Origin of the sequence: Providencia sp. PROV255 (assembly GCF_028478065.1) — a bacterium.
GTDB lineage: Bacteria > Pseudomonadota > Gammaproteobacteria > Enterobacterales > Enterobacteriaceae > Providencia > Providencia rettgeri.
This window is the reverse complement of record NZ_JAMPMI010000001.1, coordinates 173,015-288,357: the sequence shown is the minus strand read 5'-3', so window position 1 is coordinate 288,357 and position 115,343 is coordinate 173,015. Positions and strand designations below refer to the sequence as shown.

The window sequence follows — 115,343 nt, the reverse complement described above, 5'->3', positions numbered from 1 at the left end:
GGCTCTAATTTACAAATAACTGCAATTGTAACCGGAGCCTTGGCAGTCGTACTGGGTGGGGATGTATTCTGGTCATTAATTGGCTTATTTATTGGCCAACTGTTAGGTGGTGCCGTGATGGCCTTGCATGCGGTGCAAGGGCCAAAATTGGGGTTACCACAAATGATTTCGAGTCGTGTACAGTTTGGCGTATACGGTGCGGTCATCCCTATTTTATTAGTTTGCATGATGTATGTCGGGTTTTCTGCCAGTGGTACCGTGCTGGCAGGGCAAGCGGTCGGTCAGTTATTACATGTGACGGATTGGGTTGGAATTATTATTTTTGGTGTGGTGATTATCGGCATCACAATTTGTGGTTATCGCATCATCCATATTTTAGGGAAAGTAGCGAGTGTTATCGGCATAATTACGTTCTTCTATCTATTTTTCCGTCTATTTTATATGAATGATGTTTCGGTTTTACTGGAAAACCGTCATTTTAGCTGGACTAACTTTTTATTAGCGATGTCATTGTCTGCTTCTTGGCAAATTGCATTTGGGCCTTATGTTGCGGACTATTCACGTTATTTACCGACTAAAACTCCGACAATCAAAGCCTTTTTGGCCGTAGGTTCAGGTACAGTCATTGGTACGCAAGCATCAATGATTTTAGGGGTTTTTGCCGCAGCGCTTGCCGGCAATAAGTTTGCGGGTAACGAAGTCTCGTATATTGTGGGCTTAGGTAGTACTGGTTTGATAGCGGCTCTGTTATATATCAGTATTTTCTACGGAAAAGTGACGATAACTGCACTGAATGCTTATGGCAGTTTTATGTCTATGGCGGCAATTTGGTGTGGCTTCCGTGGGAAAAGCCAAATTTCTCGTGGGCAAAGGTTGTTCTTTATTATTTTAATGGTCAGTTTCTCAACCTTACTTGGATTAGCAGGCCAGCACTCATTTTTAAAACTCTTTTCTGCTTTCTTATTGTTTTTGCTTGCATTCTTTACCCCTTGGAGCGCAATTAACTTGGTTGACTACTATTGGGTCACTAAAGGTCGCTACGACGTTCCTGAACTCGCAAACCCAAATGGCCGCTATGGGCGCTGGAATAAAGTTGGGATATTTACTTACATTGCGGGTGTGTTAATACAGTTACCCTTTATTTCAACAGGGTTTTATACCGGGCCTTTAGTCGAAAAACTCGGTGGTGTTGATATCTCATGGATTGTGGGCTTGGTGGCAACCAGTGTTATTTACTATGTTGCGATTAAAAAATGGCCTATGTCAGTGGCAGACCGATTGATATTACCCACAAGTAAATAACCATTTCATCAAAAACTAGCATTAAAAATAGTAAAAATTGAGATAGCCAGTAGCAGTGTGAATATCACTGTTACGGTTTCTCTCAACCTAAAAAACGATTTTAGAACATCATCATACCCAATAATCGTTGAAGAATTGGGATAGGAGTTGCTATGAAAATTTTAGTCGCAGTGAAGCGAGTAATAGACCATAACGTCAAAATAAGAGTAAAAGCCGATGGCTCAGGCGTTGAATTGGCGAATGTCAAAATGGCCATCAACCCCTTCGATGAAATCGCTGTCGAAGAGGCTGTACGTTTAAAAGAGGCGGGAAAAGCGACAGAAGTTATTGCTGTTTCCGTTGGTGATATTGGCTATCAAGAAACATTACGCAGTGCGATGGCGATTGGGGCTGACCGTGGCATTTTAGTCCAGAGGCCTGGAGAATTAATTTTAGAACCACTGGATATTGCGCGCTTACTTCAACGAATCGTGGAAAAGGAACAGCCGGATCTTATTTTATTAGGCAAACAAGCTATTGATGATGATTGTAATCAAATAGGCCAAATGCTTAGCGCATTATTGGATTATCCGCAGGCGACATTTGCCTCACAAATTAAGCTTGAGGGCCAACTACTGCAGGTTACAAGGGAAATTGATGGCGGGTTAGAAACGTTAGAGATGCCATTACCCGCGGTTATCACAACGGACTTAAGGCTCAATGAACCTCGTTATGCAACTTTGCCTAATATCATGAAAGCTAAGAAAAAAACGTTAGATATTATCGATATTGCTGATATGAATTTTGCTCTATTAGGGCAAATTAAAACGCTTAGTGTCTCAGAGCCTAAAAAACGGGCAGGGCAATGTACATTGTTAGGCAGTGCGACAGAGCTAGTCAGTGCATTGCAAGCGAAAGAAGTGATTTAATCGAGGAAAATATCCATGAGCCAAATATCTGTATTAGTGGTTGTCGAGCATGATAATCAAACAATAAAAAATTCTACTTATCATAGTATTAACGCTGCAAAACAGCTTCTTACCGCGGGTGATCATTTGCACTTATTAATTGCAGGAGATGAGACGGAATTGGTCGCTCAGCTAGCTGCGAGTATACAAGGTGTGAGTAAAGTTCTAGAAATACAATCAGATAACTTGAAAAACCAACTCGCAGAACCGATGGCTCACGCCGTGGTTAATATTGCAAAGGAATATACCCATTTACTGTTTCCTGCGACGACATTTGGGAAAAATATAGCCCCACGGGTTGCTGCAACGTTAGGGGTAGCACAAATTTCAGACATTACTCAAGTTATTGATTCTCAAACCTTCATTAGACCTATTTATGCAGGAAATGCGTTAGCAACAGTACAAAATAATGGCCAACAAGTCGTGATTACGGTGCGTAGTTCGGCATTTTCAGGGGGATATGAAACACAAAATAATGCTGAAATTGAAACCATTTCCCTTGCCGATATTCCCTTGCGCAGTCAGTTAAAAAGCCAATCTCTAACCCAAGTTAGCCGTGCGGAATTGAGCTCTGCAAAAGTGGTTATTTCAGGAGGGAGAGGTTTGAGCTCTGGTGAAAATTTTGCACTATTGGAAACAATAGCTGACAAATTGGGCGCTGCGGTTGGTGCCTCACGTGCTGCGGTCGATGCAGGTTTTGTTCCGAATGACTATCAAGTCGGACAAACAGGAAAAATTGTCGCGCCAGAATTATATATTGCAGTAGGAATTTCGGGTGCTATTCAGCATGTTGCAGGCATGAAAGAAAGTAAAGTAATCGTTGCGATTAATAGTGATCCTGAGGCGCCGATTTTCCAAGTTGCGGATTACGGCATTGTTGGCGATCTGTTTGAGATCTTACCGGAATTTGACAAAGCATTAGCGTAAGAGGTGGACGAATGGCTATCGACAAGATTGATAAGATAAACGAGGCTCCCGAGCGGGAATCGATGGAGTTCGATGTCCTGATTGTCGGTGGTGGACCCGCAGGGTTATCTGCAGCAATACGATTAAAACAGCTAGCCGCAGAGAAAGGAACAGATATCTCGGTTTGTTTAATTGATAAAGGCGCACAGATAGGTGCTCATGTTTTATCTGGTGCAGTGATTGATCCACGGGCTCTCGATGAATTGCTGCCAGGCTGGCAGCAAAAAGTTTCAGGCCCCTTAACACCTGTAAACCATGACCGTTTTTTATGGTTGAAAGAAAAAAAAGCAAGTCATTTACCCCTATCTTTATTACCAAACTGTTTGAAAAATGATGGTAATTTCATTGGCAGCTTAGGGCAGGTAAGTGCGGCTCTTGCTGTTGAAGCAGAAAGATTAGGGGTTGATGTTTTTGCTGGTTTTGCTGCAACTGAAGTGCTATTTGATGAGACAAACCAAGTAATTGGCATCACCACCGGAGATATGGGGCTTGATAAATCAGGTAACCCAACGGCGATGTATCAACCGGGTATGAATTTACTTGCGAAAATGACCTTTTTTGCGGAAGGGTGCCGAGGTCAACTCGGTAAACAATTAATCAACCATTTTAATTTAGCCGCAGAGAGTGGCAAACAAACCTATGGTTTGGGAATTAAGGAAATCTGGCAAATTCCAAAAGAGCAACACCAAGCAGGGTTAGTTGTCCATTCTGTTGGTTGGCCACTAGATAACCACACCTATGGCGGTGGTTTTGCTTATCACTATGGAGATAACTTAGTCGCAGTGGGTTTGGTCGTCGGGCTAAATTATGAAAACCCTTATTTATCGCCATTTGATGAGTTTCAACGCTTAAAAACTCATCCCGCTTTTAGTGATTTTTTATCGGGTGGAGAACGGATCAGTTATGGTGCTAGAACGATGGTGGCGGGGGGATTAGCCGCGTTACCTGAATTAAGCTTTCCTGGTGGGGTGCTAATTGGCGATGATGCAGGTTTTTTAAATGCGGCCCGTATTAAAGGTACCCATTGTGCCGTTAAAAGTGGCGCACTAGCGGCAGAAGCGTGCTTTAGTGCTACCCAGAATGGAATGGTTGATTATTTACAGTTTAAAAAGCAGTTCCGCCAACTATTTGAAGAGAGCTGGTTATATCAAGAGCTTTACCAAACACGGAATTTTAAGCCTTATATGAAAAAAGGGTTAGTAGTTGGTTCAATGCTATTTGGTGCAGAACAACTGTTATTAAAAGGGCGTAGCCCGTGGACGTTGAAATTAAAACAATCGGACCACGAAGGAATAAAAGAAGCGAAAGGTTTTACACCGATAAACTACCCAAAACCCGATGGTAAATTAATTTTTGATAAGCCTTCTTCCGTGTTTTTATCGAATACCAACCATGAAGAGGAACAACCCTGTCATTTAAAACTGGCTGATACTAATGTCCCTATCCAAATTAATTTAATGAAATATGCCGCACCTGAGACGCGTTATTGCCCCGCTGGAGTCTATGAAATTATAGGGAATAAAAGTGAAGAAAAACTGCAAATTAATGCACAGAACTGCCTGCATTGTAAGGCTTGTGACATAAAAGATCCGTTACAAAATATCACCTGGACCGCTCCCCAAGGAGGGGAAGGGCCTATTTATCAAGGAATGTAAAACGAATTTATTGTGATGTAGATGTGCTTGATATTTTTTGTTTTATCAGTCGCTTTGGGGCAATTTTGCCCCATTTTTTTATTTCTGCATTAATTCTCAATTCGCGAATGTAATTTTAATTTGTAGCGCGAACCAGCGGTGATCATTTTAACATAGCTAATTAGGGTACTACCCGTCCAAGTGCGTCGACTAAGTTGTAAGCAAGGTGAGCTTTCTTTAATTGATAATGATTGAGCGATGGACTTTGTGGCTAATGCGGCTTCAATGGTATGTTCCATTTCACTGACAGGAAAATGGCGTTGCAAATAACCGCTAGGTGTTTCTGTATCGCCATATTTTTGCTTCACAAAGTCAGGCACAATGGCGTGGTTAACATAACGTTCTTCTAACATTAAAGGAATATCGTTTTCAAAATGAAGAACTTTACAGTAGCCCACATCACTTCCTTCGCTAATTCCGAGCTGTAGCGCGATTTCTGCTGATGCGGAAATAGTTTTAAGTTGTAATTGGTGACCGCTATATTTGTTACCGCTCGTTGAGATCTCATCAAAAATATCAAATGCTTTTGTAACCGGAAGCTCATGTTTTTGGGTGGCAACAAATGTGCCTTTCCCTGCAATACGATTTAGGATCCCTTTTTGGCTTAACTCTGAAATGGCTTTATTCACCGTCATACGGCTTACATTAAATTGAGCGCATAGCTCTAATTCTGTCGGTATTTGAGTTTCAGGCTTAAAAATACCTAAATCAATACTGCGTAAAATGTAAGACTGAATTTGCTTATATGCAGGTTGTGATGTCATCGCTATTATTCAAAATTATTGTTAAAGGAAGGAGTGGTAAAATTGCTTTATTGCCACATTTCACTCACAAACTTTGTATTGAATGCAAGTTTATCAGTAATTGCCGGCTTTGCTAGTAGGAGACACCTATTTCTAATGATTAACCTGAGTTAAATAACAGTTTAGGGTGCTCGTCATTGTCTGAATTATTTTATTATAAGGTAAGTTTTACTAGGGCTATATACCTTTATTTATTATCATAATGTTAAATTTACTTAGCGAAATAGGCATTTACTCATGCGAGTTCAATATTTCCATGTCAGTCTTACTCAATGTGATTATCAAAATGTCAGTCCAATGGGGATGGTAAGATTGATTGCCTCTGAAAAAGTATTTTTCTTTAATCAGGATGATTTTTCAAATAGCCAAATTTTTTTAGAGCGCATACAGCAAGGTGACTCTTTGGTTATTTGTGCAGAAGAGATGAATGATGGAAGCTATTGGGTTGAATGGGTTTACCATGCAGAGCATGGCCGGCTTGAACCTGATAGAACCGTTAGCTTCAATCGTTCATTAGGAAAACAATACTTAATTTCGTTAGCCTTAATGGCCCTGATACCTGCGGTGTATTACTGTTTTACTGAGGCAGACGACAGTTTCTTGATGATCATATTAGTGGCCATTTTGGGTTGTGCTGCTTTCTCTGGGATCGTTCTTTTTGGCTTAGCACTCGCACAAACAAAGCATATTTTAAGTCCAAAACGAAAGTTAATTTTGAAAGCGCTAGATTCACTTATTGCTGGGAAATATAAACTGTTTGAAGAAACTTCATATATTGAAATCGACGGTATCAAAAATCCTAAATCTAAGCCTGTAAAGTTACATAAAGCCGCTGAAATTAATGTTGATAAAACATCACTATCAGTTACAAAAGGCAAGGTAAATATCACTGCAAATTACAACCTTACGATCGCTGCAGGAGATACTCTCCAAACACTCAATAAAGTTAATTTACAGATTAATAAAAAACACATGGGAGTTTTAGTCTCAGCAAATGAGCCTCTTTTTAATAATCATAAACTATTTATTGCGCAGGGGGATGAACTTGAGGTTTTACATAAAAACATTCAGGAAAATTCAAAGGAACAAGTGGTTTTTGGCATTCTCAATCATCAAGACGGACTAGCATATAGTCTGATTGGTAAAGGTGCTCCACAAGAAAGAGGGTTCTATATTGGTTTATGGGGTTTTATTTTTTGTATTCTAGCGCTTTTCATTCTAGTTGCTGGTTGGGCATCTATTAGTGAAACCTTTGAAAAAGGCGGCTATTGGGATTATTGGGACTGGATGAATATTATTGATACTGGTGTCATGTTTATCAGTTTCTCAGGAACTATTTTACTCGGAATAAGCTTCCTTATTGCTTTATGTGTGGCGATTTATTTTAAAGTGTCAAAACGCGGTAATGCCTATTATCAATCTCAATATTTTTTAAAACAACTTCGTCGGCAGCACGGTAAAACAGATTATGTGACGGAGGTGCGTTCATGAACCCATTTCTCAGTAAACGATTCCTTATTTTAACGTTTATTTTCTCATTCAGTTTATTGTTAACTCTTTTTATTTTTATTCGTGGTGGCACGGAAGATTGGCAATGGCAAAACCATAATGAAAATAGTGTAGCAATAGGTAGCTATGATTTCGCAACGACATTTCCATCTGAAAAGGGGATGCTAATAATAGCTCAAAAAAGCAGCCGTTCTAGCTATTATTATTCTTATAGTCCTTATGAAACGTTGAGTGAATATGATTACCAGATATTGTTTGCAGATAATCAAGGTGTCCATTTTATTACGTATGGTGACCAAAGCTTCTATAATGCTGTTTGTGAAAGAAATGAGTGCTTAATCATGCTAAGGGATGGCTACCGTACTATTAATTTAACCAACTTTTCGGTAAGTGAATTAATTCCTTGGGGAGATAAGCCCAGTACTCTATTTTCGACATTAATTATGGGTAAAATTTATCAATCTAAAGGTTCTCCTTTTTATGTGGTTGCGGATAATGAAAATATCTTTATTAGCACAGATAAAGGAATGACATGGGAACATTTTATGAATGTTCGTGATTTAGCTAAATCATTATTCCCTGAGGAAATTGCGGGTAATTCAAATTTCTCCTACGCGACTTATCGAGATAAAATCGTAATGTGGTACAGCTATGGTAATCAAATGGGATCGCTAGAAGTTATTATGGATATCCCCACTAAACAGGTTATTAGTAGTAAATGGCTACCTGTCAGAATTAATGAATCAGCACAAAATCGTCATGGCGATATTTTTGTGGTTGCTCAGGAGCCTTCACGCCGTTTATTTTCTTTGATGCAATTCCAGACTAATGGTGATTTTGACGTTATTGCAGAAAGCGGTTATAACCATTTGAACAGCTTAAAAGTTGGTAATCAGGGGGTAATTGTTTCGAATTCAGTTAGAGGTTCACAACAATACTTAATGATGGATATTGCAACGAAAGAGATCCGTTATCGCCCTGAATATCCTTTGTATAACAAAATATATAATATGACGGACCAATCCTTGATTGAAATAGAAAGTAGTTATTCTAATGAAAGTAACCTGACTAAGGGAACGCCTATTACTTACCAATCTTTGCATTGATATGCGATTGTGATTTAGCGTGTTCTCATTCAAGAAGGATAGGGGAAACTCTATCCTTTTTTATATTGGTTACTTAAAAGGTTGATTTAATGCGGAGATGGGGATAGCTTGCGGTAAAAATTTTCGAGTTAAGATGAGTAAGAGGGCCTTTCAATGGTAGATTGAAAAATAGATAAAAATTAATCAATTCTAATTAATTATATGGAAATATTACCTTTAATCAGAAAAAAACAAATAAAATAAAAGAAATATAGATAATAATATATATTATTATCTATAGAGGGTGATATTCGATATCATCACTAAAGATTACTAATTAAATTATTTTTTTAAATTTATCCATGTTTAATCAAACGGTTGATTTTATTTTAGTAAACCTTAGTGACTTTATGAATATTATCGTAATTGAAAATTAAGCTAAACATAAGGTAAAAAATAGGTAGTATTGACTAGATCCTATTCTTCATTTAATGCAAAATAACAGTGCAAAAATTAATTCTAATTCTAATTTTATTTTAATTGAGATAGCTAAATGAATATATCCAAAATCAGTATTGCATCTATTTTTATTGCAAGTGCATTATTAAGTGGTTGCGCTAAAGAATCTTCTCGCTCTTTAGCTGTAGAAAAAGTTGCGACATATAATACTCAATATTCAGGTCCAAAAAGCCCAATATCAATAGGGAAATTCGATAATCGTTCTAGTTATATGAATGGTATTTTCTCTGATGGTGTAGATCGTTTAGGTAATCAATCTAAAACCATTTTGATGACACATTTACAGCAAACAGGTCGTTTTAATGTATTAGACCGTGCAAATATGCAAGAGCTTAAAGAAGAAGCTGGCATTAATGGTCAGTCTCAACAGTTAAAAGGTGCAACTTATGTGATTACTGGTGATGTTACTGAATTTGGGCGAAAAGAAGTTGGGGATCGCCAGTTATTCGGTATTTTAGGTCGTGGTAAATCACAAGTAGCATATGCCAAAGTCAATTTAAACGTTGTTAATGTTCAAACATCTGAAGTGGTATTTTCTTCACAAGGTGCTGGTGAATATGAATTATCAAATAGGGAAGTGATTGGTTTTGGTGGTACCGCTAGTTATGACTCAACATTGAATGGAAAAGTATTAGATTTAGCCATTAGGGAAGCTGTAAATAACTTAGTTTCGGGTATTGAAAGCGGTGCATGGCAGCCAGCTAAATAAGGAAATACGATGAAAATTAAATTATTGGCTGTTATGGCCGGTGCGATTTTATTAAATGGCTGTGCCAATGAACCAAAACCATTATATAACTGGGATGGTTATCAAACAACGGTTTACCAATATTATCAACAAACAGAAACTAGCCCCCAAGAACAAATTCAAGCTTTGAAAAAGAATTTGGAAATGAGCAAAGCAAAAGGTTTGGCAACTCCGCCAGGGTTACATGCACATTTAGGGTTATTGTATTCAACAACCGGAGCGGTTGATCTTGCAATGCAAGAATTCACTGCAGAAAAAGCATTGTATCCAGAATCTGCGGCTTACATGGATTTTCTCATGAAAAATAAAGGAAAAGTAAAATGAAACATTTACTTATAGTCTGCGGATTGGTGATGACATGGTTATTAACGGGATGTGCTCAGCCAACTAAAGTTGATTACACGGCATTTAATCAAAGTAAACCAAAAAGTATTCTGGTGCTATTACCACAAAATAGTTCACCAGAGATACAGGCAAGTCATGGTTTATTATCACAAGCGACCTTTCCTTTAGCTGAGGCGGGTTATTATGTGTTCCCTGTTGCTGTTGTTGAGGAAACTTTTAAGCAAAACGGGATGACAAATGCGGGTGATATTCAGGCTGTTCCTCCAGCAAAATTACGTGAAATTTTTGGTAATGATGCGGTACTTTATTTGAATATCACTGAATACGGAACAAGTTATCAGGTTATTTCCAGTGATACTCGCGTTACAGCGGATGCAAAATTGGTTGATGCTAAAACAGGGGCGTTACTATGGAGTGGCTCCGCAACTGCATCGAGTGCTGAAAATAATTCCTCGTCAAATGGTATTATTGGGGCGTTAGTGTCTGCTGTTGTTAACCAAATCGTAGATACAATGACAGATAAAAGCTATGCAATTGCAGGTATAACAAGTGTTAGGTTATTATCTGCTGGTAAGCCTAATGGTATCTTATATGGGCCTAGATCACCTAAATACGGTAAAGATGCTCAGTAATTATTAATTATTTGAATAATGGGTAAAATAGGATAAAACTATTTTACCCATTTTATTTAAGTTATCTTTTATTTAAGTTAAATTAATGTATTTAATTATGTTGTTATATTAAGTATATGTATTTTTTACTAATGTAGTTAAACTAAACTTAATAAAATTAAACTCTTATTTAATAAATAAATTAAGACTGTGACTTGAGTCAAGTTGTTCCAGCCTCTCTTACTAATAATGTGATAGAGGTACAATATTATGACAATAGCGATTACTTTAGTAATACAACTGTTATATATATAATAGTTGTCGGTTGTACTAATTCCTCGTTGATAGGAGTCATAGTATGTTCTTGTTAAACGAATCTCTTATTTCAAGGTATTTCTTCTATATGAAGAAATGGTTCAATATTGATATCTCTTTAGCCTTCTTTTTCCCAAATAAATAACCTTTCTATTTTCCTTTCTTAAAGTTTTTTTAACTTATTTCACTATGGGTTAAATCTCTATTATTTAATGAAAAATTAAAGGTATTATCATGGCTAAAAGAATCGTAGAACCATTCCGTATTAAAATGGTAGAAAATATCCGTATTCCATCAAGAGAAGAACGCGAAGCGGCGTTAAAAGAAGCAGGATATAACCCATTTTTACTACCAAGCAGTGCGGTTTATATTGATTTATTAACTGACTCAGGTACTAATGCGATGAGTGACCACCAGTGGGCAGCAATGATTACTGGTGATGAAGCGTACGCAGGATCTCGTAACTATTATGATTTAAAAGATAAAGTGAAAGAGATGTTTGACTATGATTATGTCATTCCTGCTCACCAAGGTCGCGGTGCTGAAAATATGTTATTCCCTGTTTTATTGAAAGTAAAACAGGAACAAGGCGGTGCTAAAAAACCGGTATTTATTTCTAATTTCCACTTTGATACAACAGCAGCACACGTTGAATTAAACGGTTGTAAGGCAATTAATATTGTTACCGAAAAAGCCTATGACTCGGATACTTATGATGATTGGAAAGGCAATTTTGATATCCAAAAATTAAAAGATAATATTGCTGAGCATGGTGCAGAAAACGTTGTTGCAATTGTATCTACTGTAACTTGTAATAGTGCGGGCGGTCAGCCAGTATCAATGGCGAATTTGAAAGAAGTTTATGAGATTGCTAAACAACATAATATCTTTGTTGTCATGGACTCGGCTCGTTTTTGTGAAAATGCGTATTTTATTAAAGAGCGTGATCCTAAATATAAAAATTCGACAATTAAAGAAATTATTCTTGATATGTACAAGTATGCTGATGCATTAACGATGTCAGCGAAAAAAGACCCACTATTAAATATCGGCGGGTTGGTTTGTATTAAAAATGACGAAAAAATCTTCACACTGGCAAGACAACGCTGTGTTCCAATGGAGGGGTTCGTGACCTATGGTGGCTTAGCGGGTCGTGATATGGCCGCAATGGTACAGGGTCTTGAAGAAGGGGCTGGTGAAGAATATCTGCATTATCGTATAGGGCAAGTTAAATACTTAGGCGACCGCTTACGCGAAGGTGGTATTTCAATTCAATATCCTACAGGCGGGCACGCAGTATTCGTCGACTGTAAAAAACTGGTTCCACATATTCCAGGTGACCAATTCCCTGCGCAAGCTGTTATAAACGCACTTTATTTGGAGTCTGGTGTTCGTGCGGTTGAAATTGGTTCATTCTTATTAGGCCGTGATCCTGAAACGGGCAAACAAAAACATGCAGACATGGAATTTATGCGATTAACTATTGCGAGACGCGTATATACCAATGACCATATGGATTACATTGCAGATGCTCTCATTGGGTTAAAAGATAAATTCGCAACTCTGAAAGGTCTTGATTTCGAATATGAACCACCAGTATTAAGGCACTTTACTGCAAGATTAAAACCAATTAAATAATAGGTCGTTCTTATGGTTCCCGTGCAATGCGGGAGCCTCATCCTTATTCTTAAGGTAAACACCATGAATAATTCGGCAGCCAAAAAAGAACCCTCCATAATGGTAGGGGGTTTTGTGCTAGGCGGTGCCATGATAGGGGCGGGTATGTTTAGTTTGCCCACTATTATGGCTGGAGCTTGGTTTATTAACTCTGTAGTTATCTTGTTAGTTGTTTGCTTTTTTATGTTTCATTCAGGGATTTATATTTTAGAATGTATATCGAAATATGGATCAGGAACGAATTACTTTTTCATATCTAAAGAATTATTACCAAAATGGGCATGCTATATAGCTAATATGGCATTAATATTTGTACTCTACATATTAATATATGCCTATATATCAGCCGCAGGTTCAGTGATTAAAGAAGCCGCCGCCATTTATGGATACAACATCAACTTAAGGTTAATATTTATTATCTTTACATTAATATTAGGTGCGAGTATTTGGTGGAGTGGTGTTGGAGCAAGCCGTTTAACATCATTATTTTTATTTATTAAAATAGTTTTATTTATTTTGGCTTTCTCTGGGTTATTTTTTATTGTAAAAACAGATTTGTTATTAACTTCACCGGTTGAGGGCGGACAAACAGCATTGCTACCTTTTGTCTTTATTATTATCCCCTATGCAATTACTTCTTTTGGTTATCATGGGAATGTTTGTAGTCTATATAAGCTTTATCATGAGAATGAAAGAAAGGTTGTTAAGAGTTGTGTTATCGGTTGTGTATTAGCACTGGTTCTCTATTTTCTTTGGATCATGGGGACAATGGGAAATCTACCACGGGCAGAGTTTTTAACAATTATTAATAAAGGCGGTAATTTAGACGCATTTATTGAATCATTATATGCAGTGCTGAATAGCAAAAATATTGCGACATTCTTACTGTGGTTTTCTATTAGTGCTGTATTCTGTTCATTCTTAGGTGTCGCAATTGGGTTATTTGATTACATTCTTGCTTCGCTAAATTTTAAAGATAACCCATCAGGTAGAATGAAATCTGCATTATTATGTTTCTTGCCTCCTCTTATTCTTTGCATGTTATTCCCAAATGGTTTTTTGATCGCAATAGCTTATGCAGGTATGGCGGCATGTATATGGGCGATTATTTGCCCTGCAGTTATGGCATTAAAGGTAAGAGAGCGTTTTCCTGAATCTAAATTTAAAGTGTGGGGCGGAAAGGGGTTAATCTATGCCGTAATCGCTTTTGGTGTCTTTGGTATTATTTGCCAATTGTTAGCGCAGTTTAATTTGTTACCGATATACCGTTAATTTTTCAAAATACAAGCTGTAAAATAACTGCAAAGGTACAGTGAGGGTTCGCTGTACCTTTTTTCTGTCCAACAATATGGCTGACTGTAAGCTAGTATTGAAATATGACCGTTTTTTTAAAGTACATTTTAATATTTTGTCCTTGATAAATAATGGGTTTAAAGGTCATTTTTTTAATCGCTTTCACCGCTTCTTCTTTAAAACCTAAATCAGGGATCTTGTTGTTTAATATTTCAACGGATTCAACTTGGCCATCTAATCCAACTAATAACCGAATTTGTATTTTAACCACTTTTGTATAGCCTAAGGAGCGAGCCTCTTTTGGATACTTAGGGGTCGCATCCTGTAAAATTGTATAGGAAATACCACTCGAACCGAGTGCGGTATAACTCCCATCACCATTAGCAGCGAATTGGTTATTACCCGATAATATATTATTCCCTTTACCACCTTGACTACTTTCTGAAGTTGATGAGGTGGTGGAAGAATGATTTTTAGCCGCTGAATTGGATGGTGTTTCTTTAGCTGTTTCTAGTGAGTCTTGCTGTGTTTCATGGCTTATTTTATTGGCAATAAGCTGATTTTCTGTGTTATTTCGAGTGTCATTGTTCAGTAATTTACTTTGTTTTTCTTGTTTTTTTCCTTGTACGGGCTGACTGATCTCCGGTTTTATATTTACTTTGGTTTTCTGTGTGAGCAAAGGTGATTCAATTGTATTATCAACGGGGACATTAACAGGAGTTAATGAATTTTTAAGTTGGGTTTTTGAGGGTATTTTACTTTCATTAGGTTGAGACTTGCTAAGCTGCTTCAATTGCGAAGCAGCTTCAGCCTTCGAGGAGGATTCTGATATAACTTCTTGTAATTGCGCTTGTCTCTTACTACTCTGCTCTCCTGAGCCCCCAGCGGAGCCCATTGGTCCCCCTAGAGATAGCGTTATCGTTTCCTCACCTTCGACCATAGGTACCGCCCTACCTGCTTGTAGGGCGATAAACATAATGGCAATGATATGGATAACGAGTGACAGTGCTAAAGCAAGTTTATAACGAAAAAACGGGTTTATAGTCACTGAAACATTTCCTGTTTAAATCAATAGGTGGCTTTGATACCTGCAAAGAATGAGCGCTCATTTCCAGGAATCAATGAGCCGTAGCCTGCAGTAACATAGTCGTAGTAAGTTTTATTCATTAAGTTAGTGACCCCACCATATAATTCAATGTGTTCAATCGGTGTGTAACGAACACTCAGGTCAATGAGCTCACGTGATTTAACAACGCCATCTTCTTCTTTATTGGCATCAGAAAGGAAGTTATTGTACGAACCATAATAGGTGTACTGAATATCTCCTGATAAATCCTCAGTAAAGTCGTATTTTACTTTTAGTTTAACGGAGTGCTCTGGCACTTTAGTTAAACCACTTTTCGTGTAATCAATGGTGTTTTTGCCGTTTTCTTCCAAGAATTGGCGGCCATGGTTGTTATAATCAGAACGTCCTCTGAGCCATGAATATGATTCTTGGAAGGTGAAATCACCGAGCGTTTGCTGGAAGTCAACATCGGCTCCCCAGCGGCGAGTTTTTAACAAATTCATTGTCTTCGCATCATTGACGCTAGTGAGATAAATGCGATTTAACTGATTATTTGTATTGGATGTCCAGAACGTGACATTGACAGTACTAAACGCTAATTTGTCTCTTAAGCCGACCTCAAATAAGTCATATTTCTCATCTTCTGCCTTAGTCGGCGTGTAAATTTTTTCACCATTAACGACCGATTGGTCACTGATTTGCAAGCCATCGGGAAGGGTGTAGCCTCGTTCATATCGCCCATAAACTCGACCTGTATCGCGATAAAGGTAAGCAAGAGAAAGTTCTGCAGCGGTATTCCAACGGTCTGAAGTACCAGATCCATTTACCGTACCGCTTTTATCAAATGACCATTCAGCCAATTCACGTCTTAGCCCTTGAGTAAAAACAAATTGATCTGATTTCAGGCTGTTAAGGACATAAATTGCCTTTGTGGTTTTATCATAATCGAAATTATGAGGAACCCCATAATATCGGCCTTTACTGTCCTTTTTATAGCTTCCAATATAATGAATAGAAGCCTTTTGTTTGGAATAATCTATGCCCAAAAGTAGGTTACTATCATCAAGATAGCCGATATCTAATTTGATTTTTGTTCCGTGGCTTTTTTGATTAACTTTTTGTTCCCAGTTGGCATTATTAGTATAAAAACCATCAGTGTAGAAAACATCAGTAGCAAAATTGAGTTTATCCGTAAATGCATTTTGGTAACTTAAATTATAGCTATCGACCTCGCGGTCACCAGTCAAATAACCGCTGATTGTTTTTTTAATTAACTTACCATTTTCATCAATACCGACAGTGACGGTTTTGTCTGGTGGAACGTAGTCTTTACCATACTTTTTGATATTACGTGATGTGAGCGTTTTTACGTATTGGGAACTTTCAGTGAGATGGCTTCCTCGCAACATCAGGCTTTGATCTGAAGTGAGATCCCATCTTCCACCTAATGAATAATATTCTGAATTACGGTAGGTATCTTTATAGTAAAGGTCACGATTTAGTTTACTGGCTGTGCCTAAAATTGAAAATTTATCATTAACCCGCGCTCCCAAATTAGCATTTAAACGGTATCCTTCTGAGTTCCATTCAGATAAAACACTTGTTTTGGGATTAGCCATACTTCTCAGGTTAGACGTGATATTAATGACTCCACCTGCAGTCCCTGAGCCGTAAATAACGCTTCCACCACCGGGAATGATTTCAATACGCTCAAGTTGTTCAACGGGAATAATATCGTAGTTAGTGGTGTAAGGGTGATTTGCTAATGTGGTAATTGGAGCCCCATCAAGTAATACTTGTAGGTTACGTTGTGAGGTTTCAGCCCCTTGTCCTCGCAAGTCTATATTACCTTGCCCAGAGGTATCGACACTAATACCAGGAACGGATTTAAGCACATCAGAGATTGTGCGATTTCCTTTACCTTGAATATCTTCTTTTGAAATAACAATAATTTGCTTGGTATCTCGTAAACGTTCTATTTCAACGTAGTCAGGCCTTGCATAACTATCTTGTAGCTCAATTGCATCGGTAGCATCTTGAAGCTGCGATGATTTAAGCTCTTTATTGGCTGCATGAGTTGTAAAAGAAAGTGTTGATAAAATAATGAAACAAATAAAATCTGGCTTAAATTTAACCATATTGTTTCCAACGGAGGAAATGTTTTTCATTGGAGTCGGTTTGCCTTTTTGTAATGATAATGCAAATGATAATCAATCTTATTATATTATTATTAATTTCAAGATCAATTAATTTAAACCAATTTATTCTATGTCTAATTATTTGATTTAAGTGGAAATAAATTGTTGACTTAGGGGGTATATGTTACTGAGGGGATGGTAGCTTTTACGTCAGGATAGACATGAAAATAGTATTCGAGATGGTTCATTTACTCAGGTTGGATTCTTGTATTTAGCGATCTACTTCAAATTACTCACATTAATCTCAAATTTTTAATTTTCTCTGATTCCCAAAATCAAATAGTAACCCCCTTGAAATATAAGTATTTTTACCTATTTAGGATAAAGAACAACCAAATCTAGCGGTTAAAATATTTTCCTATAACGCCGATAAAGTTAAATATTGTCAGATTATCCCACCAAAAGAGAAATTCTATGCAGAAACTTCGAAATTACTCAATTCGCACTGTGGTCTTCGTATTGTTAAGTATTTTGTGTCTGATCTTGGGGGGAACGAATGTATATAGTGGTTGGTCACTATCACGCATTGCTGATGGAAACGATATTGATAGGCAATTAGTACAACAAATGACGGTAATCAGTCAGGGAAATGACCAATATTTCCGTTTTGTTACACGGTTAACCCGGGTAATGGAAAGTAAAAGTGAAGGAAAAACAGTGGACTATGGCCCCGTCAGAGAGGCAATGTCCAATATGGAAAAATATTTAGAGCAGATGAAATTGATTTCCCCAGGGCCAATGACTCCTGAAATTGCAGAGCAGGTAATTAGCAGTTGGCAAGCACTACTTGATGATGGGGTAAAGCCTCAATTAGCCCTTAGTATGGAAAGTGATACCAATAAATATTTGTCCCACGCCCATAATATCACTCCCGCATTGAGCCGAGCGTTTGGTTCTTCAATTCAAAAATTCAACCAGACAGCAGAAGAGTTGATTAGCCAAGCTCGAAATCATGTTGATAACGTGATGGATATTACGCGAATGGTTATGATCATCACTGCAATATTAGGGATCTTTATGCTCATTTTTACGGATCGCTATATGGCAGAAATGATGCAAAAACCACTAGGTTTACTGAGACAGCATTTTATTGATATCGCAAAAGGTGATTTAAGCCATCCTGTACAGTCATTCGGAAATAGCTGTGTAGGAAAATTATTTCCAATACTTGAAGGGATGAGAAAAGATTTAAGTGAATCGGTCAATACAATCCGACAAGGAAGTGACAATATTTATTTGGGGGCAAGTGAAATTTCAAACGGTAATAGCGACCTTTCATCTCGAACCGAAGAGCAGGCCGCTGCGTTAGAAGAGACGGCAGCGAGTATGGAGGAAATTACAGCAGCAGTTCAACTGAATATGGAAAACACACTTCAAGCTAATCAGCTAGTCGGTGAAGCGTTCGTGGTCGCGAATAAAGGGAATAGCATTGTTGATTCAGTTGTCGTTACTATGAGTGAAATATCCCAAAGTTCACAAAAAATCGCAGATATCATCAACATGATTAACGATATCAGTTTCCAAACTAATATCTTAGCGCTCAATGCTTCTATCGAAGCGGCTCGTGCAGGTGTGCATGGGCGCGGTTTCATGGTGGTCGCTGCAGAGGTGCGTAAGTTAGCGAGCCACAGTGCAGAAGCAGCGATGGAAATTGAACGGTTAATTGCAGACTCAGGAACTTGTGTACAAAAAGGAACTGGTTTAGTGAACGAGATGGGCAAAACGATGGAGCATATTTTACAAGGAATTAATGAGGTGACAGCAATTATGGAGCAAATCACCGTAGCTTCAGAAGAGCAGAGCAAAGGGATCGCCCAAGTTGGGGTCGCTATTACACAGATGGACGGTGTTACACAGCAAAATGCCTCTTTAGTTGAGCAAGTGGCTACAGCAGCCAACTCATTAGCACAGCAAACTCAAGACCTACAACAAGCGGTTCAGAAGTTTAATCTATCTGCGGCTTGATAATAAAAAGCCCTCACTGGATTACAGTGAGGGCTCACAAAAATACTGCATTAACCGACTAGGATTAGTTCATGCCGTATTTTTTCAGTTTCTTACGCAGAGTGCCGCGGTTGATACCCATCATCAGGGCTGCACGGGTCTGGTTTCCACGGGTATATTGCATAACCATGTCCAACAAAGGCTGTTCTACTTCAGCCAATACCAGCTCATATAAATCATTAACATCTTGATTATTTAATTGAGCAAAATAGTTCTTCAGTGCTTGCTTGACTGAGTCACGTAACGGTTTTTGAGTTACTTGATCTTGTGAATTTACAGTAGCAACGGTTAGTACGTCAGAATTTACGCGTTGTTCGAACATAGTTCTGTCAGCTCTTATCTTTATTTACGCAAAAATTTTCAAAAAATGCCTCCAACACCTCCAGCTGTTCGCTGGCATCCTCAATGGTGTTGAATGAGCGCCGAAACTGGTCATCAGGTGCATGTTCTTTCAAGTACCAAGAAACATGTTTGCGCGCAATACGGGCTCCTTTGCCTTGACCATAGAAGTCGTGCAATTCCTGTACATGCGCTAGCATAATACGTTGTACCTCTGCCATAGGCATCGGTGGCAATATTTCACCTGTGTCCAGATAATGCTGGATTTCCCGGAAGATCCAGGGTCTTCCCTGAGCCGCTCTGCCTACCATCAAGGCATCCGCCCCTGTGTAGTCTAAAACAGCTCTGGCTTTTAGCGGGTCAGTAATGTCGCCATTGGCAATAACCGGAATGGTAACAGTCTGCTTAACTGCCCGAATATTGTCATATTCAGCTTCCCCATTAAACAGACAGGCTCTAGTTCTGCCATGAATAGTGAGAGCTTGAATGCCGCAATCTTCGGCCAATTTGGCAATCTCTATGCAGTTTCGCTCTTCAGGTGACCAGCCTGTGCGGATCTTAAGGGTAACTGGCACATCCACTGCTTTGACGACACCTTCAAGAATCGATTTCACGATTTCTGGGTAGCGTAGCAGTGCCGAGCCTGCAAGCTTACGATTCACTTTTTTAGCTGGACAGCCCATGTTGATATCGATGATTTGAGCGCCACTCTCAACGTTGATTTGAGCCGCGGCAGCCATTTCATCGGGATCATTGCCAGCTATTTGCACTGAACGAACCCCAAGTTCATCGCGATGAACCATTCTGAGTCTAGATTTGTCGGTCTTCCAAACTTGAGGATTAGAAGAAAGCATCTCTGATACTGTCATCCCAGCACCCATGTCATAACAGAGTGACCTAAACGGTTTATCTGTAATGCCTGCCATGGGGGCAGCAATAAGACAGTTTCTCAACTGATATTGTCCGATTCGCATAACTAAATGGGGGCCATACTGTGACTGCAAGGGCGCGTATATTACGCATTTTTTACGAGATATGAAAGGACAAACTTTGAGCAAACGGTTATTTATCACTAATTTTTTTATCTTGCAGGTTTGCAATTATAAAATTAGTTATATTTAACAAATAGTTAAGTTGGTTCCATAACGATTTATTAAAATAACTGTTGTGCTGTTCAAATCTCGTGCAGAACAGATTATCGCCAGCTATTGAGCAATATTTGAGCTATAAGATAATCTATTCTGGCGTTGTTTTCAAAGAAATTATTCTCTGATTTTAATAAAAAAAATCACTAAAAATGCTTGACACCCGTAATCCGGCACCATTCTTCTTTTTCAGCGACAGGGTCAATGTCAAAAGTTGAACGGTATGCATCCGCAACACTTTCAGCTTGACTGGCGAGTACACCAGAAAGACCTAATAACCCACCCGGACGTGGTAGTACACTAATCATAGGGGCAAGTTCGCGTAATGGGCCAGCAAGGATGTTAGCAACCACGACATCGGCTTGTAAGTCATTAGGTTGGTCTTTCGGTAAGTATAGAGATAAACGCTCTGAAACACCGTTACGTTGCGCATTATCGCGGCTTGCGGTGATAGCTTGGGGGTCGATGTCGATCCCAATCGCATGAGCGGCACCTAATTTTAATGCAGCGATCGCTAAAATTCCGGATCCACAACCAAAGTCGATCACGGTTTTACCTTCGAGATCAAGGCCGTCTAACCATTGAAGACATAATGAGGTGGTTGGATGTGTTCCAGTACCAAAGGCGAGACCAGGATCTAACATCACATTAACCGCTGTTGGATCGGGTACATCACGCCAGCTTGGGCAGATCCATAAACGTTCTCCAAAGCGCATTGGATGAAAATTATCCATCCACTCTCTTTCCCAATCTTTGTCTTCTAATTGTTCGATTTTATGGATAAAACCCGTGCCCAGTAGAGGACTATTTTCTAGTTGAGCGACGACAAGTTTCATGTCGGTTTCTGCATCGTAGAGCCCGATAACATCGGTATCACCCCAAAGACGTGTTTCCCCTGGAAGTGGCTCAAACACGGGTGTGTCATGGCTATCTTGAAAAGTGACGGATACCGCCCCTGTTTCGATTAACTCATCGCCAAGGTTTTCAGCATCTTTTGCAGTTGAGTTTAGTCTTATTTGTATCCAAGGCATTGTTTTTTCTCTTCTAAAATGCTCGTCATTCTTCACGCCATAGCGTTGTTGGCTGCGCTCACTAACCCTAGTCACATACTGGTGTATGCTCCTAGGGATTAGCTCGTTTGCCGCCTATCTATGACGCGAATTATCTAGAGCATTGCATTTGTTCATTTACATTAGGTAACGCCAAATTCACCTATCAGTAGATAGGAATCAGTGAGTGCTAGTTACCTGTTCGTTTGCTGGTGATTGTACTGGATTTTTGCCAAAAAGATTACCGACAAAAAAGGCAATAAGACTAAAAATCAGTGATGGGACGATAGCGTGAAAGCCCATGATTTCAATTTTAAAACTTGCCAATATGGTATAGCTGACGCCACCGACGACCATACCACTGATTGCACCTGTTCCATTGGCTTTTTCCCAATAGAGCCCGAGGACTAATGGCCACAAGAAAACGGCTTCTAAACCACCAAAAGCCAGTAAGTTCAGCCAGATAATCATTTGAGGCGGGTTCCATGCTGCAACTAAAAGCAACGCACCTAAGACCAAAGTGGAAAGGCTAGAGATCCGCGCAAGACGCTTTTCATTTTTGATTTGCTTTGGCACAGTGTTCAGATAGATATCTTTTACGATGGTCGCTGAGGATTGCAGCAGTTGTGCGTTGATCGTCGACATAATCGCAGCCATTGGTGCCGCTAGGAAGATCCCCGCAGCGAAAGGTGGCAGAACTTGTACCATCAAGGTCGGGATCACTTGGTCTGGGATCGTGAGGTCAGGTAAAATTGCGCGACCGAGAGCGCCTGCAAAGTGCATACCAAACATCAGCACTGCCATGACGATAGTTCCCAAAATAATGCCGCGGTGAACCGCTTTACTGTCTTTATATGAAATACAACGTACTGCGGTGTGAGGTAAGCCTATCACCCCAAAACAGACCAAAACCCAAAATGACGCTAAAAATGGCCCGCTTAAAATGTCATCTGCACCTTCAGGCGATACCAATTTCGGGTCTATGCTATGCATTTTTTCTATTGCAGAGGGTAGACCACCGGCATGGTAAATAATCGCCACTAGTAGGATCACCGTGCCTAATAGCATCACTAGCCCTTGCAGTGCGTCATTTAATACGCTAGCTCTAAACCCACCAATTGCGGTGTAGAGTGCGATGGAAACCCCAAAAATTATTAACCCGTAAGTATATGGAATACCTGCTGCTGTTTCTAATAAGCGCGCACCACCAATAAATTGCACTGTCATGGCACCAAAAAAGGCAATGAGCAGGCTAACACTGGCAAACCACACTAAAAATCGGCTTTGGTAGCGTGCATACAGCATATCGTTGAGCGTAACGGCATTATAGCGACGCGCCAAAATAGCAAATTTTTTACCAAGTACGCCGAGGGAAAGCCAAATAGCAGGCAGTTGGATCATCGCCAATAGCACCCAACCTAGGCCATATTTATAGGCAGCTCCCGGCCCACCAATAAAAGAACTCGCACTAATATAGGTAGCGGTAATGGTCATCGCAAGGACAAAGCCGCCCATTGAACGATTACCTAAAAAGTATTCATTTAAAAACTCGCCTTTTGTTCGTTTTTTATATGCATAAATGGATAGCAAAAAGACGAGAGCTAGGTAGCCGACGAGAGGCAGGAGAACTTCAATCTGCATCATTCTCCTCCAGAGAGATGTCTTTAAAAATCAGTTTAACCATCATAATGCAGAGCAAAATAAAAATGATGGGTAAGATGAGACAAGACCATTCAAACCACAGTGGTAGCCCTGTAACTCCAAGTGTATTGTCCGGCAGGTAGGCACTAATAACCCAGCCGACTAGATAGGCGATAGTCAAATAAAATGACCAGCGTGCTTCTTTATTTGATTGAAGAAAACGTTTATCCACCCGTTATTCCCCTTCATTCCCATAAAAAAATAATCAGCAATTGTACGATAATCCGTGGGCTGAGTGTGAAAAATAGCAGAAGAAAAGTGCAATAAAGCGTATTTAGCATAAAAAAATACCGTAACGCAGCGCGTTACGGTATCGATTAACGATGAGTTAAACAGGTTATCGCTGACTTATTCAGCAATACCCAGTTTTTTCTCTAAATAGTGGATGTTAGTTCCGCCTTTTTGGAAATTTTCATCGCTCATAATCATTTGGTGCAGTTCAATATTGGTTTTAATACCATCGACGATAAGTTCGTTTAACGCATTTTTCATACGAGAAATAGCGATTTCACGAGTTTCACCATAAGTAATTAATTTACCAATCATTGAGTCATAATACGGAGGTACAGTGTAGCCTGCGTAAATATGAGATTCCCAACGTACGCCAAAACCACCAGGAGAGTGGAAACGGGTGATTTTTCCCGGACTTGGGATGAAGGTATTCGGGTCTTCTGCGTTGATACGGCATTCCACAGCATGGCCGTGAACCACAATATCTTCCTGCTTAACTGATAATGGTAACCCAGATGCAACACGCAGCTGCTCTTTAATCAAGTCTACACCAGTGATCATTTCAGTGACTGGGTGCTCAACTTGAATACGGGTATTCATTTCGATGAAGTAGAACTCACCGTTTTCAAATAAGAATTCGAAAGTACCTGCACCGCGATAACCGATTTCAATACACGCATTGGCACAGCGCTCACCGATATTGCGGCGAATTTCAGGTGTAATACCTGGAGCTGGTGCTTCTTCAACCACTTTTTGGTGGCGACGCTGCATTGAACAGTCACGCTCAGCCAAGTAAACCGCATGGCCTTGGCCATCAGCCATGACTTGAATTTCAATATGACGTGGGTTTTCAAGGAATTTTTCCATGTAAACCATATCATTATTAAAAGCGGATTTCGCTTCAGCACGTGTTAGGTTGATAGAAGATTCTAAATCTTTCTCATTACGTACCACACGCATACCACGACCACCACCACCACCAGATGCTTTGATGATGACAGGGTAGCCGATACGTTTCGCGATGGCTTTATTTTTTTCAGTGTCGTTCCCTAATGGGCCATCAGAACCCGGAACGCAAGGTACACCGGCTTTTTTCATCGCGTTAATGGCAGAAACTTTATCACCCATTAGGTGGATGGTTTCAGCTTTTGGACCGATAAAAACAAAACCTGAGTTTTCAACTTGTTCTGCGAAATCTGCATTTTCAGCCAAGAAACCATATCCTGGGTGAATTGCTTGCGCACCTGAAATTTCCGCTGCTGAGATAATCGCAGGGATATTTAAGTAACTTTTCGCTGATGCTGCTGGGCCGATACAAATTGTTTCATCAGCCAGTAACACGTGTTTTAGATCGCTATCTGCCGTAGAGTGAACCGCTACTGTTTTGATGCCAAGTTCTTTACAGGCACGCAAAATACGTAATGCGATTTCTCCACGGTTAGCAATAACAATTTTTTCCAGCATGGAAACGCCTCGTTATTCGATGACAACTAATGGCTCGTCAAATTCTACTGCATCACCGTTTTGCAACAGAATGGCTTTAACAACGCCTGCTTTATCTGCTTCGATTTGGTTCATCATTTTCATCGCTTCAACGATGCAAAGTGGATCACCAACGCTGACCGTTTGACCAACTTCGACAAATGGCTTCGCTTCTGGGCTTGGTGCGCGGTAGAAAGTACCGACCATTGGTGAGCGAACTTGGTGACCTGCAACTGCGGCTGGTGCAGCTGGCGCTACCATTGCTTCAGATGGTGCAACTGCATTAGCCAGAGCAGGTTGTTGTGCAACCGGTGCTGAGTAATACTGTTGAGGTGCAGCCATAACCTGAGCAGCAGGTGAAACGCGGCTGATACGTACTGACTCTTCCCCTTCAGAAATTTCCAGTTCAGAAATGCCAGACTCTTCGACCAGCTCGATCAGCTTTTTAATTTTACGAATATCCATGGATATGATTCCGTACTCTTATATTTGGATTGAATTAATTAGGCGCAGACGGTTAACCGCTGCCTGTAAAGCAAAACTATAACCATCAGCACCTAGACCACAAATTACACCGATAGCTTTATCGGAGAAATAAGAATGTTGGCGAAATGATTCCCTAGCATGCACATTAGACAGGTGGATCTCGATAAACGGGATACTCACCGCGAGTAATGCATCACGTAGTGCAACACTGGTATGTGTGAATGCAGCCGGATTGATGAGGATAAAATCAACATCATGACGTGCAGCATGAATTTTATCGATGAGTTCAAATTCTGCGTTTGACTGAAAATGACTCAGTTTTACTCCTAGCGGGTTTGCCTCTGCCTCGAGCTTGGATACGATATCAGCAAGAGTTTGGTTGCCGTATTTATCAGGTTCCCGTGTACCTAGCAGGTTCAGGTTTGGCCCATTCAAGAGTAAAATGTGAATATCTTCTGCCATTATGCTGCTAACTCCGACGATATTATCAATAGCCCGACAACATAACGCGATGCTAAGCGTTTGTCATCTTTTATCATAAAAATAAATGGATTTTCTACTGACAAAGTCCGTCATTATAATTATTTCGTGACATATAGCAGCAAAATACTGGTCTTATCAGAGAAATTACCCGAATTTATTTTTGAAAATGTGCGGTAATCCCTATTTAGGCGGGAGTACCGCAATAAATGCGTTACTCCGCTAGTAGGTTAACTAGCGTACGCCCAGTGACTTCATTTTTTAAGAGTTTTTTTGCATATTCGACAGAATCTTCTAATTTAATCTCATTGCTGACTTGCTCATAGAAAGCCGCGGGGAGAGTATCTGCAAGGCGCTGCCATACTTTAGTGCGATTTGCAGCAGGGTAGTAAACAGAATCCACACCTTGTAGGCGGACATTACGTAAAATGAATGGCATGACGCTAGTTGGTAAGTCGAAGCCACCGGCTAAACCGCAGGCAGCAACAGTACCATTATAGTGCGTTTGTGCAAGAAGATTGGCGAGTAATTCACCGCCTACAGTATCAATCGCCCCTGCCCATAGCTGTTTGTCTAATGGCTTAGCAGGGTGAGTGAAATCACTGCGAGGTAATACTCTCTTGGCACCTAAACTTTGCAGGTAACTGCTGTTTTCTTCTCGACCTGAAATCGCGACAACCTCATAACCCAGTAGAGACAGTAATTGCACGGCAGTACTACCAACACCACCGCTAGCGCCACTCACGATGACTTCGCCTTTATCTGGCGTCACACCCGCTTCTTCTAAAGCGTTTACGCAAAGCATAGCGGTAAAGCCAGCAGTGCCAATAACCATCGCTTGCTTTAAAGATAAATTCTCTGGAAGAGGCGTTAAATATTTAGCCGGAACCCTTGCTTGAGACGCTAAACCCCCCCAATGCGTTTCACCAACCCCCCATCCAGTCAGTAGCACATGTTGGCCAACTTGGAAGCGTGGGTCTTCACTGTGGTGGATCACGCCTGAAAAATCGATACCAGGTACCATCGGATATTGGCGAACAACTCCCGCCTTTCCACAAATGGCTAACCCATCTTTATAATTGAGTGTGGACCAATGAATATCGACTATAATATCACCGGCCGGGAGCATTTCTGTCGTTAGAGGTTGAATGCCAGAGATAATTTTATCTTCCGATTGTTGCAGGATGAGAGCTTTCATCTTTCACTCCTAATAAAATGATTAAATATGTACTTTAAAAGTGCCTAAAATTTGCGGGTAATTCATTGACGTAGTGACAGTGTTTAAGCTATTAATATTGTAATTAATTTGTAAAAAATAATTTTTTTCTGGCATAAATAGGCTTTTATCATGCAAAATATCGCATCTCGACGGATTCATTTTGCGTATTGACATAAATTTGCCGCTTTTTTGGTAGATAATAGAGCGAACACCCAGCGAATTCACCCAATTTGTATTGGAAATAGCCAGTGTGTAGCAATAATAAAAAGAACTAAATAATATTTGAACTTGTTGCCCCAATAACTTGTCACACTGGGAAGAAAAAGATGGAGTATATAACAACCAAAGAGTAGATGTTTTTCTGTATAATTTTATCCTGTAGGTAAAGAATACAATTAATATCTATTTTTGGGGTTTTTATCTGCTTCGTTTACATAAGAAGCATGTACAGTACGGTACGTGAAAAATAGATGAATTAACCATATTTATAGAAGCAGCTCATTAACGCCTTGAGGCAGCTTCAAGTGGTTGGTAGAGTAGACGGGTTTAAATTCGTCCCCAGCTTGCAGGATAACTCTTTCGTTATGTTTAAAAAATTTCGTGGCATGTTTTCTAATGACCTGTCTATTGACTTGGGTACGGCCAATACCCTTATTTATGTCAAAGGACAAGGCGTAAAATTAAATGAACCCTCTGTAGTTGCTATTCGTCAAGACCGCTCTGGATCGCCAAAAAGCGTTGCTGCAGTCGGTGGTGAAGCGAAGCAGATGCTGGGACGTACACCAGGCAATATTTCGGCAATCAGGCCAATGAAAGACGGTGTTATCGCTGACTTTTTCTTGACTGAAAAAATGTTACAGCACTTCATCAAACAAGTTCATAGTAACAGTTTTTTACGCCCTAGTCCGCGAGTCCTTGTTTGTGTGCCTGTTGGTGCAACACAAGTTGAGCGTAAAGCCATTCGTGAGTCCGCGCTAAGTGCGGGTGCGCGTGAAGTCTTCTTAATTGAAGAGCCGATGGCTGCAGCTATTGGTGCTGGGTTACCTGTATCAGAAGCTACAGGCTCAATGGTTGTTGATATTGGTGGTGGTACGACAGAAGTCGCTGTTATTTCTTTAAATGGCGTTGTTTACTCTTCTTCGGTACGTATTGGTGGTGACCGTTTCGATGAGTCTATCATTAACTATGTACGTCGTAATTACGGCTCGCTGATAGGTGAAGCGACAGCAGAACGCATCAAACATGGAATTGGTTCTGCTTTCCCAACCGATGAAGTTTACGAGATTGAAGTTCGCGGTCGTAACCTTGCTGAAGGTGTGCCTCGCGGATTTAAAATGAATTCCAATGAAATTTTAGAAGCATTGCAAGAACCCCTGACAGGAATTGTCAGTGCGGTAATGCTAGCACTTGAACAGTGTCCTCCTGAACTGGCCTCAGATATCTCAGAACGCGGTATGGTCTTAACGGGTGGTGGCGCGCTTCTTCGTAATTTAGATCGCTTATTGATGGAAGAAACGGGTATCCCGGTTATTGTTGCAGAAGATCCACTAACTTGTGTCGCGCGTGGCGGCGGTAAAGCGTTAGAAATGATTGATATGCACGGTGGCGACCTGTTTAGCGAAGACTAAATGGCCTTTTAGAAACGGTTGGGGAGGTTCTCCAACTGTTTTGACTATTTTTTGTTCCTCTGACATTAGCGAAACTTAGCCACACATGAAGCCAATTTTTAGGCGAGGTCCATCCCTACAGTTACGCATATTTTTTGCGGTAATCATTGCACTTGTACTGGTGGTGATTGACCATCGTTTTGAGCCTTTCAATAAAGTCCGTAACTACTTAGACACGGCGGTTAGCCCATTCTATTTTTTAGCGAATGGCCCACGCCAATTTCTAGATAATATTTCGGAAAGTTTCTCTTCAAGAGAACAACTGCAATTCGAAAACAAAGCCTTACGACAAGAGCTATTACTGAAAAAAGCGGACAACTTGCTTTTAGAGCAACTTAAGCAGGAAAATGCACGCTTAAGGGAGTTACTTGGCTCACCACTTCGCCAAGATGAACACATGATGGTAACGCAAGTTATTTCAGGCGCGAATACGCCATATCGTGACCAAGTGGTTATAGATAAAGGCAGTAATGAAGGCGTTTATGAAGGGCAGCCTGTTATTAGTGATAAAGGTGTTGTTGGCCAAGTGGTTGGGGTAAGTAATTTTAATAGCCGTGTCCTGCTAATTTGTGACACTACCCATGCATTGCCTGTGCAAGTATTACGTAATGATGTTCGTGTGATTGCAGCCGGTTCTGGATGTGCTGATGATATCCAATTAGAACCGTTACCTGAAAATACCGATATTCGTGTTGGTGACGTCCTTGTCACGTCAGGGCTAGGGGGGCGTTTCCCTGAAGGTTATCCAGTAGGGGTGGTCTCTGCCGTAAAACACGACACACAACGAGCGTATACCATCATTAGCGCGAAGCCGAGCGCCGAATTGCAGCGTTTACGTTACCTTCTGTTATTATGGGGAAATGATAACGACCCTAAAACGCCACTACAGCCTTCGGAAGTCTATCGGGCAGCAAATGAACGCTTAATGAAAGTATTGCCGCAAGTATTACCTAACCCGAATGAAATTCAGGGGCCTCCATTGCCACCCTCAATGGCTCCGACGTCACAACCATAAGTAGAGGAAACACAGTATGGTTATGGGCAAGAGAGTAAATTAGCATGGATGAGTATCGTGGAAATGGCCGCGCCATCATTTGGTTATCGTTTTTTATTGCCTTGATTTTGCAAGTCATGCCTTGGCCGGAGCAACTCAGCTTTTACCGGCCATCATGGCTTCTGTTGATTCTCACTTATTGGGTGATGGCGCTACCACACCGTGTGAGTGTTGGCACGAGCTTTATCTTAGGGATTATCGTTGATTCCATTCAGGGTTCAGCACTGGGGGTACATGCCCTCTCTTTTAGCATTATTTGCTATCTCGTCTCTTATAAGCACCAGTTGTTGCGTAATATGGCGCTGTGGCAGCAAGCGTTGGTGATTATGTTGCTGACTATCATTCAGGATCTTGCTGTTTTTTGGGCTGAATTTTTATCATCACAAGTATTATTCCATCCGCAAGTATTTTGGAATAGCTTAGTGAATGGTATTCTATGGCCATGGCTATTTTTGCTTTTACGTAAAACTCGTCGGCAATTTTCAGTATGTTAGCATGTTAGTTGTCACTCTGACTGGGAATACAGTTTATGTGTTTAATTTATCTTGCGTCTGGCTCACCCCGTAGACGTGAACTTGTTCAGCAACTTAATTATACTTTTGAAATCTTACGTCCAGAGGTAGAAGAGCTGTGGCAGGAAGGGGAGACGCCTCAAGACTATGTTCAACGTCTTGCACGAGATAAATCTTTAGCTGGTGTTGCGATAGCACCCGATAATCAACCTGTTTTGGGCGCTGATACTATTGTTGTTCTTGCAGGCAAAATTTTGGAAAAACCGCGCGATTGCCAGCATGCAGAAGAGATGCTAAGTGCGTTATCGGGAAAAACTCATCAAGTGATGACGGCGATTGCCTTATCCAACCGTCAACAGACGATACAGTCACTAATTGTGACAGATGTGACATTCCGCGAGTTATCTTTACTCGAAATACGGGATTATATACAGTCAGGAGAGCCAATGGATAAGGCTGGCGCTTATGGAATTCAAGGCATTGGTGGGCGTTTTATACGTAAAATCAATGGCAGCTACCATGGGGTTGTTGGTTTACCACTGGTTGAAACAGACGAGCTAATTCAGCGATTTTTAGCGTTAAGTGATGGTAAGGGGAAGTCATGACTGCGGAACTATTAGTGAACATTACACCATCTGAAACGCGCGTTGCTTATATTGATGGTGGGATATTACAAGAAATTCATGTTGAGCGAGAAGCAAAAAGAGGATTAGTAGGGAATATTTACAAAGGCCGCGTGAGCCGTGTCTTACCGGGGATGCAGGCGGCCTTTGTTGATATTGGTCTAGATAAAGCGGCCTTTTTGCATGCTTCGGATATTATGCCCCATACGGAATGCATTGCGGGTGACGAACAAAAAAACTTTCATGTCAGGGATATTGCTGAGCTCGTTAAGCAAGGACAAGATTTAATCGTTCAAGTCGTCAAGGACCCCCTTGGCACCAAAGGCGCTCGCCTTACTACAGATATAACTCTCCCTTCTCGCTATTTGGTCTTTATGCCAGGAGCTTCCCATGTAGGCGTTTCTCAACGCATTGAAAGTGAAGTTGAAAGAGAACGCCTAAAAGAGTGTGTTTCACAGTATTGTGATGAAAATGGTGGTTTTATCATCCGTACGGCAGCAGAAGGGGTCGGGGAAGAGGAAGTTAAACAGGATGCGGCCTTCTTAAAGCGCCTGTGGGCGAAAGTGATTGAACGAAAAAAACGTAATGTGACTCGCACAAAAATCTATGGTGAATTAGCGCTTGCTTACCGCATTATCCGTGATTTTGCAGGTGCTCATCTTGATCGTATTCGTGTTGACTCCCGTTTGACCTATACTCAATTGCAAGAGTTTATCGAAGAGTATGTACCAGAAATGACGGCTAAGCTCGAACTTTATCAAGGTAATCAGCCAATATTTGACTTGTTTGACGTTGAAAACGAAATTCAGCGAGCCATGGATCGAAAAGTGGAGCTAAAATCAGGTGGTTATTTGATTATCGACCAAACTGAAGCCATGACGACGATTGATATCAATACTGGGGCATTTGTTGGCCATCGTAATCTTGAAGAAACCATCTTCAATACTAATATCGAGGCGACTCAAGCGATAGCAAGGCAACTGCGTTTACGTAACTTAGGCGGTATTATTATTATTGACTTCATCGACATGGTTGACCCTGAACATCGTCGCCGTGTGCTAGCATCATTAGAACAGGCATTGAGCAAAGATAAAGTCAAAACCACCATTAATGGTTTTTCGCAACTGGGTTTAGTTGAAATGACGCGTAAGCGCACAAGAGAAAGCCTAGAACATGTGTTATGCGACGACTGCCCAACTTGCCAAGGGCGTGGAACCGTTAAGTCAGTAGAAACAGTTTGTTATGAAATTTTACGTGAAATAGTTCGCGTTCACCGGACTATCGATGCAGATAGGTTCTTAGTTTATGCATCCCAAGCGGTGGTTGATGTCCTTAAAGGGGATGAATCACATGCCCTTGCAGAAGTTGAAATCTTTGTTGGGAAGCAAGTTAAAGTTCAGACTGAACCTCTTTACAGTCAGGAACGTTTTGACGTCGTAATGATGTAATAAGGAGATTTGAGTGAGACGACTGCCACGTGTAGCACTGGTGACGACCGCGGTTATATTATTGCTGTGTGCATTAGTGCTGTCAGGGCTGCGTTTTCTTCTGCCAAATATTGACAACTATCGACAAGATCTGGTCGATTATGTTGAAAAAAAGACCGATGTATCTGTACAAATTGGTAAAATCGAAGGGGCTTGGCAATCTTTTGGCCCTGTACTGACGTTATCCGATGTCGCTTTACAGAGTAAAACTACGGATGTTACCGCGAATACCATTACTGTTGAATTAGATATCTGGAGCTCATTATTTTCTCTACGCTGGCGCTTTCGTGATTTAACCTTCTATCAGTTAAATGTTGATTATAAAGTTCCTTTAAGCCTTGGAGACTCCGCGAAAGGCGAGTCTTTAGATAGCATTGAAGAGCTATTTTTACGGCAATTCGACCACTTTATATTAAAAGAAAGCCAATTAACCTTCCTCACACCTTCTGAACAAAAAACAACGCTGATTTTACCCGAGCTTTCATGGCTGAATGACAATGAACGGCATCGTGCTCAAGGTTTTGTGAGTCTTGAAACCATTAATAAGCAGCATGGCTATCTACAAGTAAAGCTTGATGTGTCAGATAAAAACGGCGTGTTAAGTGACGGTATTTTTTATCTACAAGCGGATAATATTGATATGCAGCCATGGCTTAGCCGCTGGCTGCGTGACAATACTTCATTGCGGGATGCCAATTTTAGCCTGTCTTCTTGGGTAACCCTGAGAAATCATCGAATTGACAGCGGCCTTATTCAACTACGACAAGGCGAAGCTAACTGGGGAACGGGCGAATTAGCCCAAAACCTACAAGTTAATGATTTGCTTTTGCGAATGAAAAGGCAGGGGAATGGGTGGTTATTTAACATTCCTGAGCTTGATACCTTGAAAACCAATGAGTTTATCTGGCCGCAAGGGAGCGTCTCTGTATTGTATTTGCCTGCCAGCAAAAAATATCAAGATAATGACCATTGGCGCATCCGTGCTAAAGATATTGAACTCGAACGTTTAAGCGAAGTTTTGCCCACATTTTCTTTTTTGACTCCTGAAATGGTACAAGATTGGCAACATCGCCAACCAACTGGTGTAGTGAGTGAATTTGCGCTTGATATCACACAAAACATGCCTGAAAACGTACAAATCAACATGGATTGGCAAAATGTCAGCTGGAAAAAATGGAAAGAGTTGCCTTCAGTTAATCATTTTTCGGGTGTTTTAATTGGTGGCATGCAAAGTGGTAGTGCCACAGTTAGCTTGCAAGATAGTGAAGTGGACTATCGCGATGAATTTAAAGCTCCTTTTTTAATAGAGACGGCAACAGGTCAGTTCCATTGGGTAAATAATGACAGTGAATTTAAACTGTGGAGCCCATCATTAGAGGTACAAGCTCAGTCTCTTTGGGCAAATGGTGAGTTTCGTTACGCAAAAGCGAAAAAAGGAAATTATGCCGATCTCGCCATTCTTGCCGGAATTCGTTTAGATGATGCAGGGGATGCGTGGCGTTATTTCCCACAAAAATTAATGGGGCAAGATGTGGCGGATTACCTGACGAAAGCCATTATCGCAGGTAGTGTAGATAATGCGACGTTGGTCTATAAAGGTGACCCAGCTCATTTCCCATACGATAACAATGATGGGCAATTCCAAGTTTATGTCCCTCTGCGTAATGCGACATTCGAATATGACAGTGAATGGCCTGCATTATTGAACTTAGATATGGATTTAGACTTTAGGCGTGCAGGGCTATTTATGCATGCACCAACGGTAAAACTGGCGGATGCCACAGCAACCAATCTTGATGCCAATATCCCTGATTACACTAAAGAAATGCTGTATATCAATGCAGATATCAATGGAACTGGAAAACAAATCCAGCAATATTTTGTGCATACCCCGATGAACCACTCAATTGGCGATACGCTTGAAGAGTTACAAATTGGGGGAACTGTTAATGGCCAGTTAGGGTTATCTATTCCACTGGTGGCGGGTAAGGATGTTGTCGCCAAAGGAAAGGTCAATCTCAATAAAAACGATTTATATATTCAGCCAATTGATAGCACTATTTCTGCTTTGACGGGCAGCTTTGAGTTTAACAATGGAGATTTACGCGGTGAAAACCTGCGTGGACACTGGTTTGAACAGCCAATTACTGTCGATTTCACTACCACTGACCAAGCAAAAAATTATTTAGTGGATGTGAATATTAGCGGAAACTGGGCGGTGAATAAGTTGGCAATGTTACCTGCTGAGATTAAACAAAAATTATCAGGAACCACTGACTGGAAAAGCCAAGTCGCTATCACCATTCCGAATACGGCAAAAGAACCCGTTGGCTTACAAATAGACGTCACCGCAGGGCTAAAACAACTGAAAAGCCAACTACCTGCTATTGATAACGCTTTGTTAGCAGAGCTTGGGCAAATTAATGTTCAAGCAAAAGGAACCACAGAACAGTTGGTGGTTGGTGGTGATATCGGTAAGCGCATTGGTTTTAATACTCAATGGGGATTGAGTGACAAACCTCTGAGTTTATTAAAAGCCCATATTGCCCAATGGCGTGACGGTATTCCTGAACTCCCTAAAAACTCAGCTTTTATTGTCGATTTGCCAGCGATTACTGATATGAACTGGGAGAAATTAGCTGGGTTACTAGTGTCATCCCATAGCCGCGAAGGTGGTATGAATATTGGCTTGCCGGATATGCTCCAGGTCAATATTCCGTCAATCTACCTCGCTGGGCAGCAATGGAACGCAGTAAACTTTTCTTATGATTTACAACGGACTGAGCAGTTGGTCAGTATCAACAGTGAAAACCTAAAAGGCTCGTTACAAATCTTTGCTTCACAGCCTTGGCAGGTCGCTATTGATTATTTGTATTACAACCCTAGCACTTCCTCTAGTGCTCAAATCAATGACCTTGCCACAACACAATTTGATTTTAGCCAATGGCCACAATTGCAGTTTCATTGTAAAGAATGTTGGGTTGCTGGGCAGAAATTGGGTGAAATTAGTGCGAATATCCAACCTAAAGGGACGTTATTGCAACTGACCGATGGCACGCTAGATAACAGTGTTACGAAATTAACGCTAGATGCTATTTGGAATAGCGAAAACGGCAATAAAACGCAAATTGCAGGTTCATTGACCGGCGAAGCTTTTGACGAAACAGCAGCGTATTTTGGTATATTGGTTCCCATTATCCAATCACCTTATACTATTGAATTTGATTTAGATTGGGCTAATTTGCCTTGGTCACCAGATATTGCCTCTTTAAATGGTAAAATGTCTGCAAAATTGGGTAAAGGAGCGATTGCACAAATGGGGGGCGGTCGTGCAGGGCAAATATTGCGTCTAGTCAGCTTTGATGCGCTGTTGCGTAAACTACGATTTGATTTTAGCGATACATTTAGTGATGACTTTGATTTTGATTCCATTAAAGGTGATGCGACCATTAAAAATGGTGTACTGGTTTCGAAAAATACCTATGTTGATGGTTTAGTTGCCGATATTGCTTTTAATGGTCAAATTGACCTCGTTAAACGCCAAATTAATGTTGAAGCCGTCATTACACCGGAAATATCTGCTACAGTAGGAGTAGCAACCGCGTTTGTGGTAAACCCATTTGCAGGCGCTGCCGTATTTGCGGCAACGAAAGTGCTCGGTCCACTATGGAGTAAAGTTTCCGTTATTCGTTACCGAGTAACAGGTAGCTTGGACGAGCCGAAAATTGATGAAGTATTACGTCAACTGAAGGAGACTCAAGAGTAATGAAAAATGGCAACGTTGCACTTTTGCAGTTATGTAGTGGAAATAATACTAAACACAATTTGGCGCAAATCGAACAACAGATCAAACAGTTACCAGAAACTGTTGAGTTAGTACTGACACCTGAAAACGCATTGTTATTTGCAGATGCAGCGACCTATCGTAAACAAGCGGAAGAGCAAGGAAAAGGCCCTTTGCAAAAAGCGATCAGCGCAATGGCCAAACGTTATCATGTTTGGATTTTAATTGGCTCAATGCCAATGATTAGCCGTGAAGATCCCGAACGTATTACAAGTAGTAGCTTATTATTTGATGCTGAAGGAAACATTAAAGCGCGCTACGATAAAATTCATATGTTTGATGTCAATATCGAAGATGAACAAGGCACTTATAACGAATCCGTGATTTATCAGCGTGGTGAACATATTACCGTTGTTGATACGCCGGTGGGTCGCCTTGGTATGACGATTTGTTATGATTTACGCTTTCCTGGTTTATTCCAAGCATTACGTGAGCAAGGTGCAGAAATTATCTCTGTACCAGCGGCATTTACCCGTTACACCGGTCAAGCACATTGGGAGCCGTTATTACGAGCTCGTGCGATAGAAAACCAATGCTATATTTTAGCACCTGCTCAAGTCGGTGTGCACGGCACACGTCGCACGTGGGGGCATAGCCTTGCGGTTGATGGGTGGGGTAAAGTGATGAAAAAGAACGTGGATGCAGTCGCTTCTACGGTACTGAATATTAAAACAGACAGCTTGAGTGTCATGCGCGAGCAAATAAAAGTGGTGAAACACAACCGTTTTAGACCGCAATTGACATCATTGATTAAAAAAGAAACCAAAGAGTAACGAATATGAGTTTAGTTTCTGTCAGCGAACATTTGCTGGCCGCCAACCGCCTTGGGCAAGAAAATCTGTATGACATTTTAGGTTTGTTATCTGAGCGCCATCTAGATTATGCGGATCTGTTCTTTCAATCGAGCTTCCATGAGTCATGGGTGCTTGAAGATAGGATCATCAAAGATGGCTCTTACAATATCGACCAAGGTGTTGGTGTGAGAGCTGTTAGTGGTGAAAAAACGGGTTTTGCTTATGCAGACCAAATTTCGCTACACGCGCTGACACAAAGTGCTACCGCTGCACGCAGCATTGTGAATGAGCAAGGCTCTGGTAAATCACAAATTTTAACTAACGTTGAATATAAAAAATTGTATTCAGTGGCAGATCCACTGCAAAGCTTATCGCGGGAACAAAAAATTGATTTGCTGCATCGTGTTGACCAAGTTGCACGCGCAGAAGACCCGCGTGTCATTGAGGTCAATGCTAGTTTAACCGGTGTTTATGAGCAAGTGTTAGTCGCCGCAACAGATGGTACTTTGGCGGCAGATATTCGCCCGTTAGTGCGTTTGTCAGTCAGCGTGCTGGTGGAACATGACGGCAAGCGCGAACGCGGTGCAAGTGGCGGTGGTGGTCGTTATGGTTATGAATATTTCTTGGAAATTCACCAAGGGCAAGTAGTTGCTGAACAATATGCACGCGAAGCGGTGCGTATGGCACTGGTGAACTTGTCTGCAGTTGCGGCTCCTGCGGGAATGATGCCTGTTGTGCTAGGTGCCGGTTGGCCTGGGGTTCTATTGCATGAAGCGGTGGGGCATGGTTTAGAGGGTGACTTTAACCGTCGCGGCACATCTGTATTTTCAGGCCAAATTGGTGAACAAGTCGCATCACCACTGTGTACCGTCGTGGATGATGGCACGATAGCGGGCCGTCGTGGCTCTCTCGCTATTGATGACGAAGGGGTGCCTGGGCAGTATAACGTCCTAATAGAAAATGGTATTTTACGTAATTATATTCAAGATAAACTGAATGCACGCCTGATGGGAGTTACTCCAACAGGTAATGCACGTCGTGAATCTTATGCGCACTTACCGATGCCGCGTATGACCAATACCTACATGTTAGCAGGGACATCAACGCCAGAAGAAATTATTGCTAGTGTGGATAAAGGCATTTATGCACCAAACTTTGGTGGTGGTCAGGTAGATATCACCTCAGGTAAATTTGTATTTTCAACATCAGAAGCTTACCTGATTGAAAAAGGTAAGATTACTTCTCCTGTGAAGGGGGCTACGTTAATAGGCTCAGGTGTTGAAGCTATGCAGCAGATTTCAATGGTTGGTAATGACTTAGCGCTAGATAAAGGTGTTGGTGTTTGTGGCAAAGAAGGCCAAAGTGTTCCTGTTGGTGTAGGCCAACCTACATTAAAACTGGACAAACTGACCGTTGGCGGTACCGCATAATCGTTTATGGCGATATAAACTAGGCTCTGCTCGCCCTGGTGACAACTTCTTGTCGGTGTTGTGACTAGGGCGATTGTGTGCCTGCAAAGCACAAAACAACTGAGGTGTTATGAATAAACGTTTTTTACCTGTCGTATTGATGGCTATTTTGATTGTGATTAGCCTTTATTTCAATGGTGGAGATAAAACACCATCTGAACCATCCATTAATCAAAGCAATCCACCTTCTCGTGAAGCGATAACACCAAAAGAAACACCACAACCGATTGATAAGCTAACTGCACAAGACAACGTGGTTAGTTTTATGGAAAAATATCAAAAACTTCCAGCTTTCTATATGACGAAGAAACAAGCCCGTGAAGCCGGATGGGATGCGAAAAAAGGTAACCTTTGCGATGTGTTACCTGGAAGAGCAATTGGCGGAGACCGTTTTTCTAACCGTGAAAAAAGTTTGCCAACTGCACAAGGGCGTCAGTGGTTTGAAGCAGATATCAATTATCGCTGTGGTCATCGCGGGGCAGACCGTTTGCTGTACTCATCGGATGGGATGATTTTTGTGACTCATGACCACTATAAGAGCTTTACTCAAGTCCACTAAAGGAAAATCATAATGAGCAAACAGGTGAGCTTTGATTTCAGGCAAATAAATTCATTGAATGATTTTTATGATCAATTTGCTCAACAATTTTCCCTTCCTGATTGGTTTGGCTATAATCTTGATGCCCTGTGGGACATGGTTTCCGCTGGCATTGAGTTGCCTGTAACCATCACGTTTTCACATATGACAGCCGAACAACGTATAAAATTCGCAGATGTTATTGATGTGATGAATGACGCACAAGATATGTGGGAAGAAGAGTTCGTTTTTGCTTTAGATATAACAAAAAGCTCTAACTAATATTCCTATCACTCATGGTAAAGTCTAAATAAGATAACTGAGCTGATAGGGGTCTTTAGGATGAATAACGTTACCTGCACTGCATTTCCGCTAAAAGAAAAAAAATTCCTTATTGTTCACGGCTATACGGCATCCCCTGATAAAAATTGGTTTCCATGGTTGAAATCAGAGCTTGAAGCCTTAGGCGCTTTTGTTAACGTCCCCACCATGCCTGATTCTTTAACTCCCGACCCTAAAAGGTGGCAGCAGCGCTTACAACACTTACCTTTTGATATTGATGAAAATACGGTTTTGATTGGTCATAGCTTAGGTTGCATTACCGCATTACGATTTTTGCAAAATACGAGGCAATCGGTAGCGGGTTATGTATTGGTATCAGGGTTTGATGAAACGCAAGAAACATTGCCAGAATTACAGCATCACACCCTTGAGCCATTGAATTATGATGAACTCATACAGATAGCAAATAATCGAATATCGATTATATCAACCAATGATGAAATTGTGTCACCAAGGTCTTCGAAAGCATTGGCAGAGGCTTTAAAAACACAGGTTATTATTGAAGAATCTGCCGGGCATTTCCTTGATAGAGAAGGCTATACTGAGTTCAAAACACTACTTGATACAATCAAAGCGCATTTTAGCTAGTTATGGCTGGTAAGAATACTAGGTACATTTACCAAGAAAAATCCCCTAGCCGTAGCATAGGGGATAATTTATTAAGCCATTTCAGACAGATCTTTCAAATATTGAAAGATTTGGCGATAGGCTTTTGGCGGTTTATTGCCTTCACGCTCTTTTTTCGCATTACGGACTAATGCACGCAATTGTTGCCTGTCTGTTTGTGGGAACAGGGCAACTACGTCTTCAATGACTTCATCACCGCCATCTAATAAACGGGTTCGTAAGTCTTCCAGTTTATGTAAAATGACTACTTGTTGGTTGTGACGGTTTTTAAGCTTATCCAGAGCCTCTGTAATCGGCTCAACCTCACGTGAACGTAATAACTTACCAATCAATTGTAATTGGCGACGACGGCCTTCACGTTTGATTTTTTGAGCAAGTTCAATAGCTTCAAGTAATTGAGTATCTAACGGAATACGTTCTAATTCACTTTTACTTAAATCAACGAGCTCAGCCCCTAATTTTTTGAGGATCTCAGCATCGCGCTTAATTTCGCTTTTACTGACCCAAATGATTTCCTCGTCTTCTTCGTCTTGCGGCGCTGGGATATCATCCAGCCAGTCATCAGGCTGTTTGGCCATATCGATTTTCCTTTTTACCGAACACAGTGGTTTAATTACGCGTAATTAATATGATTTACTGTGTTGTGAGTGTTAACATTCATCTATTATATATTGTAACTGGGAAAACCCCTCTATGACTACCTAGCATTTACGTGTTAGGGCAGAAAATCACGTTTCCCCCATATTATTGATTGGACTAAAGCATGAGTGTAACTGAACAAGTCACTGAACAACGTAAAAAACTCGAAGAAGCCGTCGCACACGCATTAGAATTTGCAAAAACACGTTGTGATGCTGCGGAAGTCGCAGTAAACAAAAGCACAGGAATTAGTGTGAGTACCCGCCAAGGGGAAGTCGAAAATGTTGAGTTTAACAGTGATGGGGCATTAGGGATCACCGTTTATCATCAACAACGTAAAGGTAGTGCCTCTTCTACAGATTTAAGCCCTGAAGCGATTGAACGTACCGTTCAGGCGGCAATTGATATCGCTAATTACACCTCAGAAGACCCGTGTGCAGGGCCGGCAGACAAATCTTTGTTGGCTTTTGAAGCTCCTGACCTCAATTTGTTTCAAGCGAGCGAACTTTCTCCCGAAGAAGCTATCCGCTTAGCATCAGTTGCAGAAATGTCAGCATTAAATGCAGACCCCCGCATTGTGAATACCGAAGGCGGCAGTTTTAATGGGCACTATGGTGTACGTGTGTTTGGCAACTCCCATGGTATGCTGCAAAGCTACTGCTCAAGCCGCTATTCGATGTCGAGTTGTGTGATTGCAGAGCAAAATGGTGAGATGGAACGTGATTACGCTTATACGATCGGTCGTAGCTTAGACGCATTACAGTCCCCTGAGTGGGTAGGGCAGGAGTGCGCTCGTCGCACCTTATCTCGTTTGTCACCTCGTAAATTACCTACGATGAAAGCGCCTGTTATTTTTGCGGCCGAAGTGGCAACAGGTCTATTTGGCCACTTAGTTGGTGCTATTAGTGGCAGCAGTATTTACCGTAAATCTTCTTTCTTATTAGATAGCCTAGGAAAACAAATTCTACCAAGCTGGCTAACTATCAATGAGCAACCGCATTTAATGGGTGGATTAGCATCATCACCTTTTGATAGCGAAGGTGTTCGCACTTGTGAACGCAATATCGTCGAAAATGGTGTTCTACAAACGTGGTTGATGACCAGCTATTCAGCAAGAAAGCTAGGTTTACAAAGCACTGGCCACGCGGGCGGCATCCATAATTGGCGTATTGCAGGCCAAGGGCTTTCATTTGATGCATTACTGAAACAAATGGGAACAGGGCTAATCGTTACTGAGTTAATGGGTCAAGGGGTGAGTGGGATTACAGGAGATTATTCTCGTGGCGCTTCAGGTTTTTGGGTCGAAAATGGTGAGATTCAGTACCCAGTGAGTGAAATTACTATTGCTGGAAACCTAAAAGATATGTGGGCGAATATGGTGACTATCGCTGATGATATTGAAACTCGCAGTAATATTCAGTGTGGTTCGGTATTGATCCCAGAAATGAGCATTGCAGGAGAGTAACTCCTTTTGTTCTTCCTCTGTTTTGTGTGAAACAAGGCGCCTAATACATTTGTTATTGGGCGTTTTTTATTCTATAAAATAGTATTTACCACTGTCACTGCGGTGTCGTCGCTCTGTCGTCATGCTGTCGTGGTCATGATTGCATTATGCTGACAGTATAGCCATCTCCTAAGATCATTCGATTTTTAAGGTAGGTTATGATGGAAAATAAAATTAAACAATTGAGATTAGCGCGAGCTTGGTCTCAAGAACAGCTCGCTCTACTATCATCACTGAGCACAAGAACTATCCAACGAATTGAAAACGGTGAAGTACCTAGCTTAGAAACACTCAGTGCATTAGCATCAGTATTTAATGTGAGTGTGTCTGAACTGACATCTACACCTTTACCCGAAAGTATTGAGCTAGATCATCGGATAGAAGAGGCTAAAAAGCGGGTAAGAAATGAAGCAAAGTTACTTAAAAATATAATAACAGCGATTATTGTATGCGTAATACTGTATACCGCTAATTATATTTATACACCAGAGAGCCATTGGCCTATTTGGGTTAGTGCTATTTGGGGCGGGTTGTTAGCGATAAAGGTAATCAAACTGTTTTTATTGGATAAGCTCTTTCACCAATGGGAAAATAATAGATTGATAAATATGACTAAAAAGCACTAGCTTATATCCTTACTACCTATTAAAACAAAAAAGGCACTCAATTGAGTGCCTGAATAGGTTAGAGGACTTGCCTGAGTTTTTTAAATAAAACTTTTTTCGCTAAGCCTTCTTTAATTCAGCCGTTGTCGTGATTAACGGTGGAACTCACCAGCTGCTTCTGGTTGATAAACGATTTCAAGTACACGAACACGTGTTTGAACACCGTTTGGCAATTCCCAGCTGATTTCATCGTTTACATGCAAGCCCAACAAGGCTGCACCAATCGGAGCCATCACAGACAGTTGCTCCGCACTATCTTTAAGTGACGCAGGGTAAACTAAGGTGCGTGTGCGTTCTTCGTTGCTGATTAAATCCAAAAAGCGAACGGTACTGTTCATCGTGACCACATCCGCAGGGATTTCTTGTGGGCTAAGAATATCTGCACGGTCAAGTTCATCATTGAGCGCTTCGGCAACCGGTGTGCCCGCATAAGCCGGCTGTTCCATCAGTGCATCTAAACGTTCAGCATCTAAATCATTGATAATAATTGTTGGCTTTGTCATACCACACTCCAATAGAGACATACAAAGCAAACACCCCCCACCCATAAGGTAGGGGGTGTCGCTAGAAATAAGTTTGTTTAAAATATTAGGCGCTATACGCTTTAAAGGGAAGAGATCATGATCACGATCTCTAAGCCTGCCTAGATAAAAATCTACTGATTGACATGCTATAGCTAGCTTGAAACTCTGCTATTTTTCATCATTTCATCAACTATTCTTCGTCAAACCTGTTTTCGAATAGGTTGATAATTGCAGACAAGGCCTGATTTTCATCCGGACCGCTAACCTCGATATCAATCTTACTGCCTTGTTCTGAGTCTAACATCAACATCGCAATAACGCTATCGGCCTCCGCCTCAATTTGATTATTATTACGCAAAATAACTCTAGAGTTAAATTGTTTAACTAAATCATAGAGTAACATGGCAGGCCGTGCATGCATCCCAAGCCGATTTTTGAGCGTTATTGTGGCTTTTACGGTCATTGCTGTTATTTACGCTTTTCCAATGTTCTGTGGCGTGACTGCACATTTTTACCACGGGAACGGAAATAATCGGCAAGTTGTTCTGCGACGTATACTGAACGGTGTTTCCCTCCTGTACAGCCAATCGCAACAGTTAAATAGCTACGGTTATTGGTTTCTAACATCGGTAGCCATAATTCTAAATAACTACGAGTTTGGTAGATGAAGTTATGGACTTCAGTATGCCTATCTAAGAATGCAGCAACGGGCCGGTCAAGACCTGTCATTGGGCGTAATTTCGGATCCCAGTGCGGGTTTGGTAAAAAACGCACATCGAATACATAATCGGCATCAATAGGAATACCATGTTTGAAACCAAAGGATTCAAACACCATTGTCAGTTCACGCTCACGTTTGCCCATCAAACGTGTTCTTAGCATTTCAGCTAATTCATGAACGGACATTTCTGAGGTATCAATAACTAAATCAGCACGAGAGCGTAAAGGTTCAAGTAGCTCATTTTCCTCATCTATTGCGCTTTCAAGCGAAAGATTTTTACTTGAAAGTGGGTGCAACCGACGAGTGTCACTATAACGACGTATAAGCGTGTTACGGTCGGCATCTAGAAACAATAATTGAGGAGAGAAGGTTGATGGTAATTTATCAATCGCTTCTTCGAAAATCTCTGGATTGTCGGGCATATTACGCACGTCGATGCTTACCGCTGCTGAAATATTACGATCAGCCAGTGAATTCGCTAACTCCGGCAGTAATACAACCGGTAGGTTATCTACGCAATAGAAACCCATATCTTCCAGCGCACGTAAGGCAACGGATTTCCCCGAACCGGAACGGCCGCTGACTATCATCAGCACCATGAGCTTGCTCCCTTTTGTTTCTTAATAATGTGTTTCTTGAAAAGCAGTACTTGCCAATTAATATTACTTAGAAACCATAACAATATCATTTGCATATGGCAAGATACATAATTTATCGCTTACTCTGTAATTATGCTGTATAGCTCTTCATCACTTTGTGCACTGCGCAGGCGTTTACAGAGCGTTTTATCGGCTAATTTTTTGGCGATAAGCGACAACGTATGCAGGTGCGTTTTACATTGGTCTGATGGCACGAGTAAAGCGAAAAGCAAGTCAACAGGCTGGTTATCAATTGCATCAAAAGCAATCGGCTCTTCTAAATGTAAAAAGACACCGACAGCACGGCTACTTTCACCTTCGTTCAGCTTTCCATGAGGAATGGCAATACCGCCGCCAATACCTGTTGTGCCAACTTTTTCTCTGGTTAATAACGCTTCAAATACCGTATTTTCAGGTAATTCCAATTCAACGGCAGCCAGCTCACTAATAATTTCTAAAGCTCTTTTTTTACTGGTGCACACAATATTATTACGTGTACAGGCTGATGATAAAACAACGTTTAACTGGATTTCTATATCACTATTCATTTTATTGTTCACTTAGGACTACAAAACCAGATGATGTATCCCACCATCTGGTTTGAAACATTATTCGGCTAATTAATAAGCCGCGTCAATGTATTAATGTTGTCTCAGTTTTTCTTTATGTTTGGTTAATTGGCGCGACAGTTTGTCTACGAGTATATCTATAGCAGCGTACATATCGTTTTCTTCCGCTGATGCGTGGAGATCCGCTCCATTAACTTGCACGGTTGCTTCAGCAATTTGCTGAACTTTTTCAACTTTCAAGACAACTTGGATACCATTAATACGATCAAACAATTGCTCCAATTTTTTGAGTTTTTTCTCAACAGTCTCGCGCAATGCAGGAGTAACTTCAATATTGTGTCCAGTAATCTGAAATTCCATACAATCTTCCTTATTTTATCAATTAAACCAGCTGCTTACGCTGGTTAGAGGGCGGAATGGATAACGATTCTCGATACTTAGCAACAGTTCTGCGAGCGACTTGAATGCCTTGTTCTGCCAGCATACTCGTCAATTTACTGTCACTCAATGGTTTTGCTGGGTTTTCAGCAGCAACCAGTTTTTTCACCAATGCTCGAATTGCGGTTGAGGAGGCTTCGCCACCTGTGTCCGTATTAACATGGCTGGAGAAAAAATACTTCAATTCAAAAATGCCTCGTGGACTATGGAGAAACTTTTGAGTTGTTACTCGTGAGATGGTTGATTCATGCATGTCCACTTGATAGGCGATATCGGCCAGTATCATCGGTTTCATATATTCCTCACCCAGCTCAAAGAATTCTTGTTGCTGTTCTACAATACAAGTCGCGACTTTTAAGAGTGTCTCGTGGCGGCTTTCAAGGCTTTTAATCAACCATTTTGCATCTTGCAGATGACTACGAATATATTGTGAGTCATCTTCATTTGCTGAATTATTTAGCATCGAAGCATAATGGTTATTAATACTTAGTTTAGGGATGCTATCTGTATTTAACTCAACTTGCCAGTGCCCAGCAATTTTTTTCACTAAAACATCAGGAATAACGTATTCTGATTCCCCAGTATTGATGGATTGGCCGGGTTTTGGATTCAGCGTTAAAATCAGGTCTATCGCGGTTTTTAGTGCATCTTCTTTTAAGCGAGTTAATTTACTCAGCTGGCGAAAATCACGGTTAGCCAGCAAATCAATATGGTTACTAATAATGCGCTTTGCATCTTGTAGCCCATCAGTTTGCTGAGGATACAGCGACAATTGGATTAATAAACACTCTTTTAAATCTTGTGCTGCAACACCCAGTGGGTCGAAATGCTGAATACGCTTTAGGACAGCGATGACTTCTTCTATGCTAATTTCAGGGTTATCAATCCCTTCATGTATATCAGAAATTGCTGTTGTCAGATAACCGGAATCGTCTATTGAATCAATAATGGCAGTAGCGATTGCCCTGTCTGTGTCAGTAAAAGGGGTCAGCTCAGCTTGCCATGTCAAGTAATCTTGCAGCGTTTGTGTCGTTTCACCTTGATAAACAGGCAGTTCATCAAAACTATAATCGTTACTGGTCCCTGACGGTGTTCCTGCAGTATATATTTCATCCCAATCAGCATCTAAAGGGAGCTCATCTGGCATATCATGATTTTCAAGAGCGTCTTTGGTATCGAGTTCACTGGTATCGGTATTTTCATTTAGGGAGTCAATAGATTCGGGCTCGGAATTCAACTCTTCTTGTTCAAGAAGTGGGTTGGTTTCCAAGGCAAGTTGAATTTCTTGCTGAAGCTCAAGTGTAGACAGCTGCAACAAGCGGATAGCTTGCTGCAATTGAGGGGTCATTGCAAGTTGTTGACTGACTCTAAGCTGCAAACTTTGCTTCATGAATCTGTTTTATTCTCCCTAAAAAATGACAACACGATAATTTATAACCGGAAACCTTCACCTAAGTATACACGTTTCACTTGTTCGTTCTCTAAGATCATGGTTGGTGACCCATGCGCAATTAAGTGCCCTTGGCTGACAATATAGGCTCTTTCACACACATCTAAGGTTTCCCGCACATTATGGTCGGTAATTAAAACGCCGAGGCCGTAATCTCTTAAGTGCTGAATGATTTTTTTGATATCTAAGACGGAAATAGGGTCTACACCCGCAAAAGGTTCGTCTAATAAAATAAATTTTGGGTTAGCAGCAAGTGCACGCGCAATTTCCACACGGCGGCGTTCCCCACCGGATAGCGACTGCCCCATACTGTCCCGAAGATGGGTGATACTAAATTCTTCCATCAATTCCTCAGCACGTTCTTTACGTTGCTGGGAGCTCAAATCTTCGCGAATTTCTAACACAGCCATTAAGTTATCATAAACGCTGAGGCGGCGAAAAATTGAGGCTTCTTGAGGAAGATAGCCAATTCCACGACGAGCACGTTCATGCAGTGGTAGAAGGCTGATATCTTCACCATCAATCATAATTTTGCCAGCGTCCCGCTGAACAATACCCACAACCATATAAAAGGTTGTGGTTTTACCGGCACCGTTTGGTCCCAACAAGCCAACGATTTCCCCTGATTTAACTTCCAGGCTGACATCTTCAACGACCTTACGTTTTTTATAGGCTTTAGCTAGATTTTCAGCGGTTAGTGTAGCCATAACAGTTATTTACTCTTACTTGCTGATGAATTTTTATTCGCTGCTGGGCCTTTTTCTTGCAATTGGGCTGGCAGTATTACAGTGGTGACGCGTTTACCTTTATCACTAAATGCTTCCATTTGCTGCGTAGGAACCAAATAGGTAATTTTGTCACCTTGGATATTGCTGTCTAACTGCTCAAGATAAGCATTGCCTGTTAAGGTGACGAGCTGTTTATCGACCTCATAACGGGCTTTGCTGGCATGGCCTTTAATTGGTTTGCCATCATCCTGTAATTGGTAAAAGGTAACCGGGGTACCAAAGGCCTCAATCACAATTTTATCCGAGTCACTACTTGGACGTGTTACAACCACTTTATTGGCTCTGATATCAATAGAACCTTGTTTAATAACAACATCATCAGTAAAGGTGGTGACGTTTTTTTCTAAATCAAGAGATTGTTTGACCGAATTAATCGTCATTGGCTGCTGCGTATCACTTTTTAATGCCATTGCAGGTAGGCTAAGAGCCAAGATTGCACTGGCAACAGCTCCTTGAATAAAACGTTTCTTAGTTACTTGATTCATTTTAATGCTCTTCTGGTTGTAACACATAATGAGTTTTAACATCTTCGATTAATTCAGCCGTTCTTGTACGAAGGTTTCCCTTCATTTTCATACCGGTAGAATTGAGACCTTGTCCAATAATGGTCACTTTATCATCAGATGAAACGTCTTGTGTTGTCAAATTGACAACTGCACTCTCAGTTGTAATTCGTTGGATCTGCGAGTCTTTGGTTAAGCTATCAACCTGAACATCGCTATATAAATAGAGAATTCTATCGTTCGTTAACCTAGCCTTGAAAGCCTTAACCGTCCAAGTTGGCTCGCCCGCTTCGTTATAAGTGGTTAGAACCGGTTTTGAAAACCACGTGATTTTTCCTTCAGTGTAGTTATCTATTTTATCTGAAACGAGTTTATACGCTAAATTACCCGTTGGATTATAGACAAAAGTCACTGAATCATCAGTTTGATAATTAGGTTGACCATCATTAATTACTTTATCCTCTTGGTTGTCAGAATCACTACCTGCTAAATTCCAGCCGATAAGCCCTAATACAACCAAGGATAAAATAATAATTAACCACTTCTTCGCATTGCTCATGAATTCAATCTATTCGTTATATTGATAAACCTTTTGCTTCTTCCAGTTTGCCTTGAGAAAGCAAAATAAGGTCACAAAGTTCGCGGACTGCGCCTTTTCCTCCGCCAATGCGAGTCACATAATCCGCTCGCGGTAATAACAAAGGATGGGCATCCGCGACGGCGACGGATAAGCCTACTTTAGCCATAACAGGCCAGTCAATCAGATCGTCCCCAATATAAGCTATTTCTTCAGCTGATAATTGTAGTGTATCTAACAGTTCGTGATACGCCAAAAGCTTATCGCTTTGACCTTGGTAAAGATATGTAATGCCTAATGTTTGGGCCCTATCTTCAAGAAGCTTCGCTTTTCTTCCTGTAATGATGGCGACCTCAATACCGGAAGTTAATAAGCAACGTATCCCATAGCCGTCACGGACATTAAAGGCTTTGAGTTCTTCGCCATTATTTCCCATATAGACCAAGCCATCAGACATGACACCATCAACATCACAGATCAATAATTTGATTTTTTCTGCTTTGGTTAAAACAGTATTGGCAACAGGGCCATAGCAGGTTTCCAACAAGGTAGACGTCATGGTATTTCCTTATGTTATACAACACCTGCTTGAAGCAGATCATGCATATGTAGCACACCAACTAATTTGTTATCATTTGCAACTAATAACGAAGTCACATGCCGAGATTGCATTAAATTAAGCGCTTCAACCGCTAACATGGTTGGTGATACTCGAATTCCACCGGGGGTCATTAAATCAGCAATTTTAGCGTTATTCAGGTCGATTCCCATATCAAAGATACGGCGTAAATCCCCATCAGTGAAAATACCTTCAATATTCATATCATCATCACAAATAACGGTCATACCCAGTTTTTTGCGGGTAATTTCCACTAAAGCCTCGCGTAAAGACGCACTTTTAGGAATATGGGGGATTTCATCACCCGTATTCATTAAATCACGAACGAGGAGTAAAAGTTTGCGCCCAAGTGCGCCACCCGGATGCGAAAGTGCGAAATCATTCGCAGTGAAGCCGCGGGCGGTTAATAAGGCTATCGCTAATGCATCTCCCATCACGAGTGTAGCTGTTGTACTCGTGGTAGGAGCAAGCCCCAATGGACAGGCTTCTTGAGGGACTTTGATGCATAAATGAACATCTGCATATTTTCCCATATTACTTTCAGGGTTGTTAGTCATACAGATTAAAGGCACTTTAATTCTTTTTAAAACAGGAAGTAAGGCTAAAACTTCTCCTGACTCACCAGAATTTGAAATGGCTAACACAACATCGTTATGAGTAATCATCCCAAGGTCACCGTGACTGGCCTCTCCCGGATGAACAAAAAATGATGGTGTTCCTGTACTCGCTAGTGTGGCGGCAATTTTACGGCCAATATGCCCCGATTTCCCCATTCCCATTACGACGACTTTACCTTCACAGTTAAAAATGAGCTGGCAAGCGCGGTCAAAGTCAGTATTGATATATTGTTCTAGGTTTTTTAAACCTTCGTGTTCGATATGGAGAACTTCTTTACCTACTTTCTGAAAATCGAAGTTTGACATTTCTAGTTCCATGCGTAGCTTTTAAGTTAATCGGATTAGCGAAATTAAATTGTATAACGAATACTTGGTATCAGTAAGTATTTTGTCAGTTAAGCTATTTTTAATGTTAGTTTTATACTTAATGAGTATTTTTCGGGACTTCGATGTAGAATTTAATACGTACAAGACGATTTCATTAGCATCTTGAACCAAAAATGGATAGGCAAATTCGAGTATCCTCAAGCTAGGTAAATCACAACATTCTAAGAGCTATCTGCTGTTAATAGTGAAAGCTTTTGCTGACTATAGGTAAATTATATTGTTTTTTCTCTGTTATCTGAAGGTAAAAACAGGGTTGTAACACTAAAAGTCATATTTTCAACGCTATAATACTATAAATTCTATTTTGTTGTGATATTTGACGATTTTCAGTTTATCTTTCGGTAACATCTGAACGGATAAAAAATATTTACGCGTGGTGTATAACGAGTTATTTAACAATGCAAGCACAGACAGACAACTTAATTGAAGTACGGAACATGTCCTTTACTCGTGGAAGCCGGAAAATATTTGAAAATATTAATCTGGCGGTTCCTCGTGGAAAAATTACGGCAATTATGGGGCCATCAGGGATTGGTAAAACCACATTACTGCGCTTGATTGGTGGGCAATTACGGCCAAATGAAGGTGAAATTTGGTTTGATGGCGACAATATTCCAGCGCTGTCACGCTCAAAGCTGTATCAATCTCGTAAAAAGATGAGCATGCTGTTTCAATCCGGGGCGTTATTCACGGATATGAACGTATTTAATAACGTGGCTTTCCCTCTACGTGAGCACACTAACTTGCCAGAATCGCTGATTCATACGACGGTGATGATGAAACTAGAGGCGGTTGGTTTACGTGGCGCTGCTCAATTAATGCCATCTGAGTTGTCAGGAGGTATGGCACGGCGTGCTGCGTTAGCACGTGCTATCGCGCTTGACCCAGATTTAATCATGTTTGATGAACCTTTTGTCGGCCAAGATCCGATTACTATGGGTGTTTTGGTTAAATTGATTGATGAGCTTAATCAAGCGCTGGGTGTCACCTGTGTCGTGGTTTCCCATGATGTTCCAGAGGTATTGAGTATCGCAGATAATGCTTATATTGTTGCGCAGCAGCATGTCATTGCTCAGGGAACGGGTGAAGAATTGCGAGAAAACCAAGACCCTCGTGTACGACAATTCCTTGATGGCATTGCTGATGGGCCTGTTCCATTCCGTTTTCCCGCCAATGATTATCTGGCTGATTTATTAGGGTAAAATAAAATGATATTAAAGGCGATAGCAGGCTTCGGACGCCGATGGATTGATATATTTTCCGCGTTTGGTCGAGCAGGTTACATGCTGTTTCGCGCCTTACTCGGTAAACCAGAGTTTCGTAAACAATGGCCATTACTGATGAAGCAATTGTACGCCATTGGTGTGCAATCATTGCTGATCATTGCTGTCTCTGGGTTATTTATTGGGATGGTTTTGGGGTTACAAGGCTATTTGGTTCTCACGACGTTTAGTGCTGAAGCTAGCTTAGGTATGATGGTGGCGCTTTCACTATTGCGTGAGTTAGGCCCTGTTGTAACCGCATTGTTGTTTGCTGGACGAGCGGGCTCTGCATTAACTGCTGAAATTGGCTTAATGAAAGCGACAGAACAAATTTCTAGCCTTGAAATGATGGCGGTTGACCCTCTAAGGCGCGTTATCGCGCCACGTTTTTGGGCTGGTTTTATTAGTATGCCGTTGTTATCTCTAATTTTTGTTGCTGTCGGTATTTTAGGTGGCGCACTAGTTGGGGTTGACTGGAAGGGGATTGATGAAGGCTTTTTCTGGGCTTCAATGCAATCTTCCGTTGATTGGCGGCTAGATTTAGTAAACTGTGTGATTAAAAGCTTAGTCTTTGCTATCACAGTTACTTGGATCGCATTATTTAATGGCTATGATGCCATCCCAACTTCGGAGGGGATAAGCCAAGCTACAACAAGAACAGTTGTGCATGCGTCATTGTCTGTTTTAGGACTGGATTTCGTACTTACCGCACTGATGTTTGGGAACTAAGTCATGCAAAGTAAAAAAAGTGAAATATGGGTTGGTTGTTTTATGTTGCTGGCGATTGCCGCAATTATCTTTTTGTGTTTAAAAGTCGCTGATTTAAAATCGATAGGAAGCCAATCCACCTATCAAATTTCAGCATCTTTTGAAAATATTGGTGGCTTAAAAGAAGGCTCGCCAATCAAAGTGGGTGGTGTGGTGATTGGTCGAGTTGCCAGTATCACGCTAGATAAAAAGAACTATGTTCCTGAAGTTAAAATTGATTTATTGAGTGAATACGACAATATTCCCGATTCGAGCTCACTATCAATTCGGACGTCAGGGTTGTTGGGAGAACAATATATTGCGATGAATATTGGTCCAGATGACGAAGAATTAGGTATCGCAATCTTAAAAAATGGCGGGCGTCTTGAAGATACTAAGCCAGCTATGGTATTAGAAGACTTAATTGGCCAGTTTTTATATAAAAGTGGTGATAGCCAAGGTGCAGAGCCAGAGTCAACTGCACAGTAATTTGGTGTTCCCTTTGAAGAATAAAGGAATGAATTATGTTTAAACGTTTAATGATGGTTGCTATGTTGGCAATCGCGCCATTTGCCATGGCAGTAGACCAAACCAACCCTTATAAATTAATGGATGAAGCGGCGGCGAAAACGTTTAACCGCTTGAAATCAGAGCAACCGAAAATTAAGCAAGACCCCGAGTATCTTAGAACAATTGTTCGTGAGGAATTATTACCTTATGTACAAGTTAAATATGCAGGGGCTTTGGTGTTAGGAACCTATTATAAAGGGGCAACTCCAGCACAGCGTGAGGCTTATTTCAACGCATTTGAAGATTACCTCGAACAAGTCTATGGTCAAGCATTGGCAATGTACCATGGCCAAACGTATCAAATAGCCCCAGAGCAACCGTTGGGAGATAAAAACATTGTCGCCATTCGCGTGACTATTGTTGATACCAACGGCCGTCCTCCCGTCCGTTTAGATTTCCAATGGCGTAAAAATAGTAAAACAGGTTACTGGCAAGCTTACGACATGATTGCAGAAGGCGTGAGTATGATCACGACTAAGCAAAATGAGTGGGGTGATATTTTACGTAAGCAAGGTGTCGATGGCTTAACAAAACAGTTAGAAATCAGTGCAAAAGCGCCAATTACTTTAGAAGAGAAAAAGTAATATGAGTCAGTTGTTAGCATGGGAACTCAATGAAACAACACTTTATCTCACCGGGACGTTAGACCGTGATTCGCTAATGTCGTTTTGGGATAAAAAAGACTCATCGCTGGAACGCATTGAAAATATAGATGTTTCTGGTCTCAAACATGTTGACTCAACAGGGTTGGCGATGCTAGTTCGCTTAAAAGGTGAATTCCAAGCTAAAAACCGTTCACTGAATATAACCGGTGTCAGTGATAACTTGAACACATTGATTGAGCTATACGGGGTTCAAGGGGTTATCCTCAATTAGGTTAAATATCCTAAATTGGGTCAAGTTATGTAAAAATAAGCGCCTCTATGTGCTTTTCGGCACGAGAGGCGTTTTCTTTGGTTTAAGTGTTAAGCCTAATCCTTTAGGATAGAGGATTGAGCTCTGACTGTTCTTATTGCGATGCCTCTGTATGCTATGCATGCAATTTGCACTATTTAGAGTAAAATTATAAATCACAAATAATTAATAAATTGAGTCATTATGGATACCAACGAAATTAAGCAAGTATTGATGGAAAAATTGTCTCTGAATGAGGCTATTGTTACTGGTGATGGTAGCCACTTTCAGGTTATCGCGGTCGGTGACATGTTTGACGGTATGAGCCGTGTTAAGCAACAGCAAGCAATTTATGCGCCTTTAATGGAGTATATTGCGGATAACCGCATTCATGCTTTGTCTATTAAAGCGTACACCCCTGCGCAATGGGAGCGCGATCGTAAACTTAGTGGCCTTTGATTACAAAGCCTAAGCGAACAGACTGTAAAATTCGACATACGAGAATACTTGAATGGATAAGTTTTTAGTTAAAGGACCAACCCGCTTACAGGGTGAGGTCACTATATCTGGCGCAAAAAATGCGGCATTACCAATTCTGTTCGCTGCTCTGTTGGCTGAAGAGCCAGTAGAAATACAGAATGTCCCTCATTTGAGGGATATCGACACAACGATTAAATTACTGAATCAACTTGGTACTAAAGTACAACGCAATGGCTCAGTGTACGTCGATGCAAGCACTGTAACGACATACTGTGCACCTTATGACCTTGTTAAAACCATGCGTGCATCCATTTGGGCTTTGGCGCCATTGGTCGCTCGTTTTGGTCATAGTGAAGTTTCTTTACCAGGCGGCTGTGCTATCGGTGCTCGTCCAGTTGATTTACATATTTCAGGTTTAGAGCAATTAGGCGCAAAGATTGCTTTAGAAGATGGTTATGTAAAAGCAACGGTCGATGGCCGCTTAAAAGGTGCTTGCATTGTGATGGATAAAGTCAGTGTGGGTGCGACAGTCTCTATTATGACGGCTGCGACTTTAGCTGAAGGAACCACAACAATTGAAAATGCGGCACGTGAACCTGAAATTGAAGATACTGCTAATTTCTTAAATACCCTTGGTGCAAAAATTACGGGTGCAGGGACTGACCGTATTGTTATTGAAGGTGTTGAACGTTTAGGTGGGGGTGTTTATAAAGTACTACCTGACCGTATTGAAACGGGAACATTTTTAATTGCAGCCGCGGTTTCGCGCGGCAAGGTTATCTGTCGTAATGCTCGTCCAGACACTTTAGATGCGGTGTTAGCTAAATTGCGTGAAGCAGGAGCTAAAATTGAAATTGGTGATGACTGGATTAGCCTAGATATGGAAGGCAAACGCCCGAAAGCAGTGACATTACGTACGGCGCCACACCCAGGGTTCCCAACGGATATGCAAGCACAGTTTAGCTTACTTAATCTTGTTGCTGATGGTGCTGGCATGATCACTGAAACGATTTTTGAGAATCGTTTTATGCATATCCCTGAGCTAATCCGTATGGGTGCTCATGCTGAAATTGAAAGTAATACTGTGTTATGTCATGGTGTTGAAAAATTAACCAGCGCACAGGTGATGGCAACAGATTTACGAGCTTCTGCGAGTTTAGTTATAGCGGGCTGTATTGCGGAAGGGACAACGACAGTTGACCGTATTTATCATATTGACCGTGGTTATGAGCATATCGAAGATAAACTACGTAGCTTAGGTGCTGATATTCAGCGCGTGCACTCAGATGATTAATACCTTGATAAGGTAAATAGGCTGGTGGCTTTATTTACCTATTCGATGAATCAAAAAAGGTTGTTCGATATCGAACAACCTTTTTTATGCAAATGTATTTCTAATGATTACCCAGCCTGTTCTTCAGGAATTTCTTCGATAATCACATCAATATTTTTAATTTCGCCATCTCGTAAAATTTGTACTGCCGTTTTACTTCCGGGACGGATTTCTGCAACTAAATCCATAGTTTCCGCGGCTGAAATAGCCGGTTTACCATCAACCGATAAAATAATATCCCCTTGCAGTATACCAGCCTTAGCCGCTGGCCCATTTGGGGCAACTTGGAAAACCCGTAAGCCTTGTATTTGATTGATATTATTGTTATTTGACCTAATTTGAGGCAATTCGCGTGCGGTAATACCAATATAACCGCGGATCACTCGGCCATCACGAATTAGCTTATCCATGATTTTGGTGGCTAGTGCGGTAGGAATAGCAAAGCTTAGCCCTTCAGAACTAATGCCTTGACCTGCAGTGAAAGAAAGCGTGTTGATGCCTACTAACTCACCTTCGGTATTAATTAATGCTCCGCCAGAGTTACCTGAGTTGATTGAGGCGTCGGTTTGAAGAAAGTTTTGTCGGCGAGTAGAGCTTAACCCAACACGACCTGTCGCACTGATAATCCCCTGAGTAACGGTTTGACCTATGTTATAAGGATTTCCAATTGCCAGTACGACATCACCAACATGAGTGACTCGTTGCGTATTAATTGGAATAACAGGTAAGTTATCGGCATCAATTTTCAATACGGCGAGGTCAGTCAATGGGTCTGAGCCAACTAGGAGGGCATCAAAAATAGCACCATCTTGTAAAGCTACTAAAATTTGGTCTGGGTTATCAACCACATGTTTATTCGTGATGATGTAGCCATTTTGGCTCATGATCACACCTGAACCGAGGGATTTTAATTCACGTCCTGATTGAGAAAAACTGCCTTTTGAACTGCTATAAACATAGACCACTGCAGGTGCAGCACGACGTACCGCTTTATTATAACTGACGGGCTCACTATTTGTTTTACCATATAATAAGTCGGCTAAACCTTGAGGGCGCAAAGAAGGAACCGCAACGATAATAATCAATGCAGTCAACAGGCCAAGCATGACAGATAAAGTTAGCTTCTTCACCATAGGATATAGAATATTTAGTTATTGCTTAAACATGTTCAGAGCATAACATAAAAAAACAGGTACAGCAGAGTGATACTGTACCTGTTTTATTGGTTTTCAGATGGTTTTTGATGAATTAATTTCTCATCAGTAAATATAAGGTTTCACCATCACGCAATACTTTCATGGCTAATACCGGAGGTTTAGCATCGATAATCTTACGGAATTGTTCAATCGTCTCAACACGAGCGTCATTGACACCAAAGATTAAATCGCCTTTTACTAGGCCAATGGCAGCCGCCGGTGATTTAGGCGCGACGCTATCAACTTGAACACCTTTGGTGTTGCTTACCGTTGCATTCGAAATCGTTGCACCTAATAAAGATTCACTCAATTTTTCGGCTTTAGTTGCAGAGCCTTCGTCGTTCTCGAGAACCACTTTGACTTCCATTGGTTTACCTGAGCGAATCAAGCCAATAGTAATTTCTTTACCAATTTGGCTAGTACCGATTTTAGCTCTTAACTCTGCAAAGCTATTAATACGTTTACCATCAACAGAGACTAAAACGTCACCGGATTTAATGCCTGCTTTAGCTGCGGATGATTTAGGTAAAACTTCGCTCACGAAAGCGCCACGCTGTGCATCAATATTGAATGCTTTAGCGATATCGGAGTTCATTTCAGTACCTTTGATACCTAAGATCCCGCGTTTTACTTCACCATGCTTAATTAACTGCTCGCTAAGGTTTTTAGCCATATTACTTGGGATCGCGAAGCCGATACCGATATTACCGCCGCCAGGTGCTAAGATTGCGGTATTGATACCGATTAATTCACCGTTTAGGTTAACGAGTGCGCCGCCAGAGTTACCACGGTTAATGGAAGCATCGGTCTGGATAAAGTTTTCTAGACCTTCAAGGTTCAAACCGCTACGGCCTAATGCGGAGATAATGCCTGATGTCGCTGTTTGCCCTAAACCAAATGGGTTACCGACGGCAACCGCAAAATCACCCACACGTAATTTGTCGGAGTCTGCAATACTAACAGCTGTTAAGTTTTTGATATCTTTTGCATTACTGATTTTCAATAACGCGATATCTGTTTGCGGGTCTTTACCAATTAAGTTAACGGCAATTTCACGGCCATCATTTAATTGAATTTGAATTTTGTCAGCGCCATCAATAACATGGTTATTGGTTAAAATATAACCTTGCTGAGCATCAATAATGACCCCCGAACCTAAGCCTTCAAATGGACGTACGCTTTGTTGCTGTTGTGGTACATTTGGGCCAAAAAAGAATTTAAGTTCTTCTGGAATTTGCTGGTTTTGTACGCGCGTACCCGACACGTGAATATTAACTACAGCAGGCAATACTTTTTCAAGCATTGGAGCTAAGCTAGGCATGTTCTGGCTTTGTGCTGTTGCAGGTAAAGTTGCAGGTAATGCTGCGCTACTTACGGCAGGGATAGCCGCTAAAGATAAACCTAAACTCATTGCTACCGCGGTAAGAAAAAAGTTTTTTCTTTTCATAATTTAGTCGATTCTCTCAAGAATAAATTATCAACTCATTGTAGATACAATTTTAGAATAAACACAATGCGTTGAGATAATATTGGTTGGTATCAGATTCAATTTTACTGATGACTATGACTACCGATTATGCGCAAAAGTTCCCCTTACGGGTAGCGAATATCCACTCTTTTACATCTATTTACATGCAACTTAAGTGAAACCATAACTTCTATACAGTAGGTAAATAAATTATTAATTTATATTTGGATGGAAATCTTGTTCAGAATTATTAAATAAAAATTTAATCATGAAAGATACACGGAAAGCGACTAAATTTAGTGTATTTGGTAGAAAATCACCAGTAAGTGGTGCTTACTGGTGATAAAAGATAAAAACTTACTTCTCTTTCTCTTCGATAGGCCTGAAAAGACCCGATGCACCATCTGAGTAATCTCTTGGTGGCATTTTAACTGGCGCTTGATCGTTATCTGCTTCAGATTCGGTTAAACGATAGTTAAATGGGTTGTCTTGCGCTGGCATATCAGGCATTAATTCAGACGAACTTTGTGCCATGTGTTGATAAAGCTGACGGTAATCACGCGCCATTTTATCCAATAATTCTGCGCTACGAGCAAAATGGCTCACAAGCTCTTTACGGTACTCTTCAAGTTCAGTACTTTTTTTGTCTAGCTCAGCCTGCGCTGTTTTTTGCTGGCGAAGCTTTGGGTTGCCATAGCGCACAACTAATGCACCGATGATAAAACCCACAATCAATCCGATTAATGCATACTCCCAGGTCATGCTGACTCCTTCATTACTTCAATGTTCACAGATTCAATGTTCGCAGAAACGTAGTGTTGTTACCGTTACTATACCTTAAATAATTCAAGTTGCATGTAAGCGTCAAGTAAAGCGTCTTAACATATTGTAATTTGACTAGTTAAGTGATGACAAAATCGACAAGCTTTGAATTAGACAGGCTAAATTAGTCAACAACTTATTAAGATATTAAGAGTGGAATCTTAAATCGAATTTCCTTACTCTATAGCGGCTCGTTAACCGAAAGTTAAATGATAACTGAATCTGGTTATAATAAAGGCAGTGTATATCAAATAACGGTAAAAAAACCGAAAAATTTTTAAGGATTATTCAGTTAATGTCGCCGATGACCCCTATAATGCGTTATCAACAAGCGCTAGCTGATGGAAACTATCAGCCAGATGACGTACAAAAGCTCGCTGTAGAACGCCTAGATAAAATATATCAGCAGCTTGTTGATGCAACCTCTTCCACTTTACAAGATAAGCCTTCAGGTTTAAAGCAGCGCTTTAACCGCCTTCTAGGTAAAACGTCAACAGTACCGGTTGTCCCCATACAAGGGCTATATATGTGGGGCGGGGTGGGGCGTGGAAAGACGTGGCTAATGGATATGTTTTATGAAAGTTTACCGGGTACGCGTAAACTTCGCTTACATTTTCATCGCTTTATGAAAAAAGTACAAGAAGATTTGATGGCACTGCAAGGGCAAGAGAACCCACTAGATATCATTGCGGATGAGTTTAAAAAACAAACAGATGTCTTGTGTTTTGATGAATTTTTTGTGTCAGATATTACAGACGCTATGATCCTAGGCACTTTACTAGAAGGGCTCTTTGCTCGGGGCATCACTCTTGTCGCCACTTCAAATATCATCCCTGATAATCTTTATCGAAATGGCTTGCAGCGGGCACGTTTTTTACCTGCGATTGAGCAAATTAAAAAATACTGTGATGTGATGAATGTCGATGCAGGTATTGATTACCGTTTAAGAACTTTAACGCAAGCACATTTATTTTTATCGCCAATTAACCATGAAAACCGACAACATCTTGATGAGGTGTTTGTGAAATTGGCAGGAAAAGAAGGTGAGGTGAACCCTGTTTTAGAGGTTAACCACCGAAAAATGCCCGTTATCCGTGCTGCAGAAGGTGTTCTTGCGATAGGCTTCAAAGTATTGTGTGAGGAGCCTCGTAGTCAAAATGACTATATTTACCTGTCCAACTGTTATCACACCGTCTTACTGTACGATGTACCTGTGATGGGAACCAACGATGAAAACCCGGCTCGGCGGTTTTTAGCGTTAATTGATGAGTTTTACGAACGAAAAGTTAAATTAGTGATTAACGCTGAAGTGCCAATGGAATCGCTGTATCAGGGGCAATTGTTAGCATTCGAATACCAACGTTGCTTATCTCGATTGCAAGAAATGCAAAGTGAAGAGTACCTGAAAATACCGCATTTAACTTAAGGTTAACGATAAAACCGAGTTGTTAGCGAACAAATCATCTAAATCGCATAATTTAAATACAAGATGCGATGTTTATTTGAGCAAACGTAAAAAAAATGCATTTGGGGTCGATTTTTGTTTCTGACTTCTCTATAATCTTGCGACCCCACGTTACAGCGTTGTTTTTTATTTCCCAAAAAATAACGCATTAATGCCAGTTAGGCTGCTCGAAGGGGTAGGTTTACTGGACAAAGAGTCGTGTGAACCTCAGAAAGCTTATGAACATGAGTGTTCACCAACGTGTAACTTCAATATTGGGTAAGTTTTAATGAAAACTTTTACAGCTAAACCAGAGACCGTAAAACGCGACTGGTACGTTGTTGATGCAGATGGCAAAACTTTAGGCCGTCTTGCAACTGAAATTGCTAGCCGTCTGCGCGGTAAGCATAAAGCGGAATATACTCCGCACGTGGATACTGGTGATTACATCATCGTTCTGAATGCAGAAAAAATTGCTGTTACCGGCAATAAACGCGAAGACAAAATCTACTATCGCCATACTGGCCATGTAGGTGGAATCAAGCAAGCAACTTTCGAAGAAATGATTGCTCGCAGTCCTGAGCGTGTGCTTGAAATCGCGGTTAAAGGCATGTTGCCAAAAGGACCTCTGGGTCGTGCAATGTACCGTAAACTGAAAGTTTACGCAGGTAATGAGCACAACCACGCGGCTCAACAACCGCAAGTTCTTGACATTTAATCGGGATTATAGCAATGGCTGAAAATCAATACTACGGCACTGGTCGCCGCAAAAGCTCATCTGCTCGTGTCTTTATTAAGCCGGGTAGCGGTAACATCACAATCAATCAACGTACACTGGAACAATACTTTGGTCGCGAAACTGCGCGCATGGTAGTTCGTCAGCCGTTAGAATTGGTTGAAATGTTGGAAAAACTGGATCTGTACATCACTGTTAAAGGTGGTGGTATTTCAGGTCAGGCAGGCGCAATCCGTCACGGTATTACACGTGCACTGATGGCTTATGATGAGACTCTTCGTTCTGATCTGCGTAAAGCTGGTTTCGTTACCCGTGATGCGCGTTCTGTTGAACGTAAAAAAGTGGGTCTGCGCAAAGCACGTCGTCGTCCACAGTTCTCCAAACGTTAATTTATTACCCTTTGGGTATAAAATTGATGAAAAAACCCGTCTTATGGCGGGTTTTTTATTGCCTATTGTTTTACTTACATTTTTATTATTTATGACAGGTAACAGTGTCTAATTATGACTCTTTATAAAAGAACGAATATAATCTAAAGTTAAACATCATAATTTAGTCTAAAATAATCACTAGTGAGCGATACTGAGATACTTTAATTAAACATAGTCCAAACTATAGAGTTAACTTTAAGGTTTTTATTCTGTATTTTTTGTTTTTATATTGTCATAACTCTAAATTTTTTACTATTTTATCCTTAAAATGAAATAAATCTATGATTTTTTCGATGTAGCCCCCCTAAGTTGTACAAAATCTGTTAGAATACGCCCCTGTTTTTTTATTTCGCATTTCTCGCCTTTACTGTGCGGGAGGGTTGTGTTGACTTCCAATATGGATAAATGAAAGTTAAACACAGGGGATTTTAAAATGGGTAATGGGTAATTAAAAATTAATTACATTTCGTCCATTTTGTATTTTGGAGGTTTTAATGGCTGTCGCTCCTAATAAACGCTCGGTAATGACATTGTTCTCTGGCCCTACTGACATTTTTAGCCATCAGGTACGGATTGTTCTGGCTGAAAAAGGGGTAAGTGTTGAAATTGAACATGTTGAACCCGGTCATCTGCCTCAAGATCTGATCGATCTCAACCCATACCAGAGTGTTCCAACATTAGTCGATCGTGACCTGACTCTCTATGACCCACACATTATCATGGAATATCTTGATGAGCGTTTTCCTCATCCACCATTAATGCCTGTTTACCCAGTTGCACGTGGGACGAGTCGTCAATTGATGCACCGTATTCAAAGCGATTGGTATTCATTAATGAGCAAAATAGAGAACGGTAGTGCGCAAGAGGCAGCAAATGCCCGCCGTCAACTATCTGAAGAGCTGATCGCGGTTTCACCTGTTTTTGCTGAAATGGAATTCTTCATGAGCGAAGAATTTAGTCTCGTAGATTGCTATTTAGCGCCGTTACTATGGCGTTTACCTGTACTTGGTATTGAATTGAACCCATCTAGTAGCAAATACTTGCAGTTGTATATGCAACGTGTATTTGCACGTGACGCATTTTTAGCATCGTTGACTGAATCTGAGCGCGAAATGCGTTTGTCTACAAGAGGCTAAAAGAATGATGGAAATGACAGCAATGTCACCACGTCGCCCTTATTTGTTACGCGCTCACTATGAGTGGTTGCTCGATAACGATATGACTCCGCATTTGGTGGTTGATGTCACCGTTCCTGCTGTTAACGTTCCTATGGAATTTGCTCGTGATGGGCAAATTGTATTGAATGTTGCGCCAAGAGCTGTTGGTAATTTTGAAATAACCAATGAAGAAGTGCGTTTTAATGCTCGCTTTGGTGGAATACCTCGCCAAGTTTATGTCCCAATGGCCGCAATTATGGCGGTATATGCACGTGAAAATGGGGCTGGAATGATGTTTGAGCCTGAAGCTGCGTATGATGCAGAGTTATCAGCAGGTTTTGAACAAGTTGAAGAGCTTGAAGACAACATTGCTTTAGTTCATGAAGCTGAATCTGTGGATGAAAATTCACATGAGCCATCAGATGATGAGCCACCGCGGCCACCAAAAGGTCGGCCTTCATTAAGGATTGTCAAATAATCCATTGGTCAGGTTAACAGTATATTAATCAACAGAGGGCAAAACCCTCTGTTTTTTTATATCAATGAGAAATTAAACTTCTAGAAATAATAAAATACCTTCGGCAGCATTACGCCCATCAGCAACAGCAGTCACAACAAGATCTGAGCCTCTGATTATATCCCCTCCGGCAAATACTTTTTCATGAGAAGTTTGAAACGGAAATCGGCTATTACGGTTTGCTAAAATATGACCATACTTATCACGCTTAATTAACGGTTTTTCTAACCAAGTTTGGTTATGAGGGGCAAATCCATAAGCGACAATTATGGTGTCGGTTTCGATAAAAAAGGTTGAATCTTCAAGTAGTTCTACTTGATAACGACCATTTTCTAATTCGCCATTTTGTGTACGAGTGGCATAAACGCCTATAAGTTGTTGCTGCTCATTAACGACAAATTCAGTGACTTGTATATTAAAATGGAACTGAGTGCCTTCTTCTAACGCATTGGCGACTTCTTTTTGTGAGGCTGGCATACTTTGTTCATCTCTACGATAGAGACAGCTAACCTGCTTTGCGCCTTGACGAATAGCGGTACGTACACAATCCATCGCGGTATCTCCACCTCCTAATACGATAACTCTTTTTGAGTGTAAATTAACATAGGGTTCGTTTTTAGAGATGGGAAGTTGCATTAAATGGCGTGTATTTGCGATTAGATAGGGAAGTGCTTCAAAAACGCCCTGAATCGATTTTTTAGGTAAGTTGCCTCGAATTGCTTGGTAAGTACCTGTACCAATAAAAATGGCGTCATAACTGCAAAGAAGCTCATCTAGAGAGACATCTATACCTACCTCGATATTTAATTGAAATTGAATGCCCATTTCTGTAAATATTTCCCGTCGTTGGATCATCAGTTCCTTTTCTAGCTTAAATGACGGAATACCAAAGGTTAGTAGCCCACCTATTTCAGGGTGCTTATCAAAAACGACGACATTTACACCATTACGAATAAGCACATCGGCGCAAGAAAGACCCGCCGGGCCTGCGCCAACAATGGCGACACGTTTGTTAACGGGGCTAATATGGGAAAGGTTTGGGCGCCACCCCATCGCAAAAGCAGTATCATTAATATACCGCTCAATATGACCGATAGTGATAGAACCAGTTGTATCATTAAGTACACATGCTAATTCGCACAGTTTTTCTTGTGGGCAAACACGCCCACAAATTTCAGGTAAACTATTGGTATGATGAGATAATTCAGCAGCTTCGATAATTTTTCCTTCAGCAGCAAGCCTGAGCCACTTTGATATTGGATTATGTAGTGGGCACCTCCATTCACAAAATGGGCTACCACAAGATAGACAGCGGCTCGCTTGCTGTTGTGCATCGACGGCATTATCGGGCGCATAGATTTCAGTAAACGCTATTTTGCGGATTACCAGCGCTTTTTTGGGCGGCTCGCAACGTTGGGAACCGAAAATATTTGAATTCATGGCATTCCTTACTGAATTTTGTCTGATTTTACTTGAGATAGCAGGGGCTTTTTCTTTGATTTTAGCGGTCTTGCCCAAGGAACAATAGCGTTATTGTTTTGATTTTTATGTAATTATGATTAAAAACTATCCAAGGTAAATTTTTACTTTATCTAACACAAAGAAAATACCTGATTGTTTTTTATCATTAATAGTAAAAAATGGCTATTGAATGAGCGGGATCGACATTTCGAGTGAATAATCATCCGAAACTGCCTTGTTTGATATATGATTCAAAGAGAATTTAACTAAGGGGTGGTTATGAAAGTACTTCGCGGCCTTGCGCAATACTATGTCGATTTAATGATGAAGCTCGGGTTAGTGCGTTTTTCCCTATTACTCGCATCGGCACTGGTTGTTCTCGCCATGATAATGCAAATGGCAGTGACAATTTTTTTAAGAGGGCATGTTGATAGCCTCGATATGGTCGGGTCAATTTTCTTTGGGTTAATCATCACTCCGTTAGCCGTTTATTTTTTGTCCGTGGTGGTTGAGCAACTTGAGGAATCTCGGCAGCGTTTATCGCGAATGGTTGATAAACTTGAAGTTATGAGAAAGCGTGATGCTGATTTAAACACTCAATTACAGGGAAATATTGAACAGCTTAACCTTGAAATTCAAGAGCGAGAAAAGGCTGAGCGTGCTCATTTAGAGCTCCTTGAACAATTAAAGCAAGAAATGAAATATCGTGAGCAAACACAAATTGAACTTGAGCAGCAATCTGTTTTACTTCGTTCATTTCTTGATGCCTCACCTGACTTGGTTTATTACCGCAACGAAAATAATGAGTTTTCAGGTTGTAACCGGGCAATGGAACTGTTGACTGGAAAAAGTGAAAAACACTTAGTTGGGCTAACTCCGTTAGATATTTATGATGTTGAAATTGCCTCTAAGGTTATGGAAACCGATGAAAAAGTTTTTCGTCATAATGTTTCTCTTACCTATGAGCAATGGTTGGTATATCCAGACGGCCGTAAAGCCTGTTTTGAACTCCGTAAAGTGCCTTTTTATGATCGAGTTGGCAAACGACATGGTCTGATGGGCTTTGGGCGCGATATAACGGAACGTAAACGCTACCAGGAGGCGTTAGAGAACGCGAGTAGGGAGAAAACCACCTTTATTTCTACAATCAGCCACGAGCTTCGTACACCCCTTAACGGCATTGTTGGCTTGAGCCGGATTTTATTAGACACAGATTTAACTTCGGAACAATCTAGCTATTTAAAAACGATCCATGTAAGTGCGGTTACATTGGGTAATATATTCAATGATATTATAGAGATGGACAAAATTGAGCGTCGCAAGGTTCAGTTAGATAACCAACCAATCACATTATCTGAATTTGTGAATGATTTAGAGAATTTAAGTGGGTTATTAGTGCAGCCGAAAGGGCTTAAATTTGTCATGGATGTCGCTCCTGCATTACCAAAAACGGTGTTAACTGATGGGACCCGTTTGCGGCAGATATTGTGGAATTTAATTGGTAACGCAGTTAAGTTTACGCAAAAAGGTGAAGTGAAGCTTAGTATTTGGCAAGAAGCTGAAAATAAACTGTTTTTCAGGGTTCAGGATAGTGGCATAGGTATCCCTAGGGATGAGCTAGATAAAATCTTTGCAATGTATTATCAAGTGACAGATTCTGCTGGCGGTAAACCGGCTACTGGAACGGGGATTGGGCTTTCTGTATCTCGTCGTTTAGCACAAAATATGGGCGGCGATATTCAAGTTGAAAGTGAAATAGGGCAAGGCTCTACTTTTACTTTATCCATTACAGCGCCTGTGGTTGAAAGTGATGTTGTTGAACAGCAAGAGAGTGAAGACGATTACCCATTGCCTGCATTACATATTTTACTCGTAGAAGATATCGAACTGAATGTCGTTGTTGCCTGTTCTGTATTAGAAAATTTAGGTAATACCGTTGATGTGGCAATGAATGGTAAAGATGCCCTCGAGATGTTTGCTCCTGGTGAATATGATTTAGTGTTATTGGATATCCAATTACCTGATATGACAGGCCTTGATATTTCTAGGAAACTCAAACAGCAGTACGATAAGCAAGATTTACCACCATTAATTGCATTAACTGCAAATGTTCTGAAAGACAAAAAAGAATACTTTGATGCAGGTATGGATGGTGTATTGAGTAAGCCATTATCAGTTCCAGCACTGACCCAGGTTATTGAACAATTTTGGGGGGATCAATCCTTGCGACCTGAAGAAGCACCGAGTAAGCATGAGGCTTCAAGTGTTGATGAATCCAAATTAGATTGCGATATGCTAGAGCAGTATATTGAATTAGTTGGCCCTAAGCTTATTTATGACGGGCTAGATGTCTTTGAAAAAATGCTTCCAGGCTACTTAGCTATTCTTGATTCGAACATGGTGGCTAAAGACCAAAAAGGCATTGTGGAGGAAGCCCATAAAATCAAAGGAGCGGCAGGTTCTGTTGGCTTAAAGAACTTACAGAAAATCGCACAACAGATTCAATCTCCTGATTTACCAGCATGGTGGGACAATGTGCAGGAATGGGTGGATGAATTAAAACAGGATTGGAAAGCAGATATAGAAACTTTGAGAAACTGGGTTGATCAGCGTACAAAAAAATAACCCCAACCGAAGTTGGGGTGCGCGAATACTGCGCCAACACCAGGGAAATCATTGATTTGCATATTTTTTTTGTATTTTGCAAATCATTAAATTAGGTATATCACTGTAAAGGGCAACATCAAGATACCAAAATTTTGCGAATCTGTTACAAGATTCATTAAAATCTGTGATGAAGATTGATGTTTGTGCACCTTAGCGCCTGAGAGATAATTTACTACAAATGGAGGAAGATATGAAATCAATTGCGGTTATTTTAAGTGGCTGTGGTGTTTTTGATGGAAGTGAGATCCATGAGTCAGTATTAACTATGCTAGCTTTGAGCCAAAATAATGCTGAAGTTCATTTTTTTGCGCCTGATGATTCTCAATCTACTGTTATTAATCATATTAATGGTGAGTTAAAATCAGAAAAACGTAACCAAATGGAAGAGTCTGCACGCATTACACGTGGAAAAATATCGCCTTTATCCTTAGCTGATGCTTCAAAGCTGGATGCCCTCATAATTCCTGGTGGTTTTGGTGTGGCAAAAAATTTATGTGATTTCGCCGTTAAAGGAAGTGAGTGTGAAATTAATAAAGAACTATTAAGTTTAGTACGCCAAATGCACCAACAAAAAAAGCCGCTAGGGCTGATGTGTATTGCTCCTGTGATGCTTCCTAAAATGTTAAATACATCAGTAGTACTAACTATTGGTGATGATAGTGAAACGATTGCTCAAATAGAACTTATGGGTGGGAAACATATTAAATGTGCTGTTGATGATATTGTAATTGATGAAGTTAACCGAGTTGTTACAACACCTGCTTATATGCTGGCTCAATCAATTTCTGAAGCAAATACGGGTATTAATAAGCTTGTTAAGAAAGTATTGGAAATGGCGTGATTATTTGAATGCGAACTATTGTTTCTAAATTATGGCACTGGTTAAAGAAGATCACATTTTCATTACTTGTGGTGTGGATTTGTTCAGTCGTTTTATTTAAATACATACCAGTGCCTTTTTCTGCAGTGATGATTGAACGACAAATCACTGCATGGATAAACTTAAATTTTTCTTATGTATCTCATTCTGAATGGGTAGATGAAAATCACATTTCTCCGTATATTTATTTAGCAGTAATTGCTGCGGAAGATCAAAATTTTCCTCATCACTGGGGTTTTGACCTTGATGCAATAGAGCGTGCTTACAAACACAACTTGAGTAATAAACAAACAATTAGAGGGGCTTCAACGATCTCGCAGCAAACAGTGAAAAACTTGTGGTTATGGGATGGAAGAAGCTGGTTAAGAAAGGGGCTGGAGACAGTAATGACTCCTATTATGGAGCTCTTATGGTCAAAGCAAAGAGTATTGACAGTTTACCTTAATATAGTTGAGTTTGGTGATGGTGTTTTTGGTGTAGAAGAGGCTGCAAATAAATTCTTTAATAAGCCGGCTAGCAAGCTTTCAATGAATGAAGCAGCACTATTAGCAGCAGTTTTACCTAATCCTCATAGGTATAGCGTGAAAAACCCATCTTCTTATGTTCTCAAAAGGCAGGCTTGGATCTTGAATCAAATGCACTTATTAGGAGGTAAGAATTATCTGAAAATAAACCAATTAGTGGATGAATAAGAAAAAAGCCATGGTTTTTAACCCACGGCTTTTGTTTTTATAACAATATATTATTGTTTATGATTAATTAAGATAAGTGAAAGCGGTCGTAACTCGACGAACACCGTCTGTTTCACTAGCAATTTTTGCCGCTGCATCACCTTCTTGCCTTGTTAAAACACCTAGCAAGAAAACCTCACCGTTTTCAGTAATGACTTTTACACTACCAGATTTAACGCTATCACTAGCAAGAATTTTCGATTTCACTTTGGTTGTTAACCAAGTGTCCTTTGAAGCCGTACCCAAATCAACGGGCTCACCGCTACGAACTTCATTATAGACTGCGATGGTGCCATCAACGTTAGAGGCGATTTGTTTTGCTCGTTCAGCCCAAGCCATATCAGGACTTTGGCCAGTTAACAGGACATTACCTTTATAAGCGGTCGCAATGATACGAGCCTTACCTGTGATTTCCTTATCTTTATTCAGCTGCCCACTAACTCGAGCTTCTAAAGTTCCATCGTCAACTTGCTGGCCAACGCTGCGAGGATCTGTGGCACTTTTCGTTGCAACAGCAGCAGAACCTACGACTGCAGCCCCAATACAGCCTTGTAATAAAACAGTACTGATGACTATGGCAAAAATCGGTATTAATCGCATTTTGTCTCCTTAATCGTCCTGATGTGGGAAAAGAGTATTGTCTATAAGGTCACACAGACAATTTACAGTAAGAAGATGAACTTCTTGAATTCGAACACTTCGTTGGGATGGTATGCGGATTTCAACATCTTGAGGACCCAGTAAGCCAGCGAGTTCCCCTCCGTCATAACCTGTTAAGGCGACAATTGTCATGTCTCTAGTCACCGCAGCTTCAACGGCCTTAATAATATCACTACTATTACCATGGGTTGAAATCGCCATCAAAACATCACCATGTTGCCCTAATGCTCTAACTTGTTTCGCATAAATTTCAGAAGGTTGCTTACTACCTGAAATCGCAGTTAGCACGGCATTATCGGTATTAAGCGCTAAGGCGGGTAAGCTAGGGCGCTCAGTTTCAAAGCGATGGATCATACTCGCAGCAAAACGTTGTGCGGTAGCGGCGGAAGCACCGTTACCACAACATAGAATTTTGTTGCCATTGAGTAAAGATTGAACCATCATCATTGCGGCTCTTGATATGGCATCAGGCAGCGCTTCAGCCGCTGCTATTTGAGTTTGGATGCTTTCAGTGAAACAAACTTTTATTCGGTCTAGCACGAGTTTTTCCTTTGTCGCCTCGATATAATTCAAATCATTTTTGTGTCGCTATTATATTTGAATTATAGCTTTGTTGACTGCATGATCAGTATATAAAGCTGATTATCACATTTGTTAATAAACATCATTTTCGTTAAATGCATTTTGTATCCAATCAAATTGGTTTCCAGTGATGGCGCAGATATCAAAACGGCATGCGCTGGTTTCAAAACTTTCTTGCCTTTGTGAGAGCCAAAATTTGGCGGCAGCTAATAGCTTTCGACGTTTGCGCCAGTTTACTGATAAAAGTGCATCTCCGTAATCACAATTTTTGCGAAAACGAACTTCAACAAATACCCAACCTGTATTATCTCGCATAATGAGGTCGATTTCTCCGCCTCGGTTTCTTGCGTTACGTTCGACAAATGTTAGTCCCTGCTGTTTCAGGAAAGCGAGCACTTGATTTTCATAGTACCGGCCTGTTAACCATTGTATGGCTTTTGGCATAATTTTCATGACGTCCTTGTCTGAAAAAAGATGAAGTATTGAACAATATTATTGCGCGGAAACCACTTTACCTTGTTTAAATTGTAACCAAGGTAATTCTCGGAACACCACACAGTTTGGTGTGGTGCTTAAGGTTCCAGATGCGCCATTAATACGAAATTGCCCCGATTGTTGAAGCTTGTCGTAATTGTTGGCTAAAGACCATGCGTCAATACCCATGGCATATAAGCGGAATAACGAGTAATCATTGTTCAGCTTTTGTTGGGCTTGTTTACGTAAGTTATTGTTTGCACCTGCGAGTAAAGGAATTTCGCTAAATTTAACGCCATCCATTTCAAAGCGGTAGTCTGCGCCAGATCCGGCTTGGTTACTGCGAGAGCTTGCATAAAGTGCAGGGCGGGAACGGGAACTAATCGCCATTTCAATCATTGGTTTGATTAAGGTGAGCTCATCACGAGTGGCAACAATATAAACACCGTCAATCGCACCGGTTGAATCGACATATTGTGAATCTATCGATTGTGCTCCGGTATTCACTGGCGTTCCTGTCATACGGATACCTGCACCACGATTAATTGACTCTTTTAGTGAAGGGATGGACCCAAAGGTTTGCATTAAAACAGTTCCCCCCCCTTTTTCTTGCCACCCTTGAGCAAAGGCTTTGGCTATCCTATCGCCGAAAGCATTAGCGGGAACTAATACCAATGGCATTTGCTTACCTTCAGCTTTCATATAAGCGGCCGCATTCTGTGCTTCATCTTCTGGTGATAATGAAAAATAGCAAAGATTTGGTCGAGGCTGTAATTGGTTCGCATCAAGCTCATTGAGCGCAAGCACGCTAACTGGAGCCCCCATTTGGGTAATAACTTGAACGTCACTTTTTAATAATGGCCCAACAATCAGGTTAAAGCCTTCATTTTTTGCTTGCTCAATAAGCGCAGGCATTTGTTTATTAGTGGTATCAAACACCTTGACGCTTTGGGTATTCACAGGGGCTGCATCGATACGTAAAGTGGATGCCACTACATCGCTATCGCTAGCAGTAGGGGTATTACCTGTTGTTGCAGCAACTTGTTCATAAATTTGGTCGAGGACATCATTTCCACTACTTGGGGGATCTATAGCGTCTTGAGAGGGAGACCCTTGAGGCAGACCTTTTTGCGCATCCATAAAGCCTTGCATAATCGCCTGGCCGAATACTTGTCCTTGCCCACTCATGGGTAAAAACAACGCAATCTTAGGATTTTTACCCACTTGAGGTATCATCGCTTGCAGTAAAAGGGTTGGTGTTGTCGTCACTCCAGGGTTATTTGAGTAACGCATTTTCCAATCGTTGTAGCCAGCAAGTAAGGCATCTGTGTCATCTCGGTTATTTTGATAAATATCTAAAAGATCGACCCAGCCTTGGAGAATATTTTCATCGGCACTAATTCCATGAATTTGTTCTGGCGTTAACTGTGTTAACATCTGCCATAACCCATCAATGTTAGCTTGGCGTTCAGTGGTTGTTTTTAATAAAGGTTCTTGGCTAATGTAGGCACGTATCGCCTCCATTGAAGGCTTACCTTGTGCTGCATCAATGATTGCTTGGTAACGGCTAGCATCATCAGATGCGCTTTGCTCAGGTGTTTTTTGGGTTGACGGAAAATATTCCGAGACAATTTGGCACCCAGACAGAGCAAATGTGGACAGCATTGCTGTGCAGATTAACCCTTTTTTCAAATGCAAAAAAATTGAAGGACGCATACTGTATCCAATGGTGTATTTTTCAATTGCTTAATTTTAAACCGGCTATTCGGATGAAACAATGAACCAACCTAATCAAGCTGTGGTTATGGCATCCACGCTGTATATCGTTCCTACCCCAATTGGTAATATGAGGGATATCACGCAACGTGCGTTGGATGTTCTTAAACATGTTGACCTTATTGCTGCAGAGGACACTCGGCATTCAGGCATTCTATTACAGAATTTTGCGATAAATGCACGGTTGTTTGCTCTGCATGATCATAATGAACAGCAAAAGGCAGATCAATTAATTAGTCGACTTCAACAAGGTGATAGTATCGCATTAGTCTCCGATGCGGGTACACCTTTAATTAATGATCCGGGTTATCATCTCGTCAATCGTTGTCGCGAAGCGGGTATTCGTGTTGTACCTTTACCGGGGCCTTGTGCTGCTATTACTGCGTTATCCGCCGCGGGTTTACCTTCAGACCGTTTTTGTTATGAAGGTTTTTTACCGGCTAAAACGAAAGGCCGTAAAGATGTATTGCAATCACTCGAACAAGAAACCCGCACGCTGATTTTCTATGAATCAACCCACCGTTTGTTAGACAGTTTAGCAGATATGGTGGAAGTCTGGGGGCCGGAGCGTCATGTTGTTTTAGCGCGTGAAATCACTAAAACATGGGAGTCTATTGAAGGTCGCCCTGTGGGAGAGTTACTCGCTTGGGTAAAAGAAGATGAAAATCGTCACCGTGGCGAAATGGTGTTGATTGTCGAAGGGTATAAAAAACCAGTCGATGACTCCGCAGTTTCCCCTGAAGTGGTGAGAACATTAAATTTATTACAAAAAGAATTACCCCCTAAAAAAGCGGCGGCGATCACGGCTGAAATTTATGGCCTCAAGAAAAATATGCTGTATAAATTGATGCTTGATAATCAAGATAGTGAATGATTCTTGAGCAAATAGACGAGTTCATTTATATAAGTGGTAAATGAAAGTCGTTAGAGTCTGTACAAGACTCAGCAAAGTGCCTATAATTCGCCGCGGAGTTGGCCAGACAACCGCTGCTTTATCGTAGTCCCTTCGGGAGACGGGTAGAGGGGAGGAAAGTCCGGGCTCCATAGGGCAGGGTGCCAGATAACGTCTGGGAGGCGCGAGCCTACGACTAGTGCAACAGAGAGCAAACCGCCGATGGCCTGTTTACAGGATCAGGTAAGGGTGAAAGGGTGCGGTAAGAGCGCACCGCGCGACTGGCAACAGTTCGTGGCACGGTAAACTCCACCCGGAGCAAGACCAAATAGGGGTTCATATGGTGCGGCCCGCATTGAACTCGGGTAGGTTGCTGGAGCCAGTGCGTAAGTGCTGGCCTAGATGAATGGTTGTCCAAGACAGAACCCGGCTTATCGGCCAACTCCCATTTTTTCGTCATACTTCAAGCTGTGCCTGTGTTGGCGTCACTCGTCAGCCCTAGTCACATACTTTTGTATGCTCCTAGGGATTTCCTCATTTTGCCGCCTTGGCACACCTCGAATTATTTAGAAAAAATTTCAGTTTATAATGCTTCGAGCTGTACCTGTGTTGGCTGCATTCAGCCACACGGGTCACATACTTTTGTATGCTCCCCGCGCTGTCTTCATTTTGCCGCCTCGGTATAACACGAACTATTTAGAAAAAATCATAATCTTTTGATTTAATATAAAAATACTTCTCTTCTTTCTTTTCTGGCTTGTCTTCACCATTTGATACATCAACTCATCAACTCATCAACTCATCAACTCATCAACATCACAACCCTCTGATGCAAATCAATGCGCCCTGTGAATATGTAAATACAATAGTGGTATTTATAATGCATGTTAAAGAGATGTGCGGACATGAAAGAAAAACCACGTGTAAGGTACCAACGTCGCCCTGGTACTACAGGGGGTAAGCTCCCTTGGAATGATTGGCGTAATGCATCAACATGGCGTAAATTTGTACAGTTAACGCTATTGGCGATCAATATTTATATTGGCATCACCTTCTATTTTTGGGTGCGTTACTACGAAACCGGAGGAGCGACAGTTCACCTTCCTCGCCCTGGTGGAATTGAAGGTTGGCTGCCGATTGCGGGGTTAATGAATTTAAAATATACGTTGGAAACGGGGAGTTTCCCGCCAATTCATGCGGCTTCAATGTTTCTGCTTGTTTCTTTTATTTTGATTAGCTTACTGCTCAAAAAAGCATTTTGTTCATGGATGTGCCCGATAGGCACTATATCGGAATATACGGGAAAAATAGGCCAAAAACTGTTTGGTTATCAAAAACAAATCAGTTTACCTAAATGGCTAGATATCCCCCTACGAGGTTTAAAATATTTACTATTAAGCTTCTTTCTCTATATTGCATTTTCCATGTCTGCGCAGATGATCCAATACTTTATGATGTCACCTTATGGGATCATCATTGACGTCAAAATGTTGGATTTCTTTCGCTATATTAGCTTGTTTGCGCTGGTCAGTGTTGCGGTTTTAGTGGTGGCAAGTTTGTTTATTCGTAATGCTTGGTGCCGTTATTTGTGTCCTTATGGTGCATTGCTAGGGCTGTTTTCGTTATTTTCACCATTTAAAATTCGGCGAAATGTGGAAAGTTGCATTGATTGTGGAAAATGTGCGAAAAACTGCCCATCCCGCATCCCTGTTGATAAATTAATTCAGGTAAGAACGCTCGAATGTACGGGGTGTATGACTTGCGTGGAATCTTGCCCTGTTGCATCAACACTGGATTTTTCATTGCAATTGCCAGCAAAAAAACATCAATTTCGGTTATCGGGTAGGATGATGGCTATTTTAACCTTGGCAATTTTATTTATCACTATTGGGGTTGCTATGTATTTTGGCGTTTGGGATAGCCCAGTACCCGATAATTATTGGTTTCATATTATTCCAAATGCAAGAATGATAGGCCATTGATGCACAATAAAAAACCCCGCTACATATGATAATAAGCGGGGCAACTTGTTGTTTTGTCGTGATGACAGATTTTGTACTGCTTATTTATACTTATTTCTCGCTTATATTTATTTTCTTACATACTACTTACTACCCCATCAGTTAACCGCTTGCTTAACCATCTGCAATAACTGACGTACATCTTCAGGGCGCGTATTGCCAGTATCTTTATCAATAATTGAGCTATAGATATGAGGAATGATTTTTTTCACGCCTGCATCAAGAGCAATTTGCAAAATTTCAGCAAAGTTATCTAAATCAATGCCGCCTGTAGGCTCTAAAGAAAAATCAAAGTCAGCGCAAGCTTTGGCAATGGCTTTATATTCTTCAATATATGTTAACCCTTTCATATTAAAGAATTTAACAGAGTCAGCACCCATGTCTTTAAGCATCATAATGGCAGTTTCAATCGGAATAATGCCATCTGGCGCTTGAGAACTTAATGGGCCTGTGGAAATTTTTACCATACCCACCGTGCCTGTCGGTGATATGAGCGCATTCACGAAGGTTTCGTTTTGGCCTAATAGTGCACGGCTAATTGGGGCACCAGTGAATACTTGGTTAACGTGCTGCGGTTGCACTTCTTTTGAAATCAACGATACCATGGTTGATTGATTTGGGTCGCCAGCACCCAGGCCAACTGATAATGCATTATCGGTTTTTTGGGCATAAATACGCATATCTGCAATCGCGCTTTCTAAGTCAGGGTAATTTTTAGATAAAACACCAACAACAACAAAGGTTTCTGCTGCAGCATAGATATCTTTTGCATTTTGATGGCTGCCTGCCAAGACGTTTAAACACACGCGGTCACGATAAAAATTCGGTGACAATTTCATTTTAAATTCCTTCTACTAACAAACGAATATTCTGAGAAATAACATCAAGTTGTTCAGTACTAACACTACGAATGTCAGCTTCCACTTTTCCTTCGTTGGCTTTGTACTCACGGAAGTAAATCGCGGTATCACCTTGTTTTAACTCAGCCATGATTTGGTAGGTAGTTTTGCTTATTGTTTTTTCATCAAAGCTAATTTCAGTACGAGCAATATCACGTCCAGCGCCATCCCAGACCACTTGAGCAGAGATACCTTTAATTGCATTCAAATCGCTGATGAATTTACTCATTCGATTGACCATTTCTGGGCCAGTTTCTTTTGTCGCTGTCAGGTACTGTTCGATAGCAAGAGTGAGGCCTAAAATACCTTCTTTACCCACTTTCATCGCACGGCCAATACCTTGGCTTTGGCGTTTTACCCACTCAACATATTGTTTTTTACCAATAACTAGGCCACTTGTTGGGCCTTCAATCGCTTTTGCGCCACTGTAAATCACAATATCGCCGCCTGCTTGGTAGTAAGCTGTGAGCTCTTCTTCAGCGGCAGCATCAACGATCAGTGGTAGCTGGTGGTCATGAGCCACTTTGGCGGCTTGTTCCACGGTTAACATGCTTTTTTGTACGGTATGATGGGATTTGATATACAGAATAGCGGCGGTATTGGGGGTGATTTTTGCAGCTAACTGGGCGGCGTTGCACTCGTTAGCAAAGCCCGCTTCGACCACTTTACCACCACCTAAGCTCACCATTGTATCGACAGGAGCACCGAAATTAACGTTATGGCCTTTAGGTAAAATAATTTCACGAGGCACAACTTTGTCGGATGAATGCAAATTAAGCAGTAAATCATCATCATCTTGTACAATCACCGCTGCAACAGCTTGTGCGATACCGGCAGATGCGCAGGAAACAACAACTGCGGCTTCAACATCTAATAGATTAGCAATGTATTCGCCAGTTTTATTAACTAAGTCTTTAATTTCAAAATAATTATTTAATCCGTAAGCAACACGTTCAACAACTTCCGGAGTTGGCGTTGAAACACCCAGAATTGTCATGCGGCCAGAGGCATTAATAACGTGTTTTAACTGATATTTATCATAAATCGATTGCATGTTCTGATTCACCTTGTGCATGAATAATGTGTTTTCCACCGACGATAGCAGCCAATGGTACGAAGCGGTGAGTGCCTATACGGTGTTCGCCTTCTGCATCCGTGAGCTCGGTTTGCTCTTCTTTAAGGTCAAAAAGGGTTATGTCGGCGTCAAAGCCCGGCCTTAAATAGCCTTTCGCGGGTAATGATAAGAAATTGGCGGCTTTTTCGGTAACGCAGCGAAGCACTTGTTCCGCACTAAAGCCCATACACAGGAATTTGGTCATCACAAAAGCGAGGCTATAAACAGGGCCATTAACGCGGTTGCGGTGGTAAATATCGGAACTGATAATGTCAGGGTAAGTGCCGATACGCATGGCTTGTTCGGCAACTTTAAAGCTAAAACTCTCACCGCCATGGCCAACATCTAATATGACTCCGCGTGCGAGTGCGCGAGCAATTGAGGGCTTTAGGTAGCCATCTTCGCCTAAAATTTTATTGGGTTTGCCATTAAAGCAGTGAGTGATGATATCGCCACGTGTCAGTAAATCAGCGACTTCATCGATATCCGGCGGGTTGTTGCCAATATGCACCATGAGTGGAAGATGGTGTTTTTTCTGCATTTCTTTAGCTTTAATCAGTGGGGTAATGCCATTTTCACCAACCACGCTTTTACTCATACGGGCTTTCATACCAACAACAAAGCCGGAGTGGCGCTCGATAGCGTCTTGAAAGCAGGCTTCATTGATGTTGTTCATATCCGACAATTCATTTTGCGCAATGATGCCAATACGTGAAATATTTAACAGAGAAAAGACATTCGTTTTTGATTTCTGGGTGAGCTGATAAAATTTATCAATATCATCAGCACCGACACTACCTGCATCAACCAGTGAGGTAACTCCGCCAGCGGCTCCTGCTAAATCAGGGTCATCGAAGTAAATAGGTGACTCAACAAAGCAATGAGCATGAGAGTCAATCCACCCAGCACTGACATAAGTTTTTCCTTGTAGGTCAATGACTTTTTCGGCTTGCTGATTATTCGCTAATTCAGGGCCTGCCGCTTCGATTTTTCCATCTTTAATAAGAATGTCGATAATCGAGCCATCGATACGCTTACCTTGTTTGATGATTAAAGTGTACATAGTTGTCCTCTCTATACTCGATACTCGTCATACTCGTCATACTTCAAACTGCAGCGTTGTTGGCAGCACTTCCGCTACCCTAGTCACATACTTTTGTATGCTCCTAGGGATATCGTCGTTTGCCGCCTAGCTGCAATTTGAATTATCTAGAGCATGCTTAAATACTTGAATACTTGTTCTAAATAATGCCAACCGCAGCGTTGTTGGTTACTCTTACGCTACTCTTTGAACTATTTCGAGCCTGTTTTTAATGATGTTATTCAGTAACCCGGAGCAGATGCTCCGGGAGGATACTAGTTAGGCGACGATTGGGAAGAAATAACCGAACAACATTGCACCTAAAATGGCGCCACCGGCAACGGGTTTTTGCCATACATAGAAAATCAATGCGCCAATTAAAGAGCCAATTCCGATTGGAATGGATGCGGCCATCGCAGCTAAAATAATTAATGGACCTAAGAAACGGCCAGAGGTATTACCCGCACCCATCATGACGTCAGCACCAAAGGTTGAGTTAGCCTGAGCAATCGTGAATTTACGCGCAAATACAATCAGTAAGCCAATTAATACGCCAAGGAATAAGCCAGTTAGTAACGACATCCAGAAGTTAGTGACTAAAAAATCCCAACCAGCGGCTAAAAATAAGGCGGGAACACCGAGGCCAATACCGGTTTGCAGTGCACCACCGATATCTAAAATACCGACCAATGAACCTTCGATGATCCTAGCAAATAAGAAACTTGCACCAAATGCTGCGACTGCGCCATAAACCCCGGTATCTAACCCTGCACGTAACATGGCGACGAACGCCACTTCGTTAAATGCCCCAAAACCGTAGACGACATACATGTGGGTACCTGCGAAGATCCCTGCGGAAAGCAACCCAACAAAAATCGGGAAGGACCATTCTGCGTACCAAAAATCTTGTTTGTTAATTTCTGTTGTCATGATTATTTCCCGCTCAGCAGACCGTGGACGTATTCAAGCCACAATGGTTTATCTAGGTTGAAAGAGGTGATCATCTTTAGGTCGAATTCACGGAAGAAGCCGCTGAGAACGAACAGGAGAACCACGGTTATCATCATTGTGCGAGTGATACGGTTCCAGCCGTTGTCATCAACGCCTTTACCAATCAAGATACCTAAAACTAAACCAGGGATAGCATTCCCCATGATTAACTGAGCACAGCCACCAAATAATGTTGCCCAGAAACCTGAACGACGCCCGGCATCCATAGCGGCTAACCAGAAGATAACTGGCATCACCGTGTTAACTAACAAGTTAGCGGCAGGCACTAGTACGTTAATGGCTGTTGTTTGCAGTGCAGCCGGAACTGCGGAAGCAGTTGTGTTTAAGAAGGCGACAACTAATGCCCCGATGATGGCACAAGCAATCGCCATTTTTTTCGGGTTATGCAGTGTGTCAGCGACACTACGGTTTTTGGTTAACAGCGCTGCCGCACCCCAGTTTGGGATGATGCGGTGGTCAACGTCTTGTGTAAATGCCCCTGCAGCAACTGATGATGCCCATGCATTAAAGAAAAATCCTAAGCCAAAAGAAAAGTGAGATGCTGGGTCGCCTTCACACGCGTTCAGCTCACCCAATGTACGGAATGCCCCCATACCTTGTACGGTTGGTGCGTGGAACATACGCGCAGCCCCTGCGCCTAAGCCAAAGCCGCAGAGCCCACCGATGATCAGGGACATGCCCAATATTTCTAGAAAAGATGCAGTTTCACTCATGGAATTAACTCCAGACCTGATTGCTATTATTGTTCTGTAAATGGTATTTCGTTGACAGAAAGTAAAGTGACATCCAGCGAAACGTCGAGTACAACACGAAAATGTTCACGTTTGCGTGGCAAAAAGAGAAAAAGAAATTTTTCTGTCCGCGAATGAGAGTGAGCACTAATCACTTCAACATCCTTTGGTTCAATTCGTAGGATGATGTCTGTGCTGTTTTTCAGTACGGTTTTTTGAATTGAATTTAAGGCGTCAGCTATCGCTTTTTGCTTAGTGTCGCCTTGCCCTGTAACCCGTACAACCGTTTCGATAGATTTTTTCATTAAGCGTTGCCGTATTTTTTATTGAATGCTTTTACTAAGCGCTCGCCTAACTCTTCCTTGTCCATAAAACCGAAACCTAATACATTGCAACCGTCTGCAATTGCGGTTTCTCCCTCTTCAATGGAGCGCATCCCATAGCGAGCTTTATAGCCATACTTAGTTTGAGCTGTGATTGCACCAGCGCCACCACTTCCACAAAATGAGATACCTAAATCGGCTTGTTCTGCGTTCATCACATCGCCAAGTTTCATGTCAGCGGCGACACCTGGAACAACAATCGCTTTACCGCCAGCAGCTTCAACACCCGCCGCTACTTTTTGGCCTTTACCTAAACGGTCACCGATAACAACAACTATCTGTTTCATAAAATATTCTCCAAATCCTACCAAATTAGTAATTAATCATTTGAACGTGCAACTTCAAAGTGAACAGAGAGTAAATAGGTCTCTTCAGGTGCTAAACCGGGAAGTGTGTCAACAACCCGTTGCGCGAGCGTAATCGAATGTTCAGAGATTTCATCAAATAGGCTGATATCAACTTCTGGTAAGGCTTCACCCGTTTTTGCTCTACCGACCATGGCACGTAAATGAGACTCCAACATCTGTTGTTGTACATCCGTGGTGTAGCAATCCTCCTGCTTGAGCCAGTCAGTAATCACTGCTAGCAGTTTTTGTGTCACCTCATCAATATCAAGGTTATGTTCTAACATTTTAAAAACGACAACTGATTCACTCATAACTATTTAAAATCCAAAGTAATATTGCAAGTTAGACTACTCTGTTCCTTCATGCCTTATACATTAGACGTTTATTGGTATTTTTTGCAGGCAGTGAATTTCCACTTCAAAGTGGAAATTATTTGGAAATAAATATTAGTTGGGTTGGTATGTTTTTTGTTCTATGTGGAAGTTAAGTGGAAAAAATTGACATCAATCAATTATCTAAAAAGGATAAAAATAACAATACTTCGAATAAAATATGTTGTTTATCAATTGATTATTTTTTTACATAAAAAATGGAATTGAAAAAAGGAACTGGAAAGAAAAGTGGAAACAATAAATGGAAATTATGTTGTGTTGATTGCAATAGCTTCCACTTAGTTACTCTGTGCGTAAAACAGGCCGTTTAGGATAGGAAAATATTTGCGAGAGTTGTGGTTAGGATCACGTAAAAGTCAGCAACTTCCACTTTTCCACTACGAAGTGGAAGTTGCTATCAGATTAGAGGATACGTGCTAAGCTGTCTTTAGCTATCACTTGGAATTCATTGAAATTTTTGACACTTACTAAGCGACGAGTCGTTTTTTCCTTTACAAAGGTAACGAATAAATCATAAATAGCCATCGCTTCTTCATAGTCTGTTTTACTAATAGCCAACAAGAAAATGACATAAGCGTTCTCTTTGGTTTCTTTATTCCATTCAATGCCTTTTGGGGCCACAACGGTTGCAACCACCGTTTTATTGGCAAGTAAGCCTAAAGAGTGGGGTAATGCGATGCCTTCCCCGAGCAATGTGGAAACAATTGATTCACGTTCTTGTAGTGATGGATAAAAATCGGGGGTTACATAGCCTTCTTGCTGTAATTTATGGCAAACCATTTGAAAGAGCTCTTCTTGGCTAATTTTTTCATTAATTACCATGAAGAACCGTTCATCAAAAAAACGCTCAATAATATAAGGGCGAGTTTGATCAACCATAGCTAGGCGGCCAACTTGCTCTAGCTGATAGGGCGTTGGGAAAGGCGCGATTTTAATAACAGGCTTGTTTTTCTCTGAAATTCGTACTGTGGTTATCACGAAATCTTCAGTGACTTCATCCAAGGATTCATACTCTTGTAATGTTAACCCTCGACTAAATTTGAGTTGTGGAAACTCACGCATGATTTTAGATTCAACCACGCGAAACGTGGAGTTTCCTGCATCGGTGACTACCAGTACTTCTGTTTGGCGAATTGACCCTGCGCCATAGTTACGTTCGAGGCTAACACCGATATGAACTGCAAGATAACCCAGTTCATCTTCACTGATTGGGTGGGGGAGTAATTGTTTACTTGCGCTGGTTAATGCGCTGAGTGTGACGTCATAGGCAAACGGATAGTATTGTTTAATATCAGATAATAGCGGATTTGGTGTAGAAATATGATACTGCAGGCGAGTGATTAAGGCCGCAAGATGCGTATTGAGATCTTTTTTGAGCTTTTCATCATTTCGTAAGTCATAATTATATAATTCATTAATATAATTTAAAATATATTCACATAGCTCATTATGAGTACCACTTTTTTGCGTGCTAGAGTCTTGGTTACTAATACGTTGGGCAACAATTTGGTCATGCAAATAGCTGAGTTCCGCCCCAGAAAGGTCATTGCCAAGAAAGTAGATCAAACCTTTGGAGATTTCATCGCACGCTTTACGGATCACTTCTTCACTGTCATCGTTTTTGACCGCAGTGGTGAGCTCATGGCCGCGAGTGATACGCAAAATAGTGACCGCACAATTAAAAACTAGGTATAAATGGCCTTCATTGCTAATCCGAATATCAAAACGATTCAAACTGTTATGTAATACTTTATCGATATATGACAGGTCTAAATTATCCAGACAATCGGGGCGGAAAGTGGTTAAATCAGGCGATATCTGTGCGCAATAACGACGCCATAAAGTTTCAGTCATACAAGCTCGAACTGCCCACTCGCTACCATTCAAACGAATACCTTGGTGAGGAATACTTTCTAATGCAATTTGGTATTTTTGCAGCTGTTCTCTCACCGCCCCCATATCTTGTTGTAAAGTGCCTCGGCTGATAAACCATTCCTCAGCGATATCATCAAGCTTTACGGGAAGTGATAGCATTAAGAGCTTTAATAGCAGTGCATCAATGCGCTCTTTGCTCGTTCGAGGGATATGATCGTCTTCATCATTTTGTTGAGTAAAGGTCGCAAATAGGGCTTCGTCTTCAATGTTCAACCGGTAACCACGACCTCGTTCATACACAATATGTGCACTATATGGCTGTATCAATTCATTGATTTCATTGATATCAGAACGAATAGTTCGAGTAGAAACGGAAAAGTTTTTTGCTAATTCGTCTTGAGGAACAACCTCATTCAGAATTTGAGCAAAAATTTGATTATGTCGCTGTTGAGTGAATAGAGCCACGGAAACACCTTTAAAATCAAAACGAAAAAGCATTTGAGCAATAAAATTACGTCTTTTTTGCTCGCTAATGGCAGGACTCTAACACAAGCGTGTCAATATGTAGGATATGTAAATGATGAAATTTGCGAATCCGTTCGCAAAATTCATGCTGTTATAGCAGGAAAGTGGCTAGTTTTGTTCCCCAAGGTCGATTAACAGGCCTCTAAACGGTTTATCTGCACTAATGATGATTTGATTATCATCTTGGATAAATGCCCCATCATTGCAATTCATCCCGAGTTGTTCGCCTTTTGGTGTTCGTAATGTTGCTCCACCATGTATAGACTGAAGGAATGAATTTTTTCCTTTTAGCGTGATCGCTGTTGATTCATCGGCTGCCAAGTGAATTTGAGTGATCCAAATTTGTTGACGTAATTGAATGCTTTGATCTTCCCCATCAGGAGAGGCGATAAGCTTACTCTCATTTTCACTAATGGCTATTTTTTGCAAGGGCAAAGATTCTTGCTGTGGGCAAGCATTTAACCAGAGCTGTAAACGCGTTAGTGGTGTTTTGGGGCACACATTTTGTTCACTGTAGCTAAGATCTGGGCGTGGTGAGAAACGCACACATTCACCTTCATCCGCTTGGATGGTATTACCTAAACTGTCTCGATATTCTGCGTGCCCTTTTAGGATGATATTTAAAATATCAACATGAGGGTAGGTTCTTGGCTGTAGCGCATTTTGTGGCGCAATAACCTCTTGATTCAGCACTCTGAGTGTTTTAAAACCCATAAAATCTGGGTCAAAATAATGGCCAAATGAAAAGGAATAACGCGCTTGCAGCCAACCATAATCAGCTTTTCCGCAATGGTTAGCGGGTCTCAGTGTCATCATAATGGTTAACCCCCATCGAAAATAAATAAGTTAATAATCTATTGTTATAATAAATAGCTGGACGTTGAATTGTTAGCCAGTTAATCTGTTTCCCTTGTTCAAATTTCCTGAAAGAGAAACTTCATGAGTAAAGAGAGAGCATTAACGCTTGAATCATTAAGGGTTATGGATGCAATCGACCGCCGTGGTAGTTTTGCTGCAGCTGCTGAAGAGTTGGGGCGAGTCCCGTCTGCACTAAGCTATACCATGCAAAAATTAGAAGAAGAGCTCGATGTCATTTTATTTGACCGTTCAGGGCATAGAACTAAATTTACGAATGTCGGTAGGATGTTACTTGATAGAGGAAGGATCCTACTTGAAGCCGCTGATAAGCTAACATCTGACGCGGAAGCCCTTGCAAAAGGATGGGAAACGCATTTAACCATCGTGTGTGAAGCTTTAGTTCCTGCTAATTCACTTTTTCCACTGGTGGAACGACTGGCGGAAAAATCAGAAACACAGTTATCTTTGATTACTGAAGTATTGGCGGGAGCATGGGAACGCCTTGAAAGCGGTAAAGCGGATATTGTCATTGCCCCTGATATGCATTTTCGATCATCTTCAGAAATTAACTCTAAATCGTTATACACCATTAATCATATTTATGTTGCGAGCCCGGATCACCCCATTCATCAAGAACCTGAACCATTATCTGATGCGACTCGAGTGAAGTACCGTGGAATTGCAGTAGCTGATACCGCACGTGAGCGACCTGTGATAACGGTGCAGTTGTTGGATAAACAACAACGATTAACCGTGTCGACAATTGAAGATAAACGCAATGCTTTATTGGCTGGTCTTGGTGTTGCAACAATGCCGTATCCAATGGTTGAACAAGATATTCGTGAAGGGCGTTTAAAAGTAGTTGGCGCAGAGTATAGCCATGAGACGAATATTATTATGGCGTGGCGGCGAGATAGTATGGGGGAGGCTAAGTCGTGGTGTCTCCGAGAAATCCCCAAACTTTTCCGATTATAACTTCGTCATACTTCGCACTGTAGCGGTGTTAGCTTCACTCACTAACCCTAGTCACATACTTATGTATGCTCCTAGGGATTAGTGAGCTTGCAGCCTTGCTACAGTACGAATTATTTAGAAGTTAACTTGAGGTTGAAAAATAAACCCATCAACATCAATTTGCCACCTACCTACAACTCAAACTATTTAGAGCTTACGAGTCGCGTGATAATTAGTGGTGATTCAACAAGAATAAATAAAGCTGCCCAGCTTAATTTTCATTTACTGATAACGATGATTTAGTTTCTATTAACTTCAAAACAATTATTTTGAATAAAAAAATACCTCCCGAAGGAGGTATAAGTTGGACAAAAAATGAAGCTAAATTAATAAGGGTGATAATGAAATCGGAATTACCATTTTTTATTTAATAAATGGTCAATACTAAATTTTCCTGGGCCGGTCACAGCTAACAGTAAGAAACCGCCGGCAATAGTAAAGTTTTTCATAAACATTAAGCTATTTGGCGCAACGCTAAAGTCGATATGGAACAGGAGTGCGGTTAATACCGTAAAGCCTGCGGTAAATAAAGCGACAGTCCGAGTTAAGAAACCGAATAAAACCGCTAAGCCACCGCCAAGTTCTAATAAAATGGTTAAAGGTAATAAAAAGCCTGGAACGCCCATTGCTTGCATGTATTGTTGTGTTCCTGCGTATGCATCTCCCAGTTTTCCATACCCAGCGACAATGAACAGAATTGGCATCATAATGCGAGCTAATAATACCGCACCACTTTCTAAATTTTTCATTGAGATTCTCCAGACTAATAAGTCATTAAATATAAATTAGTTGCGATATATGTCGCTTTGTAGTGTTGTTTTCAGCACAAATAGGTAAGAAAACATTCGATGGGCTTATAATAGTCATTTGCTTATTCAATAAAAAGCAAAGCTTATTCACAAAGATGGTCAAAAAATTTGAACTGTGGTGAGGGGGAAATGAGTTGAAGTGTAGTGGTTAGACTAACCTATTGATTTTAAGTTGAATTATTTTTTCCTGCATTAATTGTACTTTGAATTGTTCTTACTATGCCCCACATTGTGAAGGCTTTTTTCCCTAATTGAAGTATACGTTGTGGTTTTTTTAGTGAATAAATCGAAAGCAGGCCTGTTGCTGCAATAAACAAAGGACGGAAGGTAACGAAGGCTTTCCATGTACGGTCATAAGGGGCTGTCACATGTAGCCAATCCTCAGAACTGGCAGCAAGGTCATTCCGTTGCTGCTCAATTCTGTTGAGTAACCGTTGTTTTTTTTCGGCAAGTAATTGGCGTTTATTTCTGATCATTATCCTTACCTGCTAATGCATTTGCATCTTGGCTTAGTTGCTCCCGTGTGGAGCTCAATAAAGTGGACTGTTTTGCTTTTTTGAGCGCCCAACTAGCAAAGATAATGGCGAGTAGAACCAAACTCCCTGTAGTGATAGCCAGTGCTTGATAACGGTAAACAGGGTCTACAGACCAAAAAATGAGCCCAATTAGACACATCAGGCCAAAAGCAGTAAAAAGAAGCGCTAGCCCAACTAATAATAGCAACTGGATAAAATTAACTTTCTCTTCTTCGAGCTCAACGGCAATGAGCTGAAGGCGAGTTTCAACAATATTAACGGTAATACTGGCGATGCGTTGCAGTATTTCAAGGACCCCTTTACCGGGGCCCTGACGTTGTTGATTTTGTTCCATAAGCAATTAACGTTTCGCGAGAAGTACGCCAAGAACTACACCAACGGCAGCACCAATACCGATACCAGTCCATGGATTTTCTTTGACATAGTTGTCTGCGCGACCCGCAATTTCTTTAGTTTGTTCAGTGATCCTTTCGGTGGTTTGGCCGAGCTTAGCACGAGATGAGTAAAGTACATCTTTCGCTTTGGATTTTAAGCTTTCAATCTCTTCTTTCGACTTCTCGCCTGTATCATTCAATACGGCTTCAAGAGAATCTGCTAACGCTTTTAGTTCCGCACGTAGGTCTTCTGATGAATGATTTAATGACATATAGAACCTCCTATCAATAGAAAAGAAACTTCACTGTATTAACAATAACTGTTTTTGCATTAAGTGCAATGAGTTATTCGATAATAAATTATGGGATCAGAAAAAATGTAAAAAATAGTATTTAGGAAAATATTTTTAATATTAGTAGGTTAACTTAGTTGTAAGGGATAGAAATATTAAGACGTAAAATTAGGTAAAAATAAAAATGCGAGAACTCGAAGTTCTCGCATAGGCGGATTAATTTGCTTTTTTGCTAGACAGTTTTTTCTTTACGACAACAGCAATACTACCGATTAACCCAAGGATTAATAAGCCTACAGGAATTAGCATCAATACATTCATAATGTGATGCTCATATTGTAGGAAGATTGGGCTTTTACCAAAGCCATAACCGATAGCCGTTAAAATTAACACCCACAACAGACCACTTAACCAATTAAATACTTGGAAACGGCCATTCTGCAAACCTGCGAGGCCTGCAATTGTTGGAAGCAGTGTTCTAACAAAAGCTAAAAAACGGCCAATTAATAAGGCAGCGAGGCCATGACGATGGAATAAGCCATGAGCGCGTTGGTGGTAGTGTTCGGGTAAGTGTGCTAGCCAGCCTTTAACAATACGTGTGTTCCCTAGCCATCGCCCTTGTATATAACCTACCCAGCAACCTAAACTGGCGCCAGCGGTTAAAATTACGATGGTGAGTGGATAACTTAATGTGCCTTTAGCGATGAGTACACCAACTAAAATCAACAAGCTATCGCCAGGTAAAAACGCTGCAGGTAATACCCCGTTTTCAAGAAACAAGATAGCGAACAGCATGAAATAAATCGACCACACTAACGCAGGGTTAGATAGGGTGACATAATCTTGGTGCCAAAGGGCGAAAAAAAGTTCTTTAACTAATTCCATTAATGTTTCCTAAACGGCAATAACAGCAACAAACTTGTTGTTGGGCAGGGAGAAATGGATTAAGTGAATGCCAAAGTGAAAGTAGTGTTTCCTCAGGCTGTTAGTGTAAAGCACGCTCACTTTAACAAAACAGAAAATAACTAAACAGCAAATTTTAAGCTTATTTTTAGAATTCATTTAAGTTTCGGCCGATTTTTACAAATTACTGTGTGCCATGTAATGATGTAAAGTGCTTAAAAACGGCTTTTAGCCTGTTTTTTGCTTAGAGTATGCGAAATATACTGGTTAATTTATCTTTTAATGTAAAAAAATAACGATAAAACAATAATGGCTAATTATTGCATTTTAAGACTATTTACCGTATCTTATCGCCATAGCAAAGGGGAGTAACTTCTTCTTGTCGGTTTATCGTCATTACGGTGTACTCATTACACCCGGTAGCCGAGCACCACAGTTCCCTGTTTTCGGGTTATTTGTGTTGTAAGTGAGACCTTGCCAGAAGGCGAGGTTTGCTCATAATTTACAACCAAAAGACATAACTTGTGGTTAATGAATTTTAAGCGGCTGATGTCTTCTGGATATCAGCCGTTTTTTGTTTTTAAGGGAAAGGAAAATGCACTCAGTTGGTAACCCAATTTTATGGGGTAGTTTTGCCGTTATTATTTTACTTATGTTACTCATTGATTTGTTCTGGCAAGGGAAACACAAAGGCCAAGCAATGTCGATGAAACAAGCTGCGGCTTGGAGTATCGTGTGGGTAACGCTTTCGCTTCTCTTTGCGGCGGGCTTTTGGTGGTATCTTAATGAAAACGTGGGACGTGAGTTTGCCGATAGCCAAACAATGGCGTTCTTAACGGGTTATTTATTAGAAAAAGCATTAGCTGTTGATAACGTATTCGTTTGGTTAATGCTCTTTAGTTATTTTGCAATCCCTGCAAATTTACAGCGTCGTGTGCTGGTTTATGGAGTATTAGGCGCTATCGTACTTCGTACGATTATGATTTTTGCAGGTAGTTGGTTAGTCACACAATTTAGCTGGATTTTATATGTATTTGGCTTGTTTTTGCTATTTACTGGTTTGAAAATGGCTTTTGCTAAAGAAGATGACTCGCCAATCACGGATAAACCGTTAGTAAAATGGGTTCGTTCTCATTTACGTATGACGGATGAATTGCATGGTGAAAAATTCTTTATTAAACGTAATGGTGTCCTATTTGCGACCCCACTTATTTTAGTGCTGATTTTAGTTGAAATTAGTGACGTGATATTTGCGGTGGACAGCATACCTGCTATTTTTGCGGTAACGACTGACCCATTCATTGTTTTAACATCGAACTTATTTGCCATTTTAGGCCTACGTGCGATGTATTTCTTGTTGTCTGGAGTTGCTGAAAAGTTCTCAATGCTAAAATACGGCTTAGCAGTAATTTTAAGCTTTATCGGTATAAAAATGCTATTGATTGATATTTTCCATATTCCAACGCCGATTTCGTTGGGGGTAATTGCCTCAATCTTAGTCGTAACGTTAATCATTAATGCCATTGTTAATAAACGTAACGAAGCAAAAAGTTAATTTAACTTTTTTATTTTTAAATCCTCTACTGTAAAAGTAGGGGATTTTTTTTAACCCTATGAAAATACTCAACCATTTTACTCCTCTCATTCTACTATAAGAAACAAAACTCTATTGAGATCACAGTTATGTAAAATGTTTGTTAAACAAAGTCAATCATTGTGTATATTTTGAATAATTGCCTTTTCAGGCGACTATTATTCCTTATACTTGCTGTGCAAACACATTTAATTCCTAATAAAGATAAATAATATAGGTCTATTATGGATACAAATAAAACAGGGTTATGGCGAGTTATTAGCCAAGGTAGTCTAGTCAAACAGATACTGGTTGGCTTGGTCGCGGGTATTTTGCTTGCATGGTTATGGCCATCTGCTGCAAAAAGTGTCGGGTTGTTAGGGGATTTATTCGTTAGTGCGTTAAAGGCGGTTGCTCCGGTATTGGTATGGGTGTTAGTGATGTCATCCATTGCTAACCATCGTCAAGGGCAAAAAACCAATATCAAACCGATCCTGGTGTTGTATATTTTGGGAACATTTTTTGCCGCGGTTGTTGCCGTTATTGGTTCTTTCCTGTTCCCGTCAAGTTTAGTTTTAGCCGTGGGGGATACACAGTTAAATCCACCGGGTAATATTGCCGAAGTGTTAAAAGGTTTGCTAATCAATATATTTGCGAATCCTGTCGACGCACTGATTAAGGGTAATTATATTGGTATATTAGCGTGGGCGATCGGGCTGGGTATTGCGCTGCGCCATGCAAATGAAACCACAAAAAATTTAGTTCATGACTTTTCTAATGCAGTAACACAACTGGTACGTGTTGTGATCCGCTTAGCGCCTTTAGGGATTTTTGGCTTAGTTGCTTCAACTATCGCAACGACAGGCTTTGCAACCTTAAAAGGCTATATACATGTTCTCGCAGTATTAATTGGCTGTATGTTAATTGTTGCTTTCATTGTTAATCCACTAATTGTGTATTGGAAAATGAAACGCAACCCATATCCATTAGTTTTCGCTTGTTTACGTGAAAGTGGGGTAACGGCATTCTTTACACGTAGTTCTGCAGCGAATATTCCTGTGAATATGGGGATGTGTCGTCGTATGAATCTGCATGAAGATACCTACTCTGTTTCTATCCCATTAGGTGCAACAATCAATATGGCAGGTGCAGCGGTAACGATTACTGTTCTGACGTTAGCTGCGGTACATACGTTAGGGATCCCTGTTGATATCCCAACGGCATTATTATTAAGTGTTGTGGCAGCAGTTTGTGCATGTGGCGCCTCTGGGGTTGCGGGGGGCTCACTATTGCTGATCCCATTAGCTTGTAACATGTTTGGTATTTCAAATGAGATTGCGATGCAAGTGGTCGCAGTTGGTGTGATGATTGGCGTGTTACAGGATTCAGCAGAAACGGCGCTTAATTCTTCAACTGACGTGTTATTTACTGCGGCGGTGTGTTTAGCGGAAGATGAGAAACTGGCGAACGCGGAAGCGCGGTTATCTCACCGTGATTAATGAGCAAGTGAACTAAATAAAAAGGCAGGGATCGTGAAAACAATCTCTGCCTTTATTTTTGAAAATACGGTTAATTGTCAGTGACAAACCTCACCAACAGAACGAGCAATCAAAGCTGATACGCGATTTTCATTCCTTGTTCAATTGCGCGGCGAGCGTCAAGCTCGGCTGCTACATCAGCACCGCCAATAACATGGGCATTAATGCCACGTTCTGCTAATTGTATTTTTAATGGACGGTAAGGCTCTTGTCCTGCACATAAAATCACATTGTCAACGGGAAGGCACTGCGTTTTATCTTGATAGCGAATATGGAGCCCTTCGTCATCAACTCGCATGTATTCAACACCATTTAGCATATGAACACCACGTTTCATCAGTGATAAACGGTGAACCCAACCCGTCGTTTTACCAAGGCCTGCCCCAACTTTACTATTTTTACGCTGTAATAAGTACAATTGACGGGCTGATGCCATAGGGACTTTTTGTGGGGGGAATACGCCACCTTTAGAATGAATTGAGGTATCAATATTCCACTCTTTATTAAATAGTGAAGTATCTAAACTGCTACTTTTCCCTTCCTGGGTTAGCAATTCAGCAACATCAAAGCCAATCCCTCCAGCACCAATAATAGCGGCGCTTTTACCAACAGAACGCTGTTTGGTGATGACATCGATATAAGAAATGACTTTATGGTGTTCAATGCCTTCGAGCTGGATTTTCCGTGGGGTGACGCCCGTTGCAATAATGACCTCATCAAATCCCGATAAACAGTCAACATCGGCTTGGTGTTCAAGGCGTACATCAATATGTAATAGTTCTAGTTGTCGGCAGAAGTAACGGATAGTTTCATGAAACTCTTCTTTACCGGGTATTTGCTTTGCGAGGTTAAATTGCCCACCTATGTGGTTAGATTTTTCAAACAAAGTGACGCGATGCCCCCGTTTTGCCGCGTAAATTGCACAAGACAACCCAGCAGGCCCTGCGCCAACAACTGCAACAGATTTACTCTGTGGGGCTTTTTCGTTGGGGTAATCCATTTCTCTAACGGCTTGTGGGTTAACTAAACAACTGGCCAGTTTGCCACTAAAAATGAGGTCGAGACAGGCTTGGTTGCAGCCAATGCAGGTGTTGATTTCGTCTGCTCTATTTTCTGCCGCTTTACGAACAAACGCTTCATCAGCCAGAAACGGCCGAGCCATTGAAACCATATCGGCTTGATGATTGGCAATAATATGTTCTGCAACAAAAGGGTCATTGATGCGGTTAGTGGTTATCAGCGGAATATTCACTTTTCCCATTAATTTCTGGGTAACCCAACTAAATGCACTACGGGGAACTTGCGTTGCTATCGTCGGTATTCGAGCTTCGTGCCAACCAATACCCGTGTTAATCATACTGGCGCCTGCATTTTCAATTTGTTTGGCGAGTAATTCGATTTCTTCCCATATTGAACCTTCTTCAACTAAATCCAACATGGAAAGTCGATAAATAATAATAAAGTTAGCGCCAACAGCTTCCCGTATTCGCCGTACGATTTCAATAGGAAAACGAATTCGGTTTGTGTAACTTCCACCCCATTTATCGGTTCTATGGTTGGTACGTTTGGTGATGAATTGGTTAATTAAATAGCCTTCGGAGCCCATAATTTCGACACCATCATAGCCTGCTTGTTGAGCGAGTTTGGCTGTTGTCACAAAGTCATCAATCGTTTTTTCAACGTCATCAGTTGAGAGCTCTCTGGGGGCGAATGGAATAATTTCAGCTTGAATAGGGCTTGGGGCAACTAATTTGGGGTGTAGCCCATAGCGCCCTGCATGCAAAATTTGTAAGGCGATTTTACCGTCAGCTTGGTGGACGGCATCCGTGATTTGTTGATGAAATGACAGCTGTTTTTCATCATTTAGTACCGCGCCATGTGCGGTAAGCGCCCCTTCAGGATTGGGGGCGATGCCACCGGTAATGATGAGGCTGACACCATTTTCGGCGCGTAAGCGATAGAAATGTGCCAGTCGTTCACTGCCTTGCGGGTGCTCTTCAAGCCCAGTATGCATCGAGCCCATCAAAATGCGATTTTTTAGGATAGTGTGGCCTAAATCAAGCGGGGTAAAAAGGTGTGGAAAATTGCTCATTATTATACTCCCATTCGGGATTTCATTAACAGGTCAGATGAGTCAACTGTAGCGTAATGAAGCTGCAATTTGGTAAAGATGTTAAAATTTTGTGATTTTTATCATATGTTTTCGGTTAAATAGCTGAGTGTCATAAAAAATAGGTGTTTTTTTATTTTTATGTCATAAACAGAGATTAAAAAAAGAGACACACAGCATAAAGAACGATATAGGGGAAACAATGATGAAAGAGATTTGCCAAGCTATTACTTTAGAAGGTGAATACGTTCGCCTTGAACCTCTATCTCACCAATATGATGTCGAACTGGCAGATATCATTCGACGAGATGGGTTAAATAATTTGTGGTATGCCTTAGTTCCTGAGCCTGAGCATTTTTCTCAAGATGTGGAAAAGCGTCTGGAAAATTTCCAGAAAAAGGAATGTTTACCTTTTGTGGTGATTGATAAACGCACTGGTAAGCCTGTTGGTATTACTTCTTATAACCGTGTGGACCATGCGGTAAGACGGGTTGAAATCGGTGCCACTTGGTATGGGGTCGAAGTACAACGCACTGCATTAAATACAGAGGCTAAATATTTGCTGTTAAAGCATGCTTTTGAGGAATTAAATTGCGTTGCAGTGGAGTTTCGTACGCACTTTTTAAATAGCCAAAGTCGTCGAGCTATTGAACGTTTAGGGGCCAAGCTCGATGGTATTTTGCGCAACCATATGAAAACTAAAACAGGTGAGCTACGTGATAGCTGTGTATATAGCATTATCGAATCAGAATGGCCGTCGATAAAACATCACTTAGAATGGCAGATGGTGAAACCGCGCTAAGATTAGGTGCCAGTAATCGCCCACCGAAAGGTGGGCGATGATTCCAACATCAAGCTTTAACATTTCGCTGCTTTATGTAGCGCTTGTACTTTAACCTCTGTTGGCCTCGCTCCTGTGATTTCGCCTATATTTTTGCCAATAACCGCTTTATTGATTTCAAAAGTCGCCACAACGTCAGCACCATGTTCTTACAAGTAACGGATCAAAAATTTACCCATTTTTCCGCAACCATATTGAACTACACGTACTTTTTTCATCATTTCTGTCCTATATGCGAATTATCTATAAACTATATTGTGAGGTCTGAATGTAAAAATATTGTTTTATATCAATTATTTGAATTAAGAGCTTTTAATAAGTTTAGTTGCCATTATGATGTTGTTTTTATTATTAATTTGATATTGGTAAAAGTTAAATATAGATAAGGTGTGAGAAACTGATTTAAATAAAAAAGAGTAGAGCTCATTAAAATTGCAGGAAACGACTTTCAAATGATAGCAATTGCTTATGCTATCGCATTGAATTATAAGTGGAGGGATTGAGTTGAACACAATTTCAGCATACGGTTTCGAAACACTAGACCTAAGCTAAAACTACACGTATAATCCTCTCCACTTTGGCCCCTTAGCTCAGTTGGTTAGAGCAGTCGACTCATAATCGATTGGTCGCTGGTTCAAGTCCAGCAGGGGCCACCAAATTTTAGCTGTTAAATCAGCGCATTAAGCCACTTCATCGTAAGTGGCTTTTTTGTTTTTCTAAAGCATATCACGCTAATTACCCCTAAATACTTTTGTAATTCATTTCAGCTTTTCATTTCTTGTTAATTCGTATATTTACTGGTTTTTTGAAATTATGTGATTGATATTGCAATTCTTTTGGTGACCTAAAGATTGAATCTATTGAAATCCTTTTCATATATTTAAGCTTGATAGTTTCAGTAGCACCCTTGTACTAACAAAACATGGGCAAATATTTTGCATCTCCCAAATGTGCAAGGAAATTGTGCACACGCAGGTTATTTTGTATTAATTCATAACTAGACTTGATATAACCTATTTAGGTTATTTTAAAATTAAATTAATTTATGCATAAAAGGTGTGTATATGGAAAATAAGCTTAACAACAATGAGCAGCAAAATGCGCTAGATATTCAGTTTATGACGCAAGCTTTGGCTTTGGCAACGGATGCTGCGAAAAATGGCAATGAACCCTTTGGTGCAGTATTAGTTAAAAATAACCAAGTCGTTATGACAGGTGAAAATCATATTCATACTGAAAGTGACCCAACCTATCATGCGGAGTTGGGTCTCATACGCCAGTATTGTTCTGAACATAAAGTCATGGATTTATCCGATTATACGCTGTACACCAGTTGTGAGCCGTGTTGTATGTGTTCCGGTGCAATGGTATGGAGCCAATTAGGTCGGATGGTTTATAGTCTTTCTCATGATGAACTAGCCGAGATTGCCGGTTTTAATATTATGTTGGGGAGTGATGAAATCTTCGACAAAAGCCCCTTTAAACCTGAAGTGGTTAAAGGCATCTTAAAAGAGCAAGCGGTTTCTATTTATACGCAATATTTTAAGCCAAATTTATAATCTTAGTCGGGTGCTATAGTTCCCCACTATAATAATTTAAAAAGCAGATGGCTTTAATCGTTTGCATCATTATCTATCAATGAAATAGGGTAGCTTATTGCCACCCTAACCATGGTGAAAGTTAAAATAACTTTTTCTGTGGGGGGCCTGAAAAATTCATTGTACCAATATGATTCATTAACACTTCAACGACAACAGGTTGCTTCAAGTCGACAGCTTGGCGGAGCGTTGATTGAAAATCGGTGGCTTTATCTATCGTAAATGCTTGAATCCCCATCGATTGAGCTAATTGACTAAATGAAGGGGTGAGTAACTCATTATAGTATTGGCGGTCTGAGAAATATTTTTCCTGAATACCTCGCATTACGCCATAACCTTGGTCATTCATAATAATCAATACAATTGGGAGCTGCTCTTGTGCCATAGTGGCCAATTCGCCTACGCCTAACATTAACCCGCCATCACCAACTAAGCCAATAACAGGTACATTAGGGTTTGCTTTGGCACTGCCAATTGCCATGGCGAGTCCTAGCCCGATTGCGCCTGCTAAGGAGTGAATGTTGTGCATTGGCTGGGTCGCTTTGAGTAAACGGCTTCCCCATAAACTCCCTGATACCGTAATGTCGCGGACAAAAATACCATCGCTAGGTAAGACTTGCTCTACGGCATCACTGAGTTGGCTATAAGGGCCACATTGTTGCCTTAGTTGTTCTTCAGCCTGCTGTACGGCCTCTTGCACTTGTTTTTTCCACTGAGTAGAGATAGGGCGCTTGGCTTGTTCGATTTTATCGGCAAGTGCTTCAAGTAAACTTTTACAATCCCCAGTTACCGTCAAGTCAGCTAAATAGTTGCGATTGGCGGCGAGTGGGTTTATATCGATTTGAATGATGGGGTGTGGCAAAGGTAATGACCATGTTTTGGTTTCATTACTGCGTAAACGTGAGCCTGCGACGATAGTTAAATCGCATGAACGCATTAATGCATCAACGGAATCTGCATTATGAAAAGCGCGTAAGCTGAATGGATGGTCATCCGATAAAATACCTCGTCCATGGGTACTGCTGATGACGGCAATACCTGCATCAGCAAGGCGTTTGACAGCATCTTTTGCTTGTAGGGCTCCTGCGCCAACCCACAATAACGGCTGTGCAGCGTGTTGAAGTTTGTCCCAAATTGCATTGACTAACGATGTACAACTGTCAGGCAACCTATAAGGGGGAAGTGGTGCACTCAGTACAGATAATGGCACTTGCGCACTTTGAATATCAATTGGGATCTCGATAGAGACAGGGCCACAAGGTATAGTTTGAGCAACTTGAATGGCTTTATGCAGCGTGGCGACGGCTTGTTCGGGGGTATGAACACGAAAAGCGTGCTTTGAACTCGAACGTAAAAAGCCGAGTTGGTCATGTGTTTCATGAATAAACCCTGCGTCCATATCCAGATAAGCTTTTTCAACTTGGCCTGTAATGTGGATCATGGGGGAGCATGCATTCATAGCTTCAATCATTGATCCTACAGCATTTCCAGCACCTGCACCTGTACTGGTTAGCGCTACCCCTAAGCCACTAAAACGGCTATGGGCATCCGCCATGGTGACGGCCCCTGCCTCCCCACGACTTGGCGTAAAATCAATCACGTCCCGGCGCCCGATAGCATCTGCTATGGGTAAGTTATGAATTGAAATAACCCCATAAACCGTTGTGACTTGGTATTGTTCAAGTGTTCTGGCGATAGCTTCGCCAACTGTAATCATTTCAGACATTTTATTCTCCTCAATGCTGCCATAATCCGGTGACGGATTTGCTATTCACACCAACGGTTTGGTTGTGGGTTAAGTGCCAGAAATAGGCTTTTTTGTTGCATATAGGCATTGAGGCTTTCAAGGCCTTTTTCACGGCCAATGCCACTTTCTTTAAAGCCGCCAAATGGCGTTGAAATAGAAAAAACTTTGTAGGTATTGACCCAAACAGTGCCGACATCAAGCGCATCGGCGAGCTTAAATGCTCGAGTGTAATCTTTTGTCCAAATACCTGCGGCAAGCCCATAAACAGAATCATTAGCTTGCTGAATGAGGTCTTCTTCATCATCAAATGGCATTACGACGAGCACGGGGCCGAAAATTTCCTCTTGGCAAACCGTAGATTGGTTATTTAAGCCTTCGATAATCGTCGGTAAAAAGTAGTTGCCATCTTTGAGTGCCGGGTCAGCGGGTGCAGTTCCACCAATACGGATCTTCCCCCCTTGCTGAACGGCTTGTTCGACATAGTTTCTGACGCTATCTCGGTGCGAAGGGGAAATTAATGGCCCTAGATGAACACGCTCTTGCCTTGGGTCACCAATAATCAGGTTGCGGGTCAATTGTGTTAGCTTTTCCATAAAGGATGAGTAGATATCTTTAGCCACAAATAGGCGCGAACCGGCGATGCATGCTTGCCCCATCGAACTAAAGATACCGTAACAAACACCATGTGCAGCGATATCAAGGTCAGCGTCTGACAACACGATAGTTGGGGATTTTCCCCCAAGTTCAAGTGACGTGGTGATAAGTTTATCCGCTGCAATATGAGCCAGTTGTCGTCCGGTATTGGTGCCACCTGTAAAGGAGATTTTTTTCACCAGAGGGTGGCGAACCAGTGCATCACCGACAATCGAACCTTTACCCGGTAGCACACTCAACAGGCCGCTGGGTAAACCTGCTTGCTCAAATAACTCAGCCAATTTTAATGAAATTAGAGGTGTGGCTTCCGCGGGTTTTAAGATGACCGCGTTACCGGCCGCAATCGCTGGGGCAATTTTTTGCATATCACTGGCAATCGGGGAGTTCCATGGCGTGATTGCAGCGATCACGCCAATAGGTTGGTAGGTACTTATGGTCATCAGCTCTGGCTGGCGACGAGGAGGAAGTTCACCACCTGAAACTTCACAAACCGCCGCAAAGTAGCGAGCGGTTGCTGCTGCGCTCATCACTAAGCCACGTGCTTCTGCCCAAGGCTTGCCGTTATCCAAAGTTTGTAATTGAGTTAATGTTTCGCAGTTTTCATCAATTAAGCGACTCACGTTGTACAAGATAGTTGCCCGCTGGTGAGCGGGAAGATTACGCCAAGAAGGCGATCTCCATGCCTTATCTGCCGTAATTACGGCATCTTCGACATCTTCCAAACTTGCACTGTTAAGGATTGCAATCACCTGGTTATCCCCCGGAAAACGCGATTGCATTTCAGGCCCGCGACCTAGCTGCCATTTACCGCCAACAAAAATATCCATTTTGTTCATAATAGGGCTCCTATTAAATAGCTCGGTGTTCAGCGACTCGACGACAAATTTCAACAGCACTTAAAGCAGCTAACATCGATGTTTTCGGATTTGAAGGTAGTGGATTTCCATTGAGTTCAATGCAGAAATGGCCAAAATCGCCCGTAACATCAATACGGTGTGAGTTTTGTGTGGTAGTCGGGTCAACAACCAATTGTACTTGGGTGGCATCCATCCCTATGCCATACAGTGCAACAGTGGCAGCCACATTGGCATTCGCTGGAAAATTCAGTGCCGCTTCACGGGCACTGCCACTAAAGAACACCGTGGGCTGTGTCACTTGTGATAAATCGACATAACGCTCAGCCGCGCCATTGCGCCAACTTGCAGGGCTTTTACGTGACAGGTAGGTCACATGGGTGATATTCGCCTCTTTTGCGGCACGTAGGCCATCAAGACCAGCAACAGCGCCAGTCAGTGGAATTAACTGGCTGTGGTGGCGTTGGGTTAAGGCGACCAAGTGTTGTTCAAAGTCCGTGTCAGCAAGGGCTCCCGTTGAGATAATGGCCAGTGTCCAGCCTCTTTCTAGTACCGTTGGTGCATATTGTTTAACGGCTTGGTGACCCGCACATTCCAACACTAAATCCGGTGGAATGATATTATTGTCAAGGTTATCGATGGGGGTGACTGCCCCTTTAAAGCGTTCCAAAATGGCTTGATGGTGATGGGGCCGGGCAACAATGTAACGCAGGGCTATCTCATTAGGTAAGCGAGTAATCACTTCTTGAGCCATTGCACCATAACCAATCAACATGAGTGTTTTCATCGTTAAATCCTTTAAATATGGTGGCTAAAGCCACCAGAAACATCTAAAGCGGCACCCGAGGTAAACGACGCCATGGGGGAGGCTAAAAAGACTAAGGCACGTGCGGGCTCTTCGGGTTTTCCTAAACGTTGCATTGGAATACCTCGTTTTTTAGCGATATCACCAATCCATTGTTCCCAATCGAGATTTTTATCACTGCGATTGTCGAAGCGACGTCGCCATTGGTCGGACTCCACCATGCCAAGTAAAATAGAGTTCACACGGATCCCTTTGGGTAACAGTGTTTTCGACAAGTTTAGCGTCATGTTTAATAATGCTGCCCGAGCCGCCGAGGTGGCGACCATATGTGGTTCAGGCTGTAAGGCCAGCAGTGAATTGACACAGGTGATAGAAGCAATATTTGATTGCTCTAAGAGTGGCAAGAAAGCATTCACCGGGTTAATTACACCAAATAGTTTTAACTGGGCTTCGTGTAACCATGCTTCTTCGGGGGTATTGCTATAGCTTGCGACATAGCCTTGCCCTGCGTTGTTTATCAATATATCGACGTGCCCATATTGTTGATGAACCTGTTTTGCGAAAGCTTCGGTTTGTGTTTTATCAAGAACATCACAAGGTTGTGCGATAAAATGCCCTTGAGGGTAATGTTCTCGTAATGTTGTAAGCGCTTGCTGGAGTTTGTCTTGATCACGACCGCAGAATGCCACTTTACAGCCTTCATCCAGTAAGAGTTTGACGGTTGCAAAGCCGATGCCGGAGCTTCCTCCTGTCACGACAGCAACACGGTTATTTAACTGTAAATTCATGAGTCTTCCTTTATTCTGCTTGGCAATAGAGCGTCTCTAAAAATTGTTGTAAATGGTTGTTAAAGGCATCTGGCGCATCTAAATAACTGGCGTGCCCCGCTTGGTTTATCAGGAAATAGGGGCAGTTTTTTTGGCGTGCGAGTTGCTCTACTTGTGCTGGTGGCGTAATGGTATCTTCTGTGCCAACCAGTATTTCCAATGGGCCATCATAGCGATTTAAATATTGGCTGATATCGTCATGGGCTAGCATCCACGCCGCGGCTAAGAAGCCTTTAGGGTTGAGCTTCTTCATGTTCTGTTGAACCCAATTGACTTTCTCAGTGGTTGCGTTGGCGGATAACAAAGCAGCAGCACGATTTTGCGCATATGCCTCAATACCAGAACTCAAAACAATATCTTGCCGCTGTTGGTAAACTTGTTTTTGTTGGTCAGGGCTTTTTGTTGCATAACCTTGCGCGGGGTTCGCTAAGATTAAGCCTTTAACTTTATTGGGATATTGCGAGGCAAAAGCACTTGCCATTATGGCGCCAAGAGAGTGTCCCACTAACACGATGTTTGATAAGGCTAATTTGTCAATAAAAGCATTCAATGCATTTGCGTAATCAATAGCGGTAGGCGTTGTCGTCTCTAGCTCACGGCTTTCTAAATAGCCGGGCGCATCCCAGCTATAGAGATGATAGTGTTTTGTCAGTGATGGACTGGTCAGTTGGCTTACCCATGAAGCAGATCCAGAGCTGATACCATGCAACAATACCACTGGGTGCCCTTGGCCTGCTTCTCGCCAATTGAGACGATATTGGCCAAAGTCTGCTATCAGTGGTTCCGGGAGTTTTTTATTGAGCAAATTCATCACTGACGACTCCTGTTAGTTACGTTTAACTTTTGATAAAGGGTGATCTTCGGGATATGTTGGGATCGCAGGTTTTGGTGTCCCGATCATGACGCACATTAAGGCTTCTTCTTCCCCATGGTTAAATAAACCACGATAAATGCCCGCAGGGACTGAAATTAGGTCACGCTCTTTCAGTACGGTTTCATACTCTTCATCGCCATCTTTTACAAACAACGTGATGGTGCCTTTCAACATAAAGAACACTTCTTCAACATCGGGGTGGAGGTGTAATGGCCCTTCACACTTGGCAGGGAGAACCATGGTGGAGAAGGTAAAGTTCTCTGCGGGAACGGTGTTGACATCATTAGCAACGCCAGTCGCACCCGTGCCGATATAGCGCATTTGTGCGCGGCGATATTTAGGGTCGTAATCCGCTTGGAATTTCAGGGCATTCCAGTCATATTTACGCCCTTCAAGGCGAGCAATGCGTGACTCAATCCATTGTGCCATTGGAATATCTTGTGGTTTGATTTGCGGTTGTGACATGGTGTTATCTCCAATAAAAAATGAATTAATATTTTTTCAGTAAAGGCACTAGTAACAAGCTGCCGAATAAACCTATGACGACGATAAATAACAACCCGCTATCCATAGTGTGAGTGACGGTAATAAGAACTCCCATTGCCAGCGGTGCAGCGGCGCCAGCAAGGTTTCCTAACCCATTGAAAATACCGCCTGCTAATGCACTGACTTGCTTTTGTGTGGCTTTTGCGAGTAGAGCAAAGATATTTGGTGCGCCCGCCCCCCACATGAACATGCTAAATGCCATCATAAGAATGATGCTGTAGGTGCCAGTGAGAAATAACACACCAGCAAGGCCTAACACGGCACCAAGTAGTGAAATAAAACAAACGAGTGCGCGGCGATCGTAGCGATCTGATAACCACGCTCCGATGGCTTCACCAAATAACATGGCGATAAAGGGAAGGGATGACAGAATTCCCGCATGTTCTAAGTGAATGGATTTACCTTTAATTAAATAACTGGGTAACCAACCATTCATTCCCCAAAGGTAGATAAGAAAAGCGATATTAAACATGCAGATAATCCAAAAATGGCTATTTTGGAATAAGCGTTTTTTATGGGCTCGCATCGCGGCCAATTGCTCCGCTGGAAGTGTTTCACCTGCTGTGTTTTTAGTCTGAGCTTGACGATTGACTAAGTTGGGATGGCGAATACCAATCACCACAAGCCACCAAACAGGAACAGTAAAGGCGGCCATGACAAAAAATGTACTTTGCCAACCATAGTTATTTAGTAAATACAATGAGATAGGAAAGCCTAATGCTGCGCCTAACGGTGTACCTAATAACCACATCATGGTGGCACGAGCTTGCATTTTTGGCGGAAAGGTACGGCGTACAATGGCGTAAGCGATTGCCAGCAAAGGCCCTTCGGCAATTCCTAGCAATACACGCAGAAAAACCATCGTGCCATAGTGGTGTGTGAATCCCATAAAAATCATGAGAAAACACCAGCTACTGATCATAAATAGCAGCATTTTGGTGGGATGAAATTTATCGCCAATACCGCTTAGTAGCATGGAAGAAACACCATAAGCGAATAAAAATGCGCTCATCAGTAACCCCAAACGGGTTGGGTCAAAATCAATTCCCAGAGCTTGCTGAAATTTTTCGTCAGAAAATAGAGCTGCAATACTGATTTTATCGAAGAAAGCCAGTAGTACACAGGAAAACAGCCCGATAGGGATCAACCAATTGATCTTTTCAGGAACATCTTGCTCGACTTGATCATGCTCTGAATTTTGTAAGGTTATAGTCTGATTAGCCATGAGATTTCTCCTGCTGGGCACTATTTCAGTGACATTAATGAAAATGTGGGATCAGCAAGTTGTGAAGGGTCCAATTTGCGGTGGCCTTGTATCCAACGTTTACCTAGCTTGATGGCTCGTGCATCATTAAATGCAATCATTTGCACCAATTCATTGCTTTCATTTAAAGCAAAATGAACCTCTGAATTAGGGGTATACCGTTGAATATGTTTTAATTTTTGTGAGGTTGGGACACCTAAAATTTGGATGTTGTCTTGGTATTGATCTGACCATAACCAAGCGAGTTCATTGAACCCTTCAGACTGCGGGTTTAGCATGGCTTTTGCTGTGGTGATGGCTTGGTTTTGCGCATAAGCCCATGACTGTAAACATAAGGACAGTGTTGGATGGCAAGCGACGTCGCCCGCAGCGTAAATATTTGGGTGAGAAGTCTGCCCTTGGTGATTAATCACAATACCGTGGGTAACATCAAGACCCGCTTCTTTGGCAAGTTCGAGATTTAATTCAACACCAATCCCCATAACAGCGAGATCGAAATTTTGCGAAGGCTGTTTTTGGCAACTAATTTGTAATCCACTTGTTGTCGGCTCGCCAAGTTCGATATCTCCACAATCGGTTATGACATGAACACCTGCTTGTGTGTGGCGTAATGCAAGAGCCTCTGAAACATTCTGCGGTACACTTCGTTCGCATAAGCGGCTTTGCCGCTCAAAAATCGTGACATCAATCCCCATTTTTCGAGCGGAAGCGGCAACTTCTAAGCCAATCCAACCACCACCAATAATGGCAATTTTTTGTGCAGAGAGCAGCGCACTACGTAATTTCTGCGCGTCATCCCATGAACGTAAGGCAAATACTTGTGGATGTTGCTGCCAACGATTCGACAGGTAGCGAGGCCGACCGCCTGTCGCGAGCAGTAATTTGTCAAACGTAATGGCACGACCATCACTTAAATAAATACATTGGGTTTGGCTATCAATTTTGGTGGCACGTAGTGGGCGAAACCACTGTAAATTTAAGGCATTAGTTTCTTGTTCGCTGAATAAGCGCGATAATGAAAAACTCTCCTGTGTCAATGCGGCTTTAGACAGCGGTGGGCGCTCATAAAAATCATGGTTTTCATCGCTGATCACCGAAATAATACCTTGATAACCTTCATCGCGTAGGGTTTTTGCTGCCCAACCACCTGCCTGACCCCCACCGATAATGACAATACCGCCTTGGATTAATGAGCTCATGGCGTTACTCCTTAACTTGGCGGCGAGTTTCATAATCGAGACCACCTTCCACAGCCCATTCCGTAAATGAAACTAAGGAATGTTCTAGTTCGCGTGGCTGCCATTTATCGGTTAGGTAATCGTCATTGGTGTAATATTCGAAAGCCCCACCTGTTGGGCTGTTGACATACCAAAAGTAAGCGGATGAGATAGGGTGCCGGCCTGGACCAATAAAGGTGCTCCATTGATGGCGGTTCATTGCCAGACCGCCGCCAATCACTTCATGGATATCACGAACCGTAAAAGCGACATGATTGAGGCCGCTGCCACGATGAGGAAGCTTCAGCAAAAACAGGTTATGGTGGCAACCGTTTATTTGTGTCCGTAAAAAGACGGCACGGTCGATATAACGGTCTGAAACTTGAAAACCCAGTTTTTGGCAATAGAACGCTTCTGTAGAAGGTAAGTCATCAACAAAAAATACTACGTGACCGACGTTAATTGGCGTGGCTTTTTCGTAAACTGGGCTGGGTTTATCAATGCGGCGAATATCTCCCCATTGGTTGATAGCGGTGACCTCTAATTCAACCGTTTTTTGTTTACTAATAGTGAAAGCGACCGTCATGCCATTTGGGTCACGGCACTGTGCGCCATTTGACGTCAGTTGAAAACCATCACAAGGCCTAATTTTCTCAATGATCTCCTTGAGTTTATCTGGGCTTTCAACTCCCCACGTAATGCGACGCAGTGTTGAACCTGCTTCAAAAGGTACGGGTAAATTTGGATCTTGGTAGGAAAATAACTGTATTTCAGCACCCGATAACGTGGTGAATAACGAGGCGTTATCAGAGGCTGCTTGAAGGCCAAAATCATGTAAAAATTTCTGGCAGCTAGGGATATCTTCAACACCAAATTCTAATTTTTCTATTCCAATCACTGACATTGTAAAGTCCTCTATCGATTGGTGTTATTGCCAAAGGTTTTTTTGGGCAAAAAGAACCTGAGGCTTATGGCAATAAACCTAAAAATGTGTGGATGATATTCGGTTAACGCTAAACGGCTTTTGCTTGGCTCATGCCACCTATAAATTCAGTGAGTTTTTGGGCTGCATAGCTCACTTCATTTTGTAATCGCCGGCACTCTTGTGCAGGGATGCTATTCATTGGCACCATGATGCTAATCACCGCTTCTACGCCATTCGCTTGGTTATAAACAGGGTAAACAATGGATGAAATTCCTCGACGATAAAATGATTCACCAATCACATAGCCTCGCAGTTTGTCAGCTTGGATCATTTGCCAAAATTCCTGCTTGCTGCCTGCGTTGTCGGGTAGCTCATCGTCTGGGTAAAGTGCATCGAATTCAGCGCGAGTTAACCCACTGAGTAGCATACGACCGAGTGAGGTTCGATGGGCTAATAAACGCGTGCCTACGCTAACATGGTTAATTTTTGATTCTGCGCCACTGACTCTGGCGATGTAAATAATGTCTCGGCCATCTCGAATGACTAAATGGCTGTTACATTGGCTTCGGTCTCTGAGTTGCTCGATAATGGGCTGGCCTAACTGGGTTAAATCGAGCGATGCAATATAGCCAAGACCAAGGCTGAGTACTTTGCGGCCTAATGAAAATGCCCCAGTACGCGGGTGTTGGACGAGGAAATCCAAGTGCACTAAGGTTTGGATCGCACGGTAAGCCGTTGCTTTGGGCATATCGACTAAGCGAAGGATCTCGGCAAATGTGAGCTCACGGTGCTGTTCTGCAAGTAGCAAAAGAAGCTGTAGCCCTTTTTCCAAACCGGGTACCAGATATTTACATGTTGAATTCATGGTCCTCACCTCTTTACCGACAAAATGGCGAAATTAGTTAAAAATAAAGCCACCATTAACTGGGATTAGCTGTCCTGTAACAAAATCAGCCATAGGCGAAAGCAAGTACAAAGCGGTTCCTGTAACGTCTTCGGGCATCTGCTCCCCTTGTAATGCTCTGCCATTTTCATATAGCTGGTGGCGCTCGGCTGGGACGTATTGGGTCGCTTCGACTTTTGTGAGTCCCGGAGCAATCGCGTTGACGCAAATACGGTGAACTCCGAGTTCACGTGCCATTGAGCGTGTCATACTGATGATAGCCCCTTTACTGGCGACATAGGCCATCAGCTTGGGAGCTCCCCAAAGTGCGGTGTCAGAAGCAATATTGATAATTTTCCCGCGGGAGCTCTGCTTTAAAAAAGGAAGAGCAGCTTTGGTGACTAGCCACGTTCCTCTGACATTGACGGTCATAACCTTATCCCATAGCGCCAAGTCATATTCATCGAGCAGTTTTCCACCCACTCCTGTTGCCAGAGCCGCATTATTAATCAGCCCATCAATTGCACCTTGTTGGCCAATACTGTCGAATGCATGAGTGATTGAGTCAGGATCCGCTAAGTCGAGAGAAACACCTTGGGCTTCAAAACCTTGTTGTTGTAAGGACTCGACACTTTCTTGTAATCGCTGTTCGAGGATGTCACACAAGATAACTTGAGCGCCTTGCTCTGCAGCGGCTTGTGCAAAGCTAAAGCCAAGCCCTCTTGCAGCGCCTGTGATTACGATGCGTTTTCCTGACAAGACATCATGCATTTTCAGTTTCCTTATTGTTTATTAAGTCAAACTGTTTCTTCGCTTCACGTTGCATAATGCGGCGTAGGCGAGATAACCCCACATCGTGTTGATAAAGAAACTCTTTATCCCGTGCATTTGGTGTGAGGTTTTCCAAAATAATGCGATCTTGTTCTAGGACATCCCAATGTAGCCCTTCTAGGCGGTTGCGGTACATAAAGCGCCATAAATCACGTTGCCAGTCTTTCACTTTGCGAATACGCCAAAAGAAAACTCGAGTGAGGTGACGGTCTTCAGGTACGACCATGCCGATAATCCAAAAGTGCCCGCCAGGGCCGAAGCGTTTTTGATATGGGATAGATAAACGTAGCCAATTTGCTCCTGTACTCGCAAATTCCACCCAGTCGAAGTTGACACCAATTTGGTCATTTTTACGGAAAATAAACCCATTTTTTGTTGCTTCTAGGATCATTTCTGATTGTTTATCACCTTCTGCCATTGAGTGTGATGATGAATGGAGATAGGTGCCATGCATTGGGTCCATCACGTTTTCTAATGCATATTGGTAATTGCATTTCCACGATGCAGTGCAGAGGAAATTGCTATGGTTTTCGTCATCAGCTAACTCTTCAGGAAACTCAAGGGCTGGAGGTGTTTCACCGTCAACTACCGCAAAATAGAGGAAGATAGCGCCATGAATTTCTTGAACGGGATAGGTTTTTAAACATTTTTGACCTTCAAGAGGGCATTGACTGACCGCTGGAACATCTTTAACGACGCCATCACCACCGACTTCGACGCCGTGGTACCAACAGGCAATACGTTCACCTAGGTTCCAACCCATTGATAAACGGGCTCCGCGGTGTGGGCATCTGTCTTCTAGTGCGTGAATTTGGCCTTTATCATCACGCCAAAGGACAATTTGTTCTTCTAAACGGGTAATACCGATGGGGTCGCTGCTCACTTCCCAACTGGATAATACGGGGTACCATTGCCCTCGTAATCCGACATCGAGGTAATCTTGATAGTTTTGAAGTTGTGTATTCGTTGTCATCATTTGCTTCCGTTTATCAAAAGTGTTTTTGTTTTATTTTCTTTTTATGACAATGTATTAGTAACCATTGACAAGAAGAAATTCGCGGAAACTGCTGGTAGACCAAGGGTGCCCTTGTCGGTCATATAATTGTTGTTGATTTAATGCGCTAACTAATTCTTCAAGTGATTCAGTGCCTGCGGCGAATAGCGTTTCCAGTGCAAAAATAAGTTTATTTTCATATTCATCTGGGAGACGTGAACGTGTTTGCCAAACGATATTCGGTGCACTTCCTGGTGCCTGAATACTGCCTTTACCGCCTTCTCGCGCTGGGATGATTTGGTTATTCGCCGGCAAATACGGGTTGAAATTTTGAATGGGTTCCATTTCTACTCCTCAATCAAACTGATTTCGATTTGGTTGTCGTGAACGCGTGTTTGGTAGGTTTTGAGATCTCGCCCACCGGGTTCGCGTAAACATTTACCTGTTTTAATATCAAAAACGGCTTCATGTAATGGGCATTCCACTTTGCCATCTTCAACAAAACCTTGGCTTAACAGAGCGTAGGCATGTGGGCAAACATCTTCTAAGGCATAATATTGGTCTTCAACTAAGAAGATCCCAATTTCGGCATTATCAACTTTGGCGGAAAAAGGAAATTCTTCTTGAACTTGTGAGATATCGCAGACTGCAACCCAGCTCATGGTTTTCTCCTTTTGAATGTGCTGTAACATTTTGTTTCATAGGTGAAACATTGTTTTTTATTTAAAACCAGATTAATTGTATGGATGATTATTAGTCAATCAAATGTTGGCTGTATGTAAAATATTCGTTTCAAAATGTGGGGCGTGTCGAGGTTATGATGGAGTTTGGTTTCATATGAGAAACTTGTGAAAGATTTATTCAAATAGGACTACTCATTTACGGTGTTTGGGGGGATGAGTTATGGAGAAAAGTGAAAAATAAGCTATAGGATAATAGGCTCAGTATATAAGTTAATATCAATAGGATATTAAGAGATTACATGCAATATCCTATTGATGATATATTCAAATAAACTATTTCACCTCAAAACGTTGTAAGTCCTTACTGACCGTTACTGGACCTGAGTATTGTTTTCTCACTTCATTAATCCACACATCGTCGGTAATGGATGGGTCATCTGCAGGAACTAAGTGGGTAAGTACAAGGTGTTTTACATTGGCTTGTTGGGCTATTTTGCCGACATCTTCTGCGGTCGTATGGTGGGAAATAATCGCTTTTGCCAGCGTTGAACCGTTGCCGATACGATTTGCTAAATTTTCCACCCCAGAAACTAAGACGACTTCACTGATTAAATAGTCAGCATCTTTAGCAAATTCAATGAGTTGGCTATTATCAATCATATCACCGGTAATAACGATAGTTTTTCCGCCAGATTGTATTTTATAAGCGAGGGCTTCGTCTGAGTTAAAAGGTGGGTGTGGAACAAATAAGGCACTAATTTCGACATCATCATTCTTGAGTACAGACCCTTCTTGAATATCTTTTGCTGTAACCATTTGGCGCAAATCAGGTTTACCTTCATCTTTAACGCGTAAATCAATATCGCGACTAAATGTATCCCAAACACCTTTTGTCATACTTTCCGTTCCAACAGGACCATAAACAGCGATATTATGGTTTAAACCACTGTTCCAGGCATTTAACAGTAGGGCTGGGTAATCGGCAACATGGTCACTGTGAAGGTGGGTAATAAAGATAGAATCAAGGTTTTTTAATGGGGCTTTTGATTGAACTAATCGCAAACTTGCTCCGTATCCTGCATCAAATAGGTATATTTTATCGTTCTTGATAAATGCTGTAGATTGCGGCAAACGTTTTTCATTTAATAAGGAAGGACCGCCTTTTGTTCCAAGCGTAATAATTTCATCTGCACTAGCTAGATGGCTAGCACCAAATAGCGCAGCACCGATAGAAAGAGAAACGAAAAGTTGTTTTAATTTCAAAGTATCACCTCTTTATATTATTAATAGATTGAGTTTTTTTATATGAATAATATTCATTTATCCCAAGATGTTGCTATATTGTTAATATGTGAATGAGTCTACGTTTATGTATGACGGGATACTATCGTTCTTATGGACTAGGTGAATGATTTAGAAAGGTTATTTATGTTGATTTATAGAGAATAATTCTGAAAATAATTAATCAAATTAGCTATAATTCTAATATTATTTAATAGCGAAAGTTATATTGTTTACGCATTCAAGTTAAATTGGATTTTAAGTTTATATTTAAGACTGTTTAGAATTCTTAATGAATAAATGATAGGCTCTATTTTTTAATGCAATCATTATTGTATTGCTAATTAATGAATCGGTTTTTGAAAAATGAATCGGTCAATTGTACTTCCACGACTTTTCTTGATCTCAAGTGAAGCTTTTTTTATGTTTTAGCGCGAAAATATCCTTACAGTGGTAAGAGGATATCTCAGTGAAAAGTGGTATACAGTTACGCATTAAAGGGAAAGTTCAGGGGGTCGGGTTTCGCCCTTATGTTTGGCAATTAGCCCACCAATGCAAACTATTAGGTGATGTCTGTAATGATGGCGAAGGGGTGCTAGTGCGCTTATGTATTGATTCGGATATCACTGAATTTACCCAGTTATTGTACCAAAACTGCCCACCGTTAGCCCATATAGAAAGTATTGAACCGCAATCTTTTCAATGGGATAAATTACCCAACGCATTTACTATTCGCCGTAGTGGTGAAGGCAAAATGGATACCCAAGTGATCCCTGATGCCGCCACTTGCGATGCATGCCAACAAGAGCTTTTCACTCCATCAAATAGGCGCTTTCATTACCCATTCATAAATTGCACGCATTGCGGCCCGCGTTTCACGATAATTCGCCATATGCCTTATGACAGGCCCAATACCGCAATGGCTGATTTTCCCTTGTGCCCTAATTGTTTAGAGGAATATCAATCCCCAGCAGATAGACGATTTCATGCACAACCCAATGCGTGCGCGGTGTGTGGCCCTGAAATTAAATTATGCGACTCATCAGGAAAAACGATTGCAAATAAAGAGAACGCATTACTCTTGGCTGCTCAACAGCTATTGGCAGGGAAAATTGTTGCTATTAAAGGGATCGGGGGCTTTCACCTTGCTTGTGATGCGAGTCATGATGAGACGGTAGAGGCTTTGCGCGTTCGTAAATGCCGCCCAACTAAGCCACTGGCGGTAATGATCCCATCACTGAATTGGTTAGAGTTGCACAATATGCCGCCTAGTGATGGGCTATGTGCATTATTAAAAAGCCCAGCAGCCCCGATTGTATTGATCAAAAATTGGAAAAATCATGTATTAAGCCAATATATTGCGCCAAACCTAGCGGAAGTCGGTGTCATGTTGCCGTCTAATCCGTTGCAACACCTATTAATGGCACAAGTTAATCGCCCATTAGTGATGACGTCAGGAAATGTATCTGGAAAGCCCCCTGTGTTGAGTGAGCAAGCTGCGCTGGCAGATTTAGCCAATATCGCTGACTTTTACCTCACTCATAATCGCGATATCGTCCAACGTGCAGATGACTCATTGGTGCGTTATCATGATGGGAAAGCGGAAATGCTCCGCCGTGCGCGGGGCTATGTTCCTGATGCCGTTGACTTACCTGAAGGGTTTGAAAATTCGCCATCAATACTGGCCTTAGGGGCGGATCTTAAAAATACCTTTTGTTTATTGCGAGACAAAAGTGCGGTAATGAGCCAACATTTTGGCGATCTTGATGACATGGATATTTTCGAACAATATCAGTCTGCGATTGCATTATTTGAATCTATTTATCGTTTCACGCCAGCAGCGATAGTCAGTGATAGGCATCCTAGTTATGTGAGTACGCGCTATGGGGAGGCGTTATCACAGCAATTACAAATTCCATTACTAAAAGTGCAGCATCATCATGCGCATATTGCTGCGGTAATGGCCGAGCATGGCTTACCGTTAAATAGTAATAAAGTTATTGGGTTAGCTCTCGATGGGTTGGGATATGGCGATGACGACCGCTTATGGGGAGGTGAATGCTTACTGGTGGATTATAAGTCCAGTCAATATCTAGGGGGGTTACCTCCAGTTGCACTACCGGGAGGGGAATTAGCTTCTCGCCAGCCATGGCGTAATTTCCTTGCTCATTGTTTACAGTTTGTTCCCCAGTGGCAAAAGCAAGAAAGTGCCGCTTATTTAATGTCATTTCCTTGGCAAGGCTTACAAAAAGCAATTGAAAAAGGAATTAATAGCCCAATGGCTTCATCCACTGGGCGGCTTTTTGATGCGGTTGCTGCAGCGTTAGGTATTTGTACGGCGCAAACCAGTTGGGAAGGGGAAGCCGCTTGCCAACTTGAGGCGATTGCAATGAAGTCACCTGTGACTACGCATCCGGTCACTATGCCGTTAGTTGGTCAACAATTGGATTTACACACATTTTGGCAACAATGGATGACGTACTGTGCGCCTAAACCACAACGGGCGCATGCATTTCATGTGGCATTAGCGCAAGGTTTTGCCGAGCTTGCAAGGAAATCAGCGAACCAATATGGTACTAAGCAAATTGTTTTGTCAGGTGGTGTGATTCATAACCAACTATTGCGAGAGCTATTAGTGAATAATCTATCTGAGTTCGATGTGTTATATGCAAAACAATTTCCCATGGGCGATGGGGGGCTATCACTTGGGCAGGTAGCTATCGCTTCTGCAATATTGAAACATGAATCTATTATTGATGAATAGTATTATATTTATAAGATTGTATATCCACTTATAACTTTGCAGTTTATTATATTTAATGGATTATATTGTTTTTTTTGATATTGATTCTTATTTAGCATGTTCATGTTTATATTAATGGATTGTTTATTATTAATACACATATTCCGCCTAATTAATTAAGTTGCAATAATGAATTTCAATATAGCAATGAAAATAAAAGAATTTTATATTTTAAATGATGTGATATATAACGCATTATTGAAAATTAAATCCATTTATTTATATTTCTTTTCTTTTTTCAATACGGTTTACTGAATCGATTTTTCTAGCAAATATATAAAAAAATTTAAATTTCTTATTGCCTCTTGATGAAGATCAAATGATTTGGACGCGGTAGGAATAGGATCTTATTTTATATTTATGCATCAGGTTACTTAAATAAGAATTTATTTCATTAGACTTAGTTTTGTTAACTTTTTAAATAGAAAAATACAAGCCAAAGGTGTGTGCCTCATTTGTACACAGGGCTTTGTGGTATCTATAACCTTAAGATAATAAACAAAAATTGCCTAATGAATAGGTTCTAAGCCACCCATAATAATAGGAAAAAAGAATGATAGGAGATAACTCTATTATTTCTTCGCATGGCATTAACCGCCGTGATTTTATGAAGTTATGTACAGCACTGGCCGCGACAATGGGATTAAGCGGGAAGGCTGCAGCCCAAATAGCGGAATCTATTAGTGACCCAGCACGGCCACCGGTCATTTGGATTGGTGCCCAAGAGTGTACGGGATGTACAGAATCTTTGTTGTGTTCCACTCATCCTACGTTAGAAAATTTAATTCTCGATACCATTTCATTGGAATACCACGAGGTGTTGTCTGCTGCCTTTGGTGAGCAAGTTGAGCAAAACAAACATAACGCAATTGAAAAGTACAAAGGAAAATATGTTTTAGTTGTCGATGGTTCTATCCCACTAAAAGATAACGGTATTTATTGCATGGTAGCGGGTAAGCCGATTGTTGAGCATATTCGTGAAGTGGCTGAACACGCCGCAGCTGTGATTGCGATTGGTTCTTGCGCTTCGTGGGGCGGTGTTGCTGCAGCAGGCGATAACCCAACAGGAGCTGTGGGTTTAAACCAAGTGATTAAAGATAAAACAGTTATCAATATTCCAGGTTGCCCGCCTAATCCACATAATTTCCTTGCGACAGTCGCGCACTTAATTACGTTTAATCGCCCACCAAAATTGGATAGTAAAAATCGTCCAATGTTCGCGTACGGTCGTTTAATTCATGAACACTGTGAGCGTCGCCCTCATTTTGATGCGGGCCGCTTCGCAAAAGAGTTCGGTGAT

General features: G+C 41.4%; 112 protein-coding genes, 1 tRNA gene and 1 other RNA gene (2 of these 114 running past the window's edge). 51 read left to right on the top strand and 63 right to left on the bottom strand.

Annotation, left to right across the window (positions count from 1 at the left end):
* The 4 genes from PR725_RS01345 to PR725_RS01330 form a co-directional block, all read left to right on the top strand.
* Positions 1–1,302: the 3' portion of a purine-cytosine permease family protein gene (locus PR725_RS01345; protein ID WP_004908172.1), read on the top strand. 138 nt of this gene lie to the left of the window's left edge; the window shows 1,302 of its 1,440 coding nt (coding positions 139–1,440); its start codon lies beyond the left edge, outside the window; it ends in the stop codon at positions 1,300–1,302.
* Positions 1,303–1,454: 152 nt separating this feature from the next.
* On the top strand, positions 1,455–2,210 hold the full coding sequence (locus PR725_RS01340) for an electron transfer flavoprotein subunit beta/FixA family protein (protein ID WP_109911663.1): 756 nt from the start codon (positions 1,455–1,457) through the stop codon (positions 2,208–2,210).
* Between the two features lie 15 nt (positions 2,211–2,225).
* Positions 2,226–3,176 carry an electron transfer flavoprotein subunit alpha/FixB family protein gene (locus PR725_RS01335; protein WP_004908175.1) on the top strand — a complete coding sequence of 317 codons (951 nt, stop codon included), beginning with the start codon at positions 2,226–2,228 and terminating at the stop codon, positions 3,174–3,176.
* A gap of 11 nt (positions 3,177–3,187) precedes the next feature.
* Positions 3,188–4,870 (top strand): electron transfer flavoprotein-ubiquinone oxidoreductase, encoded by a 1,683-nt coding sequence (locus PR725_RS01330; RefSeq protein ID WP_272567222.1) that lies wholly within the window; start codon positions 3,188–3,190, stop codon positions 4,868–4,870.
* 89 nt (positions 4,871–4,959) lie between these two features.
* Here PR725_RS01330 and PR725_RS01325 read toward each other — a convergent pair whose 3' ends face one another.
* Complete coding sequence (locus PR725_RS01325) at positions 4,960–5,673, bottom strand: UTRA domain-containing protein (RefSeq protein ID WP_004908180.1); 714 nt, start codon at positions 5,671–5,673, stop codon at positions 4,960–4,962.
* A 276-nt stretch (positions 5,674–5,949) separates the two neighbouring features.
* Between PR725_RS01325 and PR725_RS01320 the strand changes: the two genes are divergently transcribed.
* The 7 genes from PR725_RS01320 (at position 5,950) to PR725_RS01290 (ending at position 13,793) form a co-directional block, all read left to right on the top strand.
* On the top strand, positions 5,950–7,203 hold the full coding sequence (locus PR725_RS01320) for a hypothetical protein (protein WP_164529171.1): 1,254 nt from the start codon (positions 5,950–5,952) through the stop codon (positions 7,201–7,203).
* Complete coding sequence (locus PR725_RS01315; protein WP_272524205.1) at positions 7,200–8,327, top strand: hypothetical protein; 1,128 nt, start codon at positions 7,200–7,202, stop codon at positions 8,325–8,327. Before PR725_RS01320 ends, PR725_RS01315 begins: the two co-directional genes overlap by 4 nt.
* Before the next feature lie 532 nt (positions 8,328–8,859).
* Positions 8,860–9,534 (top strand): CsgG/HfaB family protein, encoded by a 675-nt coding sequence (locus PR725_RS01310; RefSeq protein WP_110731665.1) that lies wholly within the window; start codon positions 8,860–8,862, stop codon positions 9,532–9,534.
* 9 nt (positions 9,535–9,543) lie between these two features.
* A complete protein-coding gene (locus tag PR725_RS01305; RefSeq protein ID WP_004908184.1) occupies positions 9,544–9,897 on the top strand; it encodes a DUF4810 domain-containing protein in 354 nt (117 codons plus the stop codon).
* Entirely contained in the window at positions 9,894–10,550 is a 657-nt protein-coding gene (locus PR725_RS01300) for a DUF799 domain-containing protein (RefSeq protein ID WP_109911667.1), read from the top strand. Before PR725_RS01305 ends, PR725_RS01300 begins: the two co-directional genes overlap by 4 nt.
* Positions 10,551–11,078: 528 nt before the next feature.
* Positions 11,079–12,482, top strand: coding sequence for a tryptophanase (locus PR725_RS01295; RefSeq protein ID WP_004908186.1), 1,404 nt, complete (start codon positions 11,079–11,081; stop codon positions 12,480–12,482).
* Between the two features lie 63 nt (positions 12,483–12,545).
* Positions 12,546–13,793, top strand: a complete 1,248-nt coding sequence (locus tag PR725_RS01290; protein ID WP_004908187.1) for an aromatic amino acid transporter — start codon at positions 12,546–12,548, stop codon at positions 13,791–13,793.
* A 91-nt stretch (positions 13,794–13,884) separates the two neighbouring features.
* Here PR725_RS01290 and PR725_RS01285 read toward each other — a convergent pair whose 3' ends face one another.
* Both PR725_RS01285 and PR725_RS01280 read right to left on the bottom strand, forming a co-directional pair.
* The gene (locus PR725_RS01285) at positions 13,885–14,862 is read right to left on the bottom strand and encodes an energy transducer TonB (RefSeq protein ID WP_164529168.1); all 978 of its coding nucleotides are present in this window, start codon (positions 14,860–14,862) and stop codon (positions 13,885–13,887) included.
* 20 nt (positions 14,863–14,882) lie between these two features.
* Positions 14,883–17,018: a TonB-dependent receptor gene (locus PR725_RS01280; RefSeq protein ID WP_226537895.1), complete on the bottom strand. Its 2,136-nt coding sequence runs from the start codon at positions 17,016–17,018 to the stop codon at positions 14,883–14,885.
* 474 nt (positions 17,019–17,492) lie between these two features.
* Here PR725_RS01280 and PR725_RS01275 point away from each other — a divergent pair, with 474 nt between their 5' ends.
* On the top strand, positions 17,493–19,043 hold the full coding sequence (locus PR725_RS01275) for a methyl-accepting chemotaxis protein (RefSeq protein WP_272567208.1): 1,551 nt from the start codon (positions 17,493–17,495) through the stop codon (positions 19,041–19,043).
* A 64-nt stretch (positions 19,044–19,107) separates the two neighbouring features.
* Here PR725_RS01275 and fis read toward each other — a convergent pair whose 3' ends face one another.
* From fis to acuI, 9 genes are all read right to left on the bottom strand, one after another.
* Complete coding sequence (gene fis / locus PR725_RS01270) at positions 19,108–19,404, bottom strand: DNA-binding transcriptional regulator Fis (RefSeq protein WP_004258438.1); 297 nt, start codon at positions 19,402–19,404, stop codon at positions 19,108–19,110.
* Between the two features lie 7 nt (positions 19,405–19,411).
* Positions 19,412–20,395, bottom strand: a complete 984-nt coding sequence (gene dusB / locus PR725_RS01265) for a tRNA dihydrouridine synthase DusB (protein ID WP_004908195.1) — start codon at positions 20,393–20,395, stop codon at positions 19,412–19,414.
* 317 nt (positions 20,396–20,712) lie between these two features.
* Complete coding sequence (gene prmA, locus PR725_RS01260) at positions 20,713–21,597, bottom strand: 50S ribosomal protein L11 methyltransferase (protein WP_004908197.1); 885 nt, start codon at positions 21,595–21,597, stop codon at positions 20,713–20,715.
* Between the two features lie 198 nt (positions 21,598–21,795).
* On the bottom strand, positions 21,796–23,256 hold the full coding sequence (panF, locus tag PR725_RS01255; RefSeq protein WP_272567241.1) for a sodium/pantothenate symporter: 1,461 nt from the start codon (positions 23,254–23,256) through the stop codon (positions 21,796–21,798).
* Positions 23,246–23,488 (bottom strand): DUF997 family protein, encoded by a 243-nt coding sequence (locus tag PR725_RS01250; RefSeq protein ID WP_004908202.1) that lies wholly within the window; start codon positions 23,486–23,488, stop codon positions 23,246–23,248. Before PR725_RS01250 ends, panF begins: the two co-directional genes overlap by 11 nt.
* Positions 23,489–23,664: 176 nt before the next feature.
* Positions 23,665–25,011, bottom strand: coding sequence for an acetyl-CoA carboxylase biotin carboxylase subunit (accC, locus tag PR725_RS01245; protein ID WP_272567205.1), 1,347 nt, complete (start codon positions 25,009–25,011; stop codon positions 23,665–23,667).
* 12 nt (positions 25,012–25,023) lie between these two features.
* Positions 25,024–25,494 carry an acetyl-CoA carboxylase biotin carboxyl carrier protein gene (accB, locus tag PR725_RS01240; RefSeq protein ID WP_004908206.1) on the bottom strand — a complete coding sequence of 157 codons (471 nt, stop codon included), beginning with the start codon at positions 25,492–25,494 and terminating at the stop codon, positions 25,024–25,026.
* Between the two features lie 18 nt (positions 25,495–25,512).
* On the bottom strand, positions 25,513–25,977 hold the full coding sequence (aroQ, locus tag PR725_RS01235) for a type II 3-dehydroquinate dehydratase (protein ID WP_004908209.1): 465 nt from the start codon (positions 25,975–25,977) through the stop codon (positions 25,513–25,515).
* Between the two features lie 232 nt (positions 25,978–26,209).
* Entirely contained in the window at positions 26,210–27,193 is a 984-nt protein-coding gene (gene acuI / locus PR725_RS01230) for an acrylyl-CoA reductase (NADPH) (protein WP_272567202.1), read from the bottom strand.
* Positions 27,194–27,798: 605 nt separating this feature from the next.
* Between acuI and PR725_RS01225 the strand changes: the two genes are divergently transcribed.
* The 11 genes from PR725_RS01225 to PR725_RS01175 all read left to right on the top strand — a co-directional run bounded on the left by PR725_RS01225 (position 27,799) and on the right by PR725_RS01175 (position 40,171).
* Entirely contained in the window at positions 27,799–28,842 is a 1,044-nt protein-coding gene (locus tag PR725_RS01225) for a rod shape-determining protein (protein WP_004908213.1), read from the top strand.
* 85 nt (positions 28,843–28,927) lie between these two features.
* On the top strand, positions 28,928–29,896 hold the full coding sequence (gene mreC / locus PR725_RS01220) for a rod shape-determining protein MreC (RefSeq protein WP_109911672.1): 969 nt from the start codon (positions 28,928–28,930) through the stop codon (positions 29,894–29,896).
* 44 nt (positions 29,897–29,940) lie between these two features.
* Entirely contained in the window at positions 29,941–30,429 is a 489-nt protein-coding gene (gene mreD / locus PR725_RS01215) for a rod shape-determining protein MreD (protein WP_004908217.1), read from the top strand.
* A 35-nt stretch (positions 30,430–30,464) separates the two neighbouring features.
* Complete coding sequence (locus tag PR725_RS01210; protein WP_109911673.1) at positions 30,465–31,052, top strand: Maf family protein; 588 nt, start codon at positions 30,465–30,467, stop codon at positions 31,050–31,052.
* Entirely contained in the window at positions 31,049–32,518 is a 1,470-nt protein-coding gene (gene rng / locus PR725_RS01205; protein WP_004908223.1) for a ribonuclease G, read from the top strand. Before PR725_RS01210 ends, rng begins: the two co-directional genes overlap by 4 nt.
* 13 nt (positions 32,519–32,531) lie before the next feature.
* Positions 32,532–36,323, top strand: coding sequence for an AsmA2 domain-containing protein YhdP (gene yhdP / locus PR725_RS01200; RefSeq protein WP_272567195.1), 3,792 nt, complete (start codon positions 32,532–32,534; stop codon positions 36,321–36,323).
* Entirely contained in the window at positions 36,323–37,174 is an 852-nt protein-coding gene (gene nit1, locus PR725_RS01195) for a deaminated glutathione amidase (RefSeq protein ID WP_004908231.1), read from the top strand. Before yhdP ends, nit1 begins: the two co-directional genes overlap by 1 nt.
* A gap of 5 nt (positions 37,175–37,179) precedes the next feature.
* Complete coding sequence (tldD, locus tag PR725_RS01190; protein ID WP_004908235.1) at positions 37,180–38,625, top strand: metalloprotease TldD; 1,446 nt, start codon at positions 37,180–37,182, stop codon at positions 38,623–38,625.
* Between the two features lie 109 nt (positions 38,626–38,734).
* On the top strand, positions 38,735–39,223 hold the full coding sequence (locus tag PR725_RS01185; protein ID WP_272567190.1) for a ribonuclease domain-containing protein: 489 nt from the start codon (positions 38,735–38,737) through the stop codon (positions 39,221–39,223).
* Between the two features lie 12 nt (positions 39,224–39,235).
* Positions 39,236–39,523, top strand: coding sequence for a barstar family protein (locus PR725_RS01180; protein WP_004908240.1), 288 nt, complete (start codon positions 39,236–39,238; stop codon positions 39,521–39,523).
* Positions 39,524–39,583: 60 nt separating this feature from the next.
* On the top strand, positions 39,584–40,171 hold the full coding sequence (locus PR725_RS01175; protein ID WP_004908243.1) for an RBBP9/YdeN family alpha/beta hydrolase: 588 nt from the start codon (positions 39,584–39,586) through the stop codon (positions 40,169–40,171).
* 71 nt (positions 40,172–40,242) lie between these two features.
* Here the strand turns inward: PR725_RS01175 and yjgA are convergent, their stop codons facing one another.
* Positions 40,243–40,788: a ribosome biogenesis factor YjgA gene (yjgA, locus tag PR725_RS01170; RefSeq protein ID WP_004258329.1), complete on the bottom strand. Its 546-nt coding sequence runs from the start codon at positions 40,786–40,788 to the stop codon at positions 40,243–40,245.
* 185 nt (positions 40,789–40,973) lie between these two features.
* On the opposite strand from yjgA, the gene pmbA reads away from it, so the two are divergent.
* Positions 40,974–42,314, top strand: a complete 1,341-nt coding sequence (gene pmbA / locus PR725_RS01165; RefSeq protein WP_164529166.1) for a metalloprotease PmbA — start codon at positions 40,974–40,976, stop codon at positions 42,312–42,314.
* Positions 42,315–42,511: 197 nt separating this feature from the next.
* Complete coding sequence (locus PR725_RS01160; protein ID WP_272567183.1) at positions 42,512–42,979, top strand: helix-turn-helix domain-containing protein; 468 nt, start codon at positions 42,512–42,514, stop codon at positions 42,977–42,979.
* Between the two features lie 131 nt (positions 42,980–43,110).
* Here the strand turns inward: PR725_RS01160 and rnk are convergent, their stop codons facing one another.
* The 11 genes from rnk to kdsD form a co-directional block, all read right to left on the bottom strand.
* Positions 43,111–43,521, bottom strand: a complete 411-nt coding sequence (gene rnk / locus PR725_RS01155) for a nucleoside diphosphate kinase regulator (RefSeq protein WP_004908251.1) — start codon at positions 43,519–43,521, stop codon at positions 43,111–43,113.
* A 211-nt stretch (positions 43,522–43,732) separates the two neighbouring features.
* Positions 43,733–44,005 (bottom strand): PTS phosphocarrier protein NPr, encoded by a 273-nt coding sequence (npr, locus tag PR725_RS01150; RefSeq protein ID WP_004258320.1) that lies wholly within the window; start codon positions 44,003–44,005, stop codon positions 43,733–43,735.
* A 5-nt stretch (positions 44,006–44,010) separates the two neighbouring features.
* A complete protein-coding gene (gene rapZ, locus PR725_RS01145) occupies positions 44,011–44,862 on the bottom strand; it encodes an RNase adapter RapZ (protein WP_004258318.1) in 852 nt (283 codons plus the stop codon).
* Positions 44,863–44,981: 119 nt separating this feature from the next.
* Entirely contained in the window at positions 44,982–45,449 is a 468-nt protein-coding gene (ptsN, locus tag PR725_RS01140) for a PTS IIA-like nitrogen regulatory protein PtsN (protein ID WP_004258311.1), read from the bottom strand.
* A gap of 93 nt (positions 45,450–45,542) precedes the next feature.
* The gene (hpf, locus tag PR725_RS01135; RefSeq protein ID WP_004258306.1) at positions 45,543–45,830 is read right to left on the bottom strand and encodes a ribosome hibernation promoting factor; all 288 of its coding nucleotides are present in this window, start codon (positions 45,828–45,830) and stop codon (positions 45,543–45,545) included.
* Between the two features lie 22 nt (positions 45,831–45,852).
* On the bottom strand, positions 45,853–47,298 hold the full coding sequence (rpoN, locus tag PR725_RS01130) for an RNA polymerase factor sigma-54 (protein WP_004908258.1): 1,446 nt from the start codon (positions 47,296–47,298) through the stop codon (positions 45,853–45,855).
* Positions 47,299–47,339: 41 nt separating this feature from the next.
* A complete protein-coding gene (lptB, locus tag PR725_RS01125) occupies positions 47,340–48,065 on the bottom strand; it encodes an LPS export ABC transporter ATP-binding protein (protein ID WP_004908261.1) in 726 nt (241 codons plus the stop codon).
* 5 nt (positions 48,066–48,070) lie between these two features.
* Positions 48,071–48,631 (bottom strand): lipopolysaccharide ABC transporter substrate-binding protein LptA, encoded by a 561-nt coding sequence (gene lptA / locus PR725_RS01120; protein WP_004908264.1) that lies wholly within the window; start codon positions 48,629–48,631, stop codon positions 48,071–48,073.
* 1 nt (position 48,632) lies between these two features.
* Positions 48,633–49,208 (bottom strand): LPS export ABC transporter periplasmic protein LptC, encoded by a 576-nt coding sequence (lptC, locus tag PR725_RS01115; protein WP_004908267.1) that lies wholly within the window; start codon positions 49,206–49,208, stop codon positions 48,633–48,635.
* A 16-nt stretch (positions 49,209–49,224) separates the two neighbouring features.
* On the bottom strand, positions 49,225–49,785 hold the full coding sequence (gene kdsC / locus PR725_RS01110; protein WP_004908270.1) for a 3-deoxy-manno-octulosonate-8-phosphatase KdsC: 561 nt from the start codon (positions 49,783–49,785) through the stop codon (positions 49,225–49,227).
* A 14-nt stretch (positions 49,786–49,799) separates the two neighbouring features.
* The gene (kdsD, locus tag PR725_RS01105; protein ID WP_272567179.1) at positions 49,800–50,768 is read right to left on the bottom strand and encodes an arabinose-5-phosphate isomerase KdsD; all 969 of its coding nucleotides are present in this window, start codon (positions 50,766–50,768) and stop codon (positions 49,800–49,802) included.
* Positions 50,769–51,247: 479 nt separating this feature from the next.
* Here kdsD and mlaF point away from each other — a divergent pair, with 479 nt between their 5' ends.
* The 7 genes from mlaF (at position 51,248) to murA (ending at position 56,096) form a co-directional block, all read left to right on the top strand.
* On the top strand, positions 51,248–52,051 hold the full coding sequence (gene mlaF / locus PR725_RS01100) for a phospholipid ABC transporter ATP-binding protein MlaF (RefSeq protein WP_004908275.1): 804 nt from the start codon (positions 51,248–51,250) through the stop codon (positions 52,049–52,051).
* Between the two features lie 6 nt (positions 52,052–52,057).
* Positions 52,058–52,840: a lipid asymmetry maintenance ABC transporter permease subunit MlaE gene (gene mlaE, locus PR725_RS01095; protein WP_004908276.1), complete on the top strand. Its 783-nt coding sequence runs from the start codon at positions 52,058–52,060 to the stop codon at positions 52,838–52,840.
* A gap of 3 nt (positions 52,841–52,843) precedes the next feature.
* A complete protein-coding gene (gene mlaD, locus PR725_RS01090; protein WP_102137924.1) occupies positions 52,844–53,347 on the top strand; it encodes an outer membrane lipid asymmetry maintenance protein MlaD in 504 nt (167 codons plus the stop codon).
* 35 nt (positions 53,348–53,382) lie between these two features.
* Positions 53,383–54,012, top strand: a complete 630-nt coding sequence (gene mlaC / locus PR725_RS01085; protein WP_004908281.1) for a phospholipid-binding protein MlaC — start codon at positions 53,383–53,385, stop codon at positions 54,010–54,012.
* Position 54,013: 1 nt separating this feature from the next.
* Positions 54,014–54,304, top strand: coding sequence for a lipid asymmetry maintenance protein MlaB (gene mlaB, locus PR725_RS01080; RefSeq protein ID WP_109911682.1), 291 nt, complete (start codon positions 54,014–54,016; stop codon positions 54,302–54,304).
* Between the two features lie 222 nt (positions 54,305–54,526).
* Positions 54,527–54,781: a BolA family iron metabolism protein IbaG gene (gene ibaG / locus PR725_RS01075; protein ID WP_004258269.1), complete on the top strand. Its 255-nt coding sequence runs from the start codon at positions 54,527–54,529 to the stop codon at positions 54,779–54,781.
* A 52-nt stretch (positions 54,782–54,833) separates the two neighbouring features.
* Positions 54,834–56,096: a UDP-N-acetylglucosamine 1-carboxyvinyltransferase gene (gene murA / locus PR725_RS01070; RefSeq protein ID WP_272567174.1), complete on the top strand. Its 1,263-nt coding sequence runs from the start codon at positions 54,834–54,836 to the stop codon at positions 56,094–56,096.
* 107 nt (positions 56,097–56,203) lie between these two features.
* Here murA and degS read toward each other — a convergent pair whose 3' ends face one another.
* The 3 genes from degS to zapG all read right to left on the bottom strand — a co-directional run bounded on the left by degS (position 56,204) and on the right by zapG (position 59,561).
* Positions 56,204–57,268 (bottom strand): outer membrane-stress sensor serine endopeptidase DegS, encoded by a 1,065-nt coding sequence (gene degS, locus PR725_RS01065; RefSeq protein WP_109911684.1) that lies wholly within the window; start codon positions 57,266–57,268, stop codon positions 56,204–56,206.
* 115 nt (positions 57,269–57,383) lie between these two features.
* The gene (locus PR725_RS01060; RefSeq protein ID WP_004908295.1) at positions 57,384–58,778 is read right to left on the bottom strand and encodes a Do family serine endopeptidase; all 1,395 of its coding nucleotides are present in this window, start codon (positions 58,776–58,778) and stop codon (positions 57,384–57,386) included.
* Positions 58,779–59,156: 378 nt separating this feature from the next.
* The gene (zapG, locus tag PR725_RS01055) at positions 59,157–59,561 is read right to left on the bottom strand and encodes a Z-ring associated protein ZapG (protein ID WP_004908297.1); all 405 of its coding nucleotides are present in this window, start codon (positions 59,559–59,561) and stop codon (positions 59,157–59,159) included.
* 355 nt (positions 59,562–59,916) lie between these two features.
* Here zapG and zapE point away from each other — a divergent pair, with 355 nt between their 5' ends.
* From zapE to sspB, 5 genes are all read left to right on the top strand, one after another.
* Positions 59,917–61,047 (top strand): cell division protein ZapE, encoded by a 1,131-nt coding sequence (gene zapE, locus PR725_RS01050; RefSeq protein ID WP_117162555.1) that lies wholly within the window; start codon positions 59,917–59,919, stop codon positions 61,045–61,047.
* Positions 61,048–61,354: 307 nt separating this feature from the next.
* Positions 61,355–61,783: a 50S ribosomal protein L13 gene (gene rplM / locus PR725_RS01045; RefSeq protein WP_004258237.1), complete on the top strand. Its 429-nt coding sequence runs from the start codon at positions 61,355–61,357 to the stop codon at positions 61,781–61,783.
* A 14-nt stretch (positions 61,784–61,797) separates the two neighbouring features.
* Positions 61,798–62,190 (top strand): 30S ribosomal protein S9, encoded by a 393-nt coding sequence (gene rpsI / locus PR725_RS01040; RefSeq protein WP_004258235.1) that lies wholly within the window; start codon positions 61,798–61,800, stop codon positions 62,188–62,190.
* 536 nt (positions 62,191–62,726) lie between these two features.
* Entirely contained in the window at positions 62,727–63,368 is a 642-nt protein-coding gene (gene sspA / locus PR725_RS01035) for a stringent starvation protein SspA (protein ID WP_004908304.1), read from the top strand.
* A 7-nt stretch (positions 63,369–63,375) separates the two neighbouring features.
* Positions 63,376–63,867: a ClpXP protease specificity-enhancing factor gene (gene sspB, locus PR725_RS01030; RefSeq protein WP_004908309.1), complete on the top strand. Its 492-nt coding sequence runs from the start codon at positions 63,376–63,378 to the stop codon at positions 63,865–63,867.
* A 72-nt stretch (positions 63,868–63,939) separates the two neighbouring features.
* Here the strand turns inward: sspB and PR725_RS01025 are convergent, their stop codons facing one another.
* Entirely contained in the window at positions 63,940–65,346 is a 1,407-nt protein-coding gene (locus PR725_RS01025) for an FAD-dependent oxidoreductase (protein WP_272567166.1), read from the bottom strand.
* Between the two features lie 300 nt (positions 65,347–65,646).
* Here PR725_RS01025 and arcB point away from each other — a divergent pair, with 300 nt between their 5' ends.
* The 3 genes from arcB (at position 65,647) to mtgA (ending at position 69,606) form a co-directional block, all read left to right on the top strand.
* Positions 65,647–67,992 carry an aerobic respiration two-component sensor histidine kinase ArcB gene (arcB, locus tag PR725_RS01020; protein ID WP_004908312.1) on the top strand — a complete coding sequence of 782 codons (2,346 nt, stop codon included), beginning with the start codon at positions 65,647–65,649 and terminating at the stop codon, positions 67,990–67,992.
* Positions 67,993–68,224: 232 nt separating this feature from the next.
* Positions 68,225–68,875: an isoprenoid biosynthesis glyoxalase ElbB gene (elbB, locus tag PR725_RS01015; protein WP_109911688.1), complete on the top strand. Its 651-nt coding sequence runs from the start codon at positions 68,225–68,227 to the stop codon at positions 68,873–68,875.
* An 8-nt stretch (positions 68,876–68,883) separates the two neighbouring features.
* A complete protein-coding gene (gene mtgA, locus PR725_RS01010; protein ID WP_004908320.1) occupies positions 68,884–69,606 on the top strand; it encodes a monofunctional biosynthetic peptidoglycan transglycosylase in 723 nt (240 codons plus the stop codon).
* Between the two features lie 63 nt (positions 69,607–69,669).
* Here the strand turns inward: mtgA and dolP are convergent, their stop codons facing one another.
* The 4 genes from dolP to PR725_RS00990 form a co-directional block, all read right to left on the bottom strand.
* Entirely contained in the window at positions 69,670–70,245 is a 576-nt protein-coding gene (gene dolP / locus PR725_RS01005; protein WP_109911689.1) for a division/outer membrane stress-associated lipid-binding lipoprotein, read from the bottom strand.
* A gap of 9 nt (positions 70,246–70,254) precedes the next feature.
* The gene (gene diaA / locus PR725_RS01000) at positions 70,255–70,845 is read right to left on the bottom strand and encodes a DnaA initiator-associating protein DiaA (RefSeq protein ID WP_004908326.1); all 591 of its coding nucleotides are present in this window, start codon (positions 70,843–70,845) and stop codon (positions 70,255–70,257) included.
* A 114-nt stretch (positions 70,846–70,959) separates the two neighbouring features.
* A complete protein-coding gene (locus PR725_RS00995; RefSeq protein ID WP_004908329.1) occupies positions 70,960–71,340 on the bottom strand; it encodes a YraN family protein in 381 nt (126 codons plus the stop codon).
* A 39-nt stretch (positions 71,341–71,379) separates the two neighbouring features.
* Positions 71,380–73,077 carry a penicillin-binding protein activator gene (locus tag PR725_RS00990; RefSeq protein WP_109911690.1) on the bottom strand — a complete coding sequence of 566 codons (1,698 nt, stop codon included), beginning with the start codon at positions 73,075–73,077 and terminating at the stop codon, positions 71,380–71,382.
* A gap of 61 nt (positions 73,078–73,138) precedes the next feature.
* Here PR725_RS00990 and rsmI point away from each other — a divergent pair, with 61 nt between their 5' ends.
* The 3 genes from rsmI to PR725_RS00975 all read left to right on the top strand — a co-directional run bounded on the left by rsmI (position 73,139) and on the right by PR725_RS00975 (position 76,011).
* On the top strand, positions 73,139–74,011 hold the full coding sequence (gene rsmI, locus PR725_RS00985) for a 16S rRNA (cytidine(1402)-2'-O)-methyltransferase (RefSeq protein WP_109911691.1): 873 nt from the start codon (positions 73,139–73,141) through the stop codon (positions 74,009–74,011).
* A gap of 94 nt (positions 74,012–74,105) precedes the next feature.
* An RNA gene (rnpB, locus tag PR725_RS00980) (RNase P RNA component class A) lies at positions 74,106–74,479 on the top strand.
* Positions 74,480–74,934: 455 nt separating this feature from the next.
* Positions 74,935–76,011 (top strand): 4Fe-4S binding protein, encoded by a 1,077-nt coding sequence (locus PR725_RS00975; protein ID WP_123382269.1) that lies wholly within the window; start codon positions 74,935–74,937, stop codon positions 76,009–76,011.
* 137 nt (positions 76,012–76,148) lie between these two features.
* On the opposite strand, the gene dagF is transcribed toward PR725_RS00975, so the two are convergent.
* The 10 genes from dagF to PR725_RS00925 form a co-directional block, all read right to left on the bottom strand.
* A complete protein-coding gene (gene dagF, locus PR725_RS00970; RefSeq protein ID WP_272567156.1) occupies positions 76,149–76,889 on the bottom strand; it encodes a 2-dehydro-3-deoxy-phosphogluconate aldolase in 741 nt (246 codons plus the stop codon).
* 1 nt (position 76,890) lies between these two features.
* Positions 76,891–78,003, bottom strand: a complete 1,113-nt coding sequence (locus PR725_RS00965) for a DgaE family pyridoxal phosphate-dependent ammonia lyase (RefSeq protein ID WP_272567154.1) — start codon at positions 78,001–78,003, stop codon at positions 76,891–76,893.
* Positions 77,987–79,126, bottom strand: a complete 1,140-nt coding sequence (locus PR725_RS00960; RefSeq protein ID WP_110591220.1) for an amidohydrolase/deacetylase family metallohydrolase — start codon at positions 79,124–79,126, stop codon at positions 77,987–77,989. Before PR725_RS00960 ends, PR725_RS00965 begins: the two co-directional genes overlap by 17 nt.
* A gap of 297 nt (positions 79,127–79,423) precedes the next feature.
* Complete coding sequence (locus PR725_RS00955; protein ID WP_004258187.1) at positions 79,424–80,074, bottom strand: DUF4310 family protein; 651 nt, start codon at positions 80,072–80,074, stop codon at positions 79,424–79,426.
* Positions 80,075–80,076: 2 nt separating this feature from the next.
* Positions 80,077–80,868, bottom strand: a complete 792-nt coding sequence (locus PR725_RS00950) for a DUF4311 domain-containing protein (RefSeq protein ID WP_004258184.1) — start codon at positions 80,866–80,868, stop codon at positions 80,077–80,079.
* A 26-nt stretch (positions 80,869–80,894) separates the two neighbouring features.
* Positions 80,895–81,191, bottom strand: coding sequence for a DUF4312 family protein (locus PR725_RS00945; RefSeq protein ID WP_004258180.1), 297 nt, complete (start codon positions 81,189–81,191; stop codon positions 80,895–80,897).
* Positions 81,191–81,556: an SFCGS family glycine-rich protein gene (locus PR725_RS00940; RefSeq protein WP_004908363.1), complete on the bottom strand. Its 366-nt coding sequence runs from the start codon at positions 81,554–81,556 to the stop codon at positions 81,191–81,193. The genes PR725_RS00945 and PR725_RS00940 overlap by 1 nt, the downstream gene beginning before the upstream one ends.
* Positions 81,557–81,588: 32 nt before the next feature.
* The gene (locus tag PR725_RS00935) at positions 81,589–81,927 is read right to left on the bottom strand and encodes a PRD domain-containing protein (RefSeq protein WP_004908366.1); all 339 of its coding nucleotides are present in this window, start codon (positions 81,925–81,927) and stop codon (positions 81,589–81,591) included.
* A gap of 483 nt (positions 81,928–82,410) precedes the next feature.
* Complete coding sequence (locus tag PR725_RS00930; protein ID WP_109911696.1) at positions 82,411–84,381, bottom strand: BglG family transcription antiterminator; 1,971 nt, start codon at positions 84,379–84,381, stop codon at positions 82,411–82,413.
* A gap of 135 nt (positions 84,382–84,516) precedes the next feature.
* Positions 84,517–85,224: a pirin family protein gene (locus PR725_RS00925; protein WP_109911697.1), complete on the bottom strand. Its 708-nt coding sequence runs from the start codon at positions 85,222–85,224 to the stop codon at positions 84,517–84,519.
* 123 nt (positions 85,225–85,347) lie between these two features.
* Here PR725_RS00925 and PR725_RS00920 point away from each other — a divergent pair, with 123 nt between their 5' ends.
* Complete coding sequence (locus tag PR725_RS00920) at positions 85,348–86,241, top strand: LysR family transcriptional regulator (protein ID WP_117162551.1); 894 nt, start codon at positions 85,348–85,350, stop codon at positions 86,239–86,241.
* Between the two features lie 392 nt (positions 86,242–86,633).
* Here the strand turns inward: PR725_RS00920 and PR725_RS00915 are convergent, their stop codons facing one another.
* The 5 genes from PR725_RS00915 to PR725_RS00895 form a co-directional block, all read right to left on the bottom strand.
* Positions 86,634–87,029 carry a DoxX family protein gene (locus tag PR725_RS00915; protein WP_004908378.1) on the bottom strand — a complete coding sequence of 132 codons (396 nt, stop codon included), beginning with the start codon at positions 87,027–87,029 and terminating at the stop codon, positions 86,634–86,636.
* Positions 87,030–87,256: 227 nt separating this feature from the next.
* Positions 87,257–87,565 (bottom strand): YqjK-like family protein, encoded by a 309-nt coding sequence (locus tag PR725_RS00910; RefSeq protein ID WP_272567146.1) that lies wholly within the window; start codon positions 87,563–87,565, stop codon positions 87,257–87,259.
* Complete coding sequence (locus tag PR725_RS00905; RefSeq protein ID WP_004908385.1) at positions 87,552–87,959, bottom strand: phage holin family protein; 408 nt, start codon at positions 87,957–87,959, stop codon at positions 87,552–87,554. Before PR725_RS00905 ends, PR725_RS00910 begins: the two co-directional genes overlap by 14 nt.
* Positions 87,960–87,965: 6 nt before the next feature.
* Positions 87,966–88,271, bottom strand: a complete 306-nt coding sequence (locus PR725_RS00900; protein ID WP_109911700.1) for a DUF883 family protein — start codon at positions 88,269–88,271, stop codon at positions 87,966–87,968.
* A gap of 237 nt (positions 88,272–88,508) precedes the next feature.
* Complete coding sequence (locus tag PR725_RS00895; RefSeq protein WP_004908389.1) at positions 88,509–89,177, bottom strand: DedA family protein; 669 nt, start codon at positions 89,175–89,177, stop codon at positions 88,509–88,511.
* Between the two features lie 613 nt (positions 89,178–89,790).
* On the opposite strand from PR725_RS00895, the gene PR725_RS00890 reads away from it, so the two are divergent.
* Entirely contained in the window at positions 89,791–90,750 is a 960-nt protein-coding gene (locus PR725_RS00890) for a TerC family protein (protein WP_109911701.1), read from the top strand.
* Between the two features lie 263 nt (positions 90,751–91,013).
* The gene (gene sstT / locus PR725_RS00885) at positions 91,014–92,267 is read left to right on the top strand and encodes a serine/threonine transporter SstT (RefSeq protein ID WP_272567142.1); all 1,254 of its coding nucleotides are present in this window, start codon (positions 91,014–91,016) and stop codon (positions 92,265–92,267) included.
* A gap of 109 nt (positions 92,268–92,376) precedes the next feature.
* Here the strand turns inward: sstT and PR725_RS00880 are convergent, their stop codons facing one another.
* Positions 92,377–94,398, bottom strand: coding sequence for an NADPH-dependent 2,4-dienoyl-CoA reductase (locus tag PR725_RS00880; protein WP_164529161.1), 2,022 nt, complete (start codon positions 94,396–94,398; stop codon positions 92,377–92,379).
* Between the two features lie 223 nt (positions 94,399–94,621).
* On the opposite strand from PR725_RS00880, the gene PR725_RS00875 reads away from it, so the two are divergent.
* From PR725_RS00875 to PR725_RS00865, 3 genes are all read left to right on the top strand, one after another.
* Positions 94,622–95,218, top strand: coding sequence for a GNAT family N-acetyltransferase (locus PR725_RS00875; RefSeq protein WP_109911818.1), 597 nt, complete (start codon positions 94,622–94,624; stop codon positions 95,216–95,218).
* A 618-nt stretch (positions 95,219–95,836) separates the two neighbouring features.
* Positions 95,837–95,913, top strand: a tRNA-Ile gene (locus tag PR725_RS00870).
* A gap of 408 nt (positions 95,914–96,321) precedes the next feature.
* Entirely contained in the window at positions 96,322–96,816 is a 495-nt protein-coding gene (locus tag PR725_RS00865; protein ID WP_109911730.1) for a nucleoside deaminase, read from the top strand.
* A gap of 121 nt (positions 96,817–96,937) precedes the next feature.
* On the opposite strand, the gene PR725_RS00860 is transcribed toward PR725_RS00865, so the two are convergent.
* The 15 genes from PR725_RS00860 to PR725_RS00790 form a co-directional block, all read right to left on the bottom strand.
* Positions 96,938–98,581 carry a thiamine pyrophosphate-binding protein gene (locus PR725_RS00860; RefSeq protein ID WP_110731711.1) on the bottom strand — a complete coding sequence of 548 codons (1,644 nt, stop codon included), beginning with the start codon at positions 98,579–98,581 and terminating at the stop codon, positions 96,938–96,940.
* 41 nt (positions 98,582–98,622) lie between these two features.
* A complete protein-coding gene (locus PR725_RS00855; protein WP_272567138.1) occupies positions 98,623–100,092 on the bottom strand; it encodes an aldehyde dehydrogenase in 1,470 nt (489 codons plus the stop codon).
* 13 nt (positions 100,093–100,105) lie between these two features.
* Complete coding sequence (locus PR725_RS00850) at positions 100,106–100,897, bottom strand: aspartate dehydrogenase (protein WP_004908411.1); 792 nt, start codon at positions 100,895–100,897, stop codon at positions 100,106–100,108.
* 11 nt (positions 100,898–100,908) lie between these two features.
* Positions 100,909–101,703: an SDR family oxidoreductase gene (locus tag PR725_RS00845; RefSeq protein WP_109911733.1), complete on the bottom strand. Its 795-nt coding sequence runs from the start codon at positions 101,701–101,703 to the stop codon at positions 100,909–100,911.
* Between the two features lie 10 nt (positions 101,704–101,713).
* Positions 101,714–102,553 carry an alpha/beta fold hydrolase gene (locus tag PR725_RS00840; RefSeq protein WP_109911734.1) on the bottom strand — a complete coding sequence of 280 codons (840 nt, stop codon included), beginning with the start codon at positions 102,551–102,553 and terminating at the stop codon, positions 101,714–101,716.
* 15 nt (positions 102,554–102,568) lie between these two features.
* Complete coding sequence (locus PR725_RS00835) at positions 102,569–103,081, bottom strand: cupin domain-containing protein (RefSeq protein ID WP_004908416.1); 513 nt, start codon at positions 103,079–103,081, stop codon at positions 102,569–102,571.
* Between the two features lie 25 nt (positions 103,082–103,106).
* Entirely contained in the window at positions 103,107–104,387 is a 1,281-nt protein-coding gene (locus PR725_RS00830) for an MFS transporter (RefSeq protein WP_004908419.1), read from the bottom strand.
* A gap of 20 nt (positions 104,388–104,407) precedes the next feature.
* Positions 104,408–105,625, bottom strand: a complete 1,218-nt coding sequence (locus PR725_RS00825; RefSeq protein WP_004908421.1) for an NAD(P)/FAD-dependent oxidoreductase — start codon at positions 105,623–105,625, stop codon at positions 104,408–104,410.
* A 4-nt stretch (positions 105,626–105,629) separates the two neighbouring features.
* Positions 105,630–106,547, bottom strand: a complete 918-nt coding sequence (locus PR725_RS00820) for a VOC family protein (RefSeq protein WP_109911737.1) — start codon at positions 106,545–106,547, stop codon at positions 105,630–105,632.
* 109 nt (positions 106,548–106,656) lie between these two features.
* The gene (locus PR725_RS00815; protein WP_004908423.1) at positions 106,657–107,433 is read right to left on the bottom strand and encodes an IclR family transcriptional regulator; all 777 of its coding nucleotides are present in this window, start codon (positions 107,431–107,433) and stop codon (positions 106,657–106,659) included.
* A 33-nt stretch (positions 107,434–107,466) separates the two neighbouring features.
* Positions 107,467–108,222: an SDR family oxidoreductase gene (locus PR725_RS00810; RefSeq protein WP_117162546.1), complete on the bottom strand. Its 756-nt coding sequence runs from the start codon at positions 108,220–108,222 to the stop codon at positions 107,467–107,469.
* Positions 108,215–109,255, bottom strand: coding sequence for an aromatic ring-hydroxylating oxygenase subunit alpha (locus PR725_RS00805; protein WP_272567236.1), 1,041 nt, complete (start codon positions 109,253–109,255; stop codon positions 108,215–108,217). The genes PR725_RS00810 and PR725_RS00805 overlap by 8 nt, the downstream gene beginning before the upstream one ends.
* A 57-nt stretch (positions 109,256–109,312) precedes the next feature.
* On the bottom strand, positions 109,313–109,621 hold the full coding sequence (locus PR725_RS00800; RefSeq protein ID WP_004908428.1) for a recombinase-like helix-turn-helix domain-containing protein: 309 nt from the start codon (positions 109,619–109,621) through the stop codon (positions 109,313–109,315).
* 2 nt (positions 109,622–109,623) lie between these two features.
* A complete protein-coding gene (nirD, locus tag PR725_RS00795) occupies positions 109,624–109,938 on the bottom strand; it encodes a nitrite reductase small subunit NirD (RefSeq protein WP_004908430.1) in 315 nt (104 codons plus the stop codon).
* A gap of 354 nt (positions 109,939–110,292) precedes the next feature.
* Positions 110,293–111,222, bottom strand: a complete 930-nt coding sequence (locus tag PR725_RS00790; RefSeq protein WP_272567128.1) for an MBL fold metallo-hydrolase — start codon at positions 111,220–111,222, stop codon at positions 110,293–110,295.
* A 487-nt stretch (positions 111,223–111,709) separates the two neighbouring features.
* Here PR725_RS00790 and hypF point away from each other — a divergent pair, with 487 nt between their 5' ends.
* Together hypF and hybO are read left to right on the top strand one after the other, a co-directional pair.
* Positions 111,710–114,004 carry a carbamoyltransferase HypF gene (gene hypF / locus PR725_RS00785; RefSeq protein ID WP_196718184.1) on the top strand — a complete coding sequence of 765 codons (2,295 nt, stop codon included), beginning with the start codon at positions 111,710–111,712 and terminating at the stop codon, positions 114,002–114,004.
* 592 nt (positions 114,005–114,596) lie between these two features.
* Positions 114,597–115,343, top strand: partial view of a hydrogenase 2 small subunit gene (gene hybO / locus PR725_RS00780; protein WP_004908437.1) — the 5' portion only. Its footprint extends 372 nt past the window's final position; the window shows 747 of its 1,119 coding nt (coding positions 1–747); it begins with the start codon at positions 114,597–114,599; the stop codon falls past the right edge of the window.

Bases quoted from the DNA above. Each gene is read 5' to 3' on its own strand.
- PR725_RS01340 (WP_109911663.1), top strand. From the start codon at position 1,455: ATGAAAATTTTAGTCGCAGTGAAGCGAGTAATAGACCATAACGTCAAA.
- PR725_RS01335 (WP_004908175.1), top strand. From the start codon at position 2,226: ATGAGCCAAATATCTGTATTAGTGGTTGTCGAGCATGATAATCAAACA.
- PR725_RS01330 (WP_272567222.1), top strand. From the start codon at position 3,188: ATGGCTATCGACAAGATTGATAAGATAAACGAGGCTCCCGAGCGGGAA.
- PR725_RS01325 (WP_004908180.1), bottom strand. From the start codon at position 5,673: ATGACATCACAACCTGCATATAAGCAAATTCAGTCTTACATTTTACGC.
- PR725_RS01320 (WP_164529171.1), top strand. From the start codon at position 5,950: ATGCGAGTTCAATATTTCCATGTCAGTCTTACTCAATGTGATTATCAA.
- PR725_RS01315 (WP_272524205.1), top strand. From the start codon at position 7,200: ATGAACCCATTTCTCAGTAAACGATTCCTTATTTTAACGTTTATTTTC.
- PR725_RS01310 (WP_110731665.1), top strand. From the start codon at position 8,860: ATGAATATATCCAAAATCAGTATTGCATCTATTTTTATTGCAAGTGCA.
- PR725_RS01305 (WP_004908184.1), top strand. From the start codon at position 9,544: ATGAAAATTAAATTATTGGCTGTTATGGCCGGTGCGATTTTATTAAAT.
- PR725_RS01300 (WP_109911667.1), top strand. From the start codon at position 9,894: ATGAAACATTTACTTATAGTCTGCGGATTGGTGATGACATGGTTATTA.
- PR725_RS01295 (WP_004908186.1), top strand. From the start codon at position 11,079: ATGGCTAAAAGAATCGTAGAACCATTCCGTATTAAAATGGTAGAAAAT.
- PR725_RS01290 (WP_004908187.1), top strand. From the start codon at position 12,546: ATGAATAATTCGGCAGCCAAAAAAGAACCCTCCATAATGGTAGGGGGT.
- PR725_RS01280 (WP_226537895.1), bottom strand. From the start codon at position 17,018: ATGGTTAAATTTAAGCCAGATTTTATTTGTTTCATTATTTTATCAACA.
- PR725_RS01275 (WP_272567208.1), top strand. From the start codon at position 17,493: ATGCAGAAACTTCGAAATTACTCAATTCGCACTGTGGTCTTCGTATTG.
- fis (WP_004258438.1), bottom strand. From the start codon at position 19,404: ATGTTCGAACAACGCGTAAATTCTGACGTACTAACCGTTGCTACTGTA.
- dusB (WP_004908195.1), bottom strand. From the start codon at position 20,395: ATGCGAATCGGACAATATCAGTTGAGAAACTGTCTTATTGCTGCCCCC.
- prmA (WP_004908197.1), bottom strand. From the start codon at position 21,597: ATGCCTTGGATACAAATAAGACTAAACTCAACTGCAAAAGATGCTGAA.
- panF (WP_272567241.1), bottom strand. From the start codon at position 23,256: ATGCAGATTGAAGTTCTCCTGCCTCTCGTCGGCTACCTAGCTCTCGTC.
- accC (WP_272567205.1), bottom strand. From the start codon at position 25,011: ATGCTGGAAAAAATTGTTATTGCTAACCGTGGAGAAATCGCATTACGT.
- accB (WP_004908206.1), bottom strand. From the start codon at position 25,494: ATGGATATTCGTAAAATTAAAAAGCTGATCGAGCTGGTCGAAGAGTCT.
- aroQ (WP_004908209.1), bottom strand. From the start codon at position 25,977: ATGGCAGAAGATATTCACATTTTACTCTTGAATGGGCCAAACCTGAAC.
- acuI (WP_272567202.1), bottom strand. From the start codon at position 27,193: ATGAAAGCTCTCATCCTGCAACAATCGGAAGATAAAATTATCTCTGGC.
- PR725_RS01225 (WP_004908213.1), top strand. From the start codon at position 27,799: ATGTTTAAAAAATTTCGTGGCATGTTTTCTAATGACCTGTCTATTGAC.
- mreC (WP_109911672.1), top strand. From the start codon at position 28,928: ATGAAGCCAATTTTTAGGCGAGGTCCATCCCTACAGTTACGCATATTT.
- mreD (WP_004908217.1), top strand. From the start codon at position 29,941: ATGGATGAGTATCGTGGAAATGGCCGCGCCATCATTTGGTTATCGTTT.
- PR725_RS01210 (WP_109911673.1), top strand. From the start codon at position 30,465: ATGTGTTTAATTTATCTTGCGTCTGGCTCACCCCGTAGACGTGAACTT.
- rng (WP_004908223.1), top strand. From the start codon at position 31,049: ATGACTGCGGAACTATTAGTGAACATTACACCATCTGAAACGCGCGTT.
- nit1 (WP_004908231.1), top strand. From the start codon at position 36,323: ATGAAAAATGGCAACGTTGCACTTTTGCAGTTATGTAGTGGAAATAAT.
- tldD (WP_004908235.1), top strand. From the start codon at position 37,180: ATGAGTTTAGTTTCTGTCAGCGAACATTTGCTGGCCGCCAACCGCCTT.
- PR725_RS01185 (WP_272567190.1), top strand. From the start codon at position 38,735: ATGAATAAACGTTTTTTACCTGTCGTATTGATGGCTATTTTGATTGTG.
- PR725_RS01180 (WP_004908240.1), top strand. From the start codon at position 39,236: ATGAGCAAACAGGTGAGCTTTGATTTCAGGCAAATAAATTCATTGAAT.
- PR725_RS01175 (WP_004908243.1), top strand. From the start codon at position 39,584: ATGAATAACGTTACCTGCACTGCATTTCCGCTAAAAGAAAAAAAATTC.
- yjgA (WP_004258329.1), bottom strand. From the start codon at position 40,788: ATGGCCAAACAGCCTGATGACTGGCTGGATGATATCCCAGCGCCGCAA.
- pmbA (WP_164529166.1), top strand. From the start codon at position 40,974: ATGAGTGTAACTGAACAAGTCACTGAACAACGTAAAAAACTCGAAGAA.
- PR725_RS01160 (WP_272567183.1), top strand. From the start codon at position 42,512: ATGATGGAAAATAAAATTAAACAATTGAGATTAGCGCGAGCTTGGTCT.
- rnk (WP_004908251.1), bottom strand. From the start codon at position 43,521: ATGACAAAGCCAACAATTATTATCAATGATTTAGATGCTGAACGTTTA.
- npr (WP_004258320.1), bottom strand. From the start codon at position 44,005: ATGACCGTAAAAGCCACAATAACGCTCAAAAATCGGCTTGGGATGCAT.
- rapZ (WP_004258318.1), bottom strand. From the start codon at position 44,862: ATGGTGCTGATGATAGTCAGCGGCCGTTCCGGTTCGGGGAAATCCGTT.
- ptsN (WP_004258311.1), bottom strand. From the start codon at position 45,449: ATGAATAGTGATATAGAAATCCAGTTAAACGTTGTTTTATCATCAGCC.
- hpf (WP_004258306.1), bottom strand. From the start codon at position 45,830: ATGGAATTTCAGATTACTGGACACAATATTGAAGTTACTCCTGCATTG.
- rpoN (WP_004908258.1), bottom strand. From the start codon at position 47,298: ATGAAGCAAAGTTTGCAGCTTAGAGTCAGTCAACAACTTGCAATGACC.
- lptB (WP_004908261.1), bottom strand. From the start codon at position 48,065: ATGGCTACACTAACCGCTGAAAATCTAGCTAAAGCCTATAAAAAACGT.
- lptA (WP_004908264.1), bottom strand. From the start codon at position 48,631: ATGAATCAAGTAACTAAGAAACGTTTTATTCAAGGAGCTGTTGCCAGT.
- lptC (WP_004908267.1), bottom strand. From the start codon at position 49,208: ATGAGCAATGCGAAGAAGTGGTTAATTATTATTTTATCCTTGGTTGTA.
- kdsC (WP_004908270.1), bottom strand. From the start codon at position 49,785: ATGACGTCTACCTTGTTGGAAACCTGCTATGGCCCTGTTGCCAATACT.
- kdsD (WP_272567179.1), bottom strand. From the start codon at position 50,768: ATGTCAAACTTCGATTTTCAGAAAGTAGGTAAAGAAGTTCTCCATATC.
- mlaF (WP_004908275.1), top strand. From the start codon at position 51,248: ATGCAAGCACAGACAGACAACTTAATTGAAGTACGGAACATGTCCTTT.
- mlaE (WP_004908276.1), top strand. From the start codon at position 52,058: ATGATATTAAAGGCGATAGCAGGCTTCGGACGCCGATGGATTGATATA.
- mlaD (WP_102137924.1), top strand. From the start codon at position 52,844: ATGCAAAGTAAAAAAAGTGAAATATGGGTTGGTTGTTTTATGTTGCTG.
- mlaC (WP_004908281.1), top strand. From the start codon at position 53,383: ATGTTTAAACGTTTAATGATGGTTGCTATGTTGGCAATCGCGCCATTT.
- mlaB (WP_109911682.1), top strand. From the start codon at position 54,014: ATGAGTCAGTTGTTAGCATGGGAACTCAATGAAACAACACTTTATCTC.
- ibaG (WP_004258269.1), top strand. From the start codon at position 54,527: ATGGATACCAACGAAATTAAGCAAGTATTGATGGAAAAATTGTCTCTG.
- murA (WP_272567174.1), top strand. From the start codon at position 54,834: ATGGATAAGTTTTTAGTTAAAGGACCAACCCGCTTACAGGGTGAGGTC.
- degS (WP_109911684.1), bottom strand. From the start codon at position 57,268: ATGGTGAAGAAGCTAACTTTATCTGTCATGCTTGGCCTGTTGACTGCA.
- PR725_RS01060 (WP_004908295.1), bottom strand. From the start codon at position 58,778: ATGAAAAGAAAAAACTTTTTTCTTACCGCGGTAGCAATGAGTTTAGGT.
- zapG (WP_004908297.1), bottom strand. From the start codon at position 59,561: ATGACCTGGGAGTATGCATTAATCGGATTGATTGTGGGTTTTATCATC.
- zapE (WP_117162555.1), top strand. From the start codon at position 59,917: ATGTCGCCGATGACCCCTATAATGCGTTATCAACAAGCGCTAGCTGAT.
- rplM (WP_004258237.1), top strand. From the start codon at position 61,355: ATGAAAACTTTTACAGCTAAACCAGAGACCGTAAAACGCGACTGGTAC.
- rpsI (WP_004258235.1), top strand. From the start codon at position 61,798: ATGGCTGAAAATCAATACTACGGCACTGGTCGCCGCAAAAGCTCATCT.
- sspA (WP_004908304.1), top strand. From the start codon at position 62,727: ATGGCTGTCGCTCCTAATAAACGCTCGGTAATGACATTGTTCTCTGGC.
- sspB (WP_004908309.1), top strand. From the start codon at position 63,376: ATGGAAATGACAGCAATGTCACCACGTCGCCCTTATTTGTTACGCGCT.
- PR725_RS01025 (WP_272567166.1), bottom strand. From the start codon at position 65,346: ATGAATTCAAATATTTTCGGTTCCCAACGTTGCGAGCCGCCCAAAAAA.
- arcB (WP_004908312.1), top strand. From the start codon at position 65,647: ATGAAAGTACTTCGCGGCCTTGCGCAATACTATGTCGATTTAATGATG.
- elbB (WP_109911688.1), top strand. From the start codon at position 68,225: ATGAAATCAATTGCGGTTATTTTAAGTGGCTGTGGTGTTTTTGATGGA.
- mtgA (WP_004908320.1), top strand. From the start codon at position 68,884: ATGCGAACTATTGTTTCTAAATTATGGCACTGGTTAAAGAAGATCACA.
- dolP (WP_109911689.1), bottom strand. From the start codon at position 70,245: ATGCGATTAATACCGATTTTTGCCATAGTCATCAGTACTGTTTTATTA.
- PR725_RS00995 (WP_004908329.1), bottom strand. From the start codon at position 71,340: ATGAAAATTATGCCAAAAGCCATACAATGGTTAACAGGCCGGTACTAT.
- PR725_RS00990 (WP_109911690.1), bottom strand. From the start codon at position 73,077: ATGCGTCCTTCAATTTTTTTGCATTTGAAAAAAGGGTTAATCTGCACA.
- rsmI (WP_109911691.1), top strand. From the start codon at position 73,139: ATGAACCAACCTAATCAAGCTGTGGTTATGGCATCCACGCTGTATATC.
- PR725_RS00975 (WP_123382269.1), top strand. From the start codon at position 74,935: ATGAAAGAAAAACCACGTGTAAGGTACCAACGTCGCCCTGGTACTACA.
- dagF (WP_272567156.1), bottom strand. From the start codon at position 76,889: ATGAAATTGTCACCGAATTTTTATCGTGACCGCGTGTGTTTAAACGTC.
- PR725_RS00965 (WP_272567154.1), bottom strand. From the start codon at position 78,003: ATGCAATCGATTTATGATAAATATCAGTTAAAACACGTTATTAATGCC.
- PR725_RS00960 (WP_110591220.1), bottom strand. From the start codon at position 79,126: ATGTACACTTTAATCATCAAACAAGGTAAGCGTATCGATGGCTCGATT.
- PR725_RS00955 (WP_004258187.1), bottom strand. From the start codon at position 80,074: ATGACAACAGAAATTAACAAACAAGATTTTTGGTACGCAGAATGGTCC.
- PR725_RS00950 (WP_004258184.1), bottom strand. From the start codon at position 80,868: ATGAGTGAAACTGCATCTTTTCTAGAAATATTGGGCATGTCCCTGATC.
- PR725_RS00945 (WP_004258180.1), bottom strand. From the start codon at position 81,191: ATGAAAAAATCTATCGAAACGGTTGTACGGGTTACAGGGCAAGGCGAC.
- PR725_RS00940 (WP_004908363.1), bottom strand. From the start codon at position 81,556: ATGAAACAGATAGTTGTTGTTATCGGTGACCGTTTAGGTAAAGGCCAA.
- PR725_RS00935 (WP_004908366.1), bottom strand. From the start codon at position 81,927: ATGAGTGAATCAGTTGTCGTTTTTAAAATGTTAGAACATAACCTTGAT.
- PR725_RS00930 (WP_109911696.1), bottom strand. From the start codon at position 84,381: ATGCTTTTTCGTTTTGATTTTAAAGGTGTTTCCGTGGCTCTATTCACT.
- PR725_RS00925 (WP_109911697.1), bottom strand. From the start codon at position 85,224: ATGATGACACTGAGACCCGCTAACCATTGCGGAAAAGCTGATTATGGT.
- PR725_RS00920 (WP_117162551.1), top strand. From the start codon at position 85,348: ATGAGTAAAGAGAGAGCATTAACGCTTGAATCATTAAGGGTTATGGAT.
- PR725_RS00915 (WP_004908378.1), bottom strand. From the start codon at position 87,029: ATGAAAAATTTAGAAAGTGGTGCGGTATTATTAGCTCGCATTATGATG.
- PR725_RS00910 (WP_272567146.1), bottom strand. From the start codon at position 87,565: ATGATCAGAAATAAACGCCAATTACTTGCCGAAAAAAAACAACGGTTA.
- PR725_RS00905 (WP_004908385.1), bottom strand. From the start codon at position 87,959: ATGGAACAAAATCAACAACGTCAGGGCCCCGGTAAAGGGGTCCTTGAA.
- PR725_RS00900 (WP_109911700.1), bottom strand. From the start codon at position 88,271: ATGTCATTAAATCATTCATCAGAAGACCTACGTGCGGAACTAAAAGCG.
- PR725_RS00895 (WP_004908389.1), bottom strand. From the start codon at position 89,177: ATGGAATTAGTTAAAGAACTTTTTTTCGCCCTTTGGCACCAAGATTAT.
- PR725_RS00890 (WP_109911701.1), top strand. From the start codon at position 89,791: ATGCACTCAGTTGGTAACCCAATTTTATGGGGTAGTTTTGCCGTTATT.
- sstT (WP_272567142.1), top strand. From the start codon at position 91,014: ATGGATACAAATAAAACAGGGTTATGGCGAGTTATTAGCCAAGGTAGT.
- PR725_RS00880 (WP_164529161.1), bottom strand. From the start codon at position 94,398: ATGAGCAATTTTCCACACCTTTTTACCCCGCTTGATTTAGGCCACACT.
- PR725_RS00875 (WP_109911818.1), top strand. From the start codon at position 94,622: ATGAAAGAGATTTGCCAAGCTATTACTTTAGAAGGTGAATACGTTCGC.
- PR725_RS00865 (WP_109911730.1), top strand. From the start codon at position 96,322: ATGGAAAATAAGCTTAACAACAATGAGCAGCAAAATGCGCTAGATATT.
- PR725_RS00860 (WP_110731711.1), bottom strand. From the start codon at position 98,581: ATGTCTGAAATGATTACAGTTGGCGAAGCTATCGCCAGAACACTTGAA.
- PR725_RS00855 (WP_272567138.1), bottom strand. From the start codon at position 100,092: ATGAACAAAATGGATATTTTTGTTGGCGGTAAATGGCAGCTAGGTCGC.
- PR725_RS00850 (WP_004908411.1), bottom strand. From the start codon at position 100,897: ATGAAAACACTCATGTTGATTGGTTATGGTGCAATGGCTCAAGAAGTG.
- PR725_RS00845 (WP_109911733.1), bottom strand. From the start codon at position 101,703: ATGAATTTACAGTTAAATAACCGTGTTGCTGTCGTGACAGGAGGAAGC.
- PR725_RS00840 (WP_109911734.1), bottom strand. From the start codon at position 102,553: ATGAATTTGCTCAATAAAAAACTCCCGGAACCACTGATAGCAGACTTT.
- PR725_RS00835 (WP_004908416.1), bottom strand. From the start codon at position 103,081: ATGTCACAACCGCAAATCAAACCACAAGATATTCCAATGGCACAATGG.
- PR725_RS00830 (WP_004908419.1), bottom strand. From the start codon at position 104,387: ATGGCTAATCAGACTATAACCTTACAAAATTCAGAGCATGATCAAGTC.
- PR725_RS00825 (WP_004908421.1), bottom strand. From the start codon at position 105,625: ATGAGCTCATTAATCCAAGGCGGTATTGTCATTATCGGTGGGGGTCAG.
- PR725_RS00820 (WP_109911737.1), bottom strand. From the start codon at position 106,547: ATGTCAGTGATTGGAATAGAAAAATTAGAATTTGGTGTTGAAGATATC.
- PR725_RS00815 (WP_004908423.1), bottom strand. From the start codon at position 107,433: ATGAATTCAACATGTAAATATCTGGTACCCGGTTTGGAAAAAGGGCTA.
- PR725_RS00810 (WP_117162546.1), bottom strand. From the start codon at position 108,222: ATGCATGATGTCTTGTCAGGAAAACGCATCGTAATCACAGGCGCTGCA.
- PR725_RS00805 (WP_272567236.1), bottom strand. From the start codon at position 109,255: ATGACAACGAATACACAACTTCAAAACTATCAAGATTACCTCGATGTC.
- PR725_RS00800 (WP_004908428.1), bottom strand. From the start codon at position 109,621: ATGGAACCCATTCAAAATTTCAACCCGTATTTGCCGGCGAATAACCAA.
- nirD (WP_004908430.1), bottom strand. From the start codon at position 109,938: ATGAGCTGGGTTGCAGTCTGCGATATCTCACAAGTTCAAGAAGAATTT.